Source organism: Mesorhizobium sp. B2-4-12 (assembly GCF_006441575.1).
Lineage (GTDB): Bacteria > Pseudomonadota > Alphaproteobacteria > Rhizobiales > Rhizobiaceae > Mesorhizobium.
This window is the reverse complement of the sequence record NZ_VFVC01000007.1, coordinates 55,195-153,512: the sequence shown is the minus strand read 5'-3', so window position 1 is coordinate 153,512 and position 98,318 is coordinate 55,195. Positions and strand designations below refer to the sequence as shown.

The 98,318-nt window shown below is 63.6% G+C and carries 90 protein-coding genes and 1 other RNA gene (1 of these 91 running past the window's edge); 60 read left to right on the top strand and 31 right to left on the bottom strand.

Going from position 1 to position 98,318, the window contains the following annotated elements; translation table 11 throughout:
• Positions 1-512, top strand: a 512-nt coding sequence (locus tag FJ934_RS07000) for an ABC transporter permease (RefSeq protein ID WP_140608128.1), incomplete at its 5' end; no start/stop codon positions are given.
• Positions 513-553: 41 nt separating this feature from the next.
• Entirely contained in the window at positions 554-1,525 is a 972-nt protein-coding gene (locus FJ934_RS06995) for an ABC transporter substrate-binding protein (RefSeq protein ID WP_140608126.1), read from the top strand.
• Between the two features lie 49 nt (positions 1,526-1,574).
• Here FJ934_RS06995 and FJ934_RS06990 read toward each other — a convergent pair whose 3' ends face one another.
• Entirely contained in the window at positions 1,575-2,033 is a 459-nt protein-coding gene (locus tag FJ934_RS06990; RefSeq protein ID WP_140608124.1) for an Lrp/AsnC family transcriptional regulator, read from the bottom strand.
• Positions 2,034-2,154: 121 nt separating this feature from the next.
• Here FJ934_RS06990 and FJ934_RS06985 point away from each other — a divergent pair, with 121 nt between their 5' ends.
• Together FJ934_RS06985 and FJ934_RS06980 are read left to right on the top strand one after the other, a co-directional pair.
• The gene (locus FJ934_RS06985) at positions 2,155-3,438 is read left to right on the top strand and encodes a cystathionine gamma-synthase family protein (RefSeq protein ID WP_140608122.1); all 1,284 of its coding nucleotides are present in this window, start codon (positions 2,155-2,157) and stop codon (positions 3,436-3,438) included.
• 164 nt (positions 3,439-3,602) lie between these two features.
• A complete protein-coding gene (locus FJ934_RS06980) occupies positions 3,603-4,046 on the top strand; it encodes a CHRD domain-containing protein (RefSeq protein ID WP_140608120.1) in 444 nt (147 codons plus the stop codon).
• 89 nt (positions 4,047-4,135) lie between these two features.
• Here the strand turns inward: FJ934_RS06980 and FJ934_RS06975 are convergent, their stop codons facing one another.
• The 3 genes from FJ934_RS06975 to FJ934_RS06965 form a co-directional block, all read right to left on the bottom strand.
• Complete coding sequence (locus FJ934_RS06975; protein WP_140608118.1) at positions 4,136-5,785, bottom strand: thiamine pyrophosphate-binding protein; 1,650 nt, start codon at positions 5,783-5,785, stop codon at positions 4,136-4,138.
• Complete coding sequence (locus FJ934_RS06970; RefSeq protein ID WP_140608116.1) at positions 5,782-6,957, bottom strand: CaiB/BaiF CoA-transferase family protein; 1,176 nt, start codon at positions 6,955-6,957, stop codon at positions 5,782-5,784. Before FJ934_RS06970 ends, FJ934_RS06975 begins: the two co-directional genes overlap by 4 nt.
• Positions 6,958-7,065: 108 nt before the next feature.
• Complete coding sequence (locus tag FJ934_RS06965; RefSeq protein WP_140608114.1) at positions 7,066-7,998, bottom strand: alpha/beta hydrolase; 933 nt, start codon at positions 7,996-7,998, stop codon at positions 7,066-7,068.
• A gap of 190 nt (positions 7,999-8,188) precedes the next feature.
• On the opposite strand from FJ934_RS06965, the gene FJ934_RS06960 reads away from it, so the two are divergent.
• From FJ934_RS06960 to FJ934_RS06945, 4 genes are all read left to right on the top strand, one after another.
• On the top strand, positions 8,189-9,196 hold the full coding sequence (locus FJ934_RS06960; protein WP_140608112.1) for a ribonuclease: 1,008 nt from the start codon (positions 8,189-8,191) through the stop codon (positions 9,194-9,196).
• A gap of 220 nt (positions 9,197-9,416) precedes the next feature.
• Entirely contained in the window at positions 9,417-11,066 is a 1,650-nt protein-coding gene (ettA, locus tag FJ934_RS06955; protein ID WP_140608110.1) for an energy-dependent translational throttle protein EttA, read from the top strand.
• Between the two features lie 45 nt (positions 11,067-11,111).
• Complete coding sequence (gene tam, locus FJ934_RS06950; protein ID WP_140608108.1) at positions 11,112-11,882, top strand: trans-aconitate 2-methyltransferase; 771 nt, start codon at positions 11,112-11,114, stop codon at positions 11,880-11,882.
• Positions 11,883-12,123: 241 nt separating this feature from the next.
• Positions 12,124-13,245, top strand: a complete 1,122-nt coding sequence (locus FJ934_RS06945) for a beta-ketoacyl-ACP synthase III (RefSeq protein ID WP_140608106.1) — start codon at positions 12,124-12,126, stop codon at positions 13,243-13,245.
• Positions 13,246-13,269: 24 nt separating this feature from the next.
• Here FJ934_RS06945 and FJ934_RS06940 read toward each other — a convergent pair whose 3' ends face one another.
• Positions 13,270-13,836 carry an isoprenylcysteine carboxylmethyltransferase family protein gene (locus tag FJ934_RS06940; RefSeq protein ID WP_140608104.1) on the bottom strand — a complete coding sequence of 189 codons (567 nt, stop codon included), beginning with the start codon at positions 13,834-13,836 and terminating at the stop codon, positions 13,270-13,272.
• Positions 13,837-14,032: 196 nt separating this feature from the next.
• Between FJ934_RS06940 and FJ934_RS06935 the strand changes: the two genes are divergently transcribed.
• Positions 14,033-14,650, top strand: coding sequence for an MOSC domain-containing protein (locus tag FJ934_RS06935; protein WP_140608102.1), 618 nt, complete (start codon positions 14,033-14,035; stop codon positions 14,648-14,650).
• 70 nt (positions 14,651-14,720) lie between these two features.
• On the opposite strand, the gene FJ934_RS06930 is transcribed toward FJ934_RS06935, so the two are convergent.
• From FJ934_RS06930 to tsaA, 4 genes are all read right to left on the bottom strand, one after another.
• A complete protein-coding gene (locus tag FJ934_RS06930; RefSeq protein ID WP_140608101.1) occupies positions 14,721-15,560 on the bottom strand; it encodes an SDR family oxidoreductase in 840 nt (279 codons plus the stop codon).
• 133 nt (positions 15,561-15,693) lie between these two features.
• Positions 15,694-16,656, bottom strand: a complete 963-nt coding sequence (locus FJ934_RS06925) for a D-amino acid aminotransferase (RefSeq protein ID WP_140608099.1) — start codon at positions 16,654-16,656, stop codon at positions 15,694-15,696.
• 199 nt (positions 16,657-16,855) lie between these two features.
• The gene (locus FJ934_RS06915) at positions 16,856-17,170 is read right to left on the bottom strand and encodes a DUF2293 domain-containing protein (RefSeq protein ID WP_140608095.1); all 315 of its coding nucleotides are present in this window, start codon (positions 17,168-17,170) and stop codon (positions 16,856-16,858) included.
• Positions 17,167-17,691 carry a tRNA (N6-threonylcarbamoyladenosine(37)-N6)-methyltransferase TrmO gene (gene tsaA / locus FJ934_RS06910; RefSeq protein WP_140608093.1) on the bottom strand — a complete coding sequence of 175 codons (525 nt, stop codon included), beginning with the start codon at positions 17,689-17,691 and terminating at the stop codon, positions 17,167-17,169. Before tsaA ends, FJ934_RS06915 begins: the two co-directional genes overlap by 4 nt.
• Positions 17,692-17,869: 178 nt before the next feature.
• Here tsaA and FJ934_RS06905 point away from each other — a divergent pair, with 178 nt between their 5' ends.
• Together FJ934_RS06905 and metF are read left to right on the top strand one after the other, a co-directional pair.
• Entirely contained in the window at positions 17,870-18,892 is a 1,023-nt protein-coding gene (locus FJ934_RS06905; protein ID WP_140608091.1) for a metalloregulator ArsR/SmtB family transcription factor, read from the top strand.
• Complete coding sequence (metF, locus tag FJ934_RS06900) at positions 18,892-19,809, top strand: methylenetetrahydrofolate reductase [NAD(P)H] (RefSeq protein ID WP_140608089.1); 918 nt, start codon at positions 18,892-18,894, stop codon at positions 19,807-19,809. Before FJ934_RS06905 ends, metF begins: the two co-directional genes overlap by 1 nt.
• Positions 19,810-20,191: 382 nt before the next feature.
• Here the strand turns inward: metF and FJ934_RS06895 are convergent, their stop codons facing one another.
• Positions 20,192-21,109, bottom strand: coding sequence for a DMT family transporter (locus tag FJ934_RS06895; RefSeq protein ID WP_140608087.1), 918 nt, complete (start codon positions 21,107-21,109; stop codon positions 20,192-20,194).
• Between the two features lie 214 nt (positions 21,110-21,323).
• Between FJ934_RS06895 and FJ934_RS06890 the strand changes: the two genes are divergently transcribed.
• The gene (locus FJ934_RS06890; RefSeq protein ID WP_140608085.1) at positions 21,324-22,544 is read left to right on the top strand and encodes an alanine racemase; all 1,221 of its coding nucleotides are present in this window, start codon (positions 21,324-21,326) and stop codon (positions 22,542-22,544) included.
• A 72-nt stretch (positions 22,545-22,616) separates the two neighbouring features.
• On the opposite strand, the gene FJ934_RS06885 is transcribed toward FJ934_RS06890, so the two are convergent.
• Together FJ934_RS06885 and FJ934_RS06880 are read right to left on the bottom strand one after the other, a co-directional pair.
• Positions 22,617-23,795 (bottom strand): lytic murein transglycosylase, encoded by a 1,179-nt coding sequence (locus tag FJ934_RS06885; protein WP_140608083.1) that lies wholly within the window; start codon positions 23,793-23,795, stop codon positions 22,617-22,619.
• A gap of 241 nt (positions 23,796-24,036) precedes the next feature.
• Positions 24,037-24,828, bottom strand: a complete 792-nt coding sequence (locus FJ934_RS06880) for a GH25 family lysozyme (RefSeq protein WP_140608081.1) — start codon at positions 24,826-24,828, stop codon at positions 24,037-24,039.
• 285 nt (positions 24,829-25,113) lie between these two features.
• Between FJ934_RS06880 and FJ934_RS06875 the strand changes: the two genes are divergently transcribed.
• Positions 25,114-26,493, top strand: coding sequence for a serine hydrolase (locus tag FJ934_RS06875; RefSeq protein WP_140608079.1), 1,380 nt, complete (start codon positions 25,114-25,116; stop codon positions 26,491-26,493).
• A 24-nt stretch (positions 26,494-26,517) separates the two neighbouring features.
• Here FJ934_RS06875 and FJ934_RS06870 read toward each other — a convergent pair whose 3' ends face one another.
• The 5 genes from FJ934_RS06870 to FJ934_RS06850 form a co-directional block, all read right to left on the bottom strand.
• Positions 26,518-26,826: a HigA family addiction module antitoxin gene (locus FJ934_RS06870; protein ID WP_140608077.1), complete on the bottom strand. Its 309-nt coding sequence runs from the start codon at positions 26,824-26,826 to the stop codon at positions 26,518-26,520.
• 8 nt (positions 26,827-26,834) lie between these two features.
• A complete protein-coding gene (locus FJ934_RS06865) occupies positions 26,835-27,131 on the bottom strand; it encodes a type II toxin-antitoxin system RelE/ParE family toxin (RefSeq protein WP_140608075.1) in 297 nt (98 codons plus the stop codon).
• Between the two features lie 158 nt (positions 27,132-27,289).
• Positions 27,290-27,955 carry a class I SAM-dependent methyltransferase gene (locus FJ934_RS06860; protein ID WP_140608073.1) on the bottom strand — a complete coding sequence of 222 codons (666 nt, stop codon included), beginning with the start codon at positions 27,953-27,955 and terminating at the stop codon, positions 27,290-27,292.
• Positions 27,952-29,250: a DUF3419 family protein gene (locus FJ934_RS06855; RefSeq protein ID WP_140608071.1), complete on the bottom strand. Its 1,299-nt coding sequence runs from the start codon at positions 29,248-29,250 to the stop codon at positions 27,952-27,954. The genes FJ934_RS06860 and FJ934_RS06855 overlap by 4 nt, the downstream gene beginning before the upstream one ends.
• Before the next feature lie 32 nt (positions 29,251-29,282).
• The gene (locus FJ934_RS06850) at positions 29,283-33,035 is read right to left on the bottom strand and encodes a hydantoinase B/oxoprolinase family protein (RefSeq protein ID WP_140608069.1); all 3,753 of its coding nucleotides are present in this window, start codon (positions 33,033-33,035) and stop codon (positions 29,283-29,285) included.
• A gap of 184 nt (positions 33,036-33,219) precedes the next feature.
• On the opposite strand from FJ934_RS06850, the gene FJ934_RS06845 reads away from it, so the two are divergent.
• From FJ934_RS06845 to FJ934_RS06815, 7 genes are all read left to right on the top strand, one after another.
• Entirely contained in the window at positions 33,220-33,426 is a 207-nt protein-coding gene (locus FJ934_RS06845; protein WP_140608067.1) for a hypothetical protein, read from the top strand.
• A gap of 158 nt (positions 33,427-33,584) precedes the next feature.
• A complete protein-coding gene (locus tag FJ934_RS06840; RefSeq protein ID WP_140608065.1) occupies positions 33,585-34,304 on the top strand; it encodes a DnaJ family molecular chaperone in 720 nt (239 codons plus the stop codon).
• Positions 34,301-35,056 carry an N-acetylmuramoyl-L-alanine amidase gene (locus FJ934_RS06835; protein WP_140608063.1) on the top strand — a complete coding sequence of 252 codons (756 nt, stop codon included), beginning with the start codon at positions 34,301-34,303 and terminating at the stop codon, positions 35,054-35,056. The genes FJ934_RS06840 and FJ934_RS06835 overlap by 4 nt, the downstream gene beginning before the upstream one ends.
• 211 nt (positions 35,057-35,267) lie before the next feature.
• Positions 35,268-35,987, top strand: a complete 720-nt coding sequence (locus tag FJ934_RS06830) for a lytic transglycosylase domain-containing protein (protein ID WP_140608061.1) — start codon at positions 35,268-35,270, stop codon at positions 35,985-35,987.
• Between the two features lie 65 nt (positions 35,988-36,052).
• Positions 36,053-36,451, top strand: an RNA gene (rnpB, locus tag FJ934_RS06825) — RNase P RNA component class A.
• A 163-nt stretch (positions 36,452-36,614) separates the two neighbouring features.
• Positions 36,615-36,890, top strand: a complete 276-nt coding sequence (locus tag FJ934_RS06820) for a type II toxin-antitoxin system ParD family antitoxin (protein ID WP_140608059.1) — start codon at positions 36,615-36,617, stop codon at positions 36,888-36,890.
• On the top strand, positions 36,887-37,189 hold the full coding sequence (locus FJ934_RS06815; protein WP_140608057.1) for a type II toxin-antitoxin system RelE/ParE family toxin: 303 nt from the start codon (positions 36,887-36,889) through the stop codon (positions 37,187-37,189). Before FJ934_RS06820 ends, FJ934_RS06815 begins: the two co-directional genes overlap by 4 nt.
• Positions 37,190-37,198: 9 nt before the next feature.
• On the opposite strand, the gene FJ934_RS06810 is transcribed toward FJ934_RS06815, so the two are convergent.
• The gene (locus tag FJ934_RS06810) at positions 37,199-38,314 is read right to left on the bottom strand and encodes a cystathionine gamma-lyase (protein ID WP_140608055.1); all 1,116 of its coding nucleotides are present in this window, start codon (positions 38,312-38,314) and stop codon (positions 37,199-37,201) included.
• 406 nt (positions 38,315-38,720) lie between these two features.
• Between FJ934_RS06810 and mraZ the strand changes: the two genes are divergently transcribed.
• The 23 genes from mraZ to FJ934_RS06695 all read left to right on the top strand — a co-directional run bounded on the left by mraZ (position 38,721) and on the right by FJ934_RS06695 (position 66,114).
• Positions 38,721-39,194, top strand: a complete 474-nt coding sequence (gene mraZ / locus FJ934_RS06805; RefSeq protein ID WP_140608053.1) for a division/cell wall cluster transcriptional repressor MraZ — start codon at positions 38,721-38,723, stop codon at positions 39,192-39,194.
• Entirely contained in the window at positions 39,191-40,207 is a 1,017-nt protein-coding gene (gene rsmH, locus FJ934_RS06800; RefSeq protein WP_140608051.1) for a 16S rRNA (cytosine(1402)-N(4))-methyltransferase RsmH, read from the top strand. Before mraZ ends, rsmH begins: the two co-directional genes overlap by 4 nt.
• 4 nt (positions 40,208-40,211) lie before the next feature.
• On the top strand, positions 40,212-40,607 hold the full coding sequence (locus FJ934_RS06795; RefSeq protein ID WP_140608049.1) for a hypothetical protein: 396 nt from the start codon (positions 40,212-40,214) through the stop codon (positions 40,605-40,607).
• Positions 40,604-42,319 (top strand): penicillin-binding protein 2, encoded by a 1,716-nt coding sequence (locus FJ934_RS06790; protein ID WP_140608047.1) that lies wholly within the window; start codon positions 40,604-40,606, stop codon positions 42,317-42,319. The genes FJ934_RS06795 and FJ934_RS06790 overlap by 4 nt, the downstream gene beginning before the upstream one ends.
• Positions 42,320-42,375: 56 nt before the next feature.
• A complete protein-coding gene (locus tag FJ934_RS06785; RefSeq protein WP_140608045.1) occupies positions 42,376-43,830 on the top strand; it encodes a UDP-N-acetylmuramoyl-L-alanyl-D-glutamate--2,6-diaminopimelate ligase in 1,455 nt (484 codons plus the stop codon).
• Entirely contained in the window at positions 43,827-45,260 is a 1,434-nt protein-coding gene (locus tag FJ934_RS06780) for a UDP-N-acetylmuramoylalanyl-D-glutamyl-2,6-diaminopimelate--D-alanyl-D-alanine ligase (RefSeq protein ID WP_140608043.1), read from the top strand. Before FJ934_RS06785 ends, FJ934_RS06780 begins: the two co-directional genes overlap by 4 nt.
• A gap of 23 nt (positions 45,261-45,283) precedes the next feature.
• A complete protein-coding gene (gene mraY, locus FJ934_RS06775; RefSeq protein ID WP_140608041.1) occupies positions 45,284-46,366 on the top strand; it encodes a phospho-N-acetylmuramoyl-pentapeptide-transferase in 1,083 nt (360 codons plus the stop codon).
• Positions 46,367-46,374: 8 nt separating this feature from the next.
• Complete coding sequence (gene murD / locus FJ934_RS06770; RefSeq protein WP_140608039.1) at positions 46,375-47,775, top strand: UDP-N-acetylmuramoyl-L-alanine--D-glutamate ligase; 1,401 nt, start codon at positions 46,375-46,377, stop codon at positions 47,773-47,775.
• Entirely contained in the window at positions 47,775-48,926 is a 1,152-nt protein-coding gene (gene ftsW / locus FJ934_RS06765; RefSeq protein ID WP_140608037.1) for a putative lipid II flippase FtsW, read from the top strand. The genes murD and ftsW overlap by 1 nt, the downstream gene beginning before the upstream one ends.
• 1 nt (position 48,927) lies before the next feature.
• A complete protein-coding gene (gene murG / locus FJ934_RS06760; RefSeq protein WP_140608036.1) occupies positions 48,928-50,055 on the top strand; it encodes an undecaprenyldiphospho-muramoylpentapeptide beta-N-acetylglucosaminyltransferase in 1,128 nt (375 codons plus the stop codon).
• Positions 50,052-51,452 (top strand): UDP-N-acetylmuramate--L-alanine ligase, encoded by a 1,401-nt coding sequence (murC, locus tag FJ934_RS06755; RefSeq protein WP_140608034.1) that lies wholly within the window; start codon positions 50,052-50,054, stop codon positions 51,450-51,452. The genes murG and murC overlap by 4 nt, the downstream gene beginning before the upstream one ends.
• Positions 51,449-52,414: a UDP-N-acetylmuramate dehydrogenase gene (gene murB, locus FJ934_RS06750; RefSeq protein ID WP_140608032.1), complete on the top strand. Its 966-nt coding sequence runs from the start codon at positions 51,449-51,451 to the stop codon at positions 52,412-52,414. Before murC ends, murB begins: the two co-directional genes overlap by 4 nt.
• A 325-nt stretch (positions 52,415-52,739) precedes the next feature.
• Positions 52,740-53,666 carry a D-alanine--D-alanine ligase gene (locus FJ934_RS06745; RefSeq protein WP_140608030.1) on the top strand — a complete coding sequence of 309 codons (927 nt, stop codon included), beginning with the start codon at positions 52,740-52,742 and terminating at the stop codon, positions 53,664-53,666.
• Entirely contained in the window at positions 53,654-54,595 is a 942-nt protein-coding gene (locus FJ934_RS06740; RefSeq protein WP_140608028.1) for a cell division protein FtsQ/DivIB, read from the top strand. Before FJ934_RS06745 ends, FJ934_RS06740 begins: the two co-directional genes overlap by 13 nt.
• Positions 54,592-55,899, top strand: a complete 1,308-nt coding sequence (gene ftsA, locus FJ934_RS06735) for a cell division protein FtsA (protein WP_140608026.1) — start codon at positions 54,592-54,594, stop codon at positions 55,897-55,899. Before FJ934_RS06740 ends, ftsA begins: the two co-directional genes overlap by 4 nt.
• Before the next feature lie 66 nt (positions 55,900-55,965).
• Complete coding sequence (gene ftsZ, locus FJ934_RS06730; protein WP_140608024.1) at positions 55,966-57,654, top strand: cell division protein FtsZ; 1,689 nt, start codon at positions 55,966-55,968, stop codon at positions 57,652-57,654.
• 279 nt (positions 57,655-57,933) lie between these two features.
• On the top strand, positions 57,934-58,884 hold the full coding sequence (lpxC, locus tag FJ934_RS06725; RefSeq protein ID WP_140608022.1) for a UDP-3-O-acyl-N-acetylglucosamine deacetylase: 951 nt from the start codon (positions 57,934-57,936) through the stop codon (positions 58,882-58,884).
• Between the two features lie 262 nt (positions 58,885-59,146).
• Positions 59,147-60,016: an outer membrane protein assembly factor BamD gene (locus tag FJ934_RS06720; RefSeq protein WP_140608020.1), complete on the top strand. Its 870-nt coding sequence runs from the start codon at positions 59,147-59,149 to the stop codon at positions 60,014-60,016.
• Positions 60,017-60,243: 227 nt separating this feature from the next.
• Complete coding sequence (recN, locus tag FJ934_RS06715) at positions 60,244-61,917, top strand: DNA repair protein RecN (protein WP_140608018.1); 1,674 nt, start codon at positions 60,244-60,246, stop codon at positions 61,915-61,917.
• A gap of 112 nt (positions 61,918-62,029) precedes the next feature.
• Positions 62,030-64,234 (top strand): NAD-dependent DNA ligase LigA, encoded by a 2,205-nt coding sequence (ligA, locus tag FJ934_RS06710; RefSeq protein WP_140608016.1) that lies wholly within the window; start codon positions 62,030-62,032, stop codon positions 64,232-64,234.
• A complete protein-coding gene (locus FJ934_RS06705; RefSeq protein WP_140608014.1) occupies positions 64,234-64,926 on the top strand; it encodes a TIGR02453 family protein in 693 nt (230 codons plus the stop codon). Before ligA ends, FJ934_RS06705 begins: the two co-directional genes overlap by 1 nt.
• Positions 64,927-65,092: 166 nt before the next feature.
• Positions 65,093-65,821, top strand: coding sequence for an AzlC family ABC transporter permease (locus FJ934_RS06700; RefSeq protein WP_140608012.1), 729 nt, complete (start codon positions 65,093-65,095; stop codon positions 65,819-65,821).
• Positions 65,818-66,114 carry an AzlD family protein gene (locus tag FJ934_RS06695; protein ID WP_140608010.1) on the top strand — a complete coding sequence of 99 codons (297 nt, stop codon included), beginning with the start codon at positions 65,818-65,820 and terminating at the stop codon, positions 66,112-66,114. Before FJ934_RS06700 ends, FJ934_RS06695 begins: the two co-directional genes overlap by 4 nt.
• Before the next feature lie 231 nt (positions 66,115-66,345).
• On the opposite strand, the gene FJ934_RS06690 is transcribed toward FJ934_RS06695, so the two are convergent.
• From FJ934_RS06690 to FJ934_RS06680, 3 genes are all read right to left on the bottom strand, one after another.
• Positions 66,346-68,190, bottom strand: coding sequence for an aminopeptidase P family protein (locus tag FJ934_RS06690; protein WP_140608008.1), 1,845 nt, complete (start codon positions 68,188-68,190; stop codon positions 66,346-66,348).
• 241 nt (positions 68,191-68,431) lie between these two features.
• Positions 68,432-69,304 carry a 50S ribosomal protein L11 methyltransferase gene (locus FJ934_RS06685; protein WP_140608006.1) on the bottom strand — a complete coding sequence of 291 codons (873 nt, stop codon included), beginning with the start codon at positions 69,302-69,304 and terminating at the stop codon, positions 68,432-68,434.
• 87 nt (positions 69,305-69,391) lie between these two features.
• Positions 69,392-69,970, bottom strand: coding sequence for an SCO family protein (locus FJ934_RS06680; RefSeq protein ID WP_140608004.1), 579 nt, complete (start codon positions 69,968-69,970; stop codon positions 69,392-69,394).
• A 186-nt stretch (positions 69,971-70,156) separates the two neighbouring features.
• On the opposite strand from FJ934_RS06680, the gene FJ934_RS06675 reads away from it, so the two are divergent.
• The 3 genes from FJ934_RS06675 to FJ934_RS06665 all read left to right on the top strand — a co-directional run bounded on the left by FJ934_RS06675 (position 70,157) and on the right by FJ934_RS06665 (position 72,123).
• Positions 70,157-70,660 carry a CreA family protein gene (locus FJ934_RS06675; RefSeq protein WP_140608002.1) on the top strand — a complete coding sequence of 168 codons (504 nt, stop codon included), beginning with the start codon at positions 70,157-70,159 and terminating at the stop codon, positions 70,658-70,660.
• An 85-nt stretch (positions 70,661-70,745) separates the two neighbouring features.
• Positions 70,746-71,387 carry a DapH/DapD/GlmU-related protein gene (locus FJ934_RS06670; RefSeq protein ID WP_140608000.1) on the top strand — a complete coding sequence of 214 codons (642 nt, stop codon included), beginning with the start codon at positions 70,746-70,748 and terminating at the stop codon, positions 71,385-71,387.
• 310 nt (positions 71,388-71,697) lie between these two features.
• Complete coding sequence (locus FJ934_RS06665) at positions 71,698-72,123, top strand: low affinity iron permease family protein (RefSeq protein WP_140607998.1); 426 nt, start codon at positions 71,698-71,700, stop codon at positions 72,121-72,123.
• A 10-nt stretch (positions 72,124-72,133) separates the two neighbouring features.
• On the opposite strand, the gene FJ934_RS06660 is transcribed toward FJ934_RS06665, so the two are convergent.
• Positions 72,134-73,000 (bottom strand): SDR family NAD(P)-dependent oxidoreductase, encoded by an 867-nt coding sequence (locus tag FJ934_RS06660; protein WP_140607996.1) that lies wholly within the window; start codon positions 72,998-73,000, stop codon positions 72,134-72,136.
• Positions 73,001-73,225: 225 nt separating this feature from the next.
• Here FJ934_RS06660 and FJ934_RS06655 point away from each other — a divergent pair, with 225 nt between their 5' ends.
• The gene (locus FJ934_RS06655) at positions 73,226-73,507 is read left to right on the top strand and encodes a hypothetical protein (protein ID WP_140607994.1); all 282 of its coding nucleotides are present in this window, start codon (positions 73,226-73,228) and stop codon (positions 73,505-73,507) included.
• A 136-nt stretch (positions 73,508-73,643) separates the two neighbouring features.
• On the opposite strand, the gene FJ934_RS06650 is transcribed toward FJ934_RS06655, so the two are convergent.
• Entirely contained in the window at positions 73,644-74,219 is a 576-nt protein-coding gene (locus FJ934_RS06650; RefSeq protein WP_140607992.1) for a TMEM175 family protein, read from the bottom strand.
• A gap of 432 nt (positions 74,220-74,651) precedes the next feature.
• Here FJ934_RS06650 and FJ934_RS06645 point away from each other — a divergent pair, with 432 nt between their 5' ends.
• Positions 74,652-75,860, top strand: a complete 1,209-nt coding sequence (locus FJ934_RS06645) for an MFS transporter (protein ID WP_140607988.1) — start codon at positions 74,652-74,654, stop codon at positions 75,858-75,860.
• A 19-nt stretch (positions 75,861-75,879) separates the two neighbouring features.
• On the opposite strand, the gene FJ934_RS06640 is transcribed toward FJ934_RS06645, so the two are convergent.
• Positions 75,880-77,340, bottom strand: a complete 1,461-nt coding sequence (locus FJ934_RS06640) for an MATE family efflux transporter (protein ID WP_246671445.1) — start codon at positions 77,338-77,340, stop codon at positions 75,880-75,882.
• Between the two features lie 360 nt (positions 77,341-77,700).
• Positions 77,701-79,188: an esterase-like activity of phytase family protein gene (locus FJ934_RS06630; RefSeq protein ID WP_140607984.1), complete on the bottom strand. Its 1,488-nt coding sequence runs from the start codon at positions 79,186-79,188 to the stop codon at positions 77,701-77,703.
• Between the two features lie 281 nt (positions 79,189-79,469).
• Between FJ934_RS06630 and FJ934_RS06625 the strand changes: the two genes are divergently transcribed.
• The 4 genes from FJ934_RS06625 to FJ934_RS06610 all read left to right on the top strand — a co-directional run bounded on the left by FJ934_RS06625 (position 79,470) and on the right by FJ934_RS06610 (position 84,673).
• Positions 79,470-81,881 carry an FAD-dependent oxidoreductase gene (locus FJ934_RS06625; RefSeq protein WP_140607982.1) on the top strand — a complete coding sequence of 804 codons (2,412 nt, stop codon included), beginning with the start codon at positions 79,470-79,472 and terminating at the stop codon, positions 81,879-81,881.
• Between the two features lie 12 nt (positions 81,882-81,893).
• Complete coding sequence (locus tag FJ934_RS06620) at positions 81,894-83,447, top strand: trimethylamine methyltransferase family protein (protein WP_140607980.1); 1,554 nt, start codon at positions 81,894-81,896, stop codon at positions 83,445-83,447.
• Between the two features lie 101 nt (positions 83,448-83,548).
• The gene (locus FJ934_RS06615) at positions 83,549-84,304 is read left to right on the top strand and encodes a DUF4239 domain-containing protein (RefSeq protein ID WP_140607978.1); all 756 of its coding nucleotides are present in this window, start codon (positions 83,549-83,551) and stop codon (positions 84,302-84,304) included.
• A gap of 54 nt (positions 84,305-84,358) precedes the next feature.
• Positions 84,359-84,673: a hypothetical protein gene (locus tag FJ934_RS06610; protein ID WP_140607976.1), complete on the top strand. Its 315-nt coding sequence runs from the start codon at positions 84,359-84,361 to the stop codon at positions 84,671-84,673.
• A gap of 30 nt (positions 84,674-84,703) precedes the next feature.
• Here FJ934_RS06610 and FJ934_RS06605 read toward each other — a convergent pair whose 3' ends face one another.
• Both FJ934_RS06605 and FJ934_RS28305 read right to left on the bottom strand, forming a co-directional pair.
• Positions 84,704-87,385: a UvrD-helicase domain-containing protein gene (locus FJ934_RS06605; protein ID WP_140607974.1), complete on the bottom strand. Its 2,682-nt coding sequence runs from the start codon at positions 87,383-87,385 to the stop codon at positions 84,704-84,706.
• 80 nt (positions 87,386-87,465) lie between these two features.
• Positions 87,466-87,846 (bottom strand): hypothetical protein, encoded by a 381-nt coding sequence (locus tag FJ934_RS28305; RefSeq protein WP_226890749.1) that lies wholly within the window; start codon positions 87,844-87,846, stop codon positions 87,466-87,468.
• On the opposite strand from FJ934_RS28305, the gene FJ934_RS06595 reads away from it, so the two are divergent.
• On the top strand, positions 87,833-90,148 hold the full coding sequence (locus FJ934_RS06595) for a glucose/quinate/shikimate family membrane-bound PQQ-dependent dehydrogenase (RefSeq protein WP_140607972.1): 2,316 nt from the start codon (positions 87,833-87,835) through the stop codon (positions 90,146-90,148). The genes FJ934_RS28305 and FJ934_RS06595 overlap by 14 nt on opposite strands.
• A gap of 154 nt (positions 90,149-90,302) precedes the next feature.
• Here FJ934_RS06595 and FJ934_RS06590 read toward each other — a convergent pair whose 3' ends face one another.
• Positions 90,303-90,737, bottom strand: coding sequence for a hypothetical protein (locus FJ934_RS06590; RefSeq protein ID WP_140607970.1), 435 nt, complete (start codon positions 90,735-90,737; stop codon positions 90,303-90,305).
• Between the two features lie 64 nt (positions 90,738-90,801).
• Here FJ934_RS06590 and FJ934_RS27910 point away from each other — a divergent pair, with 64 nt between their 5' ends.
• Together FJ934_RS27910 and FJ934_RS06585 are read left to right on the top strand one after the other, a co-directional pair.
• Positions 90,802-91,026, top strand: coding sequence for a hypothetical protein (locus FJ934_RS27910; protein ID WP_181165538.1), 225 nt, complete (start codon positions 90,802-90,804; stop codon positions 91,024-91,026).
• Between the two features lie 129 nt (positions 91,027-91,155).
• Positions 91,156-92,052 (top strand): dienelactone hydrolase family protein, encoded by an 897-nt coding sequence (locus FJ934_RS06585; RefSeq protein WP_140607968.1) that lies wholly within the window; start codon positions 91,156-91,158, stop codon positions 92,050-92,052.
• Positions 92,053-92,077: 25 nt separating this feature from the next.
• Here the strand turns inward: FJ934_RS06585 and FJ934_RS06580 are convergent, their stop codons facing one another.
• Positions 92,078-92,989, bottom strand: coding sequence for a DMT family transporter (locus tag FJ934_RS06580; RefSeq protein WP_140607966.1), 912 nt, complete (start codon positions 92,987-92,989; stop codon positions 92,078-92,080).
• A gap of 89 nt (positions 92,990-93,078) precedes the next feature.
• Here FJ934_RS06580 and FJ934_RS06575 point away from each other — a divergent pair, with 89 nt between their 5' ends.
• A complete protein-coding gene (locus tag FJ934_RS06575; RefSeq protein ID WP_140607964.1) occupies positions 93,079-93,558 on the top strand; it encodes an Lrp/AsnC family transcriptional regulator in 480 nt (159 codons plus the stop codon).
• A 76-nt stretch (positions 93,559-93,634) separates the two neighbouring features.
• Here FJ934_RS06575 and FJ934_RS06570 read toward each other — a convergent pair whose 3' ends face one another.
• Positions 93,635-93,832, bottom strand: coding sequence for a hypothetical protein (locus FJ934_RS06570; protein ID WP_013894716.1), 198 nt, complete (start codon positions 93,830-93,832; stop codon positions 93,635-93,637).
• Between the two features lie 262 nt (positions 93,833-94,094).
• A complete protein-coding gene (locus FJ934_RS06565) occupies positions 94,095-94,574 on the bottom strand; it encodes a thioesterase family protein (RefSeq protein ID WP_140607962.1) in 480 nt (159 codons plus the stop codon).
• Positions 94,575-94,676: 102 nt separating this feature from the next.
• On the opposite strand from FJ934_RS06565, the gene FJ934_RS06560 reads away from it, so the two are divergent.
• From FJ934_RS06560 to FJ934_RS06545, 4 genes are all read left to right on the top strand, one after another.
• Positions 94,677-96,095: an FAD-linked oxidase C-terminal domain-containing protein gene (locus FJ934_RS06560; RefSeq protein ID WP_140607960.1), complete on the top strand. Its 1,419-nt coding sequence runs from the start codon at positions 94,677-94,679 to the stop codon at positions 96,093-96,095.
• On the top strand, positions 96,096-96,632 hold the full coding sequence (locus tag FJ934_RS06555; protein ID WP_140607958.1) for a hypothetical protein: 537 nt from the start codon (positions 96,096-96,098) through the stop codon (positions 96,630-96,632).
• Between the two features lie 112 nt (positions 96,633-96,744).
• Positions 96,745-97,266 carry a hypothetical protein gene (locus tag FJ934_RS06550; RefSeq protein WP_140607956.1) on the top strand — a complete coding sequence of 174 codons (522 nt, stop codon included), beginning with the start codon at positions 96,745-96,747 and terminating at the stop codon, positions 97,264-97,266.
• A 265-nt stretch (positions 97,267-97,531) separates the two neighbouring features.
• On the top strand, positions 97,532-98,318 hold the beginning of the coding sequence (locus FJ934_RS06545) for an AsmA-like C-terminal region-containing protein (protein ID WP_140607954.1). Its footprint extends 3,167 nt past the window's final position; 787 of the gene's 3,954 nt are visible here — the first part of the coding sequence; the start codon lies at positions 97,532-97,534; the stop codon falls past the right edge of the window.

Sequence of the window (98,318 nt, the reverse complement as noted above, 5' to 3'; positions counted from 1 at the left end):
CGTTCCTGCGGCGTGGCCTGCTGCCGATCGGCAATATGGTTTCCGCGCTGCCGATCATCGGCGTGGCGCCGATCATGGTCATGTGGTTCGGCTTCGATTGGCAGTCCAAGGCAGCCGTGGTCATCATCATGACCTTCTTTCCGATGCTGGTGAACACGGTCGCCGGGCTTGCCGCGTCGGGCCATATGGAGCGCGACCTGATGCGCACCTACGCGTCGGGCTACTGGCCGACGCTGATCAAGCTCAGGCTGCCGGCCGCCGCTCCCTTCATCTTCAACGCGCTGAAGATCAACTCGACGCTGGCGCTGATCGGCGCCATCGTCGCCGAGTTCTTCGGCACGCCCGTCGTCGGCATGGGCTTCCGCATCTCGACCGAGGTCGGGCGGATGAACATCGATATGGTGTGGGCTGAAATCGCAGTTGCAGCACTTGCGGGTTCGGTCTTTTATGGCGTGGTCGCCCTTGTCGAAAGGGCCGTCACGTTTTGGCATCCCTCTGTCCGTGGTGGATAGGGGCGGTGGGTTCAGGGCACCAACTTCAGAGGGTAAAAAAAATGAAAAGACTTCTTATTCCACTTCTGGCCGGCGCGCTTTCGCTGGCCGCGTTCCAGGCAATCGCCGCCGACAAGGTGACGTTGCAGTTGAAATGGGTCACGCAGGCCCAGTTCGCCGGCTATTATGTCGCCAAGGCCAAGGGCTTCTATGACGCTGAAGGCCTCGACGTCGACATCAAGCCGGGCGGCCCTGATATCGCGCCCGAACAGGTGATCGCCGGCGGCGGGGCCGATGTCATCGTCGACTGGATGGGCGGGGCGCTCGCGGCCCGCGACAAGGGCGTGATGCTGGTCAACATCGCCCAGCCGTTCAAGAAGGCGGGCATGGAACTGGTCTGCCCGAAGAACGGGCCGATCAAGACCGAGGCCGATTTCAAGGGCCACACGCTCGGCGTCTGGTTCTTCGGCAACGAATATCCGTTCTACGCCTGGATGAACAAGATCGGCCTCAAGACCGATGGCGGCCCCGACGGCGTGACCGTGCTGAAGCAGAGCTTCGACGTGCAGCCGCTGATCCAGAAGCAGGCGGACTGCATCTCGGTGATGACCTACAACGAATACGGCCAGGTGCTGGATGCCGGCTACAAGCCCGAGGACCTGATCGTCTTCAACTATTCGGCCATGGGCAACGACTTGTTGGAGGACGGGCTCTACACGCTTGAGGACAAGCTCAAGGATCCAGCCTTCGCCGACAAGATGGTGCGTTTCGTGCGCGCCTCGATGAAGGGCTGGAAATACGCGACCGAGAATACCGACGAGGCGGCCGGCATCGTCGTGGACAATGGCGGTCAAGACGAGAACCACCAGAAGTTCATGATGAAGGAAGTGGCCAAGCTGATCGACAATGCCGACGGCAAGCTGATCCCGGCGGCTTACGAGCGCACCGCCAAGGCCCTGCTCGACCAGAAGATCATCACCAAGGAACCGACCGGCGCCTACACCACCGCCATCACCGACAAGGCTGTGAAGTAAGCGTAGTCCCGCTACGATCGATCTTCAGAGCGGCGCCTCCGACCAAGGGTCAGAGGCGCCGTTCCTTTATGGTGTTCATGACAAAACTGGTCTCGATCGAGGCGACGCATTTCAGCCGCGCGATCTTTTCCTTGATGAAGCGCTCATACTGGTCGAGGCCGCCGGTCACAACCTTGAGCACATAGTCGCGTGAGCCGGTGACGAGGTGGCATTCCAGCACTTCGTCCCACCCGCGGATCGCTTCCTCGAACATGACGATCTCGTCCTCGTTCTGGCGGCCGAGCCTTATGGTGGCGATGGCGACCATGGTCCAGCCAAAGGCAGCCGGATCGACCAGCGTCGTGTAGCCCTTGATAATTCCGGCTTCCTCCAGCCGCCGCACGCGCCTGAGACAAGGCGACGGCGACAGGCCGATGCGCTCCGCCAACTCGTTGTTCGTGATACGCGCATCGGCGCGCAGTTCATGCAGGATCTTGCGGTCGAAATCATCAGCTATTTTCTGCCGCACTTTTGGTGTCTCCAGGCGATTCATTGCGATAGTGCAGCCATGGGGGTCCAAAAATAGCAAGGACTGCGTGGTGGGGATCGCATAAATTGCCGCCACACGTCTCGAAAAAACAGGGAACATCATGACCGCGCCGCGTCCTTCGAAAACCCATATCGGCAACCACAAGCTTCATCCCGAAACGCTGATGCTGAGCTATGGCTTCGATCCGCAGCTGTCGGAGGGCGCGGTCAAGCCGCCGGTGTTCCTGACGTCGACCTTCGTGTTCAAATCGGCGGAGGAGGGGCGTGATTTCTTCGACTACACGTCCGGCCGAAAGGAGCCGCCGAGCGGCACGGCGTCGGGCCTTGTCTATTCGCGCTTCAATCATCCCAACAGCGAGATCGTCGAGGACCGGCTCGCCGTCTATGAGGGGACGGATGCCTGCATCCTGTTTTCTTCCGGCATGTCGGCGATCGCGACGACGCTGCTTGCCTATGCCCGCCCCGGCGACGTGATCCTGCATTCGCAGCCGCTCTATGGCGGCACCGAGACGCTTTTGACGCGCACGCTTGCCGGCTTCGGCATCGGCGCGGTCGGCTTCGCGGATGGCGTCGACGAGGCGGCGGTGCGCGTGGCGGCCGATGCGGCGACCGCGAAGGGCCGTGTGTCGGTTATTCTGGTCGAGACGCCGTCGAACCCGACCAATAGCCTGGTCGATATCGCGCTGATGCGGAAGGTCGCCGACGAGATCGGCGCAAGGCAAGGATCGACGCCGATCATAGCCTGCGACAACACGCTGCTCGGTCCAGTCTTCCAGCGGCCTATCGAGCACGGCGCCGATGTTTCCGTCTATTTGCTGACCAAATATGTCGGCGGCCATTCCGACCTGATCGCGGGCGCCGTCATGGGCGGCAAGGCGGTCACGAAGCCGATCAAAGCTCTGCGTGGCGCGATCGGCACGCAGCTTGATCCACATTCCTGCTGGATGCTCGGCCGCTCGCTGGAGACGCTGTCGATCCGCATGGAACGGGCGAACGACAATGCCCGCCTGATTGCCGGATTCCTGCAAGAGCATCCCAAGGTGGAGAAGGTGCATTATCTGCCGTTCCTCGGCGAGGACACGCCTGCCGCCCGCGTCTATCGGGCGCAATGCAGCGGCGCCGGTTCGACCTTCTCCTTCGACATCAGGGGCGGACAGAAGGCGGCCTTCGCCTTTCTCAACGGGCTGCAGATCTTCAAGCTGGCGGTAAGCCTCGGCGGCACGGAATCGCTGGCCAGCCATCCAGCCGCCATGACCCATTCGGGCATTCCCTTCGACGTGCGCCAGCGCATCGGCGTTCTGGAGACCACGGTCAGGCTGTCGATCGGCGTCGAGCACCCGGATGACCTGATCGCCGACCTTGCGCAGGCTCTGGCCGCCGTCTGAGCGTTGTCCTTCCGCGCGTCTTGAAAGGGCGGGTGACCGCCCCTTTTTGATCAGACATCAAAAAAATGTGCCCCGAGGGATACTTTGGGCCACCCGACCGTTGTGCTGGTGCATCCACGCGTGGAGAGCCGCGAGGATGAACATCCAACGGAGGTCCTAGGAAAATGCGCAGACAATCCTTCATGCCGGTGCTTTCCGCGCTGGCCATTTCGACCGCCTTTCTATTCGCATCGCCGGCCATGGCCGAAATGGTGAAGTACAAGGCAACGCTCGATGGCGGCCAGCAGAGCCCTCCCGTCACCACCAAGGGCAAGGGGACTGCCACCTTGACCTTCGACACCACCAAGAAGAAGCTAAGCTGGAACGTCAAATATTCCGGTCTCAGCGGACCGGCGACGGCCGCGCACATTCACGGCCCCGCGGGGATGGGCGAGAATGCCGCGCCGGTAATCCCGTTCAAGGGCAAGCTCAAGAGCCCGATCAAGGGATCGGCGACGCTCACAGATGCGCAAGCGGCTGACCTTGAGGCCGGCAAATACTACGTTAACGTCCACACCGCCGCCAACAAGGACGGCGAGATCCGCGGTCAGATCGAGAAGGCGATGTAGCGCGGTCGGAAGGGGCGGCGCACCGCCCCTTTCGCCAAACGAGTCCTTAGCTCAGCACGGCCGGCGAAAGGCAGCAGGCTGCCTTCGCTTCAGCTCTTGTCGCGGATCTGGGTCATCGTCCGGGTCGGTGTGATCGCCTCCGGATCGAGCCGGATTTCGACGACCGACGGCTTGCCGCTGGCGCGCGCACGCTCGAAGGCGGCTGCGAAATCGGACGTCTTCTCCACCGTCTCCCCATGGCCGCCATAGGCTCGGGCCAGCGACGCGAAGTCGGGGTTCTTGAGGTCGGTCGCAACCACGCGGCCAGGATATTCGCGCTCCTGATGCATGCGAATGGTGCCGTAAATGCCATTGTTGACGACCACGACGATAATCGGCAGGTCGTACTGCACGGCGGTGGCGAATTCCTGCCCGTTCATCAGGAAGCAGCCATCGCCGGCAAACGCGACCACGGTGCGTTCCGGAAACAGCTCCTTGGCGGCGACCGCGGCAGGCGTGCCATAGCCCATCGAGCCGGATGTCGGCGCCGCCTGCGTGGCGAAGCGGCGGAAGCGGTGGAAGCGATGCACCCAGGTGGCATAGTTGCCGGCGCCGTTGGTGAGGATAGCGTCGTCCGGCAGCATTTTTTCGAGATAATTCATGATCGGCCCCATCTGAACCGGGCCGGGACCGCTTTCCGGCGGTGTCGACCAGTCGAGATAGGCGGCGTGCAGTCTTGGCGTCTCGGCCGCCCATGCCGGGTCGGAGGCCGGCTTGCGGCTGGCGAAGGCTTCGACAAAGGCGGATGGCGAGGCGTTGATGGCCAGCGTCGGCCGGTAGACGCGGCCAAGTTCGCCGGCGTCCGCATGGACATGCACCAGCGTCTGGTCCGGGTAGGGGCTCTTCAGCAATGTGTAGTCGGATGAGGGCATCTCGCCCATACGACCGCCGATCAGCAGCACAAGATCGGCCTGCTTGATGGCGGTGGCAAGCTTCGGGTTGATACCGATGCCGACATCGCCGGCATAGTTCGGATGCAGATGGTCGAACAGCATCTGGCGGCGGAAGGAACAGCCGACCGGCAGCGACCACGCCTCGGCGATGGCGCGCATCCGTGCCACGGCCTCCGTGTCCCAGCGCGTGCCGCCAAGGATAACGAAGGGCCTGATGGACTTGGCCAACAGCGTTTCCAGCGCATCAAGTTCTGCTTCGCCCGGACGGGTGTCGACCGGCGTGTGCGGCAAGACGGCAGGCGCCTCGACGACGCTGGTCAGCATGTCTTCCGGCAGCGAGATCACCACCGGGCCGGGACGGCCCGATGTCGCCACCGCGAAGGCGCGGGTGACGAACTCCGGGATGCGTGACGCGTCGTCGATCTCGACCACCCATTTCGCGATGTCGCCGAAGAACCTCTTGTAATCGACTTCCTGGAACGCCTCGCGCTCCTTGGCGTGGCTGGCGACCTGGCCGATGAACAGGATGAGCGGTATGGAATCCTGCATGGCGATGTGGATGCCGGCCGACGCATTGGTGGCGCCGGGGCCGCGGGTGACGAAGCAGACGCCGGGCTTGCCGGTCAGGCGCCCGTGGCAGTCGGCCATCATCGCCGCGCCGCCTTCCTGGCGGCAGACGATGGTGCGGATCGTGGAATCATGCAGCGCGTCGAGAACCGCGAGGTAGGATTCGCCAGGCACGCAATAGATGCGGTCGGTGCCGTTGGCTTCGAGCGCGTCGACGATCAGTTGTCCGCCGGTCTTCATTTTCCAGACCTCTCCAGTTCGGCAAGGATTTCTTTTGTGTGTTCGCCCAGGCGCGGCGAGGGGCGCTCATAGACCAGCGGCGTGCCGGACATCACCATCGGGGCGCGTACCGAGGGCAGCAGGTTGCCATGGCCGTCGTCGAGGTCGAGCCGCATGCCGCGCGCGATCGTCTGCGGGTCGGCGAACATCTGGCCGATCGTGTTGATCGGGCTCGCCGGCACGCTTGCCGCTTCGAGCTTTGCCAGCAGCGGATCGCGGTCGAGAGACTTCAGCGCCTCGACGATGCGCTCGCGCAGCTTCACGCGGTTGGCGACGCGGGCGGGGTTGGTGGCGAAGTCGGGATTGGCAGGCAAATCGTCCAGTCCGACGGCGGCGCAGAATTTGGCGAACTGGCCGTCATTGCCGACGGCAAGGATGATGTGGCCGTCCCTGACCGGAAGCACTTCGTAAGGGGCGATGTTCATATGCGCATTGCCCATCTGCACCGGCGACTTGCCGGAGACGAGATAGTTGAGGTTCTGGTTGCCGAGCGCCGAGATCTGAGTGTCGAAGAGCGCCATGTCGATGTGCTGGCCCTCGCCGGTCTGCTCGGCATGGCGCAGGGCTGCCTGGATGGCGACGACCGAATAAAGACCGGTGAAGAGATCCGATATGGCGACGCCGGCCTTTTGCGGCTCGCGGCCGGCCTCGCCGGTGATCGACATCATGCCGGCCATGGCCTGGATGATAAAATCGTAGCCGGCGCGGGGCGCATAGGGTCCATCCTGGCCGAAGCCGGTGATGGAGCAGTAGACCAGGCGCGGGTTGATCTTGCGCAGGCTGTCATAATCAAGCCCGTACTTCTTCAAGCCGCCGAGCTTGAAGTTTTCGATCAGCACATCCGACGTCGCGACCAGCCGGCGCACGGTCTCGGCGCCGCCGGGCGTCGAGAAGTCGATGGCGATGGAGCGCTTGCCGCGATTGCAGGAATGATAATACGCGGCCGACAGATTCTCGCCCTCATGGCTCATGACAAAGGGCGGGCCCCATTTGCGGGTGTCGTCGCCGCCATTGGGGCTTTCGACCTTGATGACATCAGCGCCGAGATCGGCAAGCAATTGCCCGGCCCAGGGCCCGGCGAGGATGCGGGCGAGTTCGACGACGCGGACGCCTTTCAGCGGGGGCTCAGCCATAAATCACCGTGGTTGCCGCAATCACCGTGATTGCTGCGAAAGCAGAGCCTCTATCAAGCCCGGCGGTGGCTGTCACGGCCCTTGCAATGGGCCAACGAACTGGCTCGGTCACGCTTTCAGGACGCTATCCGCCCAGGCCGTGAAATCGTCCATGACGATGTCGCGGTTCACCTCGTTCAGGCTTTCGTGGCGAGTGTCGGCGTAAACCTTTGATACGAGATTCGAAAAACCCATCCTGCGCATACGGTTGGCGAGATGGGTGATGCCCTTGCCATAGTCCGAGGCCGGGTCTTTCTCACCGCCGACGATGGCGACGGGAAGGTCGCGCCGGACACCGACGAAGCCGGCGTCCTTGCCACCATTGAGCGCCATCGAGACCACGTCGCGCCACATCGAGATAGAAGCATCCCAGCCGCACAGTGGATCGGCGACGTATTTCGCCACCTCCGCCCCGTCGCGCGACAGCCAGTCGAACAGCGAGCGGTGATTGGGCACCGCCTTGCCCCAGGCCTGGAAAGTGAGTTTCGGCAGCAGGCGCGACGGAACGTCCGAGCCCAGCCGCATCCGCTCCCAGGCAAGGATGCCGAGCGCCAGCTGTCCAAGCAGGCCTTGCGAAAAATTGCCGTTCCAGATCGCGGCGGCATGGATGCGGGATGAGTGGCCCAAAAGGAAATTCAGCGCCACGGATGCGCCCATCGAGTGGCCGAAGAGGATGACGGGCAGGCCTGGGCATTCGCCGGCGATCAGATCGTGGACGGCATCGACATCGGCGATCACCTTGGCCGGTCCATCCCTGTCGGCGAACTTGCCGAGCGGCGCGTCCGGCGCCTTGGTACGGCCGTGGCCGCGATGATCATGGGCATAGACGTGGAATCCGCGCGAGCCAAGGAAATCGGCAAAGCGAGCATAGCGCGCGGCATGCTCGGCCAGTCCATGATTGATCTGGACGACCGCGCGCGGCCGGCTATCGGCCTGCCTGACGAAGAGATTGAGCTCGGCGCCGGTCGGCGAGCGGACCAGGCGTTGCTGGTTGAATGGCATGCAGGCTGGTTTCCACCCCCCGGTTCGCCTCATGGCGTCTGACCTCTGTGCGCCTGCCGCCGGTTTTGCGTCAATCCACACCAACCACTTTTTGCCCAACGATGTTTCTTGCGTTTGGCCAGCAAAATATCGCAATTCTGACATGGAGACAGCGGCAGTCTGTCACCCATTTGCTTCAGCGGGGATTCTTATGCGCATTGGTGTTGTTTTCGGATTGGCCTTGTTGGCGGCATCGCTGGCCAGTGCAGCGCGTGCCGACGTCAAGCTGAGCGGCACCTTCGTTGCCGACGCCGCCTGTCCGGCGACGCAGGCCATCAAGAACGGCAAAAACCCCGGCAATGTCTCGACCGATGCCGGACAAGGCTATCAACTGCTTGCCGGCAACAAGGACGCGCCGACCCACTATCTGATCCAGGTGCCCGGCGCCGATCCGGAGCGTCGCTGGGTGAAGGTCAGTTGTGGCCATCTCTCGGGCAGCAGCGCCGCGACGGTGCCGGCGGCTCCGGGCGGACAGGGCAAGCCGGCGACTTCGGGAAAACCCGAATATGTCTTCGCGCTGAGCTGGCAGCCGGCCTTTTGCGAGACCAAGTCGAACAAGACCGAATGCAGGGCGCAGAATCCGAGCGAATTCGACGCCACCAATTTCACCCTGCACGGCCTGTGGCCACAGCCGAACGGCAATTTCTACTGCCAGGTTTCGGCCGGCGACAAGGCCAACGACAATCCTGCGCACTGGCAGGACCTGCCGCCGGTCAACCTTGACGCCGGCACCCGCGCGGAGCTCGACAAGGTGATGCCGGGCACCGCCTCGAAGCTCGAGCGGCATGAATGGATCAAACACGGCACCTGCTACGGCAAGAGCCAGCAGGAGTATTTTTCCGAGGCACTCAGCCTGATGCGTGAAGTGAACAGCTCGCCTGTGCGCGATCTCTTTACCAAGAACATCGGCGGCAAGCTGACGGCCGACCAGATCCGCAGTGCCTTTGACCAGGCCTTCGGCTCGGGGGCAGGGGATCGGGTGCGCGTTTCCTGCGTCATCGATCCGTCGAGCGGCCGGCGGCTGATCGGCGAACTGACGCTCGGCCTCGCCGGCCCGATCGGTCCCTCCAGTTCGCTGAAGGACCTGCTGCTGGCATCGGTGCCCACCAACAAGGCCGGCTGCCCGGTGGGTACGGTCGATCCGATCGGCTTCCAGTAAGCGCTGGACCGTCGCTTCCGGCAAGCCGGCGTGCCAGTCGCGGACAGACGCGGAAGGCTTAACCGGACCTTTCAGCAGGGGCGTGTCCGGTAGAAGACGTCGCCTCTAGGCGGGCACTTCCCCGGCCCGCAAAAGCGATTGCCGTTCGCCGCCGCATCGCCTACATAGCGGCCAACCTCCATTCAGATCGACAATTCAGTCAGTTTCAGGGAAAGCGCGCGTGGCACGCCAGTTCATCTATCACATGTCCGGCCTGTCGAAGGCCTATGGCACCAAAAAGGTGCTCGATAACGTTTATCTGTCCTTCTATCCGGACGCCAAGATCGGCATTCTCGGGCCGAACGGCTCGGGTAAGTCGACCATCCTGCGCATCATGGCCGGGCTCGACAAGGAGTTCCAGGGCGAGGCGTGGCTGGCCGAGGGCGCGACCGTGGGCTACCTGGCGCAGGAACCGCAGCTCGACAACAGCAAGACCGTGATGGAAAACGTCATGGACGGCGTCGCCAGGAAGACCGCCATCATCGAGCGCTACAACGAGCTAATGATGAACTATTCCGACGAGACGGCGGACGAGTCGGCAAAGCTCCAGGACGAGATGGACCGGCTGAACCTGTGGGATCTCGAGCAGCAGGTCGAGATGGCGATGGACGCGCTGCAGTGCCCGCCGGGCGATTCCGAGGTGACCAACCTGTCGGGAGGCGAGCGTCGCCGCGTGGCGCTCTGCCGGCTGCTGCTGCAGCAGCCCGATCTGCTGCTGCTCGACGAACCGACCAACCATCTTGACGCCGAGACCACGGCGTGGCTGGAAAAGCACCTGCGCGACTACCCGGGCTCGGTGCTGATCATCACCCACGATCGCTACTTCCTCGACAATGTCACCGGCTGGATCCTCGAACTCGATCGTGGCCGCGGCATTCCGTACGAGGGCAACTACACCAGATATCTCGACGCCAAGGCCAAGCGGCTGATCCAGGAGGGCCGCGAGGACGACGCCCGTCAGAAGTCGATCTGGCGCGAACGCGAATGGATCCAGTCCTCGCCAAAGGCACGCCAGAAAAAGTCGAAGGCGCGTATCAAGGCCTATGAAGAACTGGTCGAGCAGTCGCAGAACCGCAAGCCGACCGACACGCAGATCGTCATCCCGTCGAGCGAGCGCCTAGGCAATGTCGTCATCGAGGTCGAGAACCTCAGCAAGGGCTTCGGCGACGAGCTTCTGATCGAGAACCTGTCGTTCAGGCTGCCGCCGGGCGGCATCGTCGGCGTCATCGGCCCGAACGGCGCTGGCAAGACGACGCTGTTCAAGACGTTCACCGGCCAGGAGAAGCCGGACGCGGGCTCGGTCCGCATCGGCGAGACGGTCAAGCTCGGCTATGTCGACCAGAGCCGCGACGCGCTCGATCCGAACAAGACGGTGTGGGAAGAAATCTCCGGCGGCGCCGAAGTCATCAAGCTCGGCAAGCACGAGGTCAACAGCCGCGCCTACTGCTCGTCCTTCAACTTCCGCGGCGGCGACCAGCAGCAGAAGGTCGGCAATCTCTCGGGCGGCCAGCGCAACCGCGTGCACCTGGCAAAGATGCTCAAGACCGGCGGCAATGTGCTGCTGCTCGACGAACCGACCAACGATCTCGACACCGAAACGCTGAGCGCGCTGGAAGACGCGCTGGAAGCCTATGCCGGCTGCGCGGTCATCATCAGCCACGATCGCATGTTCCTCGACCGCATGGCCACCCATATGCTCGCCTTCGAGGGCGACGCGCATGTCGAATGGTTCGAAGGCAACTTCGAGGAATATGAAAAGGACAAGCTGCGCCGCCTCGGCGCCGAAGCGGCAGCCCCGCACCGCATGACGCACAAGCGGCTGACGCGGTAAGGGGGCACTGGGCGGCGAATTCTCAAGGCGATATGAGGAGCTCAGATGGCCGACTGGTCCGCCGCCCAATATCTGAAATTCGAGGACGAACGCACCCGGCCGGCGCGTGATCTCGCGGCCCAGGTGCCGGTCGATTTTCCGCGCCGCGTCGTCGACATCGGCTGCGGGCCGGGCAATTCGACCGAGCTCCTGGTCCAGCGCTGGCCGGATGCCGAGGTCAGCGGCTTCGATACCTCCCCCGACATGATCGAAAAGGCGAGGGCGCGCCTGCCCGGCGTCAGTTTCGATCTGGCGGACGCCTCCACATGGCAACCGGCCGAGCCGGTCAACGTCATTTTCGCCAATGCGGTGTTCCAGTGGTTGCCGGATCATCCGGCGGTGTTCCAGCGGCTGATGGGTTTTCTGGCGCCGGGGGGCGCGCTTGCCGTCCAAATGCCGGACAATATGGGCGAGGACTCTCACCGCCTGATGCGCGAGACCGCCGCCGAAATGCCGTTTGCCGCCAAGATGAAGGGGGCGGCGCGCGCGCCGCTGCCTCCGGTGTCGTTCTATTACGACCTGTTGTCACCGCTCAGCGACAGGGTCGACATCTGGCATACCATCTACAACCATCCGCTGGCCGATGCCGAGGCGATCGTCGACTGGGTGAAGGCAACCGGGCTGAAGCCGTTCCTCGATCCGCTTGACGGGCACGAGCGCAAACTGTTCCTCGACAGCTACACGGCCAGGATCGCCAAGGCCTATCCCGAAACCGCGAACGGCAAGGTGCTGCTGCGTTTCTCCCGCATCTTCATTGTCGCCAAGCGGGCCGGATAGGGTATGTCGAGTTTCGGGTGACGCTCGCCTGCAAACGGCGGTCTTCTGCGCTTCCGCTGCTCAGATACGAGAACTACGCGCCGCTCCTGTTTTCAAGCGTCCGCCTGGTGAAGTCAGGTTTACGTGGGCGTAAATCTTTGGTTTAAGCCGGCGTAAACCGACGAAGTGAGAAAAGTGTTGCGCCGAAGCGTTTCGGCGCTCACATGAAGCCGCAACGCCTGCGGATGGGACGGACTGAAATATGCATCGCGTCATCATCAGCGGCATCGGCGCTGAAATTCCTCAACCTGTCATCACCAATGAAGAGCTGGTCGAAAGCTTCAACAGCTGGGTCGACACCGAGAATGAGCGGCGCCAGGCCACGGGCGGTACGCTGCTGCAGAAGTCGGACGCAGACTTCATCGTCCATGCTTCCGGCGTGCGCAGCCGCCATGTGATCGAACGCGAAGGCATTCTCGACCCAACCCGCATGGCACCGCGCATTCCGGCGCGGCCGGATGACGTCCTGTCGCTACAGGCCGAGTTCGGCATCGCTTCGGCCAGGAAGGCGATCGCCCATGCAGGCATCGACCCATCGGAGATAGATCTGGTGATCTGCTCGTCCTCGCATCAGCAAAGGCCATATCCAGCCATCGCCATTGAAATGCAGGAGGCGTTGGGCACCAAAGGGGCCGGCTTCGACATGGGGCTTGGCTGTTCGTCGGCGGCGGCGGCATTGCACATGGCGGTCAATCTGGTGCGCTCGGGCGCGCACAAGCGTATTCTGGTCACCACGCCCGAAATCATTACCGGCCATCTCAATTTCCGCGACCGGCAGACGCATTTCATCTTCGGCGACGCTTCGGTGTCGATGGTGGTGGAGGGGCTCGCTTTGGGCGAAAAGCGGCCGGAACGTTTCGAGGTGCTCGACACCCGCATCTGGACGCAGATGTCGAACAACATCCGCACCAATCTGGGCTACCACACACGCACCGCCCAGGACGATCCCTATATGATCGACCTGGAGGGCAATCTGATCAAGCAGGTCGGCAACAAGGTGTTCAAGGAAGTCACTGTCGCCGGGCACAAATTCATCGTCGAATTCCTGGCCGAACATGGACTGACGCCGCAGGCCGTCCGCCGCTTCTGGCTGCACCAGGCCAATGCGCGCATGAACGCGATGATCCTGAAGCTGGCGTTCGGCCACGAAGTCGGCCACGACCGCGCGCCGATGGTGCTGGAGCGACTCGGCAACACGGCGGGCGCCGGCGCCATCGTCGCGCTGTCGGAAAACCATGCCGACATGAAGCCCGGCGATTTCGGCCTGATCTGCGCTTTTGGCGCGGGGTATTCGATAGGCGGCGCGTTGCTGAGGATGCTCTGACTTGCGGGGTGCTCCGGCCGCGCGTCAGGCGGGAGCGAACGGCACCAGCATCGGCACCCGCCTGGCATAGTCGTCATAGGCGGTTCCGAGTTCGCCGCGCAGGAAACGCTCCTCGAGCTTTGCCTTCATGACGATGCCGATGATGAGCAGGAGCGCGCCGGCAATGCCCCAGACAGTTCCTTTTGCCGCCATGGTGGCAAGGATCGCCAGAAGCAATCCTGTGTAGATCGGATGGCGAACGAGGCCGTAGGGGCCGCTGTCGACGACACGGTGCCCTGCCTTGGCGGTGACATTGCCCGACCAGAGACGGCCAAGATGCAGCCTTGCCCACCACGAGAAGCCGAAGCCGACAGCGATCAGCACAACGCATATCCAGGCCACGGCAAGGTCGGGAACCCACAGCCGCAGGCGCCCGTAATAATTGTGTGCCGGGAGCAGGAACAGGACCGCGCCAAACACCATCACCATCCGGTAGCGCATCTCCGACCCAAGGTCGGCACGTTTGGCGACGGGATCCGCCCAGAAGGCGGCAGCCGCCCACGACACCACCCAGATCAGCCAAAGCAGCACGATTACCGTTCCGGGACGCATGATAACCTCCGCGGACCTGTCCGCGCGTCACCATGGGGCCGGCACGGCATGGCGGCAATCCCGCCTGCGATCGACGGCAGGTAAGAAACTCGTGATCGCAATCGCATCGGTGACGTTGATCCGACGATCAGCACTTTCGACTGGACGCATGGAAGGGTGTCCGGATAATTCCCGGATGACGAAAGGACGGAACACCATGCTGGATCTTTTCCCCGAGGCCGAGAAGCCGGTCGAAATCATCCCGGCGAAGAAGCTTTCTGCTCGCGCGGCGGCGCTCTATGTCGCGCCGGCGGATCATTTCCAGACACGTCCGGCGGAGGAATTGCGGTTGGGCTTCGACGGCATTTCAGGCGATTTCCATGCTGGAGCGACGCGGCGCTCGGGCGGGCGCGAACCCTGGTATCCGCGCGGCACCGAAATGCGCAACGAACGGCAACTGTCGATCGTCGCCGTGGATGAACTGGCCATCGTCGCCGAACGGATGGGGCTGGCCGAAATCAAGCCGGAGTGGATCGGCGCCAATCTGGTGATCGAAGGCGTGCCGCATCTGTCGATGCTGCCGGCCGGCACGCTGCTGTTCTTCAAGGGTGGCGTGACCCTGAAGGTCGATGCCCAGAACGGACCGTGCCGCATCGCCGGGCGATCGATCGCTGAAAACGTCGGGATGGCTGACGTTGAAGCCGGCGCGCTGTTGTTCCCGAAAGCGGCCAAACGGCTGCGCGGCGTGGTCGCCTGGGTTGAGAAACCGGGAACGATCAGAGCCGGTGAGGAGATTTCTGTGCGGGTGCCCGAGCAGTGGATTTATCGCGCGTAGCGCCCGCGTTTCCTGTCGGCCGAGGGTAGGGCTATGCCACCCATGGGCGGCATAGCAAGACCCCCGGGCCTTAGCTCTTGCGGTTCTTGTTGGCGCCTTGCGCCATGACGGAGACGTGGTCCCACTTCTCCCAGGTGGCGATGCGGTTGGCGTATTCCTGGCGGATCATCGGCAGGCCGCCGTCGCCGAAGAACACACGCAGTGGCGGTTCGGCGGCATCGACAATCGCCAGCATCGCCGGCCCGGTGGCCTCGGGATCGCCGGCGACGGCGCGGCTGCGGCGCTCCGCCATGGCGGCGCGAGCAGGCGCATAGGCCTCGATCGCTTTGGAGACCTTGGCCGACGGGCCGGCCCAGTCGGTGGAGAAGCCGCCCGGTTCGACCAGCGTCACGTGGATGCCAAATTCCGCGACCTCGAGGCTCAGCGACTGGCTGAAGGCTTCCAACGCCCATTTCGAGGCATGGTAGAGGCCGAGCGAGGCAAAGGCATTGACGCCGCCGATGGACGAGATCTGGATGATGTGGCCGGACCGCTGCGCCCGCATGATCGGCAGCGCGGCCTGGGTGACCCAGAGCGCGCCGAACACATTGGTTTCGATCTGGTCGCGGGCTTCCTGTTCGCTCACTTCCTCGATGGCGCCAAAATGACCGTAGCCGGCATTGTTGATGACGACGTCGAGCCGGCCAAAGCGCTTGTGCGCGTCGGCGATTGCCGCATCGACGGCTTTCTTGTCGGTGACGTCGAGCTTTATCGCGGCAATGTTGTCGCCATATTTTGCGACGAGATCGGCGAGCGTGGCGACGTCACGGGCGGTTGCGGCGACGCGGTCGCCACGCGCCAACGCGGCTTCGGCCCAGACGCGCCCAAAGCCCTTCGACGATCCGGTGATGAACCAAACCTTGTTTGTCATGATGTGGAATCCTTGCCCGTGCGGGCGTGATTTTTGGTGAAAGCGGAGGCTTCTCCGCTTTCGGGCATATACGGCCTATTCCGCGATTTTCCAGAGGCGAGGCGAAATCTTTTTGACCAGGCTTCCCGGTTGATCAGGGATAGCGCACCGGGCTCGACCATGCTGGATCGTCGTGCTTTCGCCAATAGAGCGTCATCAGCCGATTGGTGACCGGCCCGACCTTGCCGCCGGCGACCGCCGCGCCGTCGATCTCCGTCACCGGCATGATGCCGCCGGCGGTCGAGGTGATGAAGACCTCGTCGGCCGCCTTGAGCGCGGCGACGCCGACATCGGTGGCCTCTGCGATGAGCCCTTCCTCGCCGCAGAGATCAAAGACGGTGCGGCGGGTGATGCCGGGCAGCACGCCGACGGCCGGCGTCGACAGTTTGCCGTCCTTGACGCAGAACACGTTGAAGCCCGGGCCTTCGGCGATATTGCCGTTGAAGTCGAGAATGAGAGCGGTCTCGGCGCCACGGTCATAGGCGTCGTAGAGGCCGCGCACCAGATCGAGCCAGTGATAATTCTTGATCGCCGGGTCGATCGAGGCCGGCGGGATGCGCACCTTGTCGCTGATGGCCGCGCGCAGGCCGCGCTGCAACTGCTCGGCATTTGCGACCGAGCCGAACGGCACGGCGAAGGCCATGAAGCGGTTGACCGCCTGGCGCGGGTCGCGGCTGAAGGTCGGCGAGGCGCCACGCGTGCACAGCATTTCGACATAGGCGGCGCGATGACCAGACAGCGCGACGCAATCGTGCAGGATTTCGCTCACGCCATCGCGATCGAACGGGATGGTCATGCGCAGTTTTTCCAGCCCTGCGAAGAAGCGGTCGAGATGTTGATCGAGACGGAAGAAACTGCCGTTCCAGACATGCACCGTGTCGTAGGTGGCGTCGGAATGCAGAAACCCCCAGTCCAGCACCGACACCTTGGCTTGCGACATCGGCAGGTACTGGCGATCGAGGAAGGCGACGCCATTGGGATAGGCATGCGGGTCGATATGCCGATCGGAGACAGCGGGCAGTTCCCGTATATCCCGCATCTTCGTTGTCTGGCTCATCACGGCCTCCTCTCGCACAAGGCGGACCACCAGCCTAGCGGCTCCAGTTGGAAGGCATAGGGCCAGCCATCCGGCGCTGTTCGTCCTCTATCAGGATCAGGATTTACAGGGGAAACCTGTCCTGGGCCTGGGTCGGCCAGGCGGACGGCCAGCCTTACAATGCAATCGTCGTGCCGACGCGGCAACAGGGGACCAAGCCCTACTCATCCTCCTCGTCGGCGTCGAGCAAGCGGGTCGCGCGCCAGCGCGTAAGCATGATGTTGGTCTGCTCGATGACGAAGAAACGGGCTGAGTCGCGGTCGTAGCCCTCCGTCAGCAGCTTTTCGTAGTCGGTATGGCTGTGGCGGATATGGGCAATGGTCGCCAGCCAGACGGCGATCGTCGGCGGCAAGGTCTTCATGTGCACCGAGCCGGCGTCGGCGCGGATCTTCTCCATGTCGGCATAAGGCGCCAGCGGCAGGAGCGCGGTCAGCGCCTTGGCGATGGCGCGGCGGCGGCCGGTCGGCGTTGTCATCTTTCATCACGTCCTTCGATCGTCGCCTCTGCCATGGCATCGGTCGAGGCGAAGTAAGGCTTGATGTCGATGACCGGCGTGCCGTCGAGCACGTCGATGGCGTCGAGGTCGACGCGCCCGGTGCCGATGTCCAGCCCGACGAGCCTGGCCACATGCAGGCCGATCGGGTTCGGCCGGGCAGGGGATCGCAGGCCGAATACGCCTTTCGCATCAGACGCATGGCGGGGTTTCTGCACGATCAGATTCCGCGGCGCGTGATGCAGCCAGGACAAGACAATGACATGGCTGGCTCGTTCCAGTCCGCGCAGGCCATCGCGGTAGGCCGCATCGATGGTCAGCACCGCGGGTTGTCCGGTCTCGCGCGCCGCGCGCATGTTTTTCGGGCAGCTTTCCCGTGTCGTCCATGGCGAGGCGATGCGGCCAATGAAAACGACGCCGCCATCCGCGGGCATCGTTGCCGGATCCTGCTCCAGCCTGATCTCGCCTTCGCGCGACTCGAACATCTCACGCGGCCCGGTCATTCTGTCGATCTCTGTGTTGGTGCAAGTCATGATCCAAGGACCGCAACACATTTTTGGACGACATGCACCCGGAAATCACGCATGCGGCATTTTCTTGTCCGGAAGCGACATAGCTCTTGCAAGGCCTCAAAAATCGACATAAACATATGTTTATATCTTTTTCAAAGAGAATACACTGATGCATGTCTCGCTCGATACGATGGTGGATACGTTGAAAGCGGCGGCCGAATCGAGCCGCCTGCGCATACTGGCGCTGCTGTCGCGCGGCGACCTCACCGTTTCCGATCTTACCGAAATTCTCGGCCAGTCGCAGCCGCGTGTCTCGCGGCACCTGAAATTGTTGCTGGAAGCCGGGTTGATCGGTCGCTACCAGGAGGGATCGTGGGCCTTCTTCCGCCTGTCGGATATCGATTCGGCGCGTGATTTCGTGCTGAGCCTGGTTTCCAGCATTCGCGGCGCCGACCCGCAGGTCGAACGCGATCTCGAGCGCCTGGCCTCGGTCAAGCGCAAGCGGCAGGACCGGGCGGCGGAGTATTTTTCGGTGAATGCCGCGAGTTGGGACCATATCCGCTCGCTGCATGTGCCGGACCGTGCCGTCGAGGCCGCGATGCTGAAACTGGTCGGCAAGCGGCCGTTCCAGTCGATGCTGGACCTGGGCACCGGTACAGGCCGGCTGCTCGAAATTTTCTCGCCGCTCTACCGGCGCGGTGTCGGCATCGACATGTCGCGCGAGATGCTGACCGTGGCGCGTGCCAATCTCGACAAGGCCGGCGTTTCGAATGCGCAGGTGCGGCAGGGCGATATCTTCTCGCCGCCGGTCGAGCGCGATGCCTTCGATCTCGTCACCATTCACCAGGTGCTGCACTATCTCGACGATCCGGCCCGCGCCATCCGTGAGGCGGCGCGGCTTCTGCGCCCGGCCGGCCGGCTGGTCATCGTCGACTTCGCGCCGCACACGCTGGAATTCCTGCGTGATGAGCACGCGCATATGCGCCTTGGCTTTTCCGACCGGCAGATCGGCGAGTGGTTCGCCGAGGCCGGCCTGGATCTCGAGGATGCCCAGGAGTTCGAACCGCGCGGCGGCAACGAAGCCAGGCTCACCGTCAAGCTCTGGCTTGGCCGCGACCGGCGCCTGCTGATCGCCGATCCCGCCAACGCCAGCCAGCAGACCAGAGTGAGCTCGATAGGGGAAATCGCGTGATGAACCAGTTCCGTTTTTCCCGCCGGCCCGACATTGGCGACAAGGTCCGGGTTTCGTTCGAATTCTTCCCGCCGAAAACCGACGAGATGGAGGCGAGGCTCTGGGACACGGTGACAAGGCTGGAGCCGCTGAAGCCGAAATTCGTCTCGGTGACCTATGGCGCCGGCGGCTCGACGCGCGAGCGGACGGCGCGCACGATCGACCGCATCCTGAAGGAGACCAGCTTGACGCCGGCGGCGCACATGACCTGCGTCGACGCCGCCCGCCATCAGGTCGACGGGGTGATCCAGGAATTCGCCGATATGGGCGTGAAACGCTTCGTCGCCTTGCGCGGCGATCCGGCCGCCGGCGTCGGCACGGCCTACCGTCCGCATCCGGACGGCTACGCCAATGGCGCCGAACTGGTGGGGGCGCTCAGGGGTGCCGGGGATTTCGACATCTCGGTTTCGGCCTATCCCGAGAAGCACCCCGAAAGCCCCGATTTCGCCACCGACATCGACATGCTGAAGCGCAAGGCCGACAATGGCGCGACGCGGGCGATCACCCAGTTCTTCTTCGACAACGATCTCTACGAGCGTTATGTCGAGCGCGCGCGCCGCGCCGGCATCTACATCCCGATCGTGCCTGGAATCCTGCCGGTGCACAATTTCACCCAGGTCGCCAATTTCTCTGCGCGTTGCGGCGCGCTGGTGCCGGCATGGCTGGCCGAGCGCTTCGACGGCCTGCAGAACGACCCGCAGACGCATGCGCTGGTGGCATCGGCGGTGACGGCCGAACAGGTGCTGGATCTGGTCGAGCGCGGGGTGGGCGACTTCCATTTCTACACGATGAACCGTGCCGACCTTGTCTTTGCCATCTGCCACATGATCGGCATCCGCTCGCACGAGGCGGAGGTGGCTGGCTCGGCCGCGGCATGAGGCACTGCTGAACAGCAAAAGGCCGGGTAAAAACCCGGCCTTTTGAATTGTTTGAACTATCTGGTGCTGGTCTTCCCCGGCTTGGCGGGTTCAGGGAAGGACGCCCATAATGAGGGCGCCGATGAAAGCAAACGCAGCACAAATCATCAATGCGTTGATTGGCCTCGTAAGTCCCATGACATAGCCTCCTCTTAAAGAGCTATGCCCGGAGTCTAGGTTCATTTGTGCCACAGGCAAGCGGAAAATGTGCTGCATTGCGACATGAATGCAAAGTTTGCGACTCGTTTTTTGCCGTTAGATGTTGAAACCTCTAGGCAAAAACCCGCTAGAGACCTGTGAATAAATTATGGCGGCGGCGTGTCGCCATTGTGTTGTGGCAGCGCTACCGTGTTCCAAACACCCGCCCGTCGATGGTGATCAGGCCGAGTGCGATCAGCACCACGCCCCCGATTTCGAACAGTTCCAGCCGTTCGCCCAGAAACAGGAATCCGAGCAGCATGGCGCTGGCCGGAACGACCAGCGTCACCAGCGAGGCGTTGGTGGCGCCGGCCGAGGCGACGAGATTGAAATAGAGGATATAAGCGAAGGCGGTGGACAAGAGCGCCAGCGCCAGCACCGCCGCCCAGACCGGGGGCGAGGCCGAGAACAGGCCGGCCGGCCCGTGGGTGAAGAGCACGATCGGGATCATGATGATGGTCGAAGCGGTCATCTGCCCGGCAGCAAGGACCGGCGAGGGCACGCCCTTGAACCGGCGGGCGACCATCAGCGCGACGGCATAGGACAGTGATGCGCCGATCAGGGCGAATTTGGCCCAGACCGGGCCGCCAAGCCCAGCAAGCAGGCCGGGACCGATCATGACCGCGGTGCCCGCGACGCCGAGACCAATGCCGGCCAGTTTGTTCCAGGAGAGCTTTTCGTCCGATGTCATCGCGTTGGCAAGGATCAGCGTCCAGAATGGCGTCGTTGCGTTGAGCACGGAGGCGACACCAGCGCCAAGCTCTGTCTGGCCGGCGAAGATCAGCGAGAAGGGCACGACGTTGTTGGTGAAGGCCAGGAGGAAGAACATGCCGGCATGGGGAAGGGCGAGGCGGAAGGAGGGGCCGCGCAGGCCGAGATAGAGCTGCAGCGCGATTGCCGCGATGGCGACGCGAAACAGCACCAGCACCAGTGGGTGAAGCTCCGCCACCGCGATGCGGGCGAAGAAGAAGGAGCCGCCCCAGATCGCGCCGAGCAGCAGCAATTGCCCCCAGTCCTTGAGGGCCATCGGCCCGCGCGGCGCTGAAGTCGCGGCTATCGCCATGTGAATCGGTCCTCCCCAAGATGGCCTGAGAGCCAGTCAGCCAGGCAGAAGCCATATCGGGTTCGGCGACAAGCGCCACCCGAAACCTGATCGATGGCAAACATCGCCATCAAAAAGATCTAGCGCCACGGCGCCAAGCGCACGAGACACAGAATTGTTTTCATTAGCCGCTAGCTTGGATTAATTGTGCACAGCCGAAGTCGAGGATTCGTCAATGCAGCGATTCGAGAATGCACGCGAAGCGGCTCTGGCGCTTCGCCCCGACGATCCTGTCTATTGCTTCCGCCCGCAGGTGCTCAAGGCCGATGCCAGGCAGTTCATGGGCATGTTCCCCGGCAAGACCGCCTATGCGGTCAAGACGAATGGCGAGCAGATCGTACTGAAGACGCTGGTCGATGCCGGCGTCACCGCTTTCGACGTCGCTTCGCCCGGCGAGTTCGCCGCCGTGCGCGCCGTCTCTCCCGATGCCGAGATGCTCTACATGCATCCGGTCAAGGCGCAGTCGGACATCAAGCTGGCGCTGGAGAAATACGGCATACGCGTCATTTCGCTCGACCATGAGGACGAGATCACCAAGCTGACACGGGTGGTGCGGGCGCTCGACATCGACCCCGGCGCGATCAGTGTTTTCGTGCGGGTGCAGACCAAGGGCCATGCGGCCTACGAGCTGTCGAAGAAGTTTGGCGCCGGGCCAGCTTATGCCGTGGAACTCGCCGAGCGGCTGAACCGCACCGGCTACAAGGTCGGCCTGTGTTTCCATGTCGGCAGTCAGATCGAGGACCCCGACACCTATGAGCGGGCGCTGGCCTCGGCCGACTGGGTGCGCAACCGGCTGACCTTCGACCTCGCCGGGCTCGATGTCGGCGGCGGCTTTCCGGCTGAATACGGGCATGACCCCAACCGCAAGCAGATCGAGATGCCGTCTCTCGGCCAGATCATGTCGCGGCTGTCCGGCGACATGAAGGAATACCAGTTCGACCAGATGCCGCTGGTGGCGGAGCCGGGCAGGGTGATCGTGGCGCGCTGCCTGTCGCTGATCGTGCGCGTGCTCCTGCGCAAGGGCAAGCGGCTCTACATCAATGACGGCATTTGGGCGTCGCTGTCGGATTCCTGGACCGGCAAGATCACGCTGCCGGCGCGCTTCATTCCCGATCCGGCGATCCGGACCCGCAATGGCGCCGAAAAGAACATCGTGCCGTTCAAGGTCTGCGGCGCGACCTGCGATTCCGTCGACATCCTGTCCAGGCCGTTCTGGCTGCCTGAAACGGTCGACACCGGCGACTGGATCGAGATCGGCCACATCGGCGCCTATTCGCTGTCGCTGAGGACCCGCTTCAACGGCTTTTATCCCGACACCTTCGTCGAGGTGGCGACACCCTTCGACGAGGGCGATGCGCCGGAAGGGTTTGCAAGTTTGGAGACGATGGCGGATTAGGGAATAGGCAATAGGCAGTTGGCAATAGGGGTGGCGGTCACCGGTTTCGAGTAACTTCTACTGCCTACTGCCTTATAATTTCCCCAGCAGCTCCGGCGTCGGCCAGCCGTCAACGGGCAGGCCCAGCCGCGTCTGCTCCTTGCGGATTGCTTCGCGCGTGTTGGTGCCCAGAATGCCGTCGACCGTGCCGACATCGTAGCCCCTGGCTTCGAGCTTGGTCTGCAACGCCTTCATCTGCTCGTTGTTGAGGCCCGGCTCGGGATTGCGCGGATCGATCGGCGGCGCGCCCGCCAGCCGTGCGGCGAGGTTGGCTGCCGTCAGCGCATAGGTGAAGGACTGGTTCCATTCGAGATAGACGTCGAAATTGTCATAGGTGAGGAAGGCGGGACCCTTGCGGCCCATGGGCAGCGCCAGTCCGGCCTTGAGGCCCTTGTCGACCAGCGGCGAGCCGTCGGGATTGGTGACGCCCCACTGCGCCCACTGCGTCAGCGGCAATTTGTTGGTGCGCCCGGTCTGGTCCCAGGGCATGTCTTCGGGAACACGGACTTCCTGGATCCAGGGTTCGTCGCGCTTCCAGCCGCGCGACAGCACCTTGTTGCCCGTGGTCATGATCACGTCGGGCACGCTGTTGCGCAGGTCGATCTTGCCGTCACCGTCGCCATCAACGCCACGGGCAAGATAGTCCGAAGGCAGGATCTGCGTCTGACCGATTTCGCCTGCCCACGCGCCCTTGACGTCGGCCGGCAGCACACCGCGATCGATCAATTCCAGAAGCGGCACGAGTTGCTGCCGGAACAGCTGCGGGCGGCGGCAATCATGCGACAGCGTCACCAGCGCGCTCAGCGTGTGGAAATCGCCCTGCACGGCGCCGAAATCGGTTTCCAGTGCCCAGAAGGCAGTGATGACAGGCGCCTGAACGCCGAACTGCTGGTCGGCGCGAGCAAAGATACCGGCGTATTTCTTCATGTTCGCCGCACCTTGCTTCAGCCGGTAGGCCGAGATCATGCGGTTGGAGAATTCGATGAAGGTCTGGGTGAAGACACCCTGGGCGCGGTCTCGCGCCAGCGCCCTCGGGTCGAAGGCGGCATCCTCCAGCGCGTCGAGGCCGACAGCGCCGACACCAGCCGCCTTGGCTTCGGCCGCCACAGCCTGCTTCCAGGTTTCGAAGTCGCCGCCGCATTCCTGCGCCATTGCCGGCAAGGCCGTGGCGCACAGCAATAGCGCCGCGAGGGCTTGGGAACGCAGTCGCATCAGCTTCCTTTCGACGCTCAGGGCTCCAGGCGACCCGGCGCGTCCGTGCGGATGCGCGTCGTCTTGGAATACCGGCGGTTGTACTCTTGGCCGCCGGCAGTGTCGAAAAGCAGGCGGCAGGCCCGGTGTCAACGGTTCTTCTGCCGTAGCCGCTTCTTAGAGTCGCCTCCGCTGCCGCGGAACAGGTGTCAACGATGCCTGCCGCAGCCCTTGTTGACGGCGGTGCGCCGTTGAACCGGTGTCAACGGGCGTTCTGCCGCAGCCACTTGTTCCAGGCGGCTTCGCTGCCGTTGAAGACGTTGATGTCGGATTTGCCGGTCATGCCCGGAACGATGCCGGTTCCGGTGTATTGCCAGAAGGTGAAGGGGTGGCCGCCATACTTCTCGCGCGGATGGCCTGCGACGGAGCGCAGCCAGTAGGGATAGCCGCGGAAGGTCGACAACTCGTTGTCGTCAAAGAAATCGACCGACGTGTAGATGATCGGCTTCTTGCCGTAATGCCGCTCGACGATCTCGAGAAAGGTGGTCATCTCCGCGCGCACCGTGGCCGCGTCCGGGCGCAGCCTGCAGGTCGGCGAGTTCGGGTTCCATTCCATGTCTAGGACCGGCGGCATGGCGGACCGATCGACGGGGACATTCTGGATGAACCAGCGCGCCTGCTGGGCCGCCGGCGTGCAGAAATAGAAAAAATGATAGGCCGCGCGTGGAACACCGGCGGCCTTTGTGCGCGCCCAGTGCTCGCTGAAATAGTCGTCGAAGCGGTCGCCGCCTTCGGTCGCCTTGATGAAGGCGAACGAAATGCCGCTCGCCCTGGCCGCGGGCCAGTCGACCGAGGTCTGATATTTGGAGACGTCGGTGCCGTGGACGGAATAGTTCCACGGTGCGCCGCTGTCCCATTCATGCGGCTTGGAATCGGCGAAGCGCGGCGCGCGCACCGCTACCGTCGAACCGCTCGACGCGGATGGCGACAGATCGTCGACGGTCGAGCAGGCGCCAAGCAGCGTCAGCACGAAAAGAGCCGCAAGACGGCGCATCACAACTCCCGAGCCGGAATCAGCCGGTCGCTGATGGGTCTGTGCATTGACGGCCGCCGACTGGTCGAGCCCCCTCCAGGCGATCGCCCCACAGCATCGCCTGGTATCTCCTTTTTTGCATGTCCCTGCCCCAGAACCGTTGCGAAGTTCGGGCGACACGCTCCCTGTGATCGCCGATCATGGTTGATAATCCGTTGACGGCGCTCGACAAGAGACCCGATTTTGCGGAAGCAATGACGGCAAATCGATGACATAAGAGCCGGGCGAAAGCCGGGGAGGCAACACATGCGGATCGTGGTCAAGTTCGTGAGATGGCTGCTTGGCCTGATCGTGCTGGCGGTCGTCGCGCTGTTTGCGTGGCTCTATATCGCGCCTCCCGAACTCATCCGTGTCGGCTCGGGCTATTCGGCCAAGATCGTCTGCTCCAATGTCTTCATTGCCGGGCGCGATGCCAAGGAGGTGCTTGCCGTCGACGTTCAGGCGCCCGGACACCCGCTGCTGCGGCTGATGCGGGTCTCGGTCGACAAGAACCGGGGCACGGTCTCCGCCGGACTGCTCGGCTTCCTCGGTAAAAGCGTCGCCGTCTCGCGCGAAGGGCTGGGCTGCGCTTCGGTTCCCGATGGGGATGTCGGCAAGGCGCGTCGCACGGCAATCCACACCGAGCCATCCCCGACCGATCAGGACGCGCTGTGGCCCGAGGGCGAGCGGGTCGATGCCTCGCAGAACCCAGAAGTCTCGAAGATCATCGGCGATGCCGCGATGGCCGGCACCGGCATGCGCGCGATCGTGGTGGTCAAGAACGGCCGTGTCGTCGCCGAACGCTATGGCGACGGCTTTTCAGCCAAGACGCCGCTGCTCGGCTGGTCGATGACCAAGACGGTGAACGCCGCTATCGTCGGCACGCTGGTCAAGGACGGCAAGATGGCGGTCGACAACAAGAGCCTGTTCGGACCGTGGAAGGCGGATGGCCGTACCGCGATCAGCCTCGCCGACATGATGGCGATGTCGAGCGGGCTGGAGTTCAACGAGGACTATGGCGACGTCGCCGACGTCACGCGCATGCTTTATCTCGAACCCGACATGGCGGGCTTTGCTGAATCAAAGCCGCTGGCGGGCGATGTGGGCAAGGCGTTCTCCTATTCGAGCGGCACGGCGGTGATGCTGTCGCGGCTATGGCAGGACGCGATCGGCGACAAGGCCAAGGCACTGACATGGCCTCGCACGGCGCTGTTCCAGCCGCTCGGCATGCACAGCGCGGTGCTCGAAACTGACGAGCAGGGCACTTTCGTAGGCTCGTCCTACCTCTATGCCACGGCGCATGACTGGGCCCGCTTCGGCCAGTTCCTGCTGCAAGGCGGGGTGTGGAACGGCAACCAGGTTCTGCCGGCCGGGTTCGTCGACTGGATGCGCGAGCCGGCGCCTGGCTCGAAAGTCTACGGCAAGGGCCAGCTGTGGATCGAGGCGCCCGGCGATGAGGAAAACCCAGGTGCGGGCGTCGCCGCCGGCCTCCCCAAGGACACCTATTGGATGGAAGGGCATGACGGGCAGACAGTCGCCATCATCCCATCGGAGCAACTGGTGGTGGTGCGGCTCGGCTTGACGCCGGCCAAGCTCAACTACCGTCCGCGGGCGATGGTAGGAGCGCTGGTGAAGGCGCTGCATTAAACCGCGCCCCATTTGTCGTGTCATCTACGCTGCTGTCGCCAAAGGCTTGGCACGATCAACGCGCGCTCGCTCGATGGGCGAATTCATGACTTGCCAAAGATCGCTACGACGCTGCACGTTCAGCCAGAAGTCCGGGCTGTTGCCAAACACCCGAGCCAGAATGAGCGCGGTCGCTGCGGTCACGTTGCGGCGGTCATTGCACAATTCGTTGACATGCTTGCGCTGAACACCCATCGCCTCGGCCAACGCCGCCTGTGTCAGGCCGAGCGGTTGCATGAATTCTTCCGTGAGGATTTCACCAACCGTTGCTGGCTTGCGCGTGGTCATCAACATATGTCACCTCACTTATAGCTATGGTCGTCGAGATAGATATCCGCCGCCTCACCGCGACCGCCGTCCCACCGGAAGATCAGCCGCCACTGATTGTTGACGCGGATTGAATGAAAGCCATCGAGATTGCCACGCAACTTCTCGAAATGATTGCTAGGCAGCACACGCAAATCCTGATCAGTCATCGCGTCATCGATCATCTGGAGTTTACGGAATAGCCGGCTTTCCAGATCGGGCGGAATGTTGCGGGAAGGGATATCTTCCACGAAGAACGCCCGCAGCCATTCGTCTCGAAATCTGACGATCACTCCGCATTTCTCCCAAGCGGAGATAATGTACCACTCCTTGGGTCAGATTGCAATCTGTTTCGGACGGGGGCCCGGGTCGCATCCTTGGAAGCGCCGGGGTGGGATATCAGGGCCGGCTGCCAACGGTGATGGCATCCCGCTCGGCAATTTACCTGATGTCAGTGGCCGAGCTTGACAATCGCAAGCCAGGCATAGCCGCGATAAAGCGTTCTGAAATGGAAGGTTGCGCCGGTTCGCTGCGATTCCGATTCAAGGACGTCCCGCAGCGATTCACGTGGCGCGACGTGGAATTTTCTCAGCCAGCCGCGCAGCAGCGAACGGAACCAGCCTGGAAGGCCCTCCTGTTGGCCGAAATCGACGATGTGCAGCGAGCCGCCGGGCGAAAGGGCGGCTAGCGCGGCCGACACCGTTTTTTCCCAGCCGGGAATCATCGACAGCGAGTACGAAACGAAGACACGGTCGAAGGCGGCCCGGCCGAACAGCGCGCCGGCGTTGAAATCCGTGGCGTCGCCCTTTGCCAGCTTGACGCGCGCGGACAGGCCCTCGCGGGCAATTGCGGCGCTGGCCGTCTCCAGCATTTCGGCCGAAATATCGAGACCAAAGAAATGCGCATCGGGATAGCGGCGGGCGGCGAGGATGATGTTGCGGCCGGTGCCGCAGCCAAGTTCCAGCACCGTGCCGCCTGCCGGCACAGCGAGCCCGTCGACAAGCCTGTCGCGTCCGAGCAGATAGTATTTGCGGGTCAGGTCGTAGATGTGGCGCTGCCAGCGGTAGACGCCGTCCATCAGTTCGGCGTGGCTGGCCGGCAGCTCCGTCGCGCTCATGCCGCGCGCTTCACATAGAGGTGGAAGCCGCCATAGATGGCCGAGCGGTCGCGGGCCGAGAATTCACGTGACGCCTCGCTCTGGTAGTCCCACTGGTCGAGCAGCGAGGTGGAGACGCGGCCCGGAAGCAGGGTGGGCTCGGCGGCGGTGCGGAAGATGACGCGGGCGCCGGCCGATGCGGTGCGGGTGATCTCCGACCACAGCGCATTGAGCTGATCATCGGTCATCCAGTCCTGTGCGTCGAGCAGGATGAAGCGGTCGACCGCGCCGGCATCCTTGGCGGCGAGGAACTCGATCAGATTGGCGTGGTGGATGGCGACGCGGTCGATATTGCCGCGAATAGTCTCGTAGTTCTGCTTTTCCAGATACGCGGGCAGGGCGGCTTCACCGGGATTCGGATAGCGCCGGGCGAACGCCTGCCAGGCGAAGTAGTTGTTTTCCAGAGGGAAATCGCAGGCGAGCTTTTCCAGCCGGGCCTTCAGCACGCTGGCCATGGTGCCGTCGCCTGATGTGATCAGGGAATCGTACTGCGCCGGCGGAATGCCGAGGCCGAAAAGCGAGGCCTTGCGCGAGGTCGCCCATTTCAGAAGCTTCTTGTCGAAGACCGGAGCCAATTCCTCGTTGAAGAAGCGGCGCTGTTCGCCAATGTTCCTGGCTTCCATCATGCGGGCCGGGTTGACGCCGAAGAACTTCGCCGTGCGGTGGCCCATGGCGATGAACAGGCCGAGCAGGCCGGTCTGGTAGAAATTGCGGTCGAAGACGGCGATGCGCCTGATACCGCGCCAGTTGCGGCGCTCCCAGTAATGGCGGCTGACCGGATCGAGATGCGGCGCGATGAAACGGTCGTAGGCTTCCGAATTATGGCTTGTGTCGGCCGCGCCGAAGAAGCGGAACAGGTCGCCCTGCGAGGGCAGGCGGCGCACCGCCTCCAGCTTCATGCGGTTCAGCGCGATGTGCGCGGCGTTGAGGTCGACCGCGTCGACCGTTGCTGGCGAGCGCGTGAGGTAAGCCAGGATGTTGCAGCCGCCCGAGGCGATGGTAACGACGCGGTGGCCTTCGCCAAGCTGCATGGCCTCCATATCGACATCCGGGTCTTCCCAGATCTGCGGATAGACGAGGCCGGAGAAGAGGAAGGCGAACAGCCGTTCGGAGATGCCGGCTTTCGAAAGCGGGCGGTTCTGGTAGACGGCTTTTCCAACTTCCTTGCCGCGCCGAAAAACCAGATCTGCGGAAACGTCCGTCATGGCAAAGTGATTCCCCATTTGCTTTGGCGCAAGCGGGTAGCGCAGGGTCATGACAGGCCGGTGACAGTCTGTTGACGCCTTCTTTACAGCTTTCCGAACCCGCCCGGCGTCGGCGTCGTCAGGATGACGGCGTCGCCCGCGTCGAGCACGGTCTGGTCGCAGGCTTTGAGCACGTCGATTGCGCCGTCCTTGCGACGGACCTTGGTCGAGCCGACCTCGCCGTCGCCGCCACCGTCCAGGCCCTGCGGCGGACGGTTGCGGTGTGATGACAGGATCGCGCATTCCATCGTCTCGAGGAAGCGGATCGTGCGTCTGGTGCCGTCGCCGGCGTTCCATTTGCCTTTGCCGCCGGAACCTTCGCGGATATGGAAATCCTCCAGCACCACGGGAAAGCGCAGTTCCAGAACCTCAGGATCGGTGAGGCGCGAATTGGTCATATGGGTGTGGACGCCTGAGGTGCCGGCAAAGCCGCGGCCAGAGTTCATGTGCCCGGCCGGCGAGCCGGAGCAGATCGTCTCGTAGTACTGGTACTGCTTGTTGCCAAAGGTCAGGTTATTCATCGTGCCTTGCGCATTGGCCATCGCGCCCATGGCGCCGAACAGCGCGTTGGTGACATGCTGCGAGGTCTCGACATTGCCGGCGACGACGGCGGCGGGGTAGGTGGGCTTCAGCATGCAGCCATCGGGAATGACGATGTTGATCGGCCTGAGGCACCCGGCATTCATCGGGATCATGTCCTCGACCATGACGCGGAAGGCGTAGAGCACAGCGGCACGGGCGACCGGTTCGGGCGCATTGAAGTTGTTCTTCATCACTGGCGACGTGCCGGTGAAGTCGACGGTCGCCTCGCGCTTCTGCCGGTCGACCGATATCTTCACCTTGATGACCTGGCCGGTGTCAGTCGGGTATTCATATTGCGACGTATCGGGCAACCGCTCGATCACCCGCCGCACGCTCTCGGCGGCGTTATCCTGGACGTGGCCCATATAGGCCTCGACGACATCGAGGCCGAAATGCGCGACCATCTTGCGCAGTTCGGCGACGCCTTTCTCGTTGGCGGCGATCTGCGCCTTCAGGTCGGCAATGTTCTGGTGTGGGTTGCGGGCCGGGTAACGGTGGTCGGTCAGCAGCGCCTGCAATTCCTTCTCGCGGAATTTTCCGCGGTCAACGATGCGGAAATTGTCGAACAGCACACCTTCCTCGTCGACCGTTATGGCAAGCGGTGTCATCGAGCCGGGAGCGGTGCCGCCGATATCGGCGTGATGACCGCGCGAGGCCGCCCAGAAAAGGATACTCCTTTGGGTGTCGTCAAAGACCGGCGTCACCACGGTGATGTCGGGAAGATGTGTGCCGCCATTATAGGGGGCGTTCAGGGCAAAGACATCGCCAGGACGGATGTCGCCGGAGTTCAGCCGGATGATGGTTTCGACCGAGCGATCCATCGAGCCGAGGTGCACCGGCATATGCGGCGCGTTGGCGACCAGCGCCCCGGTGTGGTCGAAGACGGCACAGGAAAAATCCAGCCTTTCCTTGATGTTGACGGAGTACGCGGTGTTCTGCAGCGTCACGCCCATCTGCTCGGCGATGGACATGAACAAATTGTTGAAAACTTCCAGCATCACCGGATCGGCTTCGGTGCCGAGGGCAGCGGCGCGCGCTTTCCGTTCGGTGCGGCGGATCACGACGTGATTGAGGTTGGTGATTTCAGCCTGCCAGCCCGGTTCAACGACGATGGTCTGGTTCGGTTCGATGATCAGGGCGGGGCCTGCCACCCGATCCGACGGGCGCAGATTTTCGCGACGGTGGACGCCAGCTTCATGCCATCGGCCTTCCGTATAGATGCGCCGGGTTTGGGAAGCGCCGATCTTATCCTTCGCAGGTCCGGCGGGTGCATGGGCTTCGGCGCTGTTTTCGGCGATTTCGGTGCCTTCGACGCCGACCGTCTCGACGATCATCGGCTTATGGTCATAGACGAAGCCGAATTGCGCCTTGTGGGCGATTTCGAAATCGCGCTTGGCCTGGAAAATCGAGCCGCTTTCGAAATTCACCGGCAGCGTCGTATCGGTGCCGTCATAGCGAATGTGCAGCACGGGCCTGGTGGCAACCGCATCCTCGGCGATGCCTTGCGCGGCGAGTTCGGCAATAACGGCTTTTCTCAACGTTGCGATGAGACCGCTGACCTCTGTCCTGGAGTCCTCGGCAAGTGGCTTGAGCAGCGCCTGCTGGCGCGAGGCAAAGACCGACGCCAGGCCAATGCCATAGGCTGATAGAAGGCCGGAGAAAGGATGGATCAGCACGGCTTCCATGCCAAGCGCGTCGGCGACCAGGCAAGCGTGCTGGCCACCGGCGCCACCGAAGCAGTTCAGGAGATATTCGGTGACATCGTAGCCGCGCTGCACCGAAATCTTCTTGATGGCATTGGCCATGTTTTCGACGGCAATGGTGATGAAACCCTCGGCAACCGCTTCCGGCGAACGGCCGTCGACGATTTCGGCGGCAAGTGCCTCGAATTTCGCGCGCACCGTTTCCAGATCGAGCGGCTGGTCCTGGCCGGGGCCGAAGATCGACGGGAAGAAATCGGGCTGCAGCTTGCCGAGCATGACGTTGGCGTCGGTGACGGCCAGCGGGCCGCCGCGCCGGTAGGCGGCGGGGCCTGGATTGGCGCCCGCGGAGTCCGGTCCGGCGCGAAAACGGCCGGCTTCGTAGTGCAGGACCGAGCCACCGCCGGCGGCGACGGTGTGGATGCGCATCATCGGAGCGCGAACGCGCACGCCGGCCACCTCGGTGTCGAAGGCGCGCTCGTACTCGCCATCATAGTGGGCGACGTCGGTGGAGGTGCCGCCCATGTCGAAGCCGATGACCTTGTCGAAGCCGGCGAGCTTCGCCGTCTCGACCATGCCGACTACGCCGCCGGCGGGACCCGACAGCAGGGCGTCCTTGCCCTGGAACATGTCGGCGGCGGTGAGGCCGCCCGACGACATCATGAACATGAGGCGGGGGCCTTCCCTCTCCCTCGAGGAGAGGGTGGCGGTAAAGCCGCCGGGTGGGGTCGGTTCGACTGGACGCGACGCTCTAGCGGTAGCTTCTGAGATGACCCCCTCTGCGGGCTTTGCCGACGTCTCCCGCTCGAGCGGGGAGAGGGCGTCGAGTTCTCCCGCAACCTTTTGCACATAGCGCGACAGGATGGGAGACAGATAGGCATCGACCACGGTGGTATCGCCGCGGCCAACCAGCTTGATCAGCGGCGAGACTTCGTGGCTGACCGAGACCTGGCTGAAGCCAAGCTTGCGGCAGACCTTCGCCACCGCTTTCTCGTGATCGGGGTATTTCCAGGCATGCATGAAGACGATCGCCACGGCGTCGATGCCATCGGCTTTCGCCTGCTCTATCGCCGGACGGCAGGCGGCGATGTCGAGCAGCCGTTCGACGCAGCCATCGGCGAGCACGCGCTCGTCGATCTCGAGGACGCGCTCATAGAGCTGTTCGGGAAGGATTATCTCCTTGGCGAAAATGTCGGGCCGCGCCTGGTAGGCGATCCTGAGCGCATCGCGAAACCCCTTTGTAATGAGCAAGAGCACGCGGTCGCCCTTGCGTTCCAGAAGCGCGTTGGTGGCCACGGTAGTGCCCATCTTGATGTCGCCGATCGAGCCCGATGGGATAACAGCGCGCGTTTCGAGTCCGAGCAGATCGCGGATGCCCTGGATGGCGGCATCGGCATAGGCTTCAGGGTTCTCCGAAAGGAGCTTGCGCGGATGCAGCCCACCCTGCGGGTCGCGGCCGATGATATCGGTGAAGGTGCCGCCGCGATCGATCCAGAAATCCCATTTCCCGGCCATGGCGACTCTCCCCGGCATTTTCGTTCCTATCTGTTGTTAATCTGCCTCGACGCCCACAGCAACGCCGCCCGCATGCCGTTGCTGTTACACGCGGAAACGCAACGTTACGAAACTCATGGCCGTGTGATGCATTTCCACTGCGACCGTTCACCGCAACGTGAGCGTGTGTTGAAGGAGAGATGTCATGAAAAAGCTCATTCTTGCTTCTGTGTCCGCTCTTGCCTTGCTGGGCGTTGCGGCCTGCAGCGACAGTGGCACCGACAAGACCACCACCCAGAGCACCAATCCGCCGCCTGCCGAGCAGCCCATGAAGCCTGCGGCTCCGGCCGATAAATCGACCAAGCCCGCCGAGCCGGCTCCGGCAACGCCTGCTCCTGCGCCCGCGCAGTAGTTCGTTAGGCAGTAAAAGTGTTTTGGAGGAAGGGCCGGCGTCTCGTCGGCCTTTTCTCCGTCAGGCACTCATGGACCGGCAAATGCCCGTCGTTCACAAGCAGGGTCATGGCCGTTATTGGCTTGATAGCGGGGACCGGTTCGCTTTAAGAAACGGCCATGTCGATTTGGGACCGCCTCGGCGACTTCATCACACGGGTATCGTCGTCAGCCTCGTCGGGCGTTGCCGACGTCGTCGAAGCCGTGCGCACGGTTTTCTCCGGGGATGCGGACCTGCGCCGACGCATTGCCTTCTCGGTGGCGATGATCGCGCTTTCGGCAAAGATGGCCAAGGCCGACGGCATCGTCACCCAGGATGAGGTACGGGCCTTCCAGGAGATATTCGAAGTTCCGCCAAAGGAGACGCGCAACGTTGCGCGGCTCTATGACTTGGCCAAGCAAGACGTTGCCGGCTTCGAAACCTATGCCGAACGTATGGCCCAACTTTGCGGCTCCGGCCATTCGAACTGCGCAATGCTGGAAGACATACTCGACGGCCTGTTCCACATCGCCAAGGCCGACGGGCTGATCCATGAGCGCGAAGGCCAGTTCCTGCACCGCATCGCCGAGATTTTCCGCATCGACGAGGCGCATTACGAGTCGATCCTGGCCCGCCACGTCAATCTCGGCGCCGCCGACCCCTATGTTGTGCTCGGTATCGAGCGCGGCAAGCCGCTCGAGGAAGTCAGGAAGCGGTATCGCAAGCTGGTTTCCGACAACCATCCCGATCGGCTGATCGCGCGCGGCCTGCCGCAGGAATTCATCAAGATCGCCACGACCAGGGTCGCGGCGATCAACGCCGCCTATGAGATGATCGAGCGGGGCCTGCGGCACGCATGAGTGGCTTCCTGCCCGACGAGCCGAGCGCGGAGGTCAGGGTATCGCCGAATTTCGGGCCAAGGCGCAACACGCTGAAGCCCGACATGATCGTGCTGCACTATACCGGCATGGCGACAGGGGCCGGCGCGGAAGCCTGGCTGTGCGACCCGGCGAGCGAGGTTTCCTCGCACTATCTCGTCCATGAGAATGGCCACATCGTGCAGATGGTCAGGGAAAGCGACCGCGCCTGGCACGCCGGCAAGAGTTCCTGGTTCGGACGCACCGACATCAACTCCTGCTCGGTCGGCATCGAGATCGTCAATCCAGGGCACTCGCTGGGATATCCCGGTTTTCCCCGGGGTCAGATCGACGCGGTCATCGGCCTATGCCGGGGGATCATCAGCCGCCATGCGATCGCCGCCGAGCGGGTGCTGGCGCATTCCGATGTGGCGCCGGGTCGCAAGATCGATCCGGGTGAGAAGTTTCCCTGGGCGGTGCTGTTCGAGGCCGGTGTCGGCCATCTGGTGCCGGCCGCGCCTGTAAGACGCGGAGCGGCGCTGAAGCCCGGCGACAGCGGGGCTGATGTCGAGGCGCTGCAGTCGATGCTGGCGCTCTATGGCTACGGCGTTGAGATATCAGGCACTTTTGACCATCAGACACAGAACGTCATCGAGGCTTTCCAGCGGCATTTTCGGCCGCGCCGGATCGATGGGACGGCAGACGGGTCGACCATGCGCACGCTGGAAAGGCTGCTCGCTTCCATCCGGGACTGACCCTAGGTCAAGGCGCCGTCCAAGTAATCCTTTTCGCCGTTAGGTTACAAACTGTCACTCAAAGTGACTTGCCCCGCCTTCATTGCCGCCAATTCAGGCTTCAAAGGGCAATTCGTACAGTTTGTCGGACGCGTATCCCCCCGGATGTTCCGATATTGATCAAGCAATCCCGCGCGAAAATCTTCGCGTGGTCCAGACAGAACAGGATCCCATGCAGAAATTGACCGTTGTAACGGCAGCTCTTGCTGCCGGCGTAATGACTTTTGCCTTCAGTGCGGCGAACGCCGCGCCGGTAAGCCCACGGGCCGATCAGGGGCTCGTCGCGGTGAGTGCCAAGGGCAAGGTCATTTCGGCCAAAAGCAGCAAGAGCACCAAGGCGGCGACGAAGCAGGCTTCGGCGAAGGTGGAAAAGGCAAGCTGGTCCAAGGCGAAAAAATCCGCAGCCAAAAGGCAGGCCAAGCCTAGCCGCAAGACCATCGACATGACGACGACGGCATCGATCGGACTGAGGAATGTCGCTGCGTCGACCGCGGCGGTGGCCAGTGGCGGCCAGTATTCCGCGATCGTTGCCCGCTATGCGGCGAGCTACGGCGTTCCTGTTTCACTGGCTCAAGCCGTCATCAAGATCGAGAGCAACTACCGGCCGGACATGGTCGGCAGCGCCGGCGAGATCGGCCTGATGCAGATCAAGCCGGCAACGGCGCGGATGATGGGCTATAACGGCTCTGCCAAGGGGCTGTTCGATCCCGACACCAACATCAAATACGGCATGAAGTATCTCGCCATGGCGCGGGATCTCGGCGGCGGCACCACTTGCGGCACGATCCTGAAATACAATGCGGGCCACGGCGCGACCCGGATGAACCCGGTGTCGGCGGCTTATTGCAGCAAGGTCAAGGTGCAGTTGGCCGCTGTTGGGGCGCCCGCATGAGAAGAACTGGCCGCAACCGGCTTTTTCGGTTGCGTTTTGCCGGCTGAACCCCTTTATACGCCCTGCCAGCTGGCTGGGCGGCCGCACCCGCAAGCGCCGAAAGGCCGCGGGTGAGGAAAGTCCGGGCTCCATGGAGACACGGTGCCGGTTAATGGCCGGCGGGGGCGACCCCAGGGAAAGTGCCACAGAAAGCAAACCGCCACGATTTATCGTGGCAAGGGTGAAAGGGTGGGGTAAGAGCCCACCGCGCGACTGGCAACAGGAGCGGCACGGTAAACCCCACCGGGAGCAAGACCGAATAGGGGCGGTGCGGGGGAAAACCCTCGAGGGCTGTTTCCGGCTCACCGTCCGGGTAGGTTGCGTGAGGCGCATGGCAATATGCGTCCAAGATGAATGGCCGCCACGTTCTCGTCCCGCAAGGGGCGAGGGCCATACAGAACCCGGCTTACAGGCCGGCTGGCAGTTTCTCCCCGAGAAACCCTTTGAGATCAGCAGGTTGCGCTCTCCGGCGCGCCTGGCGATTCAGGTTTTGCCGCCTCGCCATTCCGCCAACAGGACAGGATGGCTTTCCTTGAAAATGGTGCGATTAAATCGTACCATGCCTGTGAACGGAATAAGGAGCCAGTCATGGGTCAGGTCGACAAACGCAGCATTACGCTTTCGCCGGAACTGGCGGCAGCTGTCGATGATGTCGTTGCTGCTGGCGAATATGCGTCGGCAAGCGAAGTAATCCGCGATGCGCTCAGGCAGTGGAAGGATCGTCGCGACCTCTTCGGCTACACGGTGGAGGAACTGCGCAAGCTGGTGCAGGAAGGGATCGACAGCGGGCCGGGACGATTTGCATCGATGGATGAAATCAAGGCCGAGGCACGGAGACGCTTGCGGTCTAGCAGTGCAGCATGAATTCGCTGGCGATTCTCCGGAACGCACGCGCTGAAGACGATCTGATCACGATCTGGTTGCATATTGCGCGCGATAACGAGGCTGCAGCCGACCGGCTGCTCGATCGCATCGAAGCACGGTGGCAACAATTGGCCGCCTATCCATTCTCAGGCGCGCCACGCGATGATATTGCGCCTGGCACCCGACATTTGGTCGTCGGTGACTATCTCACTCTCTATTGTGTCAGCGGCGACGCGATCGAAATTCTTCGCGTGCTGCACGGCCATCGCAAGATCGAAGCCGACGATCTCGGGTCGTGACGGATCCGCTCACCCGCTGATCTCGTCCAGCGAGGCCTCGATCGCCTTCCAGAGTTCCTCGACCGGTTCACAGCCGACGGAGACGCGGACGAAACCTGGCGGCACCGCATCGCCGCGCTTCAAGCGCCGTTCGGCCGAGGTATGGACGCCGCCAAAAGATGTCGCCGCTTGCATCAGCTGGCAATTGTTGATGAAATCCTCGGCCTTCTCCTCCGAGGCGAGTTCGAACGAGATCAGAAAGCCGAATCGTTCCATCTGCGCGCGGGCAAGATTGTGCGACGGGTCGCTTTCCAATCCGGGATAACGCAGGCCGCTGATCGCTCTGTGGCCCTGCAGCCGTCGGGCGATCACTTCCGCCGAGGAGCACATGCGGTCGAAGCGCACGTCGAGTGTCTCCAGGCCGCGATGCACCAGCCAGGCTTCGAACGGCCCGGGAATGCTGCCTGACACCTCGCGCCAGCCGGTCACGGCGGTGATGATATCCGCATTACGGCTGGCGACATGGCCAAACAGCACGTCGGAATGGCCATTGGGCGCCTTGGTGTCTGCGGCCACCACGATATCGGCGCCATGATCGAGCGGTCGTTGCCCAAAAGGCGTCATCGTCGTGTTGTCGATCGCAAGCAGCGTACCTGCTTTGTGAGCCGCGGCGGCTACGGCCGCTATGTCGCAGATATCCAGCCCCGGATTGGCGGGGGTTTCGACGAAGGCAAGCCGATAGCCGTCGAAGCCTCCATCGAGGAAGGTGGATGTCGGGCGGACATCGTAATCGACGCCAAACGGTTTCAGGAAACGGTCGACCAGCGCCCTTGTCGTGTGATAGCCGTCCGACGGCAGCAGAATACGATCGCCAGCCTTGAGCAGCGCGAAAAACACCGAGCAAATCGCGGCCATCCCCGAGGGAAAGGCCACGCAGGGCGCGCCTTCCAGATGAGATAGCATGTGCTCGACGGCAGCCCATGTCGGGTTGCTGAAGCGGCCATACTGGTGATAGCCGGTTGCGTCGCCGGGCGTGTGGTAGATGGCGGCCATGGTCAGCGGCAGAGGAATCGGATCGCCCTTTGCGAGCCCGCTGTTGCGCAGATGAGGAAGTGCCGCGGCGCGCGTGTTCGTTGATCCTGGCATCGATTCTCAACCCTTCTTGGTGACCGGTCGGACGCGAGCGACGCTATGCCCGGCAGCCGTTCGCGGCAAGGCGCGTCCGGTTGGGCCAGACGGCTCTAAACGCTTCGTTAGGCTTAATGGATCATAAAAACGAGACGTGCCGCTGCGGCTGCTCTGATTGGTCGCGGCACGTGTTGTGAAGCTTATTCCCGTTGACGCCCATAGTGCCCCATGATATCCCATTCCAACACTCAAGCCTTCGTTCCGTGTCAGGTTAAAGCGTACGCCAATCGGGTAGCCGCGGCGGCTGCGCGTTTGCCGGTTTTTGCCTGTTTGGACGGGGTGAGTGCGGGGCAGGGAACGCGCTGCGGCGGCGCGTGCGACACGATGAAGAGGGGTGCGGCGGCGCAAGCGGCTGTGACGTGTGATGGACCGGTTTCTGTCGAACACGGTGAGCAGGATCGATGCGAAGGGGCGGGTGTCCGTTCCGGCGCATTTCCGTGCTGTCGTGCAGAAGCGCGGCTATTCGGAACTTTACGCACTGCGCTGTCTCGATCTGCCGGCGATAGATGTCGGCGGGCTCGATCTTCTCGATCGCTACGAGCAGCGCATCGCTCAGGAAGATCCCTTCCTGCAGACGGCGGACGACATGTCGTTCTTCTGCCATGGCGACGGAGCATTCCTGAAACTCGATCAGGATGGCCGTATCACGATGACCGATTTCATCCGCGAGCACACTGGCATCTCGGCGGAGGTGGCCTTTGTCGGCCGTGGCAATTTCTTTCAGATCTGGGAGCCGGCACGGCTTGCCGCCTACGGGGCGCAGGCGCGGGCCAGGCTTTTGCAGCTTCGGCAGGGGACGAAGGCTCACGAGGCCAAGGCTGGGGAGCGACCGGAATGACGGCGGGCCACGGCGATGACCTTCACGCCGTTGGCGGATCGGCCCGCCACATTCCGGTCCTCCTTGGCGAAGTGCTCGCGGCACTGGCGCCGGCGGAGGGCGACATCATCATCGACGGCACGTTCGGCGCCGGCGGCTACACCAAAGCCATCCTGGCGACCGGCGCTTCCGTGGTGGCGATCGATCGCGATCCTGATGCGATCGCGGCCGGGCGCGCCCTCGAGGCGCAGTCGGGCGGCCGACTGAGGCTGGTGCAGGCGCCGTTCTCCACGCTCGACGAACATGTCGAGAGCGCCGACGGCGTCGTACTCGACATTGGCGTGTCCTCCATGCAACTCGACCAGGCCGAACGCGGATTTTCCTTCCGCACCGACGGGCCGCTCGACATGCGCATGGCGCAGGCGGGCTTGAGCGCCGCCGATGTTGTCAACAGTTTCAAGCCGGGCGATCTCGCCCGCATCTTCGGCTTCCTCGGCGAAGAGCGTCACGCCGGCCGCATCGCCCGCATGATCGAGGCACGCCGTGAAAAGCGCCCATTCGAACGCACGCTCGAACTCGCTGACGCCATCGAGACGCATATCGGCCGCGCACCGAAGGACAAGATCCATCCCGCCACCCGCGTCTTCCAGGCGCTGCGCATCTTCGTCAATGACGAGCTTGGCGAACTGGCCAAGGCCCTGTTCGCGGCCGAACGCGCGTTGAAACCGGGCGGACGCCTCGTCGTGGTGACGTTCCATTCGCTGGAAGACCGCATCGTCAAGCGCTTCATCGCCGACCGCGCCGATGCCGCCAGCGGCTCGCGCTACATGCCCGAGGCGCAGGCGCGCAGCGCCACCTTCCGTAAGACCGGTGGCGGCGTGACGCCCGGCGACGCCGAGATCGCGGCCAATCCGCGCGCCCGCTCGGCCAGGCTGCGTGCGGCGATCCGCACCGAGGCTCCGGCGCGCGCCGGCGATTTTTCGATCTTCGGCCTTCCAAAACTTCCCGGTATCGACCGGCCGGGGGAGAGGTAAGCACGTGTTCCGTACCAGCGACATTGTCCTGATCGCCGTCATGGTTTCGGCTGCGGCCCTGACCTACAAAACCAAGCGCGAGGCCGAGGACCAGTTGGCGGCGGTGCAGAAGATCCATACCCAGATCCGTTATGAGGAGGAGACGATCGACCTGCTCAAGGCCGACTGGAGCCTGCTCACCCAACCGTCGCGGCTGCAGAAGCTGACCGAACTCTACAAGTCGCAACTCGCACTCGAGCCGGTCAGCGGGCGCCAGATCGTGGGCTTGAGCGATCTGCCGGCGAAGGCCCTGGACATTCAAGACATCCTGAACGGACGCCAAGGCACCATGGCCGACAATTCCGACAAGGCGCCCTCGGGCGGCAGGGACCCCGTCGTGACCGGAGGCATCGCCCAATGATCGGAATTGGCAAACTGCTGAAGCGTCGCGCCAGGACGGGTGAAGATGGATCGATCGTTGTCGACGGCGCCCGCAAGGCGACCGGCGGCAAGGGCAAGGCGCGCATCGTGATGACGATGGCGGTGTTTTTCGGCATCTTCTCGACCATTTCTGGGCGTCTGGTCTATCTCGGTTTCCAGACGCCCGACCTGTCGGGCGGCCCGCAGAGCCGGATCACAGCCTCGCGGCCCGACATTGTCGATCGCAATGGCGAAGTGCTGGCGACCGACATCAAGACAGCGTCGCTGTTCGCGGAGCCGCGCCGCATTGTCGATGCCGACGAGGCGATCGAAAAACTGTCGACCGTGCTGCCCGAGATCGATTACGAGCAGACCTACCACAAGCTCAAGAGCGGTGCCGGCTTCGTCTGGCTGCAGCGGCAGCTGACGCCCAAGCAGCAAGCCGACATCATGCAGCTTGGCATTCCCGGCTTCGGCTTCCGTACCGAAAAGCGCCGCTTCTATCCGAGCGGCGAGACCTCTTCCTATGTCGTCGGCCTGACCAACATCGACAACCAGGGCATCTCCGGCATGGAGAAATATATCGATGAGCAGGGCCTGAGCGATCTGCAGGCGTCGGGCTTGGCGGTGGCCAAGGATCTCAAGCCAGTAAAGCTTTCGATCGATCTGCGGGTCCAGCATGTGGTGCGCGACGAGATCGCCGCCGGCCTGGAGCGTTATCGCGCCGTCGGCGCTGGCGCCGTTGTGCTGAACGTCAAGACCGGCGAAGTGATAGCCATGGCATCGGTGCCGGATTTTGATCCGAACAATCCTTACAATGCGCAGGAAAAGGACCGGCTGAACCGGATGTCGGCGGGTCTCTATGAGATGGGCTCGACCTTCAAGAGCTTCACATCGGCCATGGCGCTTGATTCCGGCAAGGCGACGATGGCGAGCCGCTTCGATGCTTCGCATCCAATCCGGGTCGGGCATCAGGCCATCCATGATTTCCACGGCAAGAACCGTGTGCTGTCGTTGCCGGAGGTGTTCCTCTATTCGTCCAACATCGGGTCGGCCAGGGAGGCCGAGTTGGTCGGCATCGAGGCGCACAGGGAATTCCTGCATCGCCTTGGCATCCTGGAAAGGATGCAGACCGAACTGCCGGAAGTCGCCCGCCCGACCGAACCGAAGGTCTGGAAACAGGTCAATTCGTTCACCATCGCCTTCGGCCACGGCGTGTCGACGACGCCGCTGCAGGCGGCCGTAGGCTGCGCGGCATTGATGAATGGCGGCTACCTGATGCAGCCGACATTCCTGGTCCGCAGCCAGCAGGAGGCGATGGCGGCGGCGAAGAAAGTGGTTAGCGAAAAGACAGTCGAAGGTATGCGCTACCTCTATTCGCTCAACGCCGAGAAGGGTTCGGCCAGAAACGCCAGAGTTCCCGGCTACCGCGTTGGCGGCAAGACCGGAACGGCCGAGAAGGTCATCAACGGCCGTTACTCGAAAGACTTGAATTTCAATACCTTCGTCGCCGCCTTCCCGATGGACGATCCGCAATACCTGGTGTTTACGATTGCCGACGCCCCGCACCCGGAAAAGCCTGGCATGACAGACGTCGCGGCCGCCAATGCGGGGGTTATCGCCGGCAATATTATCAGGCGTTCAGCGGCCATGCTTGGCGTGAAACCCGATTTCAGCCATGAAAATGGTGCAACGCTGGTTTCCTATGAGTGATTCTTGGGGCGCGCCGGCGACTGCGCGCTCTTTAATATTGCGGTGAACGGAACTCAATGAAGCTCAGAGATCTAGCCGGTGTCCTGCCAGTCGAAGGAACAGATTCCGCCGATCTGGAGGTCACCGGGATTTCGTCCGATTCCCGCCAGGTAAAACCGGGCGTCGTCTTTTTTGCGCTCGCCGGCACCAAAGCGGACGGTTCGGCCTACGCTGCCGACGCGGCAAGGCGCGGCGCGCTTGCGATCGTGACAAGCAAAGGCAGTTCCGTTGCCGGACTGCCGGTTCCGGTGCTGGTGGTCGACGATCCGCGCCTGGCACTGGCGCTCAGTGCTTCCACCTATTTCGGCAAGCAGCCGCAAACCATGGTCGCCGTCACCGGCACCAGCGGCAAGACCTCGGTCGCCGCCTTCACCAGGCAGATCTGGGAGCAGGCGGGGTATGCCGCCGCTTCGATCGGCACCACCGGCGTGGTGGCGCCCGGCCGCAACGAGTATGGCTCACTGACGACGCCCGACCCGGTCGCCCTGCATCAACTGCTGAGGGAATTGGCCGATGCCGGCGTCACCCATGCCTCGATGGAAGCCTCCAGTCATGGGCTCGACCAGCGCCGCCTCGACGGCGTGAAATTGGCGGCCGGCGGCTTCACCAATCTTGGCCGCGACCACATGGATTACCATCCGACGGTCGAGGACTATCATTGCGCCAAACTGCGCCTGTTCGACACGCTGCTGCCGAAAGGTGCGCCGGCGGTCATTTTCGCCGACGATCCGTGGTCGGCGCCGACAATCCAGGCGGCGCGGGCGGCCGGGCTCCAGGTGCTGACGGTTGGCCGCCACGGCGATTTCCTGAAACTGAAGCGGGTCGAGCATGAGCGCCACCGCCAACGCGCCGAGGTGGAGGCCGACGGCGTGATTCACGAGATCGACCTGCCGCTGGCTGGCGATTTCCAGATCGCGAACGCACTGGTTTCGGCGGGGCTCGCCATTTCCACGGGAACACCCATCGCCAAAGCCTTGATGGCCTTGGAAAAACTGAAGGGCGCGCCTGGCCGCCTCGACCTCGTCGGAACCACTGCCAGCGGCGCACCAGTCTATGTCGACTATGCCCACAAGCCCGATGCGCTGGAAAACGTGCTGGCCTCGGTAAGGCCGTTCACGACGGGCCGCGTCATGGTCGTGTTCGGTTGCGGCGGCGACCGTGACCGGGGAAAAAGGCCGATCATGGGCGAGATCGCGACCCGGCTTGCCGATGTCGTCATCGTCACCGACGACAATCCGCGCTCGGAAGTGCCCGAGACGATCCGCGCCGCCATTCTTGCCGCCGCACCCGGCGCCATCGAGATCGGCGACCGACGCCAGGCGATCCACGAGGCTGTCGGCATGCTTCATGCCGGCGACACGCTGATCGTGGCCGGCAAGGGCCATGAGGAAGGCCAGACGATCGGCTCCGAGACCCTGCATTTTTCCGATCACGAGGAAGTCCGCGCCGCCCTGCGGGAGCGTGCCGCATGAGTCTTCTGTGGACCTCCGAGGCGCTGGTTGCCGCCATGGACGGGCGGCCGCTTGGTCCTATGCCCGAAGGAATATCGGGGATTTCGATCGACAGCCGCAGCCTGCAGCCAGGTGACGCCTTCTTCGCCATCAAGGGCGAGGCGATGGACGGCCACGACTTCGTCACCGCGGCCATCAAGGCCGGCGCCGGCTTGCTGGTGGTGGCGGAGGGCAAGCTGCCGTCTCTCGGCCGGCTGACGGCACCGATCATCGTCGTCGAGGATGTGCTGGCCGCCCTGGAGAAGCTCGGGATCGCAGCACGTGGCCGTTCGCAGGCCAAAATCATCGCGGTGACCGGTTCGGCCGGCAAGACCACCACCAAGGAAGCGCTGCGCCATGTATTGTCGGCCGTCGGCAAGGTGCATGCCTCGGCGCAGTCCTTCAACAATCATTGGGGCGTGCCGCTGACGCTGGCGCGCATGCCCGCCGATTGCGACTATGCCGTGTTCGAGATCGGCATGAACCATCCCGACGAGATCCGGCCGCTGGTGAAGATGGTGCGGCCGCATGTCGCCATCGTCACCATGATCGCGGCCGCGCATCTGGGCTTCTTCCGCAATCTGGACGAGATCGCCCAGGCCAAGGCCGAGATTTTCGAAGGGCTGGAGCCCGAAGGTGCCGCCGTCCTCAATCGCGACGACGCGCGCTTCAAGCTTCTTGACAAGATGGCGCATGCCGCCGGCGTCGAGCATGTCTACGGCTTCGGCGAGAATGCGCGCTCGAGCTTCAGGCTCACCAAATGCGAACTCCACGCCGACCATTCCGATATCGCCGCCAGGATCGGCAGCCACGAGGTGACGGCCCGCATCGGCGCGCCCGGCCGGCATATGGTGCAGAACGTGCTGGCGGTGCTGGGCACAGCGCATCTGGTGGGCGCGGATATCGACAGAGTTGCATTGGCGCTGGCTGATCTCTCCGCCGAGCGCGGGCGCGGCAGGCGCCATGTGCTGCGGCATCCACAGGGCCTGATTACCCTGATCGACGAGAGCTACAACGCCAATCCCGCCTCGATGGGGGCCGCCATGGCGCTGCTCAACGCGACGCCGGTAACGGGCGAGGGCCGGCGCATCGCCGTGCTTGGCGATATGCTCGAACTCGGCGACCACTCGGCCAAGCTGCATGCCGGTCTTGCCGATCTCATCGTCGGCACCGGCACGCGGACCGTCTTCCTCGGCGGCCCCGAAATGCGGGCGCTGGCGCAAGCGCTGCCGGACGACGTCAAGACGGAATACCGCGCCGGTGTCGAAGAGCTGAAGCCGGTGCTGCTTGCCGCGCTGAAGCCGGGCGACGTGGTGATGATCAAATCGTCGAAGGGCATCGGTTTTGCAAAACTGGTCGATGCCTTGCTGGGCAAATACCCGGCTGAAACGACAACCAGCAAACTGACCTAGATCAAGCCGGGGACGAAAAGCGCATGTTCACACTGCTGGTCGATTTCGCGGACAAGATCTCGGTCTTCAACGTTTTCCGCTATATCACCTTCCGCACCGGAGGGGCGCTGATCACCTCGGCGCTGATCGTCTTCATCTTCGGGCCGACCATCATCAACTCGCTGCGGCTGCGCCAGGGCAAGGGCCAGCCGATCCGCGCCGACGGGCCGCAGACGCATTTCAAGAAGGCCGGCACACCGACCATGGGCGGACTGATGATCCTGTCGGGCATCATCGGCTCGTCGCTTCTGTGGGCGAACCTGTCGAGCATCTATGTCTGGGTGGTGCTGCTGGTGACGCTGGGCTTCGGCTCGATCGGGTTCTACGACGACTATCTGAAGGTGACCAAGCAGTCGCATCTGGGCTTTTCCGGCAAGGCGCGGCTGGGGCTCGAATTCATCATCGCCGGCATCGCCGCCTGGGTGATCATGCGTAACGGCCAGGCGCCGTTCTCGTCGTCGCTGACGTTCCCCTTCGCCAAGGAATTCATCGTCAACCTCGGCTGGTTCTTCATTCCGTTCTCCTGCTTCGTCATCGTCGGCGCCGGCAATGCAGTGAACCTGACCGACGGCCTCGACGGTCTGGCGATCGTGCCAATCATGATCGCGGCGGCATCCTTCGGCGTCATCGCCTATCTCTCGGGTAATGCGGTGTTCGCCGAATATCTGCAGATCCATTTCGTTCCCGGCACCGGTGAACTGGCGGTCGTGCTGGGCGCCGTCATCGGCGCCGGCCTCGGCTTCCTCTGGTTCAACGCGCCGCCGGCGGCAATCTTCATGGGCGACACCGGCTCGCTGGCCATGGGCGGCCTGATCGGCACGGTCGCAGTGGCCACCAAGCACGAGATCGTGCTGGTCATCGTCGGCGGCCTGTTCGTGGTCGAGATCCTGTCCGTCATCATTCAGGTCGGCTACTTCAAGATGACGGGCAAGCGCGTCTTCCTGATGGCGCCGATCCACCATCATTTCGAAAAGCTCGGCTGGACCGAAAGCCAGGTGGTGATCCGCTTCTGGATCATTGCCGTCATCCTGGCGCTGGTAGGCCTGTCCACCCTCAAGCTGAGATAGGCAACACCTTGATCCCCGCCGCATCCTTCGCAGGCAAGCAGGTTTCGCTCTTCGGGCTGGGTGGTTCGGGGATGGCGACGGCGCGCGCGCTGATCGAGGGCGGCGCGCAGGTGCTGGCCTGGGACGACAATCCCGACAGTGTCGCCAAGGCCGCCGCCACAGGCATCGCGACCGGCGATCTGCGCGGCGCCGACTGGGCGAAATTCTCGGCCTTCGTGCTGTCGCCCGGCGTGCCGCTGACGCATCCCAAGCCGCACTGGACGGTAGAGCTTGCGCGCGGCGCCGGCGTCGAGATCATTGGCGACGTCGAGTTGTTCTGCAGGGAGCGGATGCTCAGCGCGCCGACGGCTCCTTTCATCGGCATCACCGGCACCAATGGCAAATCGACGACGACCGCGCTGGCGGCGCATATCCTCAAGGCCTCCGGCCGCGACACGCAGATGGGCGGCAATATCGGCCGCGCGGTGATGACGCTCCATCCGCCGAAGCCTGACCGCCACTATGTGGTCGAGTGCTCGTCCTACCAGATCGACCTTGCTCCATCGATCAACCCGACGGCCGGTATCCTGCTCAACCTGACACCAGATCATCTCGATCGCCACGGCACCATGCAGCACTACGCCTCGATCAAGGAGCGGCTGGTGGCGGGCAGCGAGACAGCGATCATCGGCATCGACGATTCCTGGTGCGCGCAGATCGCCGAGCGGTTGGAGCGGGCAGGCCGCCAGGTCATCCGCATTTCCAAGCGGCTGCCGCTGACCGACGGCTATTTCGCCGACGGCACCAATCTGATGGAAGCCGTGCACGGCCGCTACAGCCGGGTCGCCTTCCTCGAGGGCATCGGCTCGCTGCGTGGCCAGCACAATGCGCAGAACGCGCTCGCCGCGGTCGCCGCCTGTCTCAAGGTCGGCCTCGACCTCGGCGAGATCCAGTCCGGGCTGGAGAGTTTCCCGGGCCTCGCCCACCGCATGGAGCAGGTCGGCCGCAAGGACCATGTGCTGTTCGTCAACGATTCCAAGGCGACCAATGCCGATGCGGCCGCGCCCGCGCTGTCCAGCTTCAACCGCATCTACTGGATCGCGGGCGGCCTGCCCAAGGAAGGCGGGATTGAACCGCTGCGCGGCTTCTTTCCGCGCATCGCCAAGGCTTATCTGATCGGCGAGGCGGCGCCCGCTTTTTCGGCGACGCTGGGCGAGGCGGTGCCCTACGAGATATCGGGGACGCTGGCCGCCGCGGTCGAGCACGCCGCGCATGACGCGGCCAAGGAGGATGGCGGCGAGGCGGTGGTGCTGTTGTCACCGGCCTGCGCCAGTTTCGACCAGTTCAAGAATTTCGAAGTTCGCGGCGAAGCCTTCAGGCAAGCTGCGAGCGCTATAGATGGCGTCAAACCCATCGGAGAGGCACGATAATGCAGAGCCGTCTCGATAAAAGTCCCGTCGCAACCTGGTGGTGGACGATCGATCGCTGGTTCCTGGCGGCATTCCTATCGCTGATGGGGCTCGGCATCGTGCTGTCCTTCGCCGCGAGCCCGGCGGTCGCCGAACGCATCGGCCTCGACAGTTTCCACTTCGCCACCAGGCAGATCATCTTCACCGTGCCGGCGCTCGGCGTGATGCTGGCGGTATCCTTCCTCGATTCCAGGCAGATCCGGCGCATGTCGCTGATCATGCTGTGCCTCATGCTGGTGCTGATGGTCGCGGTGCTCTATGTCGGCGTCGAAGTGAAGGGCGCGCGGCGCTGGGTTTCGCTCGCCGGCCTGTCGATCCAGCCGTCGGAATTCCTGAAGCCGGCCTTCGTCATCATGTGCGCCTGGCTGTTCGCCGAACACAAGCGCCAGCCCGACATTCCCGGCAACCTGTTCGCCATGCTGCTTCTGGTGTTCGTCGTATCGCTGCTGGTGGCGCAGCCGGACCTCGGCCAGACCATGCTGACGACCGGCACCTGGGGCATCATGTTCTTCATGGCGGGGCTGCCTTGGCTGTGGATCATCGTGCTGGGCGCCGCCGGCGTCGGCGGTGTCTTCGCCGCCTATACGGTGTTTCCGCACGTTGCCCTGCGCATCGACAAGTTCCTCACCGGCGAGGGCGACACGTTCCAGGTCGATATGGGGCGCGACGCGCTGATTAATGGCGGCTGGTTCGGCGTCGGGCCGGGCGAGGGCACGGTCAAGCGGGTCATCCCCGACAGCCACGCCGACTTCGTGTTCTCGGTCGCGGGCGAGGAGTTCGGGCTGATCATGTGCTTCTTCATCATGTCGATCTTCGCCTTCATTGTGCTGCGCGGGCTCAACACGGCACTCAAGGAACATGACGACTTCACCCGCTATGCGGTCGGCGGCCTCGTCACCGTGTTCGGCCTGCAGGCCGTCATCAACATGTGCGTCAACCTGCAGCTGGTGCCGGCCAAGGGCATGACGCTGCCCTTCATCTCCTACGGTGGTTCCTCGCAGATCGCGATCGCCATCTCCATGGGCATGGTGCTGGCGCTGACGCGCAAGCGACCTGAAAAACGCAAGCAGATGGGCTTCACGCTGCCACAGCGCGCCCTGCCGGCGGAGTGATATGGCGAGGGGTGTCATCCTTCTTTCGGCGGGCGGAACCGGCGGACATCTGTTTCCGGCCGAGGCGCTGGCGTATGAGCTCGCCGAGCGCGGCTGGACGGTGCATCTGGCGACGGACGAGCGCGCCGAGCGATTTGCCAGCCGCTTCCCGGCCGCCGCCATCCATCCGATCCAGTCGGCGACGATGGGTTCGAAGAACCCTTTCGCCTTGCTCGGGGCCTTCTGGAAAATCTGGCGCGGCGTACGGCAGGCGTCCACCATTATCGGCAGGATCAAGCCGGACGCCGTCGTCGGCTTCGGCGGCTACCCGACCCTGCCGCCGCTCTATGCGGCGACACGGCGCAAGGTGCCGACTTTGGTCCATGAGCAGAACGCGGTGATGGGGCGCGCCAACCGGGCGCTGGCCGGCCGTGTCGATGCCATAGCCGGCGGTTTCCTGCCGCAGGACGCGAGTGCCGCCGGCGCCAAGACGGTGACGACAGGCAATCCGGTCAGGCCGGCTGTGCTGGAAGCGGCCAAGACACCTTATACGGCATCGACCGGGGAGGAGCCGTTCCGCTTGCTGGTGTTCGGCGGCAGCCAGGGCGCCCAGTTTTTTTCCGATGCCATGCCGGGGGCGATCGCACTGCTTTCCGATGCACAGCGCAAGCGGCTCGCGATCACGCAGCAGGCGCGTGCCGATGACGTGGGGCGGGTGAAGGCGGCCTATGCCGCGCTTGGCGTCGCCGCCGAGGTTTCGCCCTTCTTCACCGACATGGCGGCACGCATGGCGGGGGCGCATCTGGTGATCTCACGTTCCGGTGCCTCGACCGTCTCGGAGATCGCCGTCATCGGACGACCGGCGTTGCTGGTGCCCTATCCCTACGCGCTCGACCACGACCAGGCGGCGAATGCGGCGGCCCTTGCCGCCGCCGGCGGCGGCGAGGTGCACCCACAATCCTCGCTGTCGCCCGAGCGCATTGCAACCCTCCTTGGCGGACTGATGGACGCCCCCGAGCGGCTGGCGGCGATGGCGGCTGGGGCGAAATCGGCTGGCAGGCCGCATGCGGCACGGTTGCTCGCCGATCTCACAGAGGCTATTGCGTCCAGAAAAACCGTTTCGGACTTCAGGAAGGGGACGCACGCATGAAAATGCCGCAGACCATCGGCCTCGTGCATTTCATCGGAATTGGCGGCATCGGCATGAGCGGCATCGCCGAGGTGCTGCACAATCTCGGCTACAAGGTGCAAGGGTCCGATCAGGCCGACAGCGCCAACGTGCAGCGCCTGCGCGACAAGGGCATCGAATGCTTCGTCGGCCACAAGGCCGAAAACCTCGGCGATGCCGAGGTCATCGTCGTCTCGACGGCGATCAAGAAATCCAATCCGGAGCTCAAGGCCGCGCGTGAAAGGCTGCTGCCGATCGTGCGTCGCGCCGAGATGCTGGCCGAGCTGATGCGCTTCCGCCAGGCGGTGGCCATCGGCGGCACGCACGGCAAGACGACGACGACCTCCATGGTGGCGACGCTGCTCGAAGCCGGCGGGCTCGATCCGACCGTCATCAATGGCGGCATCATCAATGCCTATGGCACCAATGCGCGCATGGGCGACGGCGAATGGATGGTGGTCGAGGCCGACGAGAGCGACGGCACCTTCCTCAAGCTGCCGGCCGACATCGCTGTCGTCACCAACATCGATCCCGAGCATCTCGACCACTATGGCAGTTTCGACAAGGTGCGCGAGGCATTCCGCCAGTTTGTCGAGAACGTGCCGTTCTACGGCTTCGGCGTGATGTGCACCGACCACCCGGAAGTGCAGGCGCTGGTCGGACGCATCGAGGATCGGCGCGTCATCACCTATGGCGAGAACGCGCAGGCCGATGTGCGCTTCACCAACCATCGCATGGCGGGTGCCACGTCCGAGTTCGACGTGGTGATCCGCGACCGCAAGACCGGCGGCCAGAAGACGATAGCGGACCTGCGGCTTCCAATGCCAGGCCGCCACAATGTTTCGAACGCCACCGCCGCGATCGCAGTGGCGCACGAACTAGGCCTGTCCGGGGAGGCGATCAAGAAGGGCCTGTCGTCCTTCGCCGGCGTCAAACGCCGCTTCACCCGTACCGGCTCCTGGAACGGCGTCGACATTTTCGACGATTACGGCCATCATCCGGTCGAGATCGCGGCCGTGCTCAAGGCGGCGCGCAGCGCCACCAAGGGACGCGTCATCGCCATTGCCCAGCCGCACCGCTTCACCCGGCTGCATGATCTGTTCAACGAGTTTTCGGCCTGCTTCAACGACGCCGATACGGTGATGGTCGCCCCTGTCTACGCGGCCGGCGAAGAGCCGATCGAGGGCGTGACTTCCGATGCGCTGGTGTCGCGCATCCGCGCCGGCGGCCATCGCGACGCCCGCTACATCGAAGGACCGGCCGATATCGCGCCGATCATCCGTGATCTCGCCAAGCCCGGCGATTTCGTCGTCTTCCTCGGCGCCGGCAATATCACCCAATGGGCTTATGCCTTGCCCAAGGAGCTTGCCGCCTCATGACGCACGGCCAGGCCCTGATCGACAGACTTGGCGACCGGCTTGCCGGCCTGCGTGGCCGTATCACGCCGAATGCCGAGATGGACAAGATCACCTGGTTCCGTGCCGGAGGGCTGGCGGAGGCGCTGTTCCAGCCGGCGGATGAAGAAGATCTCGCCGCCTTCCTCAGGGCGGTTCCCGAGGAAATTCCGCTGACCATCGTCGGCATTGGCTCGAACCTGCTGGTCAGGGATGGCGGCATTCCCGGCTTTGTCATCCGGCTTTCCGCTAAGGGGTTTGGTGAGGCCGAACTTGTTTCACCGATCAGGATCAGGGCAGGCACGGCGACGCCCGACAAGCGCGTGGCCGCCGTGGCGCTCGAGGCCGGCATTGGCGGCTTCCATTTCTACCACGGCATTCCAGGCGCCATTGGCGGCGCGCTCAGGATGAATGCTGGCGCCAATGGCGTCGAGACGCGCGAGCGGGTTGTCGAGGTGCGCGCGCTCGACCGCAAGGGCAATGTCCAGACGCTGAGCAATGCCGACATGGGTTATGCCTATCGCCATTCGGCCGCACCGACCGGGCTGATCTTCACCTCGGCCGTGTTCGAAGGGTTTGCCGAGGACAAGGCGGTGATCAAGGCGGCGATGGATGCCGTGCAGAACCACCGCGAGACCGTGCAGCCGATCCGCGAGAAGACCGGCGGGTCGACCTTCAAGAATCCCGAAGGCACCTCGGCCTGGAAGGAGATCGACAAGGCGGGCTGCCGCGGCCTGCTGATCGGCGGGGCGCAGATGTCGCCCATGCACTGCAACTTCATGATCAACACCGGCACCGCCACCGGTTACGACCTCGAATATCTCGGCGAGACGGTGCGGGCGCGCGTGCTCGAACATTCCGGCATCCGCCTGCACTGGGAGATCCAGCGCATCGGCAATTTCCGGCCCGGACATGCCGTGCAGGAGTTTCTCGGCCAACTGCTCTGACCTCAATCTCAATTCGCTTTAGTTGCCGGTGAAGTTCACGTGATGGTTGAACTTCAAACGCGTTCCCAGAGTGCGCAAAAAGCGTTGCTTCGGGGACTCACCGACACGGTTTTCACGTCCATTTTCTCAGAAAGTGAATCTCTCGGAATCATAAGCACTTGCCAGTAAATCAACTCTCTGATTCTCTGCTCCAAAGCGTTTCCTGATTTGAGTCGTTCGACGCGTTACCCGCGTTTTCCGTCTGGGGGGCAACCTGCCGGGAGACTCGGACTCAATGTTGCGGAAATTTTGGTTTTTGGTCCGCCGTGAGAGGGGATGACGGGGAATGAAGAGCAAGCATGTGGCCGTCCTGCTGGGAGGTTTCTCGTCCGAGCGGCCCGTGTCCCTGTCCTCCGGAAAGGCCTGTGCCGATGCGCTGGAGAAGGAAGGCTACCAGGTCACCCACGTCGATGTCGGGCGCGACGTCGGCTCCGTGCTCGCCGAGCTTCGGCCGGATGTCGCCTTCAACGCGTTGCATGGTCCATTCGGCGAGGATGGCACGATCCAGGGTATCCTCGAATATCTCGGTATTCCCTACACCCATTCCGGCGTGCTCGCCTCGGCGCTCGCCATGAACAAGGAGCAGGCGAAGAAGATCGTCAAATCAGTCGGCGTTCCCGTCGCCGAATCGAAGGTTGCCAATCGCTTCGCCATCCAGAACAAACATCCGATGAAGCCGCCCTACGTGATCAAGCCGGTCAATGAAGGATCGAGCTTCGGCGTCGTCATCGTGTCTGAAGGGCAGTCGCATCCACCGCAGATCGTCGGATCGTCCGAGTGGAAATATGGCGATACCGTCATGGTCGAGCGCTACATCCATGGGCGCGAACTGACCTGCGCCGTCATGGGTGATGTGGCGCTCGGCGTCTGCGAGATCATCCCGACGGGCCATTCCTTCTACGACTACGATTCAAAATATGTTGCCGGCGGATCAAAACACGAATGCCCCGCAAAAGTTTCACCGAATATTTACCAAAAAATACAGACACTGGCGCTCAAGGCTCACCAAGCTGTCGGCTGTCGGGGCGTTTCCCGGTCGGACTTCCGTTATGACGATCGTCACTCCGAAAATGGCGAAGTTGTATGGCTCGAGGTCAACACCCAGCCGGGCATGACGCCGACATCTCTGGTGCCTGAAATCGCCGCCCAGGCCGGGCATTCGTTTGGTGAACTGTTGAGTTGGATGGTGGAGGACGCTTCGTGTCTGCGTTGAAATGGGGACAGGGTAGGGGGAAGGGCGCGGCGGTGCCGTCGCTGTTCGGCCTGCCGTTGTCATCGGGCCATTTCGTGCTGCCACGCATGCTTCGCCGCCCGGTGCGCATGCTCGCCCGCCTTGGTGATGGCGAATTCCAGGCGCCGCGTTTCTCCTCCGCGATCATGTCGGCCGTGCTGCTCGCGTCGAGCGGCGCCTACGGTGCCTATCTTGGCGGTCATGCCGACGGTATCATCCAGAGCATCACTGCCCGCACCGGCTTTGCCGTCGATCAGGTCAAGGTGGTCGGCAACCATCAGACCTCGGAAATCGACATTCTCGACAGGCTCGAGCTTGACGGCTGGACGTCGCTGATCGGCTTCGACGCGGAGGCCGCGCGCGAGCGCATCTCCGGCCTGCCCTGGATCGAGGTCGCCGCGGTGCGCAAGGTCTATCCGCACACGCTGGAAGTGCGCGTCGAGGAGCGCGAGGCCTTCGCGCTCTGGCAGCAGGGCAGTGATCTTTCGGTCATCGAGAAGAATGGTGCCGTCATCGCGCCCTTCTCAGGCGGCAAGCAGGTGCTGTTGCCGCTGCTGATCGGCACTGGCGCGCCCGCCAAGGCGCCTGATTTCCTGGCCAAGGTCGAGCAATATCCCGATCTCGCCAGCCGCATAAAGGGCTACATCCGTGTCGGCGAGCGGCGCTGGGACCTGAAGCTGGACAACGGCATCACCGTCAAGTTGCCGGAGGATGGCGAGGACCAGGCACTCGCGGAACTCGTGAAGATGGACCATGACAACGGGCTTTTGTCGCGCGACATCGCCGCCGTCGACATGCGCCTCACGGACCGGCTGGTCGTGCAGTTGACGCCCGAGGCGGCGACGCAGCGCGAGGCGGCGCTCAACGAGAAACCGAAAACTCTCAAGCGCAAGCCGGAGACGAAGATATGAGCTGGCTTGGCGGTTCTGGCGATGCCTCGTCGCGCCGGTCCGGCACCTTGACGGTGCTGGATGTCGGCTCGAACAAGGTCTGCTGCATGGTGGCGAAGCTCAAGCCGAACGATGACGGCAAGCTGTTGCGCGGCCGCTCGCACCGGATCCAGGTCATCGGCATCGGCCATCAGAAATCGCAGGGCGTGAAGTCGGGTGTGGTGGTCGATCTCGACCGCGCCGAGCATGCGATCCGCTTGTCCGTAGACGCCGCCGAGCGGATGGCCGGGCTGACGGTCGATTCGCTGATCGTCAACATGACCGCCGGCCGGCTGAAGAGCGAAGCCTTTTCGGCGACCATCAACCTCGGCGGCCATGAGGCCGACGAAGCCGACATCAAGCGCGTGCTCGGCGCCGGCGCCAAGCAGGCGCTCAAGGCCGAGCGCGAGGTGATCCATTCGCTGCCGGTCGGCTTCTCGCTGGACGCCGAGCGCGGCGTTCGCGATCCGCGCGGCATGGTCGGCGACACGCTTGGCGTCGACATGCATGTGCTGACGGGTGACGCAGCCCCGATGCGCAACCTGGAGCTCTCCATCAACCGCTCGCATCTGTCGGTCGAGCGCATGGTGGCGACGCCCTATGCCAGCGGGCTGGCGGCGCTTGTCGATGATGAGCTGGAACTGGGTGCCGCCTGCATCGATATGGGTGGCGGCACGACCACGATCTCGGTGTTTTCGGAAGGCAGGTTCATCCACGGCGACGCGATCGCCATCGGCGGCAACCATGTCACGCTCGATATGGCCAAAGGACTTTCGACCTCGCTCGATGCCGCCGAGCGGCTCAAGGTGATGCACGGTTCGGCGCTGCCGGGCAGTGCCGATGACCGCGACCTGGTTTCGATCCAGCCGATCGGCGACGATGGCGACGTGCCGCTGCAGATCCCGCGTTCGGTGATGACGCGTATCGTGCGGGCCCGCATCGACGAGACGCTCGAACTCCTGCGCGACCGGCTGAACAAGTCGGGCTACGGCAACGCGGTCGGCAAGCGCGTCGTGCTCACCGGCGGCGCCAGTCAGCTGGCCGGCCTGCCGGAGGCGGCACGCCGTATCCTGGGACGCAATGTGCGCATCGGCCGCCCGCTCGGCGTGGCGGGCCTGCCCGAGGCGGCGAAGGGGCCGGCTTTCTCGGCCGCCGTCGGGCTTCTGATCTATCCGCAGATGGCGAGTTTCGAGAGCCATCCGGCGAAAGGCATTTCCGGTCTCAGGATGACCGGAACGGGTGGAAAACTGCATCGCATGAGTCAGTGGTTGAGAGACAGTTTCTAATTGACGGGGGCAGCCCCATAGGCGGCCGCGGCGGCGAAGCGGCGTGAAAGGCAAAGGACGGAGACAATGACCATCAATCTGCAGAAGCCGGACATCACCGAGCTTAAGCCACGCATCACCGTGTTCGGTGTCGGCGGCGGCGGCGGCAACGCCGTCAACAACATGATCACTGCCGGGCTGCGCGGTGTCGAGTTCGTCGTCGCCAACACCGACGCCCAGGCGCTGACCATGTCGAAGGCCGACCGGCTGATCCAGCTCGGCGCGCATGTCACCGAAGGTCTCGGCGCGGGTTCGCAGCCGGAAGTCGGCCGCGCGGCGGCGGAAGAATGCATCGACGAGATCATCGATCACCTGTCCAACACCCATATGTGCTTCGTCACCGCCGGCATGGGCGGTGGTACCGGTACCGGTGCCGCTCCTGTCGTGGCGCGGGCCGCGCGCGAGAAGGGCATCCTCACCGTTGGCGTCGTGACCAAGCCGTTCCACTTCGAAGGCCAGCGCCGCATGAAGACGGCCGACATGGGCATCGAAGAGCTGCAGAAATGCGTCGACACGCTGATCGTCATCCCCAACCAGAATCTGTTCCGGCTGGCCAATGACAAGACCACCTTCGCCGATGCCTTCGCCATGGCCGACCAGGTGCTCTATTCCGGCGTCGCCTGCATCACCGACCTGATGGTCAAGGAAGGCCTGATCAACCTCGACTTCGCCGACGTGCGCTCGGTCATGCGCGAAATGGGCAAGGCGATGATGGGCACCGGAGAGGCTTCGGGCGAGGGCCGCGCAATGGCAGCGGCGGAAGCGGCAATCGCCAATCCGCTGCTCGACGAGACCTCGATGAAGGGCGCCAAGGGCCTGCTGATCTCGATCACCGGCGGCCGCGACCTCACCCTGTTCGAAGTCGACGAAGCGGCAACCCGCATCCGCGAGGAGGTCGACCAGGACGCCAACATCATCCTGGGCGCCACCTTCGACGAGGAACTCGAAGGCGTCATCCGCGTCTCGGTGGTCGCCACCGGCATCGACAAATCGGCCGCTGAAATCGCCGCCGCGCCGATCTCGATCCGCGCCGCGCCGCAGAAGCCGGCCGCCCGGCCGGCTGTTGCCGCAGTGGAAAGCCGCCCGGCGCCGGTCCAGCAGGCCGCTTACGAGCCGCGCGCCGTCGATCCGGTCGCGGAAGCGATCCAGTTGGCCGAAGCAAACGCCGCGGCCATGGCTCAGCCGCGCCCGGCACAGGTTGCCCATGCGGACGATTTTCGCCCGCAGAGCAAGATCTTCCAGGCGCCGCCCGCGCAGCCGCAGCCGATGGTGCAGCCGGTCGTCCAGCAGATGATGCAACCGGCTCCGCAGCCGCGCGAAATGCTGCGTGAGGTCCAGCAGCCGGTCGCAATGGCCCCGCAGCGCATGCCGCGCGTCGAGGACTTTCCGCCGGTCGTGAAGGCCGAGGTCGAAGCCAAGAGCCGTCCGGCAGACCACCATGAGAATAGCGGGCCTATGGGCCTGCTGAAGCGTCTGACCAATGGGCTGACCCGCCGCGAGGAGGAGCCCGCACGGCTGCAGCCGGCGCAACCGCGCGAGCCGAAGCTGCGCCAGGCCGCGCCCGAAGTGCGCCGCCTCGCCAGCCAGGACGCGCAGCTCTACGCGCCGCGCCGTGGCCAGTTGGATGAGCAGGGCCGCCTGACGCCACAGACCAGGGCGACTCAGGACGACGATCAGCTGGAGATTCCCGCCTTCCTGCGCCGCCAGGCCAACTGAGTAGTTAACGGACTGTAACAAGTGTTAACAGGCAGGCAAGGAATTGCTTGCCTGTTAACGTTTAAAGTTCTGAAAAATCAAAAGCTTATGGTACCGTACATGTTCCAGTTCGCGGTTACAGAGAGTAAGAAACCGTGATTTGGAGTCTCCTTGCCGGGACATTATCTTCGCCGCCTACCATAGTCGGTCTGCCGGGATTTCGGGGAAGTGGCCCTGCCTGCCGATTTCACAAGAGCCGCGCCCTCGGGCTGGAGAAGCGGACCTAGGCATTTCGGGCTTATGGGGATTGTCTTGCACGACTATCAGACGACAGTGAAGACGCGCGCGTCGCTTACAGGCACCGGCGTTCACAGCGGCAAAGAAGTTTCCATCAGTTTCCTGCCCGCGGATGCCGACACCGGCATCGTGTTCCAGCTTATCAATGAGGAAGGGCAGGGCCGCGAGTTCCGTGCCCTGTTTTCCGAGATCGGTGCCACGGACCTTTGCACCATGCTCGGCGATCCTTCGGGCGAGCACATCGCCACTGTAGAGCACATCATGGCCGCGCTGTTCGGGGTCGGCATCGACAATGTCGTCATTGAGATCGATGGCCACGAAGTTCCCATTCTCGACGGCAGCGCCATGGCCTTCGTGGAAGCCATCGACCAGGCGGGCATCGAAAAATTGCCGGTCAAGCGGCGCTACATCAGGGTCGTCAAGCCGGTCCGCATCGAGAACGGTGCTTCCTGGGCGGAGTTCAGACCCTATGACGGCACCCGCTTCGAGGTCGAGATCGATTTCGAAAGTCCCGCGATCGGGCGTCAGCTCTTTGCTTCCGACATCAATGCCGACATCTTCCGCCGTGACATCGCGCGGGCCCGCACCTTCGGCTTCATGAAGGATGTCGAGCGGCTGTGGGCCGCCGGCTACGCGCTGGGATCGTCGCTGGAGAATTCTCTGGTGATTGGTGACGACAACCGCGTCATCAACATGGGCGGCCTGCGCTACCCCAACGAATTCGTGCGCCACAAGACGCTGGACGCCATGGGCGACCTGGCGCTGGGCGGCGCCCGCTTCATCGGCTGTTTCCGCTCCTATCGCGGCGGCCACAGGCTGAACGCCGCGGCGCTGCGGCGCCTGCTGTCGGACCGCACGGCTTTCGAGATCGTCGAGACGACACGCCGCGAGCGTGGCCGCGCGGCCGAGATGAGCGCCGTCAATGCGCCGCTCTATGCGCCCTGGATGATCTGAATCCCTTAGTTTTTTCGATTCGCTTGGAGATGGCCGGTGTTGCAGGAATGCACCATCGGCTGGTGAAATCGCAGGGATGCCGAGGCTCCGACCGACCGCCACAAAAATGTGCGATTGGCTAGACATAGCGTTGCCCGGCAAGGCGGTTATGGTCTATGGCTGCTGCCGTCGATTAGTGCATGTCGCTCAAAAGTGGGGACCAGTTTTGGGAGAACTGCATGCAACGGGCATTGAAATAACGCCGAAAGGGCGCAATCCAATCATGTTCTTCAAGCGAGTCGGTCAATCGAAAGCGCCGCAGTGGTCTGTTTTCCTGGCGCTTTCGGTGGTTGTTCCATCGCTCTTTCTGTCGGCTTGCATGTCGTCGGAGAAAGATATCGACCTTTCGACCTATGTCGACCATACCGAGCCTGGGGACGTTCTCTACAATCAAGGCCTCGCCAATCTGAATGCCGGGCGGCTGGACGAGGCGAGCAAGAAGTTCGACGCCGTCGACCGCCAGCATCCCTATTCGGAATGGGCCCGCAAATCGATGGTGATGGGCGCGTTCGCCGATTATCGCAAGGGCAGTTACGATGAAGCGATCTCGTCAGCTAAACGCTATCTGGCGCTTTATCCTTCCACCGATGACGCCCCCTATGCGCAGTACATCATCGGCCTGAGCTACTATCGCCAGATCAAGGATGTGACGCAGGATCAGAAGGAAGCGCGCCAGACCGTGCAGACGATGCAGGATCTGGTGACGCGCTGGCCGAACTCCGAGTATGTCGAGGACGCCAAGCAGAAGATCCGCTTTGCCAACGACCAGCTCGCCGGCAAGGAAATGCAGATCGGCCGCTACTATCTGGAGCGCCGCGAATACATCGCCGCCGTCAAGCGCTTCCGCACCGTGGTGGAGAACTATTCCAACACGCGTCATGTGGAAGAAGCGCTGGCCCGCCTCACCGAAAGCTACTACGCAATGGGGCTGACCTCGGAGGCCCAGACCGCCGCCGCGGTGCTCGGCACCAACTACCCTGACAGCCCATGGTATAAGGATTCCTACAAGCTCCTGCAGAGCAACGGGCTGGCGCCGCGCGAGAATGCCGGGTCGTGGATATCCAAGGCCGGGAAGCTGATCACCGGCGCCTGACCCGCGGTACCTCGGACCGAAGCGTGCATAGCGCGCTTTTTCGGATTGATCCGATGCGCAAACAAAAAGATAGTGCGGCGCTGCGACTCCAATCGGTCGCGTGCCGCTTTGAAGCGCGTCGTGCTTGAACGGATCCATGCGACGCGCTTTAAGTCTTTTGCTTTCGTGCATGTCGTATCCCAAAACCGGGTCCACTTTTGGGCGGCATGCAATAGGTCCGGGTTCTGATGCTTTCCAGACTGTCGATCCGCGATATCGTCCTGATCGAGAAGCTGGATATCGACTTCCAGCCGGGCCTTTCCGTGCTGACGGGCGAAACCGGCGCCGGCAAATCCATCCTGCTCGATGCCCTGTCGCTGGCGCTCGGGGCGCGCGGCGACGCCTCGCTGGTGCGTCATGGCGCGGCACAGGGCCAGGTCATCGCCGTCTTCGATGTGCCGCGCAACCATCCGGTTCGCGCGCTGCTTGCCGAAAACGCCATAGAGGATGATGGCGACGTCATATTGCGCCGTGTGCAAACGGCGGACGGCCGCACGCGCGTGTTCGTCAACGATCAGCCATCCAGCGTGACCCTGATGCGCGATGTCGGCCGCGCGCTGGTCGAGATCCACGGCCAGCACGATGAGCGCGCCCTGGTCGATCCCGGCGCACACCGTGACGTGCTCGACGCATTCGGCGGCCACCTTGGCGTCGTTCGCTCGACCGGCGAGGCCTGGCGGCATTGGCGCGCCGGCGAGCAGGAGCTTTCGCGCCACCGCGCCAAGGTGGCGGCAGCGGCGCGCGAGGCCGACTACCTGCGCGCCGCGGTTGCGGAACTGACCAGGCTCGATCCCCAGCCCGGCGAGGAGACGGAACTTGCCGAACTGCGCGCCCATATGATGCGCGCCGAGAAGATCGCTTCCGAAATCCATGATGCGCAGGATGTGCTGTCGGGCCCGTCCTCGCCCTTGCCGCAGCTCGCCAGCCTGTTGAGACGGCTGCAGCGCAAGGCGACGGAAGCACCCGGCCTGCTCGAAGACGTGGTCAAGTCGCTGGACGAAGCCATGCTGTCGCTTGATGCGGCGCAGTCGGGCGTCGAGGCCGCGCTCCGCGCCACCGAATATGACCCGCAAAGGCTGGAGAAAGCCGAGGAGCGGCTGTTCTCGCTGCGCGCCGCCTCGCGCAAGCATAGCGTCGCCGTCGACGATTTGGCGCAATTGCGCGACACGATGGTTGCCGATCTCGCCGATCTCGATGCCGGCGAGGAGCGCCTGCACGGGCTGGAAAAGCAGGCCGCCGCCGCCCGCGAGGCCTATGACATTGCCGCCGCACGGCTTTCCTCGCTTCGCCATGCGGCGGCCGTCGGGCTGACCAAGGCGGTGATGGCCGAATTGCCGGCGCTGAAGCTCGAACGCGCCGCCTTCATCGTCGAGATGAAGAGTGAGGCCGAGAGCCGGACGGAAGAGGGCATCGACCAGATCGAGTTCTGGGTACGCACCAATCCCGGCACACGGCCCGGGCCGATGATGAAGGTGGCCTCCGGCGGCGAACTCTCCCGCTTCCTGTTGGCGCTGAAGGTGGCGCTGGCCGACCGTGGCTCGGCCCCGACCTTAGTTTTCGACGAAATCGACACCGGCGTTGGTGGCGCCGTGGCGGACGCGATCGGCCAGAGGCTGGCGCGGCTGTCGAAGCGCGTGCAGGTGCTTTCGGTCACCCACGCGCCGCAGGTGGCGGCGCGCGCGGCGACGCATTTCCTGATCTCCAAATCGGGCAGCACCGACCGCGTGGCGACCGGCATCGCCGAGATGGACAGGACGGCGCGGCAGGAAGAGATCGCGCGTATGCTGGCCGGCGCCACCATCACCGACGAGGCGCGCGCCGCCGCCGAGCGGCTGCTGCGCGAAAACACCAACGCGGCATGAGAATATCCGGCGTCATGGACCGAGTCAGGATATGGCTCCATCCTGCTGTTCAGGAATGATTTTCCCGAAATCCTGATTTATTGTGACGTGCCATTGTCCAAGGAAGCTTTCCATGTCGGAAAAACCAGTCGATTCGCTTGATGAAAGCGAGGCGGAAGCCGAGCTGAAGCGCCTTGCGGCGGAGATCGCCGAGCACGATCGGCGCTACCATACCGAGGATGCGCCTGTCATCACCGATGCGGAATATGACGCCCTGACACGACGCAATCTCGCCATCGAGGAACGCTTTCCCGGTCTTGTGCGCGAGGATTCGCCGTCGCGCAGGGTCGGCGCGCCGCCGGCGGAGGGCTTCGCCAAGGTGCGCCACGCCGTGCCGATGCTCAGCCTCGCCAAGGCCTACACCGACGAGGACGTCGCCGATTTCATCGTGCGCGGCCGGCGGTTCTTCGACCGCGACAAGGATCTCGACATCGCCTTCACCGCCGAGCCGAAGATCGACGGGCTGTCGGCTTCTCTGCGCTATGAAAAGGGTGTCTTCGTGCAGGGCGCGACGCGCGGCGACGGTGCCGTGGGCGAGGACATCACCGCCAACCTCAGGACCATCGCCGACATTCCAGCGCGGCTGAAAGGCTCGGGCTGGCCTGACATCATCGAGATACGCGGCGAGGTCTATATGACCTATGCCGAATTCGAGGCGCTGAAGGCACGCTCGGCCGCGGCGGGCGGCCAGGATTATGTCAATCCGCGCAACACGGCCGCCGGCTCGCTGCGCCAGAAGGATTCTTCCGTCACCGCCAGCCGCAACCTCAAATTCTTCGCCTATGCATGGGGCTACACCACGGAAGATCCAGCCCCGACCCAGTATGATTCGGTCCAGAAATTCGCCGATTGGGGGTTCAAGATCAGTCCGCTGATGGTGCGGGCGAAGTCGGTCGAGGAACTGGTCGCGCATTATCACCGGATCGAGGAGCAACGCTCGTCACTGGGCTATGACATAGACGGCGTCGTCTACAAGGTCGATCAACTCGAATTGCAGCGCCGCTGGGGTTTCGTCACCGGTGAGCCACGCTGGGCCGTCGCGCACAAATTCCCGGCCGAGCAGGCGATGACGACGGTGGAGAAGATCGATATCCAGGTCGGCCGCACCGGCACGCTGGCGCCGGTCGCACGGCTGGCACCTGTGACCGTCGGCGGTGTCGTGGTCGAGAATGTCACGCTGCACAATGAGGATTACATCAAGGGCTTTGACAGCAATGGCCTGCCGATCCGCGACGGCATCGACGTGCGCATCGGTGATACGGTGGTCATCCAGCGGGCAGGGGATGTGATCCCACAGATCGTCAGCGTCGTCATCGACAAGCGCCCGGCCGATGCGGTGCCTTACGAGTTTCCGCATACTTGTCCGGTTTGCGGCTCGCCGGCGACGCGCGAAATCAACGAGAAGACCGGCAAGGAGGATTCGCGCCGCCGCTGCACCGGCGAACTGATCTGCCCGGCGCAGGCCGTGGAAGGGCTGCGGCACTTCGTGTCGCGCGGCGCCATGGACATAGAAGGCCTCGGCGCTGAAAACATCGACCTGTTCTTCAATTCTGGACTGGTCAAGACAGCCGCCGATATCTTCACGCTCCGGGATCGCCGTCCGGCCGTCACCAGGGCGCTGGCCGAGCGGCGCGAGGAGCAGGCCAGGCAGCGCGAGGCCGCGTCCGGCAAGACGCGCAAGAATGTGCGCGGCGTCGAGGACCGCAATTATGAAGGTCTCGACAAGCTGTTCGCGGCCATAGACGCGCGCCGCGAACCGGAACTCGATCGTTTCATTTTTGCGCTCGGCATCCGCCACATCGGCGAGACGACGGCGGCCGTGCTTGCCCGGACATTCTCGACGATCGAGGAGTTGATCCGCGTCGGCAAGGAGACGGCGGCGGCGGAGGACCCGCACACAGTCTTCCCATCGATCAACGGCATCGGCGACACGGTGATCGATGCGCTGCGCAATTTCTTCGGCAATGAGCGCAATGACGACGTGCTCGACAAGCTGCTCGAGCAGGTCAAGCCGAAACCGTATATCGTCACGATTTCGGCCGACAGCGAGGTCGCCGGCAAGACTATCGTGTTCACCGGTTCGTTGGAGAAGATGACGCGCTCCGAAGCCAAGGCGATGGCCGAACGGCTCGGCGCCAAGGTGGCTGGTTCGGTCTCGGCCAAGACCGATCTGGTGGTGGCGGGACCGGGTGCCGGCTCCAAGCTCAAGCTTGCCGGTGAACTCGGTGTCGAAGTCATCGACGAGGACACCTGGCTGCAGCGGGTCGGCAAGGCGTGATGGACAGTACGTTCAAAGGATTTGGCCCAAAGGCCATTCCGTTCCTGAAGGCGCTCGATTTCCACCAGAGCCGGGAGTGGTTCCTGGAGAACCGCGAGCTGTTCGAAAAGGAATTGCGCGATCCCCTGGGCGATCTCGTCGAAGCGCTGACGCAGCGTTTCCTGGCAGCCGGGCTCGGTCTGCGCGGGGATCGCAAGAAATCGCTGTTCCGTATCAACCGCGACGTGCGCTTCGCCAAGGACAAGCGGCCCTACAACCGGCATCTCTCCGCGATCCTGTCGCCCGACGGCAGCAAGATGGAGCAAGGCGTGTTCTACGTCCATATCGGGCTGGAGGGTTGCTTTGCCGGTGTCGCCTGGTGGCAGCCGGAAGCGGCGCTGCTGTTGTCGATGCGCCGGGCCATCGAGACGTGGCCCGAGAGGTTTCGCGCCATGGTGAAGGCGTTGAACAAGAATGGCCTCGAGCTCGATGCCGAAGGCGGCATGAAACGCACGCCGCGTGGCTTCGAGCATGTCGAGGACAAAGATCTCGTTGCCGCCATCCGCAACCGGCATTTTGTTGTTCGCCACGTCATCGATCCGGCTGGTATCCACGGACCAGAACTGGTCGAGGAACTCGTCGATTTCACTTTGCGGGCCAAGCCGCTGCTCGACTGGGGCAGGGCGATCGAGGGTAAAATCGCGGACGATTGAAGAGTCGACACCGCGATCCGGCGATCATTTCCGCTGATCGTTCGGCTCAAGCGAATTCGTGTGACAAGGCGGGGCATGCCACCTACATACCGCCACTCCCTTTATTGTGCATGCCGTTGTCCCAAAACCGCCACGCACTTTGGGCGACATGCATCAGGAGTGATCGATGGCGACGGACGCTATTTCCGAAAGCGGCGGCAAGAGCGAGTTCTGGCAGGGCGTGCGGCTGTCCATGCCGGTCGTGGTGGCGTCGGCGCCCTTTGCCGTGCTGTTCGGGGCGCTTGCCGTCGACCAGGGCTTCTCGGTTTTCGAAGCCTTCCTGATGAGCGCATTGGTGTTCGGCGGCGCCAGCCAGATGGTGGGCATCCAGCTGTTCGGCCAGCATGTCGCGCCATGGCTGATCGTGCTTTCGATCTTCGCCGTCAACTTCCGCCACGTGCTCTATTCCGCCGGGATCGGCCGGCGCATCGCGCACTGGCCTGTCATCCAGCAGGCGCTCGGCTATTTCATCCTCACCGATCCGCAATACGCGGTTGCCGAAGCGCGGGCGCAATCGGGGCAGACCGTCGGCTTTGCCTGGTATCTGGGGCTCGGCCTGCCGGTCTATCTGTTCTGGATCACCGAAAGCGCGCTTGGGGCGGTGTTCGGCAAGCTCATTCCCGACACGCATGCGCTGGGCATCGATTTCCTGCTGCCGATCTATTTTCTTGGCCTCGTGATGGGTTTTCGCAAGCGGCCGCTATGGCTGCCGGTGGTCGTCGCCAGCGGCTGCGCCTCGATCATCGCCTACAAGACGGTCGGCTCACCCTGGCACGTCTCGATCGGCGCCGTCGCCGGCGTGCTGCTCGCCGTCATCCTGCCACCGCACCATAGCGGCGTGGGAGAGCGGCCATGAGCACGACATTCTGGATCATCATCGCCGGCGCAATCGCGACCTATCTCACGCGCATCGGCGGGCATCTGGTCATCTCCCGCTTCGAAAACATTCATCTGCGCGTGGAAGCCGGCCTCAATGCGGTGCCGGCGGCGGTGCTGACGACGCTGGTGGCGCCGGAGCTGTTGAACGCCGGACCGGCGGAATGGGCGGCGCTGGTCGTCACGGCGACGGTTTCGCTGCGTGGCGGGCTGATGGCGATGTTTCTGGCGGGTGCCGCGGTGCTGATCCTGGCGCGGCAGTTCATCGGATAAGAGCTCTGCCTCGCGATGCTTCCGACGTAGGCGCCGCCCCCTCATTGCCCTGCCGGGCATTTCTCCACGTATAGGGACGGGGGGAAAGACACTGTCATCGACGATTTCGCCAGTTTTCCTCGCTGCGGCGAAGGTTGCGACAGCTCCCTTCTCCCCGTCACTATACGGGGAGAAGGTGCCGGCAGGCGGATGAGGGGCAGCGCCAGCCTTCCAAGCTGAATATCGGCCGCCTCAAATCTTGGCGTCATGCGGCAGCGGCGCGGTCGCCTTTTGCAGCCAGGCCAGCGTTTCGCCGTCGAGCATCGGTCCGATCTCCGCCAGCACGCGGGCGTGGTAGGTGTCCAGCCAGTGCAGTTCCTCGCGCGTCAGCAGGTCCGACCGCACCAGCCTGACATCGATCGGCGCCAGCGTCAGCGTCTCGAAGCCATGCATGGCAATGTCGCCGCCCTCGATCTGTTCGGCCGGCGTCACCAGGATCAGGTTCTCGATGCGGATGCCGTAGGAGCCTTCCTTGTAGTAACCGGGCTCGTTGGACAGCATCATGCCCTCGAGCAGCTTTTCGGTGCCGGTGCGCGCAATGCGCTGCGGACCCTCATGCACGGCCAGATATGAGCCGACGCCATGGCCGGTGCCATGGGCGAAGTCGCAGCCGTGCTTCCACAGCGCCATGCGCGCGACGGCGTCGATTTCCGAGCCACGCGTGCCGGCGGGAAAGCGCAGCGTCGAAATGCCGATCATGCCTTTCAGCACCAGGGTGAAGCGTTCGCGCATCTCCTCGGTTGGCTGGCCGATCGGCACGGTGCGGGTGATGTCGGTGGTGCCGTCCTGATATTGCGCGCCGGAATCGAGCAGGAACAGCTCGCCGGCCTCAAGCCTGCGGCTGGTGGCGCGTGACACGCGGTAATGCATGATGGCGCCGTTGGGGCCGGCGCCGGAAATGGTGTCGAAGGAGACGTCGCGCAGCGGCATCTGGGTCTCCTCGCCGGTCTGCCGGCGCGTCTCTTCCAGCCTGGTGACAACGGCGATCTCGTCGAGGGAGCCGGGTTTCTGGCGCTCCAGCCAGCACAAGAGCTTGGCCACCGCGGCACCGTCGCGACGATGGGCGGCGCGCGAGCCGTTGATCTCGGCCTGGTTCTTGGTGGCGCGCGGGATGCGGGCCGGGTCGGGCGCGGCGATCACCGTGCCGCCATTGTCCTCGACCAGCATGCGCAGCCTGTCGGCCGCGAGCACCGGGTCGAGCGCGATCTTGGCGCCGCCCTTGGCGAGGGCCACGATCGCCGCTTCGAATTCGCCGGGCTCATGCGGATCAGCGAGCTGCGTGAGATAGGCCGCGACCTGGCGCGAGAATTTGCGCTTGTCCATGAACAGCTGGTGCGATCCATCGGCGGCAAGGACGGCGAAGCCGAGCGCCAGCGGCGTGTGCGGCACGTCACCGCCACGGATATTGAAGGCCCAGGCGATGGAGGAGGGGTCGGTCAGCACCGCATGGGTGGCGCCCTCCTTGCCGATTGCTGTTGCCAGCCGCGCCAGCTTGTCCTTGGCGAGCTCGCCGGCAAAGCCGATCGGGTGAAGCTCGACCGGGGTCACAGGCGCGGCGGGCTGGTCGTTCCAGATGATGTCGATCGGGTTCCTGTCGAGTGGCACCAGCACGGCGCCCGTCTTGTCGGCCGAGGCCTGCAGCGCCTTGACCTCGCTGATCGTGTGCAGCCATGGATCGAAGCCCAGCCGCGCGCCCTTGCCGATATTGTCCCGGAGCCAGACGGCGGGCGGATTGTCGACGAGGCTTTCGATCGAAAAGATGTCGAGGTCCACCTCGTTGCGCACCTGCAGCGTGTAGCGCCCGTCGATAAAGACGAAGGCGCGGTCGCGCAGGACGATGGCGACGCCGGCCGAGCCGCTGAAGCCGGTCAGCCATTTTAGCCGCGCCGAACGGTCGGCGACATATTCGCCCTGATGCTCGTCGGCGCGTGGAACGATGAAGCCGTCCAGGCCATTGGCCGCCAGCCATTGGCGCAGCAGCGTCACGCGCGGCTTGCCGACCGCCGGATCGCCCGCGGAATCGAAGGTCTGGAACATGATGGGCCTCCTGATGTCAGTTCGACCGTAGCCTATGGACCTGGAAATCGGAATCGATTTCCGGCTGGCGCAAACTGCTACAGCGTCGCCAGGCTGACAACCGATCGGGCTTGGTCCAGTGGCAGCACGAAGGTCGATGCCGCTGAAACACGCTTTCCAACCATGCTCGCGATCGCACGGATGGTGCTGTTGGACGTGAGGCCGCTGGGGCGTCGACGGCAGGCCAACTATCCTGCCGGCCTCAATGCTTGAGGTGGATCGTCACCCAGCCTTCGCGGTGCAGGGTGCGCACGTGGCGGAAGTTCTGGCCGACATAGGCCGAGATGACGGCGTCGCGCTGGCGATCGAGAATGCCTGACAGCACGATCGAGCCGCCGAGCGCGATGTGCCCGGCCATTTGCGGCGCCAGCCGCATCAGCGGCCGTGCCAATATGTTGGCGACGATGAGATCGAAGGGTGCACGCTTGCCGAAGATCGGGTGGTGAAAGCCCGGTGCGGTCACCGTTTCGACGAGCCCCTTGACGTGGTTCAGCCGCGCATTGGCGGCGGCGACCTTCACCGCCACCGGATCGATGTCGGTGGCGAGCACCGAAATATGCGCCAGCTTGGCGACGGCGATCGCCAGCACCGCGCTGCCCGTGCCAAGGTCGAGCGCGTTGCGCGGGTGCTCGCGCCGCACCACTTTCTCCAGCATTTCGAGGCATCCCGCGGTTGTGCCGTGATGGCCGGTGCCGAAGGCAAGGCCTGCCTCGATCTCGATGGCGAGTTCGCCGCTGCGGCGTTTCCTGCGGTCATGCGCGCCGTGGACGAAGAAACGGCCGGCGCGCACCGGCTTCAGGCCTTCCAGCGAACGCGCCACCCAATCGATGTCGGGCAGCTTTTCGCGCTCGACCGGTTTTGACAGAGTGAGGCCGGCCAGAACGTCCTTCACCCGCGCCTCGACCGCGTCGACGTCGCCGTCGGCGTAGAGCGAGACTTCGTGCATGTCCTGGTCTTCGTCGACCTCCAGCACGGCGATCGGCAGGCCTTCGTCCTCGAAGGCCATTTCGAGCGCCGCGAAAATGCGTTCAGCCTCGATCTTCCCGGTGGTGAAATGGAGTCGCGTCTGAGTCATGTAGACTGGGTTTCTTCTTTGAGCTTGATCTTGTCCGAAAACGGGTTCCGCTTTTCGCTTACGCGGTCCTTCGCTTCGGGATCAAGCCTAGCCCTTGGCGGCAAGACGCTTCAGCTTCTCAACGGCGGTGTCGGCACTTTCCCCATAGGCGATGGTTCCGGCGAAGTCTCCCTTGCCATTCAACAGCAGCACCGAGGCCGTGTGGTCCATCGTGTAGTCGCCGTCGCCGGTGTCGACCTTCTTCCAGTAGATGCCGAAGGACTTGGCCATGGCATGGACCTTGTCCGGGTCACCGGTGATACCGGTGATACGGTCGGAGAAATTGCTGACATAGGCGTTCATCACCTGCGGCGTGTCGCGCGCCGGATCGATCGAGACGAAATATGCGTGCAAGTTCTTGCCGTCGTCACCGAGCGTCTTCAGCCAGCCGGAGAGTTCGAACAGCGTGGTCGGGCAGACCTCGGGGCAGTGGGTGAAGCCGAAGAAGACGACGCTCGGCTGTCCCCTGAAGGCGGCCTCGGTGATCGGCGCGCCTTTCTGGTCGACCAGGGTGAACGGGGCTCCGAACGGTTCGCCGCCATAGTGGCCGCGATACCAGTCGAAGGTCAGCCAACCTATGCCGGCCGCCATCAGGACGAGAATGCCGATCAGGATAGAACGCATCATCAGAAAAGTCCGCCTGCAGAAATCATCGCGCCGGCTCAGTGCGCCGGTGCGACAGTCTTAGCGGTTCGACCTTGCCCAGGCAAAGTGCCGCGTTGCCGCAACCGCATATGGTGTTGAGGTTGCTGCTTGCAAAGCAGCCCACCTCGCCCCACCTGAGACCGGCTACTCGAACCGCAGGAGGCTTCCTTGCAAAGACCGATTGGGCCAAAACTGATCGGCGGCGCTCTGGCCGCATGCCTTGTCCTTGGTGCTGGGGGCGCCATTGCCGAGGAAGTCGGCAAGGTTGGCGTCGACTGGGTCGGCAATGACATTATGATTGACGCGATCAAGGACCCCAAGGTTGATGGGGTGACCTGCCATGTCGCCTATTTCGACCGAAGCATCGTCGATAGGCTGCACAAGGGCAACTGGTTCGAAGATCCCAGCGATTCCTCGATCTCGTGCCGCCAGACCGGCCCGATCACCATCGGCGATATCGATATGGGCGAGAGCGGCGAGGAGGTGTTCAAACAAGGCCTCAGCCTGATCTGGAAGAAGCAGGTGGTGAACCGCATCTACGACAAGACCAACGAGACCTTGATCTATCTGTCGCACTCGCGCCAGGTGCAGAACGGCTCCGCGAAGATGTCGGTCACGACGGTGCCGCTCTACGGCCAGAACGTGGTGTGGACCAAGGGCAAGCCGAAATAGGCTGATCGGAACTCTTTCCGGAACCGGCTTGACGGATAATTGGTCCCGCTTGCGGGAACAATTGCTCTGACGTAAAGCCGCGCCCATGGACCGTTCCGAAAACCTCGTCCTGAAAGATCCCGAGCCGCGCATCCACCCGACCGCGGAGCTGAAGGCGTGCAAGCTTGGCCGCTATACCTCGATCGGCGAGCGGGTGGTGCTGCGCGAGGTGAGCGTGGGGGATTTTTCCTATTTCGAGCGCCATGCGGAGGCGATCTACACGAGCATCGGCAAATTCTGCTCGATCGCCGCCAACAGCCGCATCAATGCGCTGGAGCATCCGATCGAACGGCTGACCCAGCACAAGGTCAGCTATCGGCCAAACGAGTATTTTCGCTGGTTGGGCGTCGATGCCGCATTTCGCGAGCGGCGGCAGGCGAAGGCCGTGGCCATCGGCCACGATGTCTGGATCGGCCATGGAGCGGTGGTCATGCCTGATATCACCATCGGCAATGGGGCCGTCATCGGCGCCAATGCGGTGGTGACTCACGATGTGCCGTCCTACACGATCGTGGCCGGCGTGCCGGCGAAGCCGCTCAGGCCGCGCTTCGCTCCTGAAATCGCGGCGCGGATCGAAGCTCTCGCCTGGTGGGACTGGCCGGTCGAGAAACTCGCCAAGGCGGTTCCCGACATCCAGGCAATGCCGATCGAGGCCTTCCTCGATCGCTGGGAAAACGATGCCGTTTGAGCCTGAAGTGATCGTCTGTTTGTATGCTGGTCGGCGCTTTCGGGAAATCACGCTCCGCGCCACGGACTGAAACCCCTTCCGCCATGCGGGGGTGGCGCGGCGGAAGGGGCTGGAGGTAAACCGCCGTGAAGCGGACGGAACAGGGACTTTTGCCTGCACGGTTACCATGACATTGAACCGGTAAGGTCTGTTTTTCACCGTATGCGCGCATTGCGTGCATTCAATTGCAGCGGTTGTATTTATTGTCTGCGGGAACCCGAACGGTCGCCGGTTGTTTCTCATCGCGGCAGCCATTGAGGGACCTCCACAGATGGAAAAGCTCTTCACCAGGATCGCCAACCGGGTCGCCCACATAACCGGCCTGTCACCGACATTTGCCGTCTGCTGCCTGGTCGTAGTCATCTGGGCGGCGAGTGGGCCGTTGTTCAATTTCTCGGACACCTGGCAGTTGGTGATCAACACCGGCACGACCATCGTCACCTTCCTGATGGTGTTTCTCATCCAAAACACCCAGAATCGGGACGGCGCGGCGATCCAGGCCAAACTCGATGAACTGATCCGGGTCAGCGAGGGCCGCAACCGCTTCATCGGCATCGAGCACCTGACGGAATCCGAGGTCGAGGAAATCCGCGACAAGTGCGAGCAGGCGGCGCGCCGGCACGATGAGAAGATCGCCGCCATGGCCGCAAAGAAGGCCGTGGCGCAAAAACGAACTCCGAAAAAGCGCGCGGCCTAAAGACTCGAGCTTAGTCTTTCATGAAGGCCGCGAACGCGTCCTTGTAGTTTGGATGCCAGCGTGACAAAGCGGGGCGGTTTTCGATGATGTCTCCGGCCGCCCATGCCATGCGCTTCTCGTCCAGCGGCCGCGCCGTCTCGTTGTCGGGACACAGGATGTAGAAGTCGCCCCGGACCAGCGATTCCAGCATGAAATCAACGACCTGTTCGCCTGTCCAGGCGCCGGCGGGCTTTTCCGTCGCCCCTATGGTGAGGCCGGTATAGGTGAAGCCGGGGATGAGCAGATGGGCCGACAGACGGGCACCGGGCTCGTTGCGCAGCGCATGCGCCAGGCCTTCGGTGAATGTCTTAACCCCGGCCTTGGAGACATTGTAGGCGAGGTTGCCGGGTGGTGTGGTGATGCCTTGCTTGGAGCCTGTGTTGACGATGAGGCCCGGCCTGCCTGAGGCCAGCATGCGCGGGGCGAAAGCTTCGACGCCATGCACGACGCCCCAGAAATTGATATCGAGCAGCCGTTTCCAGGCGTCGCGGTTTTCCCAGGGCTTTCCGGGGTTGTCGCCGACACCGGCATTGTTCATCAGCAGCGAGATGTCGCCGAAGGCGCCGAATGCCCGGTCGGCTAGACGATCGACCTCATCGGCGTTCGAAACGTCGGCGGCGACCGCAAGCACAGCGTCATTGCCGGCGATCGCGGAGATGGCCCGGGAAGCATCGTCAAGGCGCGCGCCGCCAATGTCGGCGAGCACGATCTTCATTCCCATCAGCGCCAGCCGCTTGGCGGCCGCGAGACCAATTCCGCTGGCGGCGCCGGTGATGATAGCGGTCCTGCCTGGCTCAAGGGCGGGCAGGGCGGTCTGAATCTCGGTGTCGGGGATCATCGGCGATGGCTTCCTTCTTCGATAGCGCCGAACTTAGCGCCGCGACGGGCTTGCGCAAGCCCTTCGGGCAGCGGCGCTCAAGGCCCCGTGGCGCACACTGAAAGTGGTGTTTCATGCATGTCCTTGTCCCCAAACCGCAGCGCGTTCCCCAGCGGGAGAGATGGGTTCGGGTTGACCATGCCGGCCGAGGCTGCGCATGCTGCCCCGGCAAATGGAGATTTTCGATTGACGGACTGGGTCGCAATTCTGAAGGAGCAGACCGCCACCGGCGAACAGATGGGGCGCGAGGTACCGCAGATGCTGGCCAACCCCGACATCACCGAAGCCCAGGTGAAGACGTTGTTTTCAGCGCTGGAAAAGCAGGCCGATTTCGTCGAGAAACTGCGCATGGCGCTGGAAAAGTTCGGCCATGATTTCTCGATCATCAAGGCCGCGGAACGGCTGGAGGAGCGCTATGCCGATCTGGCCGCCGCGGTGGCGGAAAAACTGAAAGAGATGCGCGGCTAAGCAATTCGCGGCTAAGCAATTGCAGGAAAAGTGCGAAGCGGTTTTCCGCCCGGAATTGCGCCGAACCCAAGAGCAATTCCAGGAAAGTGCGAAGCGGTTTTCCGTCCGGCATCGCGCCGAGCGATGAGCCTGCGTGTTATTTTTCGAGAACGCGCGAAAAACGCGTGTCCGGTACAAGCCACACCAGGGCGATAGCGACGTAGAGCGCCACACCGATCCACCGGTTGAGGAAGGTAAGCGCGATCGCCGCGAGGTAGACGGCGAGGGAAAGCCTTCCCTTGCGGTCCCGGCCGATCGCCTTGGCGAAGGCGGTGTCCGGCCCGTGCAGCCGATGCAGGGTAATGACCAGGATGCCGTAAGCGGCGGCACACATTGCAAGGTCGAAACCGTAAACCGCGACCGGAACCGTGGCGAAATGGTTCTCGCCCATGAAAGCCGTCGTTACCGGCATCAGGGATAACCAGAACAGCAGATGCAGGTTTGCCCACAGCACGCCACCATCGACGCGCTGCACGGTGTGGAACATGTTATGCAGGTTGTTCCAGTAGATGCCGACATTGACGAAGGAGAGCACGTAGCAGAGGAAGATCGGCAGTTGTGGCACCAGGGTGGAGAAATCCTCGCCTTCCGGCACTTTCAGGTCCAGCACCATGATGGTGATGATGATGGCCACCACGCCGTCGGTGAATGCCTCGACCCTGCCTTTGCCCATGATCACCGCCCTGCCTAAAAGGAATTGTCGAAAGACAGCAAATTGTTAGCTCATCTGGCCGGTTCGATAAACGGCATGCGACAAATCCTCAACCATGGCAGGGGAACTTTCGCGCCAGGCCGCCGATGGTGCTGACAGGCATTGGCTGGTTGTTGACCTTTCTGCTCCCGGCTCTTGCCTTCCTCGCGCCGAAGATCGCGCCCAGCTTTGCCTGCAAATGGACCTGGTTGCACCGGATATACGGCACAAATCCGCTTCGTGATTGGACCGGGATCAATGGCTCCGGTCCGTCCTTTTCGGCTCGTGCTTTCCTCTCCAGGCTTTCCTCTCCAGGCTTTCCGGCCTGTTGTGTCAGGAGCCCGCCAACCGGCCGGAACGCCGCGGATGAAAACGCGTTAGGGTCGCGATCCCCCAAACCGGAACGAGGTTGGCATGGGCTTTCCCGATTTGGCGCATAAGCAAGAGGCAACTCGCGGCGACGGTCTTGCCATCCCGACCGTCGCCGCGATGATCGCCGTGCTGTTTGCCGGCAGCACGGTGCTGACGCCGCTCTATATCCTCTACAAGCAGCAATTCGGCTTTTCACAGATCACGCTGACGTTGATCTACGCGGTCTATGTCGTGGGAAACCTAGGAGCCTTGCTGCTGTTCGGCGGCGTGTCGGATGTTGTCGGGCGCCGGCCCGCCGCTCTCGGGGCGATGATCGTTGCCATCGTCAGCGCGATCGTCTTCCTGTTCTCCGAGAATGTTCTTTCGCTGGATATAGCGCGCATCCTGAGCGGGCTCGGCATCGGTATCGGCGCGGGGTCCGGAACCGCCTGGATTGCTGAACTTCTCTCCCGTACCGACAGGTCGCGCGCCAGCGTGATCGCCACCAGCACCAATTTCCTCGGCCTCGGCTTTGGCGCGCTTGTCTCGGGACTGTTGGCTCAATATGAGCCCTGGCCTTTGCGCCTCGTCTTCGTCACCTATCTCTTGGCGCTTGCAGTGGTGACGATCCTGGTCTGGCGCACCCGCGAAACCGTGGCGAAGCCAGGCAGCCTCAGGCGCATTTCCATACGGCCGCAATTCTCCGTGCCGCAGGAAATCCGCGCGCGCTTTGTTGCGCCGGCGGTTACCGGCTTTGGTGCCATGGCGTTGGTCGGCTTCTACGCTGCAGTGGCGCCAAGCATCCTGGCGCAGCAGCTTCATGAGGCCAACCACGCTGTTGCCGGTGCGCTGTTCTTCGAACTAGCGATCGTCGCGGCGGCCAGCATCGTGGTGCTGATGCGCGTGCAGAGCAACAGGGCCATGCTGGCCGCGCTGGGCTTGATGATCCCGAGCGTCCTGCTGGTGGTCGCGGCACAGATATCGGCCTCGATGGCGCTGATGATCGTGGCCACCGCCTGCTGCGGCGTCGTGGCGGCGCTTGGCTACCGGGGCGGCCTGCAGGTGGTGAACGAGATCGCGCCGAAGGATCGCCGGGCGAAAGTCGTCTCCAGCTTCTTCATCTGCTGCTTTGTCGGCAACGCCTTGCCCGTGATCGGCATCGGCATCGTCTCTACCTATGCCGGTTCCGTCGCCGCGAGCCTTGCCTTCGCCGGCATCATCATCGTGTTTGCGCTGGTGGCGCTGGCCTTCGGGGTGAAGCACAGCCGGTAACACGACGCGGTGCCCGGCCTCAGCCGTTCGGCGCTCCCGGAGAAAGATGCGCGCGCTGGCGCGGCACACCAAGCCCGGTATCCGGCGGCTCGCCCGCTGCGGGCCTGTTCTCGATCATATGGACGGTGCGCCAGCCACCAAAGCGGTAATAGGCCGCGGCCAGAACCAGCGAGGTGATCGAACCCGCCGGGAAACTCCACCACAGCGCCTCCTCGCCGATCACACCGCGCATGAAATAGGCAAAGCCGGTGCGCACGACCAACACCGAGATCACCAGGATGATCAATGGCGGCATCACGGCACCGGTGGCGCGCACCGTCGCGAACAGAACGATGGTGGCGCCGAACAGGATGAACGACCAGGACGCGACATTGTTGATGTGGGCGGCAATGTCGATCGCCGCGCTGTCGCTGCTCAGGAACAGGCTGAGGATCGAGCGGTCGAAAACCCAAAGCAGCGCGACCAGGGCGCCGGTCAGGACGAGATTGAAGCCGACGCCGGAGGCAGCGACGCGGCCGATCCGGTCCCAGCGGCCGGCGCCGACATTCTGCGCCGCCATGGAGGAGACCGCGGCGCCGATGGCGAGCGCCGGCATCTGGATGTAAGTCCACAGCTGCGCGGCGATGCCATACGCCGCGGCGACCTGCGACCCGTATGAATTGACGATGCCCATCACGGTCAGCGCGGCCGCCGAGATGACGATCATCTGCAAGCCCATCGGCACGCCCTTGAAGACGACGATGCGCAATAGGGTGGGGTCGGGCCGCAGCAGGGCGAGGTTGGCGCCGGCCAGCCGCAGCGGATGCTTGCGGGCGTAGAGCACGACAAGGATGGCGATCACGCTCACCGTCTGGCCGATCAGCGTCGAGGTCGCCGATCCGGCGATGCCGAGTTCGGGAAACGGGCCGATACCGCGGATGAGCAGGGGATTGAGCACAATGTCGAGAACGACCGCCAGCGCCATGAAGATGAAGGGCGTGCGCGAATCGCCGGCGCCGCGCAGCACGGTCATGACGAAGGACAGAAGGTTCATCATCGGCACGGCGACGAAGATGATGCGCAGATAGGAACGCGCCAGTGGAAGCGCGTCGGCCGGAGTGCCGAGCGTGCGCAAAATCGCATCGACCCAGATCCAGCCGCAGACCGCGAAGACCACCGATATGAGGAAGAAGAACGTGGCGCTTGTGCCGACGATGCGGCGCGCCTCGGGCAGGTCGCGCGCGCCGACCGACTGCGCCACCAGGATGGTGGCCGCCATGCCGATGCCGAACACGGTGCCAAGGATCAGGAACAGGACGAGGTTGGCGTTGGACGTGGCGGTCAGCGCCGATTCACCAAGGAAGCGGCCGACCCAGACGGCGTTGATCGACCCATTGAGGGATTGCAGCACGTTGGAGCCGAGGACCGGCAGAGCGAACAGCAGGAGTGTCCGCGGGATCGGACCGCTTGTCAGGTCGCCGGTTCGCCGGCGTGAGGGCATTTTTTCGTCCATGGCTGGCAATTCGGTGAAGACCTGTTTGAACCCGGTTGCGATGATTGCAGATTGAACCGGACAGGTCGATGTGAAGCGTCCAGGCCGTGGTCCAGCCGGTGAAGAGATGGCCGGTCTGGACACTGCCGCCTGAAAAGATACAGCGTCGGCTGGAACTGGCAAGTCCAGGACGGCTTGCCGCCCGGCCCGCGTCCGCGCCGCAAAAGACACGCGCGACCGCACGGCACGTCGGATTGGATTCCATAGCCGGCGTGGTCGAGCCCGTGCCGCCAAGCGAGGCGGAGATGTTGAGTCGGGTCTTTACGACTTGCGGGCGGACGCGCTCGGCGCGCCCGCCCGCATGCGGCATTACTTCTTTGCGAGACCCGGAATTGTGACCTGATAGACCAGGAACATGGTGTCGACATCGGCGCCATCGTCGGCCTTGTAGGATGCGCCGACCTGGAAGCCGTCCTGGGTCAGGAAGTCGTTGTCATTGGCGACGAACAGGAAATAGTCGTCGGGCAGCTTCGGATCGAGCACGCTGGCAAGCGACATTGCTTCCCATTTCTCGGAAAGCTCGTTGCGGTCCTTCGCCCCGCCATTGTGCAGGCCGAAACGGCCGAGCTCGGCAGCGTCGTTGATGTCGATGAACGGCATCAGCTTGGCCGGCGTCACCGACGGATCGAGCACGCCCTTGGGCGCCACCGGCTTGTCGGCGGCATCGAAGGCGCCGCCGGCGATGTCGGTCGCAGCGGAGACATCGACGATGTTGATCCGGCGGTAGAGCGAGGCGTCACCTTTTGCCAGCCCCTGGCCGTTGCCGCTGTCGCGGGCCAGCATCAGGAACGCCGTATCCGACAGTGCCACGATCTCGCTTTGCGCGGCGACCTTGGTCTTGCCCTTGGCATCCTTGAACACCGGCAGCGGCACGACATATTCATGCGCGAGCTTGAGGTGGGCGAGATCGGAGGCGCCATAGACCAACGCCCTGGTGTTCTGCCGCGTCGCAGGGGAATCGCCGCCATCCTGCCTGGGCGCCGACTGCAGCACGGCGATCAGGAACTTGCCGTCCGGCGTCATCGCCATGCCTTCCAGGCCCTGGTTGTTCTGGCGGCCGGTCTCGGGATCCTTCGGATCAGGATCGGCAGCGCCCGGACCTGGATTGTCCGAGGAGAAATTCGGCGCGCCCTTGCGCATCGGCACGAGGGCGGCGGGCGGCTGGGTCGCGGACATCAGGCGGCCTTGCGCCGAGAAGCGGTAGATATTGGGGCCATATTCGTCGGAGATGAACATCGAGCCGTCGGGAAGCCGCACGATCGCCTCGTTGTCGAGGGCGAGCTTGCCGTTGGTAGCGACAGGCAGCATCGGCATGTCGCCGGCGGCCGGGCGCACATCCGACAGCGGATCGAGGCCGGTGGTGTCGGCGCCCTTGTCGTCGGTGAGCAGCATCGTGTCGGCAAGCGTTGCCTTGACGGCGGTCTGCTTCTGGCCGGCGGCGGGTGTCGCGCCCGGCGCGATAGGCGAGAACTCGATCACGACAGTGTTGACACGCGCACGGTAGTCGGTGGTGCCGGCGACGTTGTAGCCGCGATCCGGCAGCAACCAGAGCGAACCCTTGTAGCCGGCGGCGTCACGCGTCCAGCCTGACGTGTCGATCGCCATGCCGGAGCCCGAGCCGAACGTCTCGCCGAGCTTGTCGCGCTGAGCGGCCGGAATGCGGCCGACGCCGACCAGGCCCTTGTTGACGAAGCTGGTGCCGCCGACGGTCGCGGTGTTATCGGCGAGCGCCGGCGTCAGGGCGGTGAACAAGGCCAGCGCGACGGCGAGCCACGCGGTTCGGTGCGGGTGTTTCATGGACAATCCTCTTGTGACAAAGCATGCCGGAGCGGCTGAACGACGAAAACGGAAAGAGGTGCCACATCGATGATGCCGCGCGCGCCTCCCCGGAAGCGATCTAAGGGGTGAACATGATGCTGGCGTGACAGCGGGCGGCGCATCCCTGCCAGCGTTACTTGCACCGATGAAAGGCGGGATAGCGCGAGAGGCTTGACCTGCATCGGGCGCATTCAGCGCACTAGACACTTATGTCCAGTGCGTATATGGTGCCGGCTTCGGACAGATCGGGAGGGAAGGCCTTGAAGCCGCATTATCGCGCAGTGGTCATCGGAGGTGGGGTGGTCGGCGCTTCGGTGCTCTACCATCTGACGCGGTTCGGCTGGCCGGATGTGGCGCTGATTGAGCGTGCCGAGCTGACCGCGGGCTCTACCTGGCACGCCGCGGCCGGTTTCCATGCGCTCAACGCTGATCCCAACGTCGCGGCGCTGCAGGATTACACCATCAACCTCTACCGCGAGATCGAAGCCGAATCCGGCCAGGAAATCGGCCTGCACATGACCGGCGGCGTCAACATCGCCAGCGATCCCGCCCGCTGGGAGTGGCTGAAGTCGGCCTGGGCGGTGTTCCAGTCTGTGGGCATCGAAACCGCGCGGCTGGTGACGCCGGAAGAGATCAAGGAGATCTGCCCGATCGTCGATGTCGCCGGCGTGCTCGGCGGCCTGCACGATTCCAACGAGGGCCATCTCGATCCCTATGGCACGACGCATGCCTATGCGGGCGCCGCCAGGAAGCGCGGTGCCGACGTCATCCTGCGCAACCGTGTGGTCGAGCTGAAGTCTCGCGCCGATGGGCATTGGGACGTCGTCACCGAGCAGGGCACAATCGTCGCCGAGCATGTCGTCAATGCCGGCGGCTTGTGGGCAAAGCGGCTCGGCCGCATGGCCGGTGTCGACCTGCCGGTGACGCCGATGGAGCACCATTATTTCGTCACCGAGGATATTCCCGAGATCGCGGCGCTCGACAGGGAAATCGGCATCGCCGTCGACCTCGACGGCTTCTCCTACCTGCGCCAGGAGCGCAAGGGCGTGCTGCTCGGCGTTTACGAGCAGAATCCGAAGCACTGGAACATGGATGGCGCGCCATGGGACTACGGCATCGAACTGATCCCGGAAGACATAGACCGTATCAGCCCGGAACTCGCCAAGGCGCATGAGCGCTTCCCGTGCCTTGCAACGGCCGGCATCCGCAAATGGGTCAATGGCGCCTTTACCTTCACGCCGGACGGCAATCCGATCGTCGGACCGGTGCGCGGCTTGAAGAACTACTGGGTCGCCTGCGGCGTCATGGCCGGCTTCAGCCAGGGCGGTGGCGTCGGCAAATCGCTGGCCGAATGGATGATTTTCGGCGAGCCGCAGGCCGACATTTTCGGCATGGACATTGCCCGCTACGGCGCTTTCGCCGCCAACCGCGAATATCTCAAGCAGACGACGCGCCAGTTCTATTCGCGCCGTTTCGTCATGACCTTTCCCAATGAGCGGCTGCCAGCCGGCCGGCCCTTGAAGCGCCCCGGCGCCTATGACGGGATGGCTGCCGCGGGCTGCGAATGGACGGCCTCATGGGGGCTGGAAATCCCGGCCTATTTCGCGCCGATGGGGTTTCGCGAGAACACCACGCTCAAACGCTCCAACGCCTTCGACATTGTCGGCGACGAGGCGCTGCAGGTGCGGCGTGCGGCGGGTCTCATCGATATCTCGGCCTACTCGCGGTACGAGATTTCGGGAGCTGGCGCGCAGGCGTGGCTCGACCGGCTACTGGCGTGCAGGTTGCCAAAGGCCGGGCAGGCGCGGCTGGCGCCGATGCTCGGGCCGGACGGGCGCTTGAAGGGCGACCTCACCGTGATCAACTGGGGCGGTGGTGACTATTGGCTGATGGGCTCTTACTACCTGCGCGAATTCCACATGCGCTGGCTCGAGAGCCAGGCGCGAGAGGACGTTACGGTCACCGACATTTCGGACGCCATGAGCGGCTTCCTGCTGACGGGCCCGAATGCGCGCAAGATCCTGGAGCGCACCACGCATCAGGATGTGTCGGCGGCAGCGCTGCCGTTCATGGCCTGCGGCGCGTTCGACATCGGCATGGTGCGTGCACGGGTTGCCCGCCTTTCCATTGCTGGCGAACTCGGCTTCGAGATCAGCTGCCCCGTGGCCATGCACGCGACGCTGCGCCAAACGCTGCTGGCCGCCGGCGAGGACCTTGGTCTGGTGGAGGTCGGCTACTACGCGCTCAATGCATTGCGGCTGGAGAAAAGCTTCGGCATTTGGTCACGCGAATTCACGCAAGGCTACACTCCAGGGCAGACCGGACTCGACCGCTTCATCGCTTTCGACAAGGGCGATTTCGTCGGCCGCGACGCGGCGCTGAGGGAGCGCGAGGCGGGCACCTCGCAGCGGATCGTGACGCTGGAGATCGAAGCCGTCGATGCCGACGCCAGCGGCTTCGAGCCGGTGTGGCGCGACGGCCGCCGCGTCGGCTTCGTCACCTCGGGCGGCTTTGGCTACACGATCGGCAAGAGCGTCGCGCTGGCGTTGGTTGACGACGATTTTGCCGAGGAGGGGACGACGCTTTCGGTGCACATTGTCGGCGTCGAGCGGCCGGCGCGGGTCATCGCGGCCTCGCCCTATGATCCCTCGGGCAAGGCGATGCGGCAATGAGGAGGATTTTCGATGGTCGATGACGCGGCACGAGACAGCAGGCGCGAACGCCGGCGTGGACGGACAGGCGAGGCCGGCAGCGAGAGCAGCCGCCGGCCGAATTACCGGTCGCTGAAGAACCCGTTCCTGCCGCAGCCGATCTTTTCGGATGACCAGGTCGCGGCGATCCACGACACGGCGCTGCGTGTGCTGGAAGAGCTCGGCATCAAGGTGCTGCTGCCGCAGGCGCGCGACTATTTCGCTCGCGCCGGCGCGCTGGTCGATCCGGACACCGACATGGTGCGCATCGGCCGCGACATGGTGGCGGCGGCGCTGGCCTCCGCGCCGCGATCGATCCATGCCCATGCCGGCGCGCCTGACCGCGACCTGTCCCTCGAACTGGGTTCGATGACGTTCCTGGCCGGCTCCGGCGCGCCCAACGTCACCGACCTCGTACGCGGCCGGCGGCCCGGCACGCTCGAGGCTTTCGAGGAGTTCATCAAAATGGTGCAGCATTTCGATGTGCTGCACATGCTGGGGCCCTGCGTCGAGCCGCAGGACGTTGACAACCGTTTCCGCCACTATGCCGTCAACCGCGCGCAGTTGACGCTGTCCGACAAGTTTCCTTTCGTGTTCGCGCGCGGCACGCCGCAGGTCGACGACAGTTTCGAGATGGTCAGGCTGGCGCGCGGCCTGTCGCGGGACGAATTTCAGTCGAATGCCTGGTGCTACACCGTCATCAACACCAACTCGCCGCGCCAGCTCGACATACCGATGGCGCAAGGCATCATCGATTTCGCCAGGGCGGGCCAGGTCTCGATCATCACGCCGTTCTGCCTGGCGGGGGCGATGGCGCCGATCACGGTGGCCGGCGCGCTGGCGCTGCAGCATGCCGAAGCCCTGGCCGGCCTGACGCTGGCGCAGATCGTGCGGCCCGGCGCGCCGGTGGTCTATGGCTCCTTCTCCTCCAATGTCGACATGAAGTCCGGAGCGCCGGCCTTCGGCACGCCCGAGCACATCAAGGCGACGCTCGGCGCTGGCCAGCTGGCCCGTTTCACCGGCCTTCCCTGGCGGTCCGGCGGCGGCAGTGCCGCCAACATCTCGGACGCGCAGGCGGCGCATGAGACGCAGTTCGCCTTGTGGGGCTCGGTGCTGGCCGGCGCCACCGTCTGCATCCACGCGGCCGGCTGGCTGGAGGGGGGCTTGAGCGTCTCGCTGGAGAAGCTGGTCACCGATGTCGAGGCCTTGCAGACGATCGCCGAACTTTGCGCGGCGACGCCCGGCGACAGCGATTCCATTGGGTTCGAGGCGATCGCCGAAGTGCAGCCGGGCGGCCATTTCTTCTCGGCAGGTCATACCATGGCACGCTACCGCACCGCCTTCTACGAGCCGCTGGTGGCCGACTGGTCGAATTTCGGCAACTGGACACAAAGCGGTTCCAAGACCGCCACCGAACGCGCCACCGGCATCTGGAAACGCATCCTCGCCGATTTCGCGCCGCCGGCGACGGCGGTGGCCACGTCAGGCGTGCTGGACGAGTTCATCGCGCGGCGCACCGAGGAGGGTGGAGCAGCGCCGGTATCGTAAGAGACCAGAAATACGAGAAACGCCTGACGGAGTCGCAACTTTCGCTGTGTGACCAGTATCTTGCCATTGGCAATTGGCGCATGCCGTGCAGGAATGAGCAGATGCGCGAAGCGTTGATCGCATTGGTGATCTTCCTATGCCTGGTGGCGGCGGCGTTCGCCAGCATGGCGATCTGGCCGACATTGCCGGCCAAACATCGCGACGACGACACGAACACCGTGGTTCGGCTCACCGCCAATCTGTTCGGGGTCATGACGTCGCTGATGCTCGGGCTGATGATCAACTCGGCCAGGAACACCTACGAATCGATCGACCGCAACGTGCACGCCTATGCGACCGAAATGATCCTTCTCGACCGGTCGCTCCGGCAATACGGGCCTGGGACCGACGTGGTGCGCCAGCCTCTTGGCATCTATGTGCAGCGCGTGACGGGTCAGGACTCGCCGACCCATGAAACGCCAATCGACGCCAACCGGCTATCGGAGCATCTGCTCATTGAGATCGGCAATAGACTGAGTGCGCTGATACCGGCGGATGACGCGCATAGCGCCTTGCTGCAAGATGCCCGCCAGCATCTGCAGAAGGTGACGGAACTACGTTGGGTTCTGATCGAGCAGTCGGAGAGTACGATCCCCGTGGCGCTGATTGTCATGCTGGTTGCCTGGCTGGTGCTGATCTTCGCCGGTTTCGGCTTCAGGGCACCGCGAAACGCGATCACCATCGGCACCTATGTAGTGTCGGCAGCCATGATTGCCGGGGCGATCTACCTGATCTTCGACATGGATCTGGCATTTTCCGGCCCGATCCAAATATCGACGGCACCGCTGGAGAGGGCGCTGGCCGAATTGCAACGATGATGCGGAACCGGCGCCGTTCCCGGGCATTCACCGGGACTAACCACGGAGGACGACATGGGTTTCGACCAGTATCACGAACCGCCAGAAGAACTGTCGCAGCAAGTGCGGACCTTTGCCCGCATGATCACCTCGCTGATCGAGGAGGCGGAAGCGATAAGCTGGTACGAACAGCGCATGGGGGTGGAGAAGGACCCTCAGGCCAAGGCGATCATGCAGAACGCGCAGAGCGAGGAATTCAAGCATTTCGGCATGGATCTCGAATTCCTGCTGCGCCAGAAGCTGGACTGGCGGGCGGAACTGAAGGAAATCCTGTTCACGACGGGCGATATCGTGAAGGCCGGCGAGCGGGGCGAGAAGAAGGTGGATTGAGGGGCTGCGGCCAGACGGGGCCGGCAGAACTCACACCGCCGCGACAAACCCGTCCAGCACACGTTTCTGGCCGGCTTTGTCGAAGTCGATGGTCAGCTTGTTGCCTTCGATGGCCGAAATGTTGCCATTGCCGAATTTCTGATGGAAGACGCGGTCGCCGACGCTGAAGGGCGACGGCTTGTCGGCGACGGATTTGGCGACCAGCTCGCCGTCGATGGTGCGGCCTTTTATGCTCGTGCGGCCGGCGCCGTAGCCGGAATCGGTCTCGCCATAGCCGATGCGCTCGACCTGATGACCGGAGCGTGTGCCCCAGTTGCGGTCGGTCGCCTCGGTGCGGTTGGCCTGGGCGCGCTGCCAGCCGGGCGTCGAGTAGGTGTTGGAGAAAGCCCCCGACTTTTCCGTGCCGCCGGAATTGCCGCCAATATTGTCGAAGCGCGAGGCGCCGTAGGGATTCTGCCTTCCTGCCCCTTTGCCGCCACGGCCGGAGGCGAAGGAGCCGCCGCCATAAGGATTGCCGTAGCCGCCATAGGAATTGCCGGTTTCGGCGATCTCGACATGGGCGTCCGGCAGTTCCTCCAGGAAGCGAGACGGGATGGTCGATTGCCAGAGGCCATGGATGAGGCGGTTGGAGACGAACCAGAGATGCAGGTTCTTCTTGGCCCGCGTCAGGCCGACATAGGCGAGACGGCGCTCTTCCTCCAGGCCGGAGCGGCCGCCCTCGTCGAGCGCGCGTTGATGAGGAAAGAGGCCTTCCTCCCAGCCGGGCAGGAAGACGGTCTCGAATTCGAGGCCCTTGGCCGAATGCAGCGTCATGATGCTGACGGCGTCCTGGTCGGCATTCTGCTCGGCATCCATGACCAGCGCGACATGTTCGAGGAAGGAGCGCAGCGACTCGTACTCCTCCATCGAGCGGATCAGTTCCTTGAGGTTCTCCAGCCGGCCGGGCGCCTCGACCGAACGGTCGTTCTTCCACATGTCGGTGTAGCCGCTCTCTTCGAGAATGGTCTCGGCAAGCTCGGTGTGCGGCTTGGTTTCCAGCGCCTTCTGCCAGCGTTCGAAATTGGCGGCCACTTCGCGCAAAGCGGCGCGGGGTTTTGGTTTCAGCTCGTCGCTTTCGGCGAGCGTCGCCGCCGCCTCCAGCATCGGGATGCGCAGCGCGCGCGCCGTGTCGTGGATCTGGCGGATGGTGGCCTCGCCGAGCCCGCGCTTGGGGACGTTGACGATGCGCTCGAAGGCAAGGTCGTCGGTACCATTGGCAACGACGCGGAAGAAGGCCAGCGCGTCGCGGATTTCCATGCGCTCGTAGAAGCGTGGACCGCCGATGACGCGGTAATTGAGGCCGAGGGTGATGAAGCGGTCTTCGAAGGCGCGCATCTGGAAGGAGGCGCGCACCAGTATCGCCATGTCGTTGAGATTGTGCTTCTGGCGCTGGTAGGCCTCGATGGTCTCGCCGATGGCGCGGGCTTCCTCCTCGGAATCCCAGGCCGCGTGCACATTGACCTTGCCGTCCTCGGGATCGTCACGGTCGGTGAACAGCGTCTTGCCGAAGCGGCCTTCATTGTGGGCGATAAGGTGGGAGGCGGCGCCGAGGATATGCGCGGTGGAACGATAGTTGCGCTCCAGCCGGATGATGGTGGCGCCGGGAAAATCCTTGTCGAAGCGCAGGATGTTGTCGACCTCGGCGCCGCGCCAGCCGTAGATGGATTGGTCGTCGTCGCCAACGCAGCAGATGTTGACTTTGTTATCGCTCACGGGCTGTTCCGCGCCTGCCGGCGCGGGCCCTCCGCGCGGGTGTCGCAACGGCTCGGACGCCCGGTCGGGCTTGCGGCCTTCGGCCGATTGGAGATCGCTTGTCGGCGATGCGCGCGAAACCTGCGGCCTTTGCGCCAACAGCCGCAGCCACATGTACTGGGCGGTGTTGGTGTCCTGGTATTCGTCGACGAGGATGTATTTGAAGCGCTTGTGGTATTCCTTCAGTACGTCCGGATTGGCGCGGAAGATGCGTATCGGGTGGCAGAGCAGGTCGCCGAAATCGCAGGCATTCAGCGTCCGCAGCCGCTCCTGATAGGCCTTGTAGAGTTCGCGGCCCTTGCCATTGGCGAAGCTGCGCGCGTCGCCCTCGGCGATATCGGCCGGACCTTGCCCCTTGTTCTTCCAGCCGTCGATCATCTGGGCGAACTGCTTGGCCGGCCAGCGCTTGTCGTCCAGGCCTTCGGCCTGAATCAGTTGCTTGATCAGCCGCACGACGTCGTCGGTGTCGAGGATGGTGAAGTCGGAACGCAGCCCCGCGAGTTCGGCGTGGCGGCGCAGCAGCTTCACGCCAATCGAATGGAAGGTGCCGAGCCAGGGCATGCCCTCGACATTGCCTTCGCCGATCAGGATGCCGATGCGCTGCTTCATCTCGCGCGCGGCCTTGTTGGTGAAGGTCACGGCCAGGATCTGCGACGGGAAGGCCTTGCCGGTGGCGAGGATGTGGGCGATGCGGGTGGTCAGGACGCGCGTCTTGCCGGTACCGGCGCCGGCCAGCACCAGAACCGGGCCCTCGGTGGTTTCCACCGCCAGCCTCTGCTCGGGGTTCAATCCCCTGAGATAGTCGGGCGCGTTGTTATGACCGCCGCGGGCGGCCATGGCGCGCGCGGCAATGCCCGACGGGGCCGCGGGCCGCGCATTGGGTTCGTCGAAAAAGGGCATGTCTTCGGAAAAGCCGGACATCTCCCCCGAATGTAGTGATTCGGTGGCGAAAGACCAGAACTGTCTACGTTTTGTTCCCGGTAAAGTGCCGAGAAGGCCGCTCAGGCCTTGCGGTAGCCGAGAGCGACGAAAAATCGCTGCCCTAGCGCACGCGCCTCGTCGGTTATCGCCGCGCCCAGAGCGACCTGCATCTGGTCGTAATAGTGGCTACCGGCAGGTGAGGCCAGGAAAGCTTCGTAAAGGCCGAGATCATCAAGCGACAAGTCGCGACACGCGAAAGCAGTATTTTCCATGATCCGCTTTTCGGCTTTCTCGCGAATGTTACCGGCCTGCTTATGGCAAGATGGATTGCCACCTTGGCGTGTGGGCCAGCTTGACAGGCGGAGCGGGTGAGGGAAAGCTGAACAAAGGGCAGGGACGTTGCCCATGGCCGCCTCACTGGCGAGCAACAGTCGAAGGAGTATCATCTTGGCTGTCACCATCACCTCCCTCATCCTCTTCCTCATCGGCCTGGCGCTCGGCGCGGGCGGCATCTGGTTGGCTTCGCTGGGCGGCAGTTGGTATTACATCATTGCAGGCCTCGCCTTCCTGATCACCGCCTGGCTGCTCTATCGACGCCGGTCCACCTCCCTGTGGCTTTACGCAGCGATCGTGCTCTGCACTTTGGCCTGGGCGGTCTGGGAAACCGGCTTCGACTGGTGGGAACTCGGCCCGCGCGGCGGCATCATCGTGCTGGTGGCGCTGTGGCTTTTGACGCCCTGGGCGAGGCGCGGCCTTGCCGGGCCTGACGGGCGCGCGCCGCTGATCCTGGCCGTGCTGGCATCGCTGGCGGTGGCCGGCTATTCGATGACCGCGGACCCGAAGGACATTGGCGGCGCGCTCGACACCGACAAGGTGATCCCCAATGCCAATCTTGGCGGCGACGTGCCAGCTGGCGAGTGGCACTTCTATGGCCGCACGCAGTTCGGCCAGCGTTACTCGCCGCTCGATCAGATCACACCGGACAATGTCGCCAATCTGCAGCCGGCCTGGACCTACCGCACCGGCGATGTGAAGGGGCCGGACGATGTCGGCGAGACCACCTATCAGGTGACGCCGCTTAAGATCGGCGACAGGCTCTACATCTGCACGCCGCACAATTTCGCCATCGCCATCGATGCGGCGACCGGCAAGGAGAAATGGCGCTACGACCCCAAGATCAAGCTCGACAAGGACCGCCAGCACCAGACATGTCGCGGCGTGTCCTACTATGCCGATGCCGCCGGGGCCGTCGGCCAGCCTTGCGCAAGCCGTGTCTACCTGCCGACGTCGGATGCGCGGCTGATCGCGCTCGACGCCGCCAATGGGCAGGTTTGTCCGGCCTTCGCCGAGGGCGGCACGCTCAACCTTTTGACCGGCATGCCTTACCCGAAGTCGGGTTATTACTATTCGACCTCGGCACCGCTGATCGCGGGCGGCAAGATCATCGTCGGCGGCGCGGTCAACGACAATTATTCGACGCAGGAGCCGTCCGGCGTCATCCGCGCCTATGATGCGAGCACCGGCAAATTGCTGTGGAACTGGGATTCCGGCAATCCGGATCAGATCACGCCGCTGCCGGCCGGCCAGACCTACACCGCCAACTCGCCCAACATGTGGTCGACGCCGAGCGCCGACGAGAAGCTCGGCCTGGTCTATGTGCCGCTCGGCAACCAGACTCCCGACCAGCTCGGCGCCGGGCGCAGCGCCAATGTCGAGAAATTCTCCTCCTCTATCACCGCGCTCGACCTCAACACCGGGCAGTTGAAATGGGTGCGGCAGACCGTGCACCACGACCTCTGGGACATGGACGTGCCGGCGCAGCCGAGCCTGATCGACATCACCAAGGGCGACGGGACAGTGGTGCCGGCGCTGGTCGGACCGACCAAGCAGGGCGATCTCTATGTGCTCGACCGGCGTACCGGCGAACCGATGATACCGGTCAAGGAAATGCCGGCGCCCGGTGGCGCCATCGAAGGCGACCACACATCGCCGACGCAGCCGGCGTCGGGCCTCTCCTTCAACCCGCCGCCGCTGACCGATGCCGATATGTGGGGCATCACCATGTTCGATCAGCTGGCGTGCCGGATCGCCTTCCACAAATTGCGCTATGAAGGCCGCTACACGCCGCCCTCCCTACAGGGATCGCTGATCTATCCCGGCAATTTCGGTGTCTTCAACTGGGGCGGGGTCGCCGTGGACCCGGTGCGGCAGGTGATATTCGGCATGCCGACCTACCTGGCGTTCACATCCAGACTTATTCCTCGCGCCGACGTGCCGCCGCCGGGCGACGCGAAGGGCAGCGAGCAGGGGCTGAACCGCAATGAGGGCGCTCCCTACGCGGTGGTTATGGGACCGTTCCTGTCGCCGCTCGGCATTCCCTGCCAGGCGCCGCCCTGGGGCTATGTCGCCGGCGTCGATCTGAGGACCGGCGCGGTTGCCTATAAGCACCGCAACGGCACGGTCTACGACATGACGCCGCTGCCGCTGCCCTTGAGGGTCGGCGTGCCCGGTATCGGCGGGCCGATGATCACCGCTGGTGGCGTCGCCTTCCTGGGTGCCGCGGTTGACGACTATCTGCGCGCCTACGACCTGACGTCCGGCAAGCAGCTCTGGCGGGCGCGGTTGCCGGCCGGCGGGCAGTCGACGCCGATGACTTATACGGTCGCCGACGGACGCCAGTTCGTGGTCATCGTCGCCGGCGGCCATGGCTCGGTCGACACCAAGCCCGGGGACTATGTGATGGCTTACGCGCTGCCGAAGTAAGGCAATGCTGGACGAGTGATCGATCAAGTTCTGCCGGAATTGTTGTGCAGGGATTGCGCCAGGGCTGAAATTGCACCTTCTCCCCAGTCACTCCACTGGGAGAAGGTGGCGGCAGCCGGATGAGGGCGGCGCAAAGCCTTCCGAGTCGAACGCCTTAGCCAAGCCCCAGATGGCTCTTCAGGCTCGGCACCGAGCCGAGCACCTCGTTGGTCAAATCGGGGCCGGCGGCGGCTTCGGCCTGCTGGACCAGCGTGGCGCCCGCCTTCTGGATCTGCGCCATGTCGAGGCCGGATGCCTTGAGCGCGGCGAGGCCGTTGACCAGCGCGCCCGCTTTTTCGCCGAGAACGCCGCCAAGCGCGCCCTGCAGTGAGGACAGGAAGCCGCCACCGCCGGCTGGGGCGGCGGCCATGACGTCATATTGGTGGGCAAGATCATCGGCGCCGGGGATCTTGGCGAAAAACGAGGAGGCGCTGGTGCCATCGGCCTCGTGCTCCAGCACCGAGAGGATGGTGCCGACGACTTTCTCTGTCGTCGCCTGATCGAGGCCTGCCTTTTGAGAAACGGTGTTGACGATATCCTGGACGTTCATGATCTCACCTCATCCTTGGGTTTTGGTGTTTGCCGGATGGCGCTGGCGGCTGCGAACCTTGACCATGGATTTCCAGCTCGTGGCGACAACGGTCGCGCGCATCGCCAGGATGGCGGCTGCGGCAACCATGAAGGCGGTTGCCAGGATTGGCGAGGTCATGGTCATCGGCGTGTTCCTTTCAGATCGGACCATTCAGGACCGTGGCCGCCCCATGGGGCGGCCGGTTCCTCAGTTTCCCCCACTATTGTGGCAGCGCCATCAAGATTTGTCGCCGATGACCAAAACGTGATGATCGTCCCGCCGCTCGCCCATAGCCGCGCAACCGGAGTGTCACCGAGCCGTGACTGGACGATGTGAGGCTCGCCCCTATCTTGCCAACCGCAAGGCAGTCGAGGCATCGAGATCGAGGAGTGCGTCCATGACGACGACATCCGCAAACACCGGAAAACCCGTCATTACCCAGGCGATGATCGACGCCTATGACGAATACACCCATCTGACGCTCGATCGCCGGCGCTTCATGGAACAGCTGACGAGGCTTGCCGGATCGGGCGCGGCGGCGGCCGCGATCGCGCCGCTTCTGGCTGCCAATTCCGCCCAGGCGGCAATCGTTGCCGACAACGACCCCCGCGTGAAAGGCGAGGACATCACCTATCCCGGCAGCGGCGGCGAAATGAAGGGCTATCTGGTCAAACCGGCAAACCAGACCGGCAAGCTCGGCACCGTCATCATCATCCATGAAAACAGGGGGCTCAACGCGCATATACGCGACGTCGCCCGGCGCGTGGCGTTGGAGGGGTTCGTGGCGCTTGCGCCGGATTTCCTGTCACCGCTCGGCGGCACACCCGCCGACGAGGATAAGGCGCGCGACATGTTCACTCAACTGGACTCCGCGCAGACCGTGGCCGACGGCGTGGCGACCGTCGCCTTCCTCAAGGCCGACAAGGACGGCAATGGCAAGGTCGGCGTCATCGGCTTCTGCTGGGGCGGCGGGACGGCCAACATGCTGGCCGTCAACGCGCCCGATCTCGCCGCCAGCGTCGCCTATTACGGCATGCAGCCGAAGGCCGCCGATGTCTCGAAGATCAAGGCCGCGTTGCTGCTGCACTATGCCGGGCTCGACGAACGCACCAATGCCGGCATCGATGCCTTCAAGAAAGAGCTCGACGCCGCCCATGTCGAGTACACGGTCTATGTCTATGAAGGCGCCAACCATGCCTTCAACAATGACACGTCGGCGGCCCGCTACGACAAGAAGGCGGCCGATCTCGCCTGGGGCAGGACTGTCGCTTTCCTCAAGCAGAAACTGGCATAGCGCGAGTGTCACGCAGCCGGCCGGGTCACCTGGCTGATGGGGCCGGCTTGTGGAAGGCAACGCCGGCCACCACCAGCGCGATGCCGAGGCAATCCCTGAGGCCGGGAACCTGGCGTAGCACGATGACGCCGATCAGCGTTGCCGTGACCGGCAGCAGCGATAGCATCAGCGCAAAGCTCGAGCGCGGCAGCCGTGACATGGCAAGCTGATCGCAGATGTAGGGAATGACCGAAGAACAGATGCCGACACCAATCGCTGCAATGAGAAGCAGCGGTGAGAAGAAGGCGGGCAGCGCGTCTCTGAGGCCGATCGGCAGCACGACGACGAAGGCGACCGCCATGGCGGCGCCGAGGCCCGCTATGCCGTCGCCCGCACCGGCGTGGGCGACGCGGTGGCCAAGAACGATGTAGCCGACAAAGAGCGCGCCGTTGAGGAAGGCCCAGAACAGCCCGACAGGATCGCTGGACCATTTGACGTCGATCAGCAGCAAGGTGCCGCTGACGGCCACGGCCAGGGCGGCCAGGTTGCGAGCGCTTCTGAGGCCGACCAGCGCGACGCCGATGGTGCCGACGAATTCGATCGCCGCCACCAGCGAGATCGGCAGTCGGTCAAGCGCCAGGTAGAACGAACAGTTCATCACCGCCAGGCAGGTGCCGAAGGCCAGCAACAGCAGGCGGGTTGGGCGATCGGCGCGGGCGAAGCTCCGCCATGGGCGCGTCAGCGGCGCAAAAATCAGCGCCGCGCTGGCGATGCGCAGCCATGCCATGCCGAGCACGCCAACATGCGGGAAAAGCAGCACGGCGAAGGCCGGTCCGAGATAGTGGAAGACGGCGCTGACACCGAACCAGACATGCGGCGGCAGGTTTTCCGCCAGGCTGCCGGGCAGGTGGCGGCCGAGGGCAGGGCTGGCGGCAGAAGCTTGCGTTCGATCGTCCATCGGATCAGTATCGCAGGCGTTTTTCGCAGTTTACATGGATAATGGTCGATTATCAGGCCGTTTTCATCACTGGAAGCAAGGAGCTTTCAATGAAGCGCCTTCGGATTGAAAATATCGATCTTGATGCGGCCGACATGAAGATCCTGCGCCTCTTGGAAAAAGACGCACGCGCCAGCACGGCGGAGCTTGCGCGCTCGGTCGGCCTGTCGGCGCCCAGCGTCGCCGAGCGCATCAAGCGGCTCCAGGAAAATGGCGTGATCGAAGGCTATTCGGTGAGGATCAATCCTGCGGCCCTTGGGCTGAAGCTGTCGGCGTGGCTGCGCATCCGGCCGGTGCCGGGACAATTGTCGGTCGTGGCCGAGATCATTCGCGAACTGCCCGAAATCGCGCAATGCGACCGGGTGACCGGCGAGGACTGCTTCATCGCCCTGGCGCACGTCGGCTCGGTCGCCGAACTCGAACGGGTGATCGACCGCATCATCCCCTATGCGATGACGAACACGGCCATCATCCAGTCGTCGCCGGTGACCACGCGTTCGCCTCTGGCGGCGATCCGGCGATCGCCGTGAAATAGCGCGAAGTTATCGGATGTTTCTGCGGGGCGGCTGTCACGAACGGCATCAGCCTCGGGCCGGCTCGCCGGCGTCAGGCATGGCCGCGCTTCAGGCGGGCGCGCTTTAAAATGCTGCGCCAGCGGATCATGTCGAACGGGATCGGCTCATTGTTGTTGGCGATGTGGAAGATTTCGTTGTCGACGTTCTTGAGCGAACGCCAGAAATCATAGTCCGTTATGCGCGGATCGGCGGCCAGCCTGTCCACCTCGACCTTGATGTCGGTTTTCATGCACGTCCCTCGAACCGGCTTTGCCCCGCCGCCCGTATCGCAACTCGATGCGGATCGTTTTCGACCGCTCCGCTGAGTCGTTCAACGTCTCAATTGGCTTGTTCCCGTTAAAACCTCGGTAAGGTTAACGTGGGTCCGGAGCCGCTTCAAGCACCGGTGCCAGCGGACATCAAAGGTTCGGCGATTTTGAGTTTCGGGTGTGGCTTTGAAGTCAGACCCGGTCGCCTCGCCGTTCGGAAGCTGGACGGATACCGGCCTCGCCCTACTTGCGCTTGATGCCGATCGAGCGGCCCGCGCGCTCGGGCATGGGCAGGGCCGAATGGGCGGCGCGCATGGCTTCGATCCTGGCCAGCACATCGGCGGGGAAGGGTGCCACCTTCGGCCCCGCCATGTCGACATGCAGCGACAGGGTCTCGGACGTGGCGGCGAGCCAGCCGTCGACATGGCGGATTTCCTGGTAGGCCCTGAGCCGCTTCTCGTCATGGTCGATGAGCTGGAAGGAAACCGTGACCTTGTGGTCCAGGTGCAGTTCCTGCACGTAGCAGACATGGACTTCGGCGGTGTAGATGGTGAGCCGCCGCTCTTTCACGTAATCCAGCCCCATGCCCATCGCTTCGAAGGCCTCGTCCGAACAGCGGTCGAACAGCACGTTGTAATAGGCCATGTTGAGATGGCCGTTGTAGTCGATCCAATCCTTCTCGATATCCATGGGCCTGGAGACGAAGGGGGCGGGGATGGACATCGAAACTTCCTTGTTCTGGTGCTGGACACAGCGTGGCTGGTGAGACTACGCATCCATAATCGCATGACAAGCGTGGGCACTGGTCCATTAGCGGAGGAATTCATGGCTCTGAGCGACCTCAATCCGGTCGAACGCAATGAGGAAGGCATCGCGGCGGTGCTTGGCATCCTCAAGCAGCGGCTGGGCGAGCGCTTCCAGACCGGGGAGGCTATCCGCTCGCAGCATGCGCACACCACCACCTATATTCCGACGCAAGCGCCGGACGGTGTCGCTTTCCCGGAGACCACGGCCGAGGTGCAGGAGATCGTGCGCGCTTGCGCCGCGCACCGCGTGCCGGTGATTGCCTTCGGCGTCGGCTCGTCGCTGGAAGGCCATACCAACGCGCCCGGTGGCGGCATATCGGTCGATACGTCACGCATGAACCGCATCCTTGCGGTCAATCCGCCGGATCTCGACTGCACGGTCGAGCCTGGCGTGACGCGTGAGGATCTGAACCGGCATCTGCGCGACACCGGGCTGTTCTTCCCGATCGATCCGGGCGCCAATGCCTCGCTGGGCGGCATGGCGGCGACGCGGGCCTCCGGCACCAATGCGGTGCGCTACGGCACGATGCGCGAAAACGTGCTGTCGCTGACGGCGGTGATGGCAGACGGTGAGACGGTGACGACCGGCAAGCGGGCGAAGAAGAGCTCGGCCGGCTACGATCTGACGCGGCTGCTGGTCGGCTCGGAAGGCACGCTCGGCATCATCACCTCGCTGACGCTCAAGCTGCAAGGCATTCCGCAGGCGATCTCCGGCGGTGTCTGCCCGTTTCCGAGCGTCGAGGCAGCCTGCAACGCGGTCATCGCGACCATTCAGATGGGCATTCCCGTGGCGCGCATCGAACTGGTCAACGCGCTGCAGATGCGGGCGATGAAGAATTATTCCAAGCTCGACTATCCCGAGAGCCCTTGCCTGTTCGTCGAGTTCCATGGCAGCGATGCCGGGGTCGCCGAACAGGCCGAGACTTTCGGCATGATCGCCGAAGAGAATGGCGGCGGCCCGTTCCTGTGGACCAGCGTCGCCGAGGAACGCTCCAAACTGTGGAAGGCCAGACATGACGCCTACTGGTCGTCGTTGACGCTGCGCCCGGGCGCCAAGGGGCTTTCAACCGATGTCTGCGTGCCGATCTCGCGTTTTGCCGAATGCGTCACCGAGACAGAAGCCGACATCGCCGAAATGGGATTGATCGCGCCGATCGTCGGCCATGCCGGCGACGGCAATTTTCACGTGTTGGTGCTGATGGATGTCAACGATCCCCAAGAGATCGCGTTGTCGGAAAAATTCGTCGCGCGGCTCAACATGCGGGCGATCGCCATGGACGGCACCTGCACCGGCGAGCACGGCATCGGCCAGGGCAAGATCGGCTTCCTTCGCCACGAACTCGGCCATGGTGTCGACATCATGCGCACGATCAAGCAAGCGCTCGACCCGCAAAACATCATGAATCCGGGCAAGATATTGCCTGGCGACGATCATTAGATGTCGAAAGCCGAGACTTTGCGGCCGATCGCGATGCCGCCGTCGAGCGCCGGCGCGCCGCTGCCTCATGTATTTGCGGATGAAGGCAGGCTGCTCATAGCCTACCTGGCCAACATCCCGGGCCCGTCATTCGATGGCACAAACCCGCGATCGGTTTCTGCTGCAACCGGCAGCCAGACCGTCGTTATACTGGCGGCAGATCCCTATCTGGCGTTGCAATTTGGACCGCCGAACGACGAAACGATCAGTGGGCATCGGTTGCATGTATTGGGTTTGCAGCCCTATTCCGCGTTCGAAGTCGTCAATTCGTCCTGGATCGAATCTCTTGAAAGGGCAAATCGGGTTCACTCGTCCCATGCGCCGGAGCTGTTCTCCGGCTATCGGCATTTCATCCTAACGTTCCACGATTCCACATTTGAGTTCGTCGCCGCGAGTTTCTCGACCAGCCTTCATGAAGGTGCGGTCCTCGCCGCGTTGATGGAGGCCGCCGTAAATCCTATCCCACATCATGTCGAAGCCGGTCCGCTTTCTCGATAGGTTTTGGCGGCACGATTGTTCCGATTTGCCGTGCCTTGACGGCGCCGCCATTCAGATCGAGGCTTCCTTTGGCAACCCTGAAAGACGGGTCTGCCGGTTGAGGAGGACTGTCATGGCCATTTCACGCAAGGAAGAAGCGCGCGCGCTGAGCGCCGATGAAAAGGAACTGGTGGAGAAATCGCACCATCCGGCGGTGCAGGATCTTTCCGACGCCGACCTTTCCGGCCTGGTCAAGCTGCTGCGGGAGCGGCGTGACAAGGCGCAGACCGAAGCACACCGCCGCCGGCGTGAAATACGTGGCAAGGGCGCGCCCAAAGGCGCGGCCGCCTCGAAGGCCGATGGTGGTTCGCAGATGAAGCTGGCGGTGCTGGCGATGGCCATGCGGCGCCTGAATGGCGAGGCCGAACGCCGGCGCCAACTGGCGGCTCGCGTTTCGCTGGTCGGAAATGCACGCAACGCGCTGGCGATGAAGCAGGATGCGTCGGCGGACGGTCCCGCTCACAATTCGCGGACGGCTCACAAGGGCATGCGGGTCGTGGCCAACGAGCGGACGCCGAAGCTGGTGCGGCCGGCGGAACTTGGCCGCCAGCGCAAGGCGGGCAAGGTGGCGCAGGCGAAGCGCGACGCGCGCTGAGGTTTTTTCAATTGTGACTGTCGGCCCGCCACCTTAGCGTGCAGCGGGATTTGCCTCTGCTTGCTCTGGACAAGGCCTGCGGCATCGGGCGCGCCCGCGCGATGTCGTGTTGTCCCGCGGGGTGGAGACGTTCAAAAATCCCTGCTTTGTCCCCGATTTGTTTTCAGATCGTCCGGCGCGACGAAACACTGGGTGAATTGCCTCTTTATCGACACGCGGATGCGGGTAGAGTGCGGCAGAATTTCAATCAACCCGTTCGGAGCTGATGCTCGCACGCCTGTTCGTGATCTTCGGTGGCCTTTTCGTACTGGTGCTGTGTGCAGCGCTGGTGGTGCCGTACTTTGTCGACTGGACCGGCTACCGCGCCGAGTTCGAGCGCGAGGCGAGCGCCATCCTTGGCCGTAAGGTGACGGTGCAGGGCGACGCCACGGCAAGACTGTTGCCGTTCCCTTCGGTGACCTTCTCCAACGTCGCGGTCGCCGGCGGCCCCAATGGCCAGCCGGCCATGACCGTCGAGACGTTTTCGATGGATGCGGAACTGGCGCCTTTCCTGCGCGGCGAGGTGCTGATCTTCGACATGCGGCTGGTGCACCCGAAAGCGACAATCGGTATTGCCAATGACGGCACGGTCGACTGGGCGATGCGCCCGTCCACGCCGGTCAATCCCGGCCAGATCTCGATCGAGAAGCTGACGGTGACGGAGGGGCAGATCGAACTGCGCCATGCCGCCGGCGGACGCAGCCATATTTTTTCCGAGATCAACACCACCATTTCGGCCAAGTCGCTGGCCGGGCCGTGGCGCATGGATGGCACCTTGCGGCTTGACGGGTTGCGCACCAAGATCGCGGCATCGACCGGCAAGGCCGAACCTTCCGGGCAGATGCGGATCCGGCTGAAGGCCGATCCCGATGCCTATCCGCTGGTGATCGAAACCGATGGCAATGCCGGCATCGTCAATGGTGCCGCCGCCTATTCCGGTCAGTTCAAAGTCTCCGGTGCCGACAAGAATTCGGCCCAGTTGCGCGGCAGCGACGGCGAGACGGTGAAGGTCA

What these genes read in the sequence shown, in the direction of transcription:
- FJ934_RS06965 (WP_140608114.1), bottom strand. Translation starts at nt 7,998, where the DNA reads ATGCCATTCAACCAGCAACGCCTGGTCCGCTCGCCGACCGGCGCCGAG.
- FJ934_RS06785 (WP_140608045.1), top strand. Translation starts at nt 42,376, where the DNA reads ATGAAGCTCAGAGATCTAGCCGGTGTCCTGCCAGTCGAAGGAACAGAT.
- FJ934_RS06930 (WP_140608101.1), bottom strand. Translation starts at nt 15,560, where the DNA reads ATGACAAACAAGGTTTGGTTCATCACCGGATCGTCGAAGGGCTTTGGG.
- FJ934_RS28305 (WP_226890749.1), bottom strand. Translation starts at nt 87,846, where the DNA reads ATGGTGACAGCCAAGATGATACTCCTTCGACTGTTGCTCGCCAGTGAG.
- FJ934_RS06660 (WP_140607996.1), bottom strand. Translation starts at nt 73,000, where the DNA reads ATGATCCCCGACACCGAGATTCAGACCGCCCTGCCCGCCCTTGAGCCA.
- lpxC (WP_140608022.1), top strand. Translation starts at nt 57,934, where the DNA reads ATGGGGATTGTCTTGCACGACTATCAGACGACAGTGAAGACGCGCGCG.
- FJ934_RS06685 (WP_140608006.1), bottom strand. Translation starts at nt 69,304, where the DNA reads ATGACTCAGACGCGACTCCATTTCACCACCGGGAAGATCGAGGCTGAA.
- FJ934_RS06630 (WP_140607984.1), bottom strand. Translation starts at nt 79,188, where the DNA reads ATGAAACACCCGCACCGAACCGCGTGGCTCGCCGTCGCGCTGGCCTTG.
- FJ934_RS06665 (WP_140607998.1), top strand. Translation starts at nt 71,698, where the DNA reads ATGGAAAAGCTCTTCACCAGGATCGCCAACCGGGTCGCCCACATAACC.
- FJ934_RS06585 (WP_140607968.1), top strand. Translation starts at nt 91,156, where the DNA reads ATGACGACGACATCCGCAAACACCGGAAAACCCGTCATTACCCAGGCG.
- ligA (WP_140608016.1), top strand. Translation starts at nt 62,030, where the DNA reads ATGTCGGAAAAACCAGTCGATTCGCTTGATGAAAGCGAGGCGGAAGCC.
- FJ934_RS06700 (WP_140608012.1), top strand. Translation starts at nt 65,093, where the DNA reads ATGGCGACGGACGCTATTTCCGAAAGCGGCGGCAAGAGCGAGTTCTGG.
- FJ934_RS06860 (WP_140608073.1), bottom strand. Translation starts at nt 27,955, where the DNA reads ATGAGCGCGACGGAGCTGCCGGCCAGCCACGCCGAACTGATGGACGGC.
- metF (WP_140608089.1), top strand. Translation starts at nt 18,892, where the DNA reads ATGAACCAGTTCCGTTTTTCCCGCCGGCCCGACATTGGCGACAAGGTC.
- FJ934_RS06890 (WP_140608085.1), top strand. Translation starts at nt 21,324, where the DNA reads ATGCAGCGATTCGAGAATGCACGCGAAGCGGCTCTGGCGCTTCGCCCC.
- FJ934_RS06790 (WP_140608047.1), top strand. Translation starts at nt 40,604, where the DNA reads ATGATCGGAATTGGCAAACTGCTGAAGCGTCGCGCCAGGACGGGTGAA.
- FJ934_RS06915 (WP_140608095.1), bottom strand. Translation starts at nt 17,170, where the DNA reads ATGACAACGCCGACCGGCCGCCGCCGCGCCATCGCCAAGGCGCTGACC.
- FJ934_RS06705 (WP_140608014.1), top strand. Translation starts at nt 64,234, where the DNA reads ATGGACAGTACGTTCAAAGGATTTGGCCCAAAGGCCATTCCGTTCCTG.
- FJ934_RS06980 (WP_140608120.1), top strand. Translation starts at nt 3,603, where the DNA reads ATGCGCAGACAATCCTTCATGCCGGTGCTTTCCGCGCTGGCCATTTCG.
- FJ934_RS06970 (WP_140608116.1), bottom strand. Translation starts at nt 6,957, where the DNA reads ATGGCTGAGCCCCCGCTGAAAGGCGTCCGCGTCGTCGAACTCGCCCGC.
- FJ934_RS06960 (WP_140608112.1), top strand. Translation starts at nt 8,189, where the DNA reads ATGCGCATTGGTGTTGTTTTCGGATTGGCCTTGTTGGCGGCATCGCTG.
- FJ934_RS06650 (WP_140607992.1), bottom strand. Translation starts at nt 74,219, where the DNA reads ATGGGCAAAGGCAGGGTCGAGGCATTCACCGACGGCGTGGTGGCCATC.
- FJ934_RS06880 (WP_140608081.1), bottom strand. Translation starts at nt 24,828, where the DNA reads ATGCGCCGTCTTGCGGCTCTTTTCGTGCTGACGCTGCTTGGCGCCTGC.
- tam (WP_140608108.1), top strand. Translation starts at nt 11,112, where the DNA reads ATGGCCGACTGGTCCGCCGCCCAATATCTGAAATTCGAGGACGAACGC.
- FJ934_RS06850 (WP_140608069.1), bottom strand. Translation starts at nt 33,035, where the DNA reads ATGGCCGGGAAATGGGATTTCTGGATCGATCGCGGCGGCACCTTCACC.
- FJ934_RS06975 (WP_140608118.1), bottom strand. Translation starts at nt 5,785, where the DNA reads ATGAAGACCGGCGGACAACTGATCGTCGACGCGCTCGAAGCCAACGGC.
- mraY (WP_140608041.1), top strand. Translation starts at nt 45,284, where the DNA reads ATGTTCACACTGCTGGTCGATTTCGCGGACAAGATCTCGGTCTTCAAC.
- FJ934_RS06815 (WP_140608057.1), top strand. Translation starts at nt 36,887, where the DNA reads ATGAATTCGCTGGCGATTCTCCGGAACGCACGCGCTGAAGACGATCTG.
- FJ934_RS06835 (WP_140608063.1), top strand. Translation starts at nt 34,301, where the DNA reads ATGAGTGGCTTCCTGCCCGACGAGCCGAGCGCGGAGGTCAGGGTATCG.
- recN (WP_140608018.1), top strand. Translation starts at nt 60,244, where the DNA reads ATGCTTTCCAGACTGTCGATCCGCGATATCGTCCTGATCGAGAAGCTG.
- FJ934_RS06745 (WP_140608030.1), top strand. Translation starts at nt 52,740, where the DNA reads ATGAAGAGCAAGCATGTGGCCGTCCTGCTGGGAGGTTTCTCGTCCGAG.
- FJ934_RS06810 (WP_140608055.1), bottom strand. Translation starts at nt 38,314, where the DNA reads ATGCCAGGATCAACGAACACGCGCGCCGCGGCACTTCCTCATCTGCGC.
- murG (WP_140608036.1), top strand. Translation starts at nt 48,928, where the DNA reads ATGGCGAGGGGTGTCATCCTTCTTTCGGCGGGCGGAACCGGCGGACAT.
- FJ934_RS06845 (WP_140608067.1), top strand. Translation starts at nt 33,220, where the DNA reads ATGAAAAAGCTCATTCTTGCTTCTGTGTCCGCTCTTGCCTTGCTGGGC.
- FJ934_RS06575 (WP_140607964.1), top strand. Translation starts at nt 93,079, where the DNA reads ATGAAGCGCCTTCGGATTGAAAATATCGATCTTGATGCGGCCGACATG.
- murB (WP_140608032.1), top strand. Translation starts at nt 51,449, where the DNA reads ATGACGCACGGCCAGGCCCTGATCGACAGACTTGGCGACCGGCTTGCC.
- FJ934_RS06645 (WP_140607988.1), top strand. Translation starts at nt 74,652, where the DNA reads ATGGGCTTTCCCGATTTGGCGCATAAGCAAGAGGCAACTCGCGGCGAC.
- FJ934_RS06940 (WP_140608104.1), bottom strand. Translation starts at nt 13,836, where the DNA reads ATGCGTCCCGGAACGGTAATCGTGCTGCTTTGGCTGATCTGGGTGGTG.
- tsaA (WP_140608093.1), bottom strand. Translation starts at nt 17,691, where the DNA reads ATGACCGGGCCGCGTGAGATGTTCGAGTCGCGCGAAGGCGAGATCAGG.
- FJ934_RS06840 (WP_140608065.1), top strand. Translation starts at nt 33,585, where the DNA reads ATGTCGATTTGGGACCGCCTCGGCGACTTCATCACACGGGTATCGTCG.
- FJ934_RS06605 (WP_140607974.1), bottom strand. Translation starts at nt 87,385, where the DNA reads ATGTCCGGCTTTTCCGAAGACATGCCCTTTTTCGACGAACCCAATGCG.
- FJ934_RS06820 (WP_140608059.1), top strand. Translation starts at nt 36,615, where the DNA reads ATGGGTCAGGTCGACAAACGCAGCATTACGCTTTCGCCGGAACTGGCG.
- FJ934_RS06935 (WP_140608102.1), top strand. Translation starts at nt 14,033, where the DNA reads ATGCTGGATCTTTTCCCCGAGGCCGAGAAGCCGGTCGAAATCATCCCG.
- FJ934_RS06565 (WP_140607962.1), bottom strand. Translation starts at nt 94,574, where the DNA reads ATGTCCATCCCCGCCCCCTTCGTCTCCAGGCCCATGGATATCGAGAAG.
- FJ934_RS06985 (WP_140608122.1), top strand. Translation starts at nt 2,155, where the DNA reads ATGACCGCGCCGCGTCCTTCGAAAACCCATATCGGCAACCACAAGCTT.
- FJ934_RS06925 (WP_140608099.1), bottom strand. Translation starts at nt 16,656, where the DNA reads ATGAGCCAGACAACGAAGATGCGGGATATACGGGAACTGCCCGCTGTC.
- mraZ (WP_140608053.1), top strand. Translation starts at nt 38,721, where the DNA reads ATGGACCGGTTTCTGTCGAACACGGTGAGCAGGATCGATGCGAAGGGG.
- FJ934_RS06885 (WP_140608083.1), bottom strand. Translation starts at nt 23,795, where the DNA reads ATGCGACTGCGTTCCCAAGCCCTCGCGGCGCTATTGCTGTGCGCCACG.
- ftsW (WP_140608037.1), top strand. Translation starts at nt 47,775, where the DNA reads ATGCAGAGCCGTCTCGATAAAAGTCCCGTCGCAACCTGGTGGTGGACG.
- FJ934_RS06830 (WP_140608061.1), top strand. Translation starts at nt 35,268, where the DNA reads ATGCAGAAATTGACCGTTGTAACGGCAGCTCTTGCTGCCGGCGTAATG.
- murC (WP_140608034.1), top strand. Translation starts at nt 50,052, where the DNA reads ATGAAAATGCCGCAGACCATCGGCCTCGTGCATTTCATCGGAATTGGC.
- FJ934_RS06875 (WP_140608079.1), top strand. Translation starts at nt 25,114, where the DNA reads ATGCGGATCGTGGTCAAGTTCGTGAGATGGCTGCTTGGCCTGATCGTG.
- FJ934_RS06670 (WP_140608000.1), top strand. Translation starts at nt 70,746, where the DNA reads ATGGACCGTTCCGAAAACCTCGTCCTGAAAGATCCCGAGCCGCGCATC.
- FJ934_RS06695 (WP_140608010.1), top strand. Translation starts at nt 65,818, where the DNA reads ATGAGCACGACATTCTGGATCATCATCGCCGGCGCAATCGCGACCTAT.
- FJ934_RS06945 (WP_140608106.1), top strand. Translation starts at nt 12,124, where the DNA reads ATGCATCGCGTCATCATCAGCGGCATCGGCGCTGAAATTCCTCAACCT.
- ftsA (WP_140608026.1), top strand. Translation starts at nt 54,592, where the DNA reads ATGAGCTGGCTTGGCGGTTCTGGCGATGCCTCGTCGCGCCGGTCCGGC.
- FJ934_RS06690 (WP_140608008.1), bottom strand. Translation starts at nt 68,190, where the DNA reads ATGTTCCAGACCTTCGATTCCGCGGGCGATCCGGCGGTCGGCAAGCCG.
- FJ934_RS06610 (WP_140607976.1), top strand. Translation starts at nt 84,359, where the DNA reads ATGGGTTTCGACCAGTATCACGAACCGCCAGAAGAACTGTCGCAGCAA.
- ftsZ (WP_140608024.1), top strand. Translation starts at nt 55,966, where the DNA reads ATGACCATCAATCTGCAGAAGCCGGACATCACCGAGCTTAAGCCACGC.
- FJ934_RS06995 (WP_140608126.1), top strand. Translation starts at nt 554, where the DNA reads ATGAAAAGACTTCTTATTCCACTTCTGGCCGGCGCGCTTTCGCTGGCC.
- FJ934_RS06720 (WP_140608020.1), top strand. Translation starts at nt 59,147, where the DNA reads ATGTTCTTCAAGCGAGTCGGTCAATCGAAAGCGCCGCAGTGGTCTGTT.
- FJ934_RS06780 (WP_140608043.1), top strand. Translation starts at nt 43,827, where the DNA reads ATGAGTCTTCTGTGGACCTCCGAGGCGCTGGTTGCCGCCATGGACGGG.
- FJ934_RS06555 (WP_140607958.1), top strand. Translation starts at nt 96,096, where the DNA reads ATGTCGAAAGCCGAGACTTTGCGGCCGATCGCGATGCCGCCGTCGAGC.
- FJ934_RS06680 (WP_140608004.1), bottom strand. Translation starts at nt 69,970, where the DNA reads ATGATGCGTTCTATCCTGATCGGCATTCTCGTCCTGATGGCGGCCGGC.
- FJ934_RS06550 (WP_140607956.1), top strand. Translation starts at nt 96,745, where the DNA reads ATGGCCATTTCACGCAAGGAAGAAGCGCGCGCGCTGAGCGCCGATGAA.
- FJ934_RS06560 (WP_140607960.1), top strand. Translation starts at nt 94,677, where the DNA reads ATGGCTCTGAGCGACCTCAATCCGGTCGAACGCAATGAGGAAGGCATC.
- FJ934_RS06620 (WP_140607980.1), top strand. Translation starts at nt 81,894, where the DNA reads ATGGTCGATGACGCGGCACGAGACAGCAGGCGCGAACGCCGGCGTGGA.
- FJ934_RS06640 (WP_246671445.1), bottom strand. Translation starts at nt 77,340, where the DNA reads ATGCCCTCACGCCGGCGAACCGGCGACCTGACAAGCGGTCCGATCCCG.
- FJ934_RS06870 (WP_140608077.1), bottom strand. Translation starts at nt 26,826, where the DNA reads ATGTTGATGACCACGCGCAAGCCAGCAACGGTTGGTGAAATCCTCACG.
- rsmH (WP_140608051.1), top strand. Translation starts at nt 39,191, where the DNA reads ATGACGGCGGGCCACGGCGATGACCTTCACGCCGTTGGCGGATCGGCC.
- FJ934_RS06895 (WP_140608087.1), bottom strand. Translation starts at nt 21,109, where the DNA reads ATGGCGATAGCCGCGACTTCAGCGCCGCGCGGGCCGATGGCCCTCAAG.
- FJ934_RS06590 (WP_140607970.1), bottom strand. Translation starts at nt 90,737, where the DNA reads ATGAACGTCCAGGATATCGTCAACACCGTTTCTCAAAAGGCAGGCCTC.
- FJ934_RS06580 (WP_140607966.1), bottom strand. Translation starts at nt 92,989, where the DNA reads ATGGACGATCGAACGCAAGCTTCTGCCGCCAGCCCTGCCCTCGGCCGC.
- FJ934_RS06905 (WP_140608091.1), top strand. Translation starts at nt 17,870, where the DNA reads ATGCATGTCTCGCTCGATACGATGGTGGATACGTTGAAAGCGGCGGCC.
- FJ934_RS27910 (WP_181165538.1), top strand. Translation starts at nt 90,802, where the DNA reads ATGGATTTCCAGCTCGTGGCGACAACGGTCGCGCGCATCGCCAGGATG.
- FJ934_RS06615 (WP_140607978.1), top strand. Translation starts at nt 83,549, where the DNA reads ATGCGCGAAGCGTTGATCGCATTGGTGATCTTCCTATGCCTGGTGGCG.
- FJ934_RS06570 (WP_013894716.1), bottom strand. Translation starts at nt 93,832, where the DNA reads ATGAAAACCGACATCAAGGTCGAGGTGGACAGGCTGGCCGCCGATCCG.
- FJ934_RS06855 (WP_140608071.1), bottom strand. Translation starts at nt 29,250, where the DNA reads ATGACCCTGCGCTACCCGCTTGCGCCAAAGCAAATGGGGAATCACTTT.